The organism is Amorphus sp. MBR-141, from assembly GCF_053628695.1.
In genome coordinates, this window is the sequence record NZ_JBRJGW010000012.1 from 1 (window position 1) to 110083 (window position 110083).

The 110083-nt window shown below is 68.3% G+C and carries 111 protein-coding genes, 1 tRNA gene, 1 pseudogene and 1 riboswitch (1 of these 114 cut by a window edge); of the genes and pseudogenes, 47 read left to right on the plus strand and 66 right to left on the minus strand.

Annotation, left to right across the window (positions count from 1 at the left end; genetic code table 11):
* Positions 1 to 219: 219 nt before the first annotated feature.
* From ACSSVZ_RS16255 to ACSSVZ_RS16285, 7 genes are all read right to left on the minus strand, one after another.
* Positions 220 to 414 (minus strand): heavy-metal-associated domain-containing protein, encoded by a 195-nt coding sequence (locus tag ACSSVZ_RS16255; protein ID WP_453971692.1) that lies wholly within the window; start codon positions 412 to 414, stop codon positions 220 to 222.
* Between the two features lie 123 nt (positions 415 to 537).
* Positions 538 to 1872, minus strand: a complete 1335-nt coding sequence (locus ACSSVZ_RS16260) for a M16 family metallopeptidase (protein ID WP_453971694.1) — start codon at positions 1870 to 1872, stop codon at positions 538 to 540.
* A 134-nt stretch (positions 1873 to 2006) separates the two neighbouring features.
* Complete coding sequence (locus tag ACSSVZ_RS16265) at positions 2007 to 3377, minus strand: M16 family metallopeptidase (protein WP_453971696.1); 1371 nt, start codon at positions 3375 to 3377, stop codon at positions 2007 to 2009.
* Between the two features lie 295 nt (positions 3378 to 3672).
* Entirely contained in the window at positions 3673 to 4401 is a 729-nt protein-coding gene (locus tag ACSSVZ_RS16270; protein WP_453971698.1) for a hypothetical protein, read from the minus strand.
* A gap of 159 nt (positions 4402 to 4560) precedes the next feature.
* Positions 4561 to 5094 carry a signal peptidase II gene (gene lspA / locus ACSSVZ_RS16275; RefSeq protein WP_453971699.1) on the minus strand — a complete coding sequence of 178 codons (534 nt, stop codon included), beginning with the start codon at positions 5092 to 5094 and terminating at the stop codon, positions 4561 to 4563.
* A gap of 28 nt (positions 5095 to 5122) precedes the next feature.
* Positions 5123 to 8116, minus strand: a complete 2994-nt coding sequence (ileS, locus tag ACSSVZ_RS16280; RefSeq protein ID WP_453971700.1) for an isoleucine--tRNA ligase — start codon at positions 8114 to 8116, stop codon at positions 5123 to 5125.
* Between the two features lie 267 nt (positions 8117 to 8383).
* Positions 8384 to 8869, minus strand: coding sequence for a redoxin family protein (locus tag ACSSVZ_RS16285; protein ID WP_453971702.1), 486 nt, complete (start codon positions 8867 to 8869; stop codon positions 8384 to 8386).
* A gap of 224 nt (positions 8870 to 9093) precedes the next feature.
* On the opposite strand from ACSSVZ_RS16285, the gene ACSSVZ_RS16290 reads away from it, so the two are divergent.
* From ACSSVZ_RS16290 to ACSSVZ_RS16310, 5 genes are all read left to right on the plus strand, one after another.
* On the plus strand, positions 9094 to 9690 hold the full coding sequence (locus ACSSVZ_RS16290) for a YqgE/AlgH family protein (RefSeq protein ID WP_453971703.1): 597 nt from the start codon (positions 9094 to 9096) through the stop codon (positions 9688 to 9690).
* Between the two features lie 139 nt (positions 9691 to 9829).
* Positions 9830 to 11242 (plus strand): threonine synthase, encoded by a 1413-nt coding sequence (thrC, locus tag ACSSVZ_RS16295; protein ID WP_453971704.1) that lies wholly within the window; start codon positions 9830 to 9832, stop codon positions 11240 to 11242.
* Complete coding sequence (locus ACSSVZ_RS16300; protein WP_453971705.1) at positions 11239 to 12543, plus strand: M16 family metallopeptidase; 1305 nt, start codon at positions 11239 to 11241, stop codon at positions 12541 to 12543. Before thrC ends, ACSSVZ_RS16300 begins: the two co-directional genes overlap by 4 nt.
* Positions 12544 to 12546: 3 nt before the next feature.
* On the plus strand, positions 12547 to 13173 hold the full coding sequence (locus ACSSVZ_RS16305; RefSeq protein ID WP_453971707.1) for a GNAT family N-acetyltransferase: 627 nt from the start codon (positions 12547 to 12549) through the stop codon (positions 13171 to 13173).
* Between the two features lie 284 nt (positions 13174 to 13457).
* Positions 13458 to 16340 carry an EAL domain-containing protein gene (locus tag ACSSVZ_RS16310; protein ID WP_453971708.1) on the plus strand — a complete coding sequence of 961 codons (2883 nt, stop codon included), beginning with the start codon at positions 13458 to 13460 and terminating at the stop codon, positions 16338 to 16340.
* Positions 16341 to 16380: 40 nt separating this feature from the next.
* Here the strand turns inward: ACSSVZ_RS16310 and ACSSVZ_RS16315 are convergent, their stop codons facing one another.
* From ACSSVZ_RS16315 to ispH, 4 genes are read right to left on the minus strand one after another with little or no spacing between them, the layout of a single operon-like run.
* Positions 16381 to 17346, minus strand: a complete 966-nt coding sequence (locus tag ACSSVZ_RS16315) for a diacylglycerol/lipid kinase family protein (protein WP_453971710.1) — start codon at positions 17344 to 17346, stop codon at positions 16381 to 16383.
* A 40-nt stretch (positions 17347 to 17386) separates the two neighbouring features.
* Entirely contained in the window at positions 17387 to 17866 is a 480-nt protein-coding gene (rnhA, locus tag ACSSVZ_RS16320; RefSeq protein ID WP_453971711.1) for a ribonuclease HI, read from the minus strand.
* Positions 17863 to 18828, minus strand: coding sequence for a homoserine kinase (locus tag ACSSVZ_RS16325; RefSeq protein WP_453971713.1), 966 nt, complete (start codon positions 18826 to 18828; stop codon positions 17863 to 17865). The genes rnhA and ACSSVZ_RS16325 overlap by 4 nt, the downstream gene beginning before the upstream one ends.
* 9 nt (positions 18829 to 18837) lie before the next feature.
* Positions 18838 to 19809, minus strand: coding sequence for a 4-hydroxy-3-methylbut-2-enyl diphosphate reductase (ispH, locus tag ACSSVZ_RS16330; protein WP_453971715.1), 972 nt, complete (start codon positions 19807 to 19809; stop codon positions 18838 to 18840).
* 155 nt (positions 19810 to 19964) lie between these two features.
* Between ispH and ACSSVZ_RS16335 the strand changes: the two genes are divergently transcribed.
* The 6 genes from ACSSVZ_RS16335 to gcvPB all read left to right on the plus strand — a co-directional run bounded on the left by ACSSVZ_RS16335 (position 19965) and on the right by gcvPB (position 26062).
* Complete coding sequence (locus tag ACSSVZ_RS16335; protein WP_453971717.1) at positions 19965 to 20468, plus strand: GNAT family N-acetyltransferase; 504 nt, start codon at positions 19965 to 19967, stop codon at positions 20466 to 20468.
* 99 nt (positions 20469 to 20567) lie between these two features.
* Complete coding sequence (locus tag ACSSVZ_RS16340; RefSeq protein WP_453971719.1) at positions 20568 to 21149, plus strand: hypothetical protein; 582 nt, start codon at positions 20568 to 20570, stop codon at positions 21147 to 21149.
* Positions 21150 to 21273: 124 nt separating this feature from the next.
* Positions 21274 to 21361, plus strand: a riboswitch (glycine riboswitch).
* Positions 21362 to 21525: 164 nt separating this feature from the next.
* Positions 21526 to 22665 (plus strand): glycine cleavage system aminomethyltransferase GcvT, encoded by a 1140-nt coding sequence (gcvT, locus tag ACSSVZ_RS16345; protein WP_453971721.1) that lies wholly within the window; start codon positions 21526 to 21528, stop codon positions 22663 to 22665.
* 52 nt (positions 22666 to 22717) lie between these two features.
* A complete protein-coding gene (gene gcvH, locus ACSSVZ_RS16350; protein WP_453971723.1) occupies positions 22718 to 23089 on the plus strand; it encodes a glycine cleavage system protein GcvH in 372 nt (123 codons plus the stop codon).
* A 46-nt stretch (positions 23090 to 23135) separates the two neighbouring features.
* Positions 23136 to 24476, plus strand: a complete 1341-nt coding sequence (gene gcvPA / locus ACSSVZ_RS16355) for an aminomethyl-transferring glycine dehydrogenase subunit GcvPA (protein ID WP_453971725.1) — start codon at positions 23136 to 23138, stop codon at positions 24474 to 24476.
* Between the two features lie 2 nt (positions 24477 to 24478).
* Positions 24479 to 26062, plus strand: coding sequence for an aminomethyl-transferring glycine dehydrogenase subunit GcvPB (gene gcvPB, locus ACSSVZ_RS16360; protein WP_453971727.1), 1584 nt, complete (start codon positions 24479 to 24481; stop codon positions 26060 to 26062).
* Between the two features lie 98 nt (positions 26063 to 26160).
* On the opposite strand, the gene ruvB is transcribed toward gcvPB, so the two are convergent.
* Genes ruvB through ruvC form a run of 3 tightly spaced genes read right to left on the minus strand, consistent with a single transcriptional unit; the run spans position 26161 to position 28368 of the window.
* Positions 26161 to 27198: a Holliday junction branch migration DNA helicase RuvB gene (gene ruvB / locus ACSSVZ_RS16365; protein ID WP_453971729.1), complete on the minus strand. Its 1038-nt coding sequence runs from the start codon at positions 27196 to 27198 to the stop codon at positions 26161 to 26163.
* A 31-nt stretch (positions 27199 to 27229) separates the two neighbouring features.
* Positions 27230 to 27850: a Holliday junction branch migration protein RuvA gene (gene ruvA, locus ACSSVZ_RS16370; RefSeq protein ID WP_453971731.1), complete on the minus strand. Its 621-nt coding sequence runs from the start codon at positions 27848 to 27850 to the stop codon at positions 27230 to 27232.
* A complete protein-coding gene (gene ruvC / locus ACSSVZ_RS16375) occupies positions 27847 to 28368 on the minus strand; it encodes a crossover junction endodeoxyribonuclease RuvC (RefSeq protein ID WP_453971732.1) in 522 nt (173 codons plus the stop codon). The genes ruvA and ruvC overlap by 4 nt, the downstream gene beginning before the upstream one ends.
* Positions 28369 to 28728: 360 nt before the next feature.
* On the opposite strand from ruvC, the gene ACSSVZ_RS16380 reads away from it, so the two are divergent.
* Positions 28729 to 29478 (plus strand): YebC/PmpR family DNA-binding transcriptional regulator, encoded by a 750-nt coding sequence (locus ACSSVZ_RS16380; protein WP_453971733.1) that lies wholly within the window; start codon positions 28729 to 28731, stop codon positions 29476 to 29478.
* 3 nt (positions 29479 to 29481) lie between these two features.
* Here the strand turns inward: ACSSVZ_RS16380 and ACSSVZ_RS16385 are convergent, their stop codons facing one another.
* Entirely contained in the window at positions 29482 to 29970 is a 489-nt protein-coding gene (locus ACSSVZ_RS16385; RefSeq protein WP_453971734.1) for an Lrp/AsnC family transcriptional regulator, read from the minus strand.
* Between the two features lie 133 nt (positions 29971 to 30103).
* Between ACSSVZ_RS16385 and ACSSVZ_RS16390 the strand changes: the two genes are divergently transcribed.
* Positions 30104 to 31084, plus strand: a complete 981-nt coding sequence (locus tag ACSSVZ_RS16390) for a DMT family transporter (protein ID WP_453971735.1) — start codon at positions 30104 to 30106, stop codon at positions 31082 to 31084.
* A 253-nt stretch (positions 31085 to 31337) separates the two neighbouring features.
* Complete coding sequence (locus ACSSVZ_RS16395; protein ID WP_453971736.1) at positions 31338 to 31700, plus strand: hypothetical protein; 363 nt, start codon at positions 31338 to 31340, stop codon at positions 31698 to 31700.
* A 69-nt stretch (positions 31701 to 31769) separates the two neighbouring features.
* Here the strand turns inward: ACSSVZ_RS16395 and ACSSVZ_RS16400 are convergent, their stop codons facing one another.
* Together ACSSVZ_RS16400 and ACSSVZ_RS16405 are read right to left on the minus strand one after the other, a co-directional pair.
* Positions 31770 to 32312, minus strand: coding sequence for a VOC family protein (locus tag ACSSVZ_RS16400; protein ID WP_453971912.1), 543 nt, complete (start codon positions 32310 to 32312; stop codon positions 31770 to 31772).
* Between the two features lie 268 nt (positions 32313 to 32580).
* On the minus strand, positions 32581 to 33123 hold the full coding sequence (locus tag ACSSVZ_RS16405) for an MOSC domain-containing protein (protein ID WP_453971737.1): 543 nt from the start codon (positions 33121 to 33123) through the stop codon (positions 32581 to 32583).
* Positions 33124 to 33213: 90 nt separating this feature from the next.
* Between ACSSVZ_RS16405 and ACSSVZ_RS16410 the strand changes: the two genes are divergently transcribed.
* The gene (locus tag ACSSVZ_RS16410; RefSeq protein ID WP_453971738.1) at positions 33214 to 33705 is read left to right on the plus strand and encodes a hypothetical protein; all 492 of its coding nucleotides are present in this window, start codon (positions 33214 to 33216) and stop codon (positions 33703 to 33705) included.
* Here ACSSVZ_RS16410 and ACSSVZ_RS16415 read toward each other — a convergent pair.
* Positions 33692 to 33928, minus strand: a complete 237-nt coding sequence (locus tag ACSSVZ_RS16415) for an Lrp/AsnC ligand binding domain-containing protein (protein WP_453971739.1) — start codon at positions 33926 to 33928, stop codon at positions 33692 to 33694. The two genes, ACSSVZ_RS16410 and ACSSVZ_RS16415, sit on opposite strands and share 14 nt — an antisense overlap.
* 335 nt (positions 33929 to 34263) lie before the next feature.
* Here ACSSVZ_RS16415 and gatB point away from each other — a divergent pair, with 335 nt between their 5' ends.
* The 3 genes from gatB to ACSSVZ_RS16430 all read left to right on the plus strand — a co-directional run bounded on the left by gatB (position 34264) and on the right by ACSSVZ_RS16430 (position 37093).
* Positions 34264 to 35823 (plus strand): Asp-tRNA(Asn)/Glu-tRNA(Gln) amidotransferase subunit GatB, encoded by a 1560-nt coding sequence (gatB, locus tag ACSSVZ_RS16420; protein WP_453971740.1) that lies wholly within the window; start codon positions 34264 to 34266, stop codon positions 35821 to 35823.
* A gap of 243 nt (positions 35824 to 36066) precedes the next feature.
* Positions 36067 to 36387 carry a hypothetical protein gene (locus ACSSVZ_RS16425; protein ID WP_453971741.1) on the plus strand — a complete coding sequence of 107 codons (321 nt, stop codon included), beginning with the start codon at positions 36067 to 36069 and terminating at the stop codon, positions 36385 to 36387.
* A gap of 238 nt (positions 36388 to 36625) precedes the next feature.
* A complete protein-coding gene (locus ACSSVZ_RS16430) occupies positions 36626 to 37093 on the plus strand; it encodes a YaiI/YqxD family protein (protein WP_453971913.1) in 468 nt (155 codons plus the stop codon).
* Positions 37094 to 37138: 45 nt separating this feature from the next.
* Here the strand turns inward: ACSSVZ_RS16430 and ACSSVZ_RS16435 are convergent, their stop codons facing one another.
* A complete protein-coding gene (locus ACSSVZ_RS16435) occupies positions 37139 to 39196 on the minus strand; it encodes a hypothetical protein (protein WP_453971742.1) in 2058 nt (685 codons plus the stop codon).
* Between the two features lie 289 nt (positions 39197 to 39485).
* Here ACSSVZ_RS16435 and ACSSVZ_RS16440 point away from each other — a divergent pair, with 289 nt between their 5' ends.
* From ACSSVZ_RS16440 to ACSSVZ_RS16450, 3 genes are all read left to right on the plus strand, one after another.
* Complete coding sequence (locus ACSSVZ_RS16440) at positions 39486 to 40217, plus strand: GNAT family N-acetyltransferase (protein ID WP_453971743.1); 732 nt, start codon at positions 39486 to 39488, stop codon at positions 40215 to 40217.
* Positions 40210 to 40662: an N-acetyltransferase family protein gene (locus tag ACSSVZ_RS16445; RefSeq protein ID WP_453971744.1), complete on the plus strand. Its 453-nt coding sequence runs from the start codon at positions 40210 to 40212 to the stop codon at positions 40660 to 40662. The genes ACSSVZ_RS16440 and ACSSVZ_RS16445 overlap by 8 nt, the downstream gene beginning before the upstream one ends.
* Before the next feature lie 94 nt (positions 40663 to 40756).
* Complete coding sequence (locus ACSSVZ_RS16450; RefSeq protein WP_453971745.1) at positions 40757 to 41218, plus strand: PaaI family thioesterase; 462 nt, start codon at positions 40757 to 40759, stop codon at positions 41216 to 41218.
* Between the two features lie 69 nt (positions 41219 to 41287).
* Here ACSSVZ_RS16450 and ACSSVZ_RS16455 read toward each other — a convergent pair whose 3' ends face one another.
* The 22 genes from ACSSVZ_RS16455 to ACSSVZ_RS16560 all read right to left on the minus strand — a co-directional run bounded on the left by ACSSVZ_RS16455 (position 41288) and on the right by ACSSVZ_RS16560 (position 59554).
* Positions 41288 to 41629 (minus strand): GFA family protein, encoded by a 342-nt coding sequence (locus ACSSVZ_RS16455; RefSeq protein WP_453971746.1) that lies wholly within the window; start codon positions 41627 to 41629, stop codon positions 41288 to 41290.
* A gap of 304 nt (positions 41630 to 41933) precedes the next feature.
* Positions 41934 to 42182, minus strand: coding sequence for a hypothetical protein (locus ACSSVZ_RS16460; protein WP_453971747.1), 249 nt, complete (start codon positions 42180 to 42182; stop codon positions 41934 to 41936).
* 53 nt (positions 42183 to 42235) lie between these two features.
* Positions 42236 to 43069: a DNA adenine methylase gene (locus ACSSVZ_RS16465; RefSeq protein ID WP_453971748.1), complete on the minus strand. Its 834-nt coding sequence runs from the start codon at positions 43067 to 43069 to the stop codon at positions 42236 to 42238.
* 192 nt (positions 43070 to 43261) lie between these two features.
* Positions 43262 to 44089 carry a hypothetical protein gene (locus ACSSVZ_RS16470; RefSeq protein WP_453971749.1) on the minus strand — a complete coding sequence of 276 codons (828 nt, stop codon included), beginning with the start codon at positions 44087 to 44089 and terminating at the stop codon, positions 43262 to 43264.
* Between the two features lie 3 nt (positions 44090 to 44092).
* On the minus strand, positions 44093 to 44617 hold the full coding sequence (locus ACSSVZ_RS16475; protein WP_453971750.1) for a DUF4376 domain-containing protein: 525 nt from the start codon (positions 44615 to 44617) through the stop codon (positions 44093 to 44095).
* A 26-nt stretch (positions 44618 to 44643) separates the two neighbouring features.
* Positions 44644 to 45747 carry a DUF2793 domain-containing protein gene (locus ACSSVZ_RS16480; RefSeq protein ID WP_453971751.1) on the minus strand — a complete coding sequence of 368 codons (1104 nt, stop codon included), beginning with the start codon at positions 45745 to 45747 and terminating at the stop codon, positions 44644 to 44646.
* Positions 45748 to 46455 carry a YmfQ family protein gene (locus ACSSVZ_RS16485; protein WP_453971752.1) on the minus strand — a complete coding sequence of 236 codons (708 nt, stop codon included), beginning with the start codon at positions 46453 to 46455 and terminating at the stop codon, positions 45748 to 45750.
* On the minus strand, positions 46452 to 47471 hold the full coding sequence (locus ACSSVZ_RS16490) for a baseplate J/gp47 family protein (RefSeq protein WP_453971753.1): 1020 nt from the start codon (positions 47469 to 47471) through the stop codon (positions 46452 to 46454). The genes ACSSVZ_RS16485 and ACSSVZ_RS16490 overlap by 4 nt, the downstream gene beginning before the upstream one ends.
* 180 nt (positions 47472 to 47651) lie before the next feature.
* Positions 47652 to 47909 (minus strand): PAAR domain-containing protein, encoded by a 258-nt coding sequence (locus tag ACSSVZ_RS16495; protein ID WP_453971754.1) that lies wholly within the window; start codon positions 47907 to 47909, stop codon positions 47652 to 47654.
* Positions 47909 to 48346 (minus strand): phage baseplate assembly protein domain-containing protein, encoded by a 438-nt coding sequence (locus ACSSVZ_RS16500; protein ID WP_453971755.1) that lies wholly within the window; start codon positions 48344 to 48346, stop codon positions 47909 to 47911. The genes ACSSVZ_RS16495 and ACSSVZ_RS16500 overlap by 1 nt, the downstream gene beginning before the upstream one ends.
* A 110-nt stretch (positions 48347 to 48456) precedes the next feature.
* The gene (locus ACSSVZ_RS16505; RefSeq protein WP_453971756.1) at positions 48457 to 49707 is read right to left on the minus strand and encodes a phage baseplate assembly protein; all 1251 of its coding nucleotides are present in this window, start codon (positions 49705 to 49707) and stop codon (positions 48457 to 48459) included.
* Positions 49707 to 50981 carry a DNA circularization N-terminal domain-containing protein gene (locus ACSSVZ_RS16510; RefSeq protein ID WP_453971757.1) on the minus strand — a complete coding sequence of 425 codons (1275 nt, stop codon included), beginning with the start codon at positions 50979 to 50981 and terminating at the stop codon, positions 49707 to 49709. The genes ACSSVZ_RS16505 and ACSSVZ_RS16510 overlap by 1 nt, the downstream gene beginning before the upstream one ends.
* A gap of 10 nt (positions 50982 to 50991) precedes the next feature.
* Entirely contained in the window at positions 50992 to 53514 is a 2523-nt protein-coding gene (locus ACSSVZ_RS16515) for a phage tail tape measure protein (RefSeq protein ID WP_453971758.1), read from the minus strand.
* Positions 53515 to 53637: 123 nt separating this feature from the next.
* Positions 53638 to 53838, minus strand: coding sequence for a hypothetical protein (locus ACSSVZ_RS16520; RefSeq protein WP_453971759.1), 201 nt, complete (start codon positions 53836 to 53838; stop codon positions 53638 to 53640).
* Entirely contained in the window at positions 53835 to 54206 is a 372-nt protein-coding gene (locus ACSSVZ_RS16525) for a transcriptional regulator (RefSeq protein WP_453971760.1), read from the minus strand. The genes ACSSVZ_RS16520 and ACSSVZ_RS16525 overlap by 4 nt, the downstream gene beginning before the upstream one ends.
* Entirely contained in the window at positions 54203 to 54817 is a 615-nt protein-coding gene (locus ACSSVZ_RS16530) for a hypothetical protein (RefSeq protein ID WP_453971761.1), read from the minus strand. The genes ACSSVZ_RS16525 and ACSSVZ_RS16530 overlap by 4 nt, the downstream gene beginning before the upstream one ends.
* A complete protein-coding gene (locus tag ACSSVZ_RS16535; protein WP_453971762.1) occupies positions 54817 to 55569 on the minus strand; it encodes an AAA family ATPase in 753 nt (250 codons plus the stop codon). The genes ACSSVZ_RS16530 and ACSSVZ_RS16535 overlap by 1 nt, the downstream gene beginning before the upstream one ends.
* Positions 55570 to 55625: 56 nt before the next feature.
* On the minus strand, positions 55626 to 57794 hold the full coding sequence (locus ACSSVZ_RS16540; protein WP_453971763.1) for a DDE-type integrase/transposase/recombinase: 2169 nt from the start codon (positions 57792 to 57794) through the stop codon (positions 55626 to 55628).
* Positions 57791 to 58249 carry a hypothetical protein gene (locus tag ACSSVZ_RS16545; RefSeq protein WP_453971764.1) on the minus strand — a complete coding sequence of 153 codons (459 nt, stop codon included), beginning with the start codon at positions 58247 to 58249 and terminating at the stop codon, positions 57791 to 57793. The genes ACSSVZ_RS16540 and ACSSVZ_RS16545 overlap by 4 nt, the downstream gene beginning before the upstream one ends.
* Entirely contained in the window at positions 58249 to 59094 is an 846-nt protein-coding gene (locus ACSSVZ_RS16550) for a ParB/RepB/Spo0J family partition protein (protein ID WP_453971765.1), read from the minus strand. Before ACSSVZ_RS16550 ends, ACSSVZ_RS16545 begins: the two co-directional genes overlap by 1 nt.
* Entirely contained in the window at positions 59091 to 59255 is a 165-nt protein-coding gene (locus tag ACSSVZ_RS16555) for a hypothetical protein (RefSeq protein WP_453971766.1), read from the minus strand. The genes ACSSVZ_RS16550 and ACSSVZ_RS16555 overlap by 4 nt, the downstream gene beginning before the upstream one ends.
* Positions 59252 to 59554, minus strand: coding sequence for a helix-turn-helix domain-containing protein (locus ACSSVZ_RS16560; RefSeq protein ID WP_453971767.1), 303 nt, complete (start codon positions 59552 to 59554; stop codon positions 59252 to 59254). Before ACSSVZ_RS16560 ends, ACSSVZ_RS16555 begins: the two co-directional genes overlap by 4 nt.
* A 203-nt stretch (positions 59555 to 59757) precedes the next feature.
* On the opposite strand from ACSSVZ_RS16560, the gene ACSSVZ_RS16565 reads away from it, so the two are divergent.
* From ACSSVZ_RS16565 to ACSSVZ_RS16575, 3 genes are all read left to right on the plus strand, one after another.
* Entirely contained in the window at positions 59758 to 60261 is a 504-nt protein-coding gene (locus tag ACSSVZ_RS16565; RefSeq protein WP_453971768.1) for a helix-turn-helix domain-containing protein, read from the plus strand.
* A gap of 88 nt (positions 60262 to 60349) precedes the next feature.
* Positions 60350 to 61015 carry an SOS response-associated peptidase gene (locus ACSSVZ_RS16570; RefSeq protein WP_453971769.1) on the plus strand — a complete coding sequence of 222 codons (666 nt, stop codon included), beginning with the start codon at positions 60350 to 60352 and terminating at the stop codon, positions 61013 to 61015.
* Positions 61012 to 61212 (plus strand): hypothetical protein, encoded by a 201-nt coding sequence (locus ACSSVZ_RS16575; protein WP_453971770.1) that lies wholly within the window; start codon positions 61012 to 61014, stop codon positions 61210 to 61212. Before ACSSVZ_RS16570 ends, ACSSVZ_RS16575 begins: the two co-directional genes overlap by 4 nt.
* Before the next feature lie 364 nt (positions 61213 to 61576).
* Here ACSSVZ_RS16575 and ACSSVZ_RS16580 read toward each other — a convergent pair.
* Together ACSSVZ_RS16580 and ACSSVZ_RS16585 are read right to left on the minus strand one after the other, a co-directional pair.
* A pseudogene (locus tag ACSSVZ_RS16580) lies at positions 61577 to 61684 on the minus strand (GFA family protein); the annotation flags it as partial.
* 161 nt (positions 61685 to 61845) lie between these two features.
* The gene (locus ACSSVZ_RS16585; protein ID WP_453971771.1) at positions 61846 to 62496 is read right to left on the minus strand and encodes a class I SAM-dependent methyltransferase; all 651 of its coding nucleotides are present in this window, start codon (positions 62494 to 62496) and stop codon (positions 61846 to 61848) included.
* Positions 62497 to 62772: 276 nt separating this feature from the next.
* Between ACSSVZ_RS16585 and ACSSVZ_RS16590 the strand changes: the two genes are divergently transcribed.
* Positions 62773 to 63942 (plus strand): isovaleryl-CoA dehydrogenase, encoded by a 1170-nt coding sequence (locus ACSSVZ_RS16590; RefSeq protein ID WP_453971772.1) that lies wholly within the window; start codon positions 62773 to 62775, stop codon positions 63940 to 63942.
* A gap of 160 nt (positions 63943 to 64102) precedes the next feature.
* On the opposite strand, the gene mgtE is transcribed toward ACSSVZ_RS16590, so the two are convergent.
* Positions 64103 to 65509, minus strand: coding sequence for a magnesium transporter (gene mgtE / locus ACSSVZ_RS16595; protein WP_453971773.1), 1407 nt, complete (start codon positions 65507 to 65509; stop codon positions 64103 to 64105).
* 453 nt (positions 65510 to 65962) lie between these two features.
* Here mgtE and ACSSVZ_RS16600 point away from each other — a divergent pair, with 453 nt between their 5' ends.
* Both ACSSVZ_RS16600 and ACSSVZ_RS16605 read left to right on the plus strand, forming a co-directional pair.
* Positions 65963 to 66802: an FkbM family methyltransferase gene (locus tag ACSSVZ_RS16600; protein WP_453971774.1), complete on the plus strand. Its 840-nt coding sequence runs from the start codon at positions 65963 to 65965 to the stop codon at positions 66800 to 66802.
* A 127-nt stretch (positions 66803 to 66929) separates the two neighbouring features.
* The gene (locus tag ACSSVZ_RS16605) at positions 66930 to 67400 is read left to right on the plus strand and encodes an HXXEE domain-containing protein (RefSeq protein WP_453971775.1); all 471 of its coding nucleotides are present in this window, start codon (positions 66930 to 66932) and stop codon (positions 67398 to 67400) included.
* A gap of 110 nt (positions 67401 to 67510) precedes the next feature.
* On the opposite strand, the gene ACSSVZ_RS16610 is transcribed toward ACSSVZ_RS16605, so the two are convergent.
* The 3 genes from ACSSVZ_RS16610 to ACSSVZ_RS16620 all read right to left on the minus strand — a co-directional run bounded on the left by ACSSVZ_RS16610 (position 67511) and on the right by ACSSVZ_RS16620 (position 69156).
* Positions 67511 to 68014, minus strand: a complete 504-nt coding sequence (locus ACSSVZ_RS16610; RefSeq protein ID WP_453971776.1) for an N-acetyltransferase family protein — start codon at positions 68012 to 68014, stop codon at positions 67511 to 67513.
* A 130-nt stretch (positions 68015 to 68144) separates the two neighbouring features.
* Positions 68145 to 68987, minus strand: a complete 843-nt coding sequence (locus tag ACSSVZ_RS16615) for a sulfite oxidase heme-binding subunit YedZ (protein ID WP_453971777.1) — start codon at positions 68985 to 68987, stop codon at positions 68145 to 68147.
* Between the two features lie 84 nt (positions 68988 to 69071).
* Positions 69072 to 69156: transfer RNA gene (locus ACSSVZ_RS16620), tRNA-Leu, on the minus strand.
* A 133-nt stretch (positions 69157 to 69289) separates the two neighbouring features.
* Here ACSSVZ_RS16620 and lipB point away from each other — a divergent pair.
* The 7 genes from lipB (at position 69290) to glnT (ending at position 79201) form a co-directional block, all read left to right on the plus strand.
* Positions 69290 to 70030 (plus strand): lipoyl(octanoyl) transferase LipB, encoded by a 741-nt coding sequence (gene lipB, locus ACSSVZ_RS16625; protein WP_453971778.1) that lies wholly within the window; start codon positions 69290 to 69292, stop codon positions 70028 to 70030.
* A 106-nt stretch (positions 70031 to 70136) separates the two neighbouring features.
* Positions 70137 to 73580 (plus strand): pyruvate carboxylase, encoded by a 3444-nt coding sequence (pyc, locus tag ACSSVZ_RS16630; protein ID WP_453971779.1) that lies wholly within the window; start codon positions 70137 to 70139, stop codon positions 73578 to 73580.
* Between the two features lie 188 nt (positions 73581 to 73768).
* Positions 73769 to 74560, plus strand: coding sequence for a MipA/OmpV family protein (locus tag ACSSVZ_RS16635; RefSeq protein WP_453971780.1), 792 nt, complete (start codon positions 73769 to 73771; stop codon positions 74558 to 74560).
* Between the two features lie 249 nt (positions 74561 to 74809).
* On the plus strand, positions 74810 to 75709 hold the full coding sequence (locus tag ACSSVZ_RS16640) for a class II glutamine amidotransferase (RefSeq protein ID WP_453971781.1): 900 nt from the start codon (positions 74810 to 74812) through the stop codon (positions 75707 to 75709).
* A 4-nt stretch (positions 75710 to 75713) separates the two neighbouring features.
* Positions 75714 to 76394 (plus strand): GltB/FmdC/FwdC-like GXGXG domain-containing protein, encoded by a 681-nt coding sequence (locus tag ACSSVZ_RS16645; RefSeq protein ID WP_453971782.1) that lies wholly within the window; start codon positions 75714 to 75716, stop codon positions 76392 to 76394.
* A gap of 82 nt (positions 76395 to 76476) precedes the next feature.
* A complete protein-coding gene (locus ACSSVZ_RS16650; protein ID WP_453971783.1) occupies positions 76477 to 77799 on the plus strand; it encodes an FMN-binding glutamate synthase family protein in 1323 nt (440 codons plus the stop codon).
* 97 nt (positions 77800 to 77896) lie between these two features.
* Entirely contained in the window at positions 77897 to 79201 is a 1305-nt protein-coding gene (glnT, locus tag ACSSVZ_RS16655) for a type III glutamate--ammonia ligase (protein WP_453971784.1), read from the plus strand.
* A 37-nt stretch (positions 79202 to 79238) separates the two neighbouring features.
* Here glnT and ACSSVZ_RS16660 read toward each other — a convergent pair whose 3' ends face one another.
* The 9 genes from ACSSVZ_RS16660 to paaG form a co-directional block, all read right to left on the minus strand.
* On the minus strand, positions 79239 to 80483 hold the full coding sequence (locus tag ACSSVZ_RS16660; RefSeq protein WP_453971785.1) for an MFS transporter: 1245 nt from the start codon (positions 80481 to 80483) through the stop codon (positions 79239 to 79241).
* A gap of 160 nt (positions 80484 to 80643) precedes the next feature.
* Positions 80644 to 81252, minus strand: a complete 609-nt coding sequence (locus ACSSVZ_RS16665; RefSeq protein WP_453971786.1) for a helix-turn-helix domain-containing protein — start codon at positions 81250 to 81252, stop codon at positions 80644 to 80646.
* Between the two features lie 126 nt (positions 81253 to 81378).
* Entirely contained in the window at positions 81379 to 82572 is a 1194-nt protein-coding gene (locus tag ACSSVZ_RS16670; protein ID WP_453971787.1) for an NAD-dependent epimerase/dehydratase family protein, read from the minus strand.
* Between the two features lie 279 nt (positions 82573 to 82851).
* The gene (locus ACSSVZ_RS16675) at positions 82852 to 83634 is read right to left on the minus strand and encodes an ATP12 family chaperone protein (protein WP_453971788.1); all 783 of its coding nucleotides are present in this window, start codon (positions 83632 to 83634) and stop codon (positions 82852 to 82854) included.
* Positions 83631 to 84302: an HAD-IA family hydrolase gene (locus ACSSVZ_RS16680; protein ID WP_453971914.1), complete on the minus strand. Its 672-nt coding sequence runs from the start codon at positions 84300 to 84302 to the stop codon at positions 83631 to 83633. Before ACSSVZ_RS16680 ends, ACSSVZ_RS16675 begins: the two co-directional genes overlap by 4 nt.
* A gap of 180 nt (positions 84303 to 84482) precedes the next feature.
* Positions 84483 to 85076 carry a TetR/AcrR family transcriptional regulator gene (locus tag ACSSVZ_RS16685; protein WP_453971790.1) on the minus strand — a complete coding sequence of 198 codons (594 nt, stop codon included), beginning with the start codon at positions 85074 to 85076 and terminating at the stop codon, positions 84483 to 84485.
* 110 nt (positions 85077 to 85186) lie between these two features.
* Positions 85187 to 86497: a phenylacetate--CoA ligase PaaK gene (paaK, locus tag ACSSVZ_RS16690; RefSeq protein ID WP_453971792.1), complete on the minus strand. Its 1311-nt coding sequence runs from the start codon at positions 86495 to 86497 to the stop codon at positions 85187 to 85189.
* 87 nt (positions 86498 to 86584) lie between these two features.
* Entirely contained in the window at positions 86585 to 87034 is a 450-nt protein-coding gene (gene paaI, locus ACSSVZ_RS16695) for a hydroxyphenylacetyl-CoA thioesterase PaaI (protein ID WP_453971794.1), read from the minus strand.
* Between the two features lie 11 nt (positions 87035 to 87045).
* Positions 87046 to 87843 carry a 2-(1,2-epoxy-1,2-dihydrophenyl)acetyl-CoA isomerase PaaG gene (gene paaG / locus ACSSVZ_RS16700; RefSeq protein ID WP_453971795.1) on the minus strand — a complete coding sequence of 266 codons (798 nt, stop codon included), beginning with the start codon at positions 87841 to 87843 and terminating at the stop codon, positions 87046 to 87048.
* A gap of 216 nt (positions 87844 to 88059) precedes the next feature.
* Here paaG and paaN point away from each other — a divergent pair, with 216 nt between their 5' ends.
* From paaN to ACSSVZ_RS16730, 6 genes are all read left to right on the plus strand, one after another.
* Positions 88060 to 89727 (plus strand): phenylacetic acid degradation protein PaaN, encoded by a 1668-nt coding sequence (gene paaN, locus ACSSVZ_RS16705; RefSeq protein ID WP_453971797.1) that lies wholly within the window; start codon positions 88060 to 88062, stop codon positions 89725 to 89727.
* Positions 89728 to 89810: 83 nt separating this feature from the next.
* On the plus strand, positions 89811 to 90974 hold the full coding sequence (locus tag ACSSVZ_RS16710) for an ABC transporter substrate-binding protein (RefSeq protein ID WP_453971798.1): 1164 nt from the start codon (positions 89811 to 89813) through the stop codon (positions 90972 to 90974).
* A 136-nt stretch (positions 90975 to 91110) separates the two neighbouring features.
* Positions 91111 to 91983 (plus strand): branched-chain amino acid ABC transporter permease, encoded by an 873-nt coding sequence (locus ACSSVZ_RS16715; protein ID WP_453971799.1) that lies wholly within the window; start codon positions 91111 to 91113, stop codon positions 91981 to 91983.
* A gap of 2 nt (positions 91984 to 91985) precedes the next feature.
* A complete protein-coding gene (locus tag ACSSVZ_RS16720) occupies positions 91986 to 92930 on the plus strand; it encodes a branched-chain amino acid ABC transporter permease (protein ID WP_453971801.1) in 945 nt (314 codons plus the stop codon).
* Positions 92927 to 93715: an ABC transporter ATP-binding protein gene (locus tag ACSSVZ_RS16725; protein WP_453971802.1), complete on the plus strand. Its 789-nt coding sequence runs from the start codon at positions 92927 to 92929 to the stop codon at positions 93713 to 93715. Before ACSSVZ_RS16720 ends, ACSSVZ_RS16725 begins: the two co-directional genes overlap by 4 nt.
* Positions 93702 to 94409, plus strand: coding sequence for an ABC transporter ATP-binding protein (locus ACSSVZ_RS16730; RefSeq protein WP_453971804.1), 708 nt, complete (start codon positions 93702 to 93704; stop codon positions 94407 to 94409). Before ACSSVZ_RS16725 ends, ACSSVZ_RS16730 begins: the two co-directional genes overlap by 14 nt.
* A 51-nt stretch (positions 94410 to 94460) precedes the next feature.
* Here the strand turns inward: ACSSVZ_RS16730 and ACSSVZ_RS16735 are convergent, their stop codons facing one another.
* From ACSSVZ_RS16735 to ACSSVZ_RS16750, 4 genes are all read right to left on the minus strand, one after another.
* A complete protein-coding gene (locus tag ACSSVZ_RS16735) occupies positions 94461 to 96377 on the minus strand; it encodes an ABCB family ABC transporter ATP-binding protein/permease (protein ID WP_453971805.1) in 1917 nt (638 codons plus the stop codon).
* Between the two features lie 217 nt (positions 96378 to 96594).
* Complete coding sequence (locus ACSSVZ_RS16740) at positions 96595 to 99828, minus strand: efflux RND transporter permease subunit (RefSeq protein ID WP_453971807.1); 3234 nt, start codon at positions 99826 to 99828, stop codon at positions 96595 to 96597.
* The gene (locus ACSSVZ_RS16745; protein WP_453971808.1) at positions 99825 to 100868 is read right to left on the minus strand and encodes an efflux RND transporter periplasmic adaptor subunit; all 1044 of its coding nucleotides are present in this window, start codon (positions 100866 to 100868) and stop codon (positions 99825 to 99827) included. Before ACSSVZ_RS16745 ends, ACSSVZ_RS16740 begins: the two co-directional genes overlap by 4 nt.
* Before the next feature lie 89 nt (positions 100869 to 100957).
* Complete coding sequence (locus tag ACSSVZ_RS16750) at positions 100958 to 101512, minus strand: helix-turn-helix transcriptional regulator (protein WP_453971809.1); 555 nt, start codon at positions 101510 to 101512, stop codon at positions 100958 to 100960.
* Positions 101513 to 101782: 270 nt separating this feature from the next.
* Here ACSSVZ_RS16750 and ACSSVZ_RS16755 point away from each other — a divergent pair, with 270 nt between their 5' ends.
* Entirely contained in the window at positions 101783 to 102103 is a 321-nt protein-coding gene (locus ACSSVZ_RS16755; protein ID WP_453971811.1) for a hypothetical protein, read from the plus strand.
* Positions 102104 to 102260: 157 nt separating this feature from the next.
* On the opposite strand, the gene ACSSVZ_RS16760 is transcribed toward ACSSVZ_RS16755, so the two are convergent.
* The gene (locus ACSSVZ_RS16760) at positions 102261 to 103154 is read right to left on the minus strand and encodes a sugar kinase (RefSeq protein ID WP_453971812.1); all 894 of its coding nucleotides are present in this window, start codon (positions 103152 to 103154) and stop codon (positions 102261 to 102263) included.
* Between the two features lie 137 nt (positions 103155 to 103291).
* Here ACSSVZ_RS16760 and ACSSVZ_RS16765 point away from each other — a divergent pair, with 137 nt between their 5' ends.
* The 3 genes from ACSSVZ_RS16765 (at position 103292) to ACSSVZ_RS16775 (ending at position 105146) form a co-directional block, all read left to right on the plus strand.
* Entirely contained in the window at positions 103292 to 103615 is a 324-nt protein-coding gene (locus ACSSVZ_RS16765) for a hypothetical protein (protein WP_453971813.1), read from the plus strand.
* A 207-nt stretch (positions 103616 to 103822) separates the two neighbouring features.
* Entirely contained in the window at positions 103823 to 104173 is a 351-nt protein-coding gene (locus ACSSVZ_RS16770) for a lysozyme inhibitor LprI family protein (RefSeq protein ID WP_453971814.1), read from the plus strand.
* Between the two features lie 166 nt (positions 104174 to 104339).
* Positions 104340 to 105146 (plus strand): DUF72 domain-containing protein, encoded by an 807-nt coding sequence (locus tag ACSSVZ_RS16775; protein WP_453971815.1) that lies wholly within the window; start codon positions 104340 to 104342, stop codon positions 105144 to 105146.
* Positions 105147 to 105339: 193 nt separating this feature from the next.
* Here the strand turns inward: ACSSVZ_RS16775 and ACSSVZ_RS16780 are convergent, their stop codons facing one another.
* Both ACSSVZ_RS16780 and ACSSVZ_RS16785 read right to left on the minus strand, forming a co-directional pair.
* Positions 105340 to 105690: a TA system antitoxin ParD family protein gene (locus tag ACSSVZ_RS16780; protein ID WP_453971816.1), complete on the minus strand. Its 351-nt coding sequence runs from the start codon at positions 105688 to 105690 to the stop codon at positions 105340 to 105342.
* On the minus strand, positions 105662 to 105979 hold the full coding sequence (locus tag ACSSVZ_RS16785) for a hypothetical protein (RefSeq protein WP_453971818.1): 318 nt from the start codon (positions 105977 to 105979) through the stop codon (positions 105662 to 105664). Before ACSSVZ_RS16785 ends, ACSSVZ_RS16780 begins: the two co-directional genes overlap by 29 nt.
* A gap of 89 nt (positions 105980 to 106068) precedes the next feature.
* Here ACSSVZ_RS16785 and ACSSVZ_RS16790 point away from each other — a divergent pair, with 89 nt between their 5' ends.
* Positions 106069 to 107283 carry an alpha/beta hydrolase family protein gene (locus tag ACSSVZ_RS16790; protein WP_453971820.1) on the plus strand — a complete coding sequence of 405 codons (1215 nt, stop codon included), beginning with the start codon at positions 106069 to 106071 and terminating at the stop codon, positions 107281 to 107283.
* Positions 107284 to 107505: 222 nt separating this feature from the next.
* Entirely contained in the window at positions 107506 to 108114 is a 609-nt protein-coding gene (locus tag ACSSVZ_RS16795; RefSeq protein WP_453971821.1) for a hypothetical protein, read from the plus strand.
* Between the two features lie 55 nt (positions 108115 to 108169).
* Here the strand turns inward: ACSSVZ_RS16795 and ACSSVZ_RS16800 are convergent, their stop codons facing one another.
* The 3 genes from ACSSVZ_RS16800 to ACSSVZ_RS16810 form a co-directional block, all read right to left on the minus strand.
* Complete coding sequence (locus ACSSVZ_RS16800) at positions 108170 to 109018, minus strand: hypothetical protein (RefSeq protein ID WP_453971823.1); 849 nt, start codon at positions 109016 to 109018, stop codon at positions 108170 to 108172.
* Entirely contained in the window at positions 109015 to 109326 is a 312-nt protein-coding gene (locus ACSSVZ_RS16805; protein ID WP_453971825.1) for a PAAR domain-containing protein, read from the minus strand. The genes ACSSVZ_RS16800 and ACSSVZ_RS16805 overlap by 4 nt, the downstream gene beginning before the upstream one ends.
* A 77-nt stretch (positions 109327 to 109403) precedes the next feature.
* Positions 109404 to 109583, minus strand: a complete 180-nt coding sequence (locus tag ACSSVZ_RS16810; protein ID WP_453971827.1) for a hypothetical protein — start codon at positions 109581 to 109583, stop codon at positions 109404 to 109406.
* A gap of 66 nt (positions 109584 to 109649) precedes the next feature.
* Here ACSSVZ_RS16810 and ACSSVZ_RS16815 point away from each other — a divergent pair, with 66 nt between their 5' ends.
* Positions 109650 to 110083 carry the 5' portion of a hypothetical protein gene (locus tag ACSSVZ_RS16815; RefSeq protein ID WP_453971828.1) on the plus strand. Its footprint extends 181 nt past the window's final position, so the window shows 434 of its 615 coding nt (coding positions 1–434); its start codon is at positions 109650 to 109652; its stop codon lies off the right edge, out of view.

The following is a 110083-nucleotide window of genomic DNA, read 5'->3' on the forward strand; positions in this document are numbered from 1 at the left end:
TCGGGCAGCTCGTCCAGACCATCGAACCCGACGAATGCCAGAACTATCTCACCAACGCTGGATACGCTTCCGTCAAAACATGAAACGCTCTAGAAACCAGGCCCCCCTCCCGGAGCCGGTGCGCGGAGCGCACTCGGCGTGAGGGGCAACAAACATCAAGGTATTGATTCTGCAGCCATTTCTTATCGGTCAGGTGATTCCACCTGACCGGAAAAGGCTCTAATGCTCGACGTTGAAGCCGGCGCGCTCGATGGCGAGGATGAAGCGGTCGAGGGGGGCGGGGGTGTCGATGTCGACGCGGCCCTCTTCGACGTCGATGTCGACGTCGGCCGTGGGGTCGACGGAGTGCACGGCTTCCCGGACGACGCCGCCGCAGCTCCTGCAGTCCATGCCGCTGACGATCAGGGTGATCACAGGCTTCGCCTCATTCTCCCCCAGGCAGCCGCAGCAGGCTGCCAAACCGTTGCATGACGCGCGCCGTGCAGCGATTCGTCAAGCTGCGGTGCGGCACGCCGGGCGCCGCACCGCCGTTGTCGGTCAGGTCCCGGACGGTCCGACGGTGACGAACGTCGGTTCGCCGTTGCCGAGGATCCGGGCGGCGACGCGCTTCACGTCGTCCAGTGACACCGCCTCGATCAGGGCGTTGCGCTTGTCCACATAGTCGATGCCGAGCTCCTCGAGCTGGATCTGCAGCAGCTGGGCGGCGATCGAGGAGGAGGAGTCGAAGCGCAGCGGATAGGCGCCGGTCAGGTAGGCCTTGGCATCGTCGAGCTCCGCCTGGGTGGGGCCGCCATCGGCCATCCGGGCGATCTCGGACTTGATCAGCCCGACGGTCTCGTCGACGCGGTCGGCGCGGGTGGCGGTGCCGCCGCCGAACACGGCGGAGTGGTCGAGCGGCACGAGGTAGGAATAGACCGAGTAGGCGAGGCCGCGCTTTTCGCGGATTTCCGTGAACAGGCGCGACGAGAACGAGCCGCCGCCGAGGATGTAGTTCATCACGAAGCCCGGGATGAAGTCCGGGTCGTCCCGGGCGATGCCGGGTCCGCCGAAGCGGATGGCGGCCTGGGGAACGTCCATGGTCTCGGTGGCCGTCTCGCCGGTCTTCGGCATGACGTCGGCCACCGGCGTCAGCGAGGCGGTTGCCGGAAGGCCGCCGAAGGTCTCGTCGAGGAGCGGCTTCAGAGTTTCCGCGTCGATCGCCCCGACCACGACCACGTGCAGGTTGTCGCGGGCGAGCGCGGCGTCCTTGAACGCCTGCAGGTCGGCCCGGGTGATCGCGGCGACGCTCTCCTCGGTCCCCTCGAGCGGACGGCCGTAGGGATGATCGGGGAAGGCCTTGCGGGACCAGATCTCGGCGGCGACCTCCATCGGGTCGCGCTGGTCCCGGCGGATCCCCGAGATGATCTGGTTGCTCATCCGCCCGATGGCTTCGTCGGCGAGATGCGGCTCGGCCAGCGCCACCTTGAGCAGCTCCACACCCTCCTGCGGATTGTCGGCGAGCATCTGCAGGTTGCCGTAGAAGGCGTCGCGGTCGGCGGAGAACGACAGCCGCACCGACTTGTCCTGCAGCTCGGTCTGGTAGGCCTCGGAATCGTAGGGGCCCGCGCCTTCGTCGAGCAGCGCCGAAAGGAGGTTGGCCACCCCCGGCTTGTCGGCGGGGTCCTGGGATGCGCCGGCCCCCTCGAAGGCGAAGTTCATCACCACGACGGGAACGGTGTCGTCGGAGACGAGCCAGGCCTCGATGCCGCCGGGGCTGGTCACCGGCTCGATGGTGATCGCCTGGGACGGCGAGGCGCCGGCCAGCACCGCGGCGGTGGTGAAGCCGAAGGCCGCGAGCGACAGGCGGGTACGGCGGGCAAGAACGGTCAGCATGAAGAGATCTCCTCTCCTTCAGGGGCGCGCGGGGAGATGGCGCTGCGCCCCACGACGGGCGAACTCGGGCGTTGCGACAGGGCAGGGAACGGGCGGGGCGCGCACATGGACCGGGCGCGGCCCGCCGGCACTCGTCAGGAGTCCTTGCCGGGTATCTTCTTTTCCAGGTAGCCGGTGACGCCCCGGTCGGGGGACAGGTAGGCCCGGGCGGCCGCCTGCACCTGGTCGGCGGTGACGTCGCCGATGCGCGACGGCCAGGCCTGGACGTCCTCGATGGTCTGGCCGGTGGTGAGCGCGAGGCCGAAGATCCGGGCGAGACGCTGCTGGCTGTCCTGGGCGAACAGGGCGCCGGCGACGAGGCTGCGCTTGGCGCGCTGGAGTTCCTCGTCGTTCACGCCGTTCTGGGCAATGTCCTCGACCGTCTTGTCGATGGCGGCTTCCACGGCGGCGAAGTCGACGCCGTCGCGCGGCACCGCGTAGATCATGAACGTGTCCGGATCGAGCGCATTGCCCTGGTACCAGGATCCGACCGACGAGGCGAGGCCGTCGGTGCGCACCAGCGTGTCGTAGAGCCGGCTGGTCGAGCCGCCACCGAGGATCTGGGAGAGCACGTCGAGCGCTTCGGCCTGGCCGGGCTCGGCGGTGGCGTAGCTCGGCACCACCCAGCCGTGCCGCAGCGAGGGCTGCCCGACGCGCGGGTCGTCGTAGCGCACCGTGCGCAGGGCGTTGAGCGCCGGCGTCGCGGAGCGCACCCGGGGCTTCACCTCGGCGCGGCTCTTCACCTGGCCGTAGGTCTTCTCCGCCAGCGCCTTCACCTCATCGGGCGTCACGTCGCCGGCGATCACCACCACGGCGTTTTCCGGCGTGTAGAAGCGGTCGTAGAAGGCGTAGGCCGCCTCGCGGTTCAGCGCCGAAACCTCCTTCGGCCAGCCGATGACGGGATCGCCGTAGGGGCTGTTGACGTGGAGGGTGGCGTCGAAGATCTCGCCGAGCTGCGCGGACGGGTCGTTGTCGACGCGCATGCGACGCTCCTCGAGCACCACGTCGAGCTCGCGGGCGACCTCCTCCGGCTCGAGCGAGAGGTGCGCCATCCGGTCCGCCTCGAGCTCCATCATGCGGCCGAGGTGGTCCTTGGCGATCTGCTGGAAATAGGCGGTGTAGTCCTGGGAGGTGAAGGCGTTCTCCTGGCCGCCGAGCGAGGTGACCACGCTGGAGAAGCCGTCGGGATGCGCCTCGGTGCCCTTGAACATCAGGTGCTCGAGGAAATGCGCGGCCCCCGATTCGCCGGCGGCTTCGTCCGCAGCGCCGGCGCGGTACCACACCATGTGGGTCACGACCGGGGAGCGGTGATCCGGGATCACCACCACCTGCAGGCCGTTGTCGAGGGTGAAGCTGGAGGTGTTCGGAGCGATCTTCAGATCGGCAAACGAGGTGTCGGCCGCGAGGGCCGGGGCGGCGAGGAGACTGGCGCCGAGAGCCGCGACGAGCGCGTATCGTGCCTTCATCCGCTGCAATCCTTCCGTTGTGGTGGTCGGTCCGCGCGGGCGATGCGGGCGCCGCGTTCGGATCGGGACCGGTCTGTCCGGCCCGCAGTTCGGACCGATGGTCCGTTCGAGCGGAAGGTACAGGAGGCGTCGCCGGGGGCGCCACTGAACATTCCGTAATGTTGGCGCGAGCAGGGGGACCGGCGGCGGTGGCGGGAGGGCGGCCCGGACGGCCGGGGTCAGCCGGGGCCCGAAAACGGGAATGCCGCGCGGGGGCGCGGCATTCGAAGCGGGCGTGAGCGGAGGGAGGCGACCGTCAGTTGACCGTGTCGTAGACCGGGTTCGACTTCTCCTGGCCGCCGTACAGCTGGTTGCGCGCCCACTTGCTGTTCTTGATCTTCTTCTTCTCGGGCAGGGCGGCCGACTCCGCCGGCTGCCGGTACTCGTCCGGCGGCTGGATCAGGTACTGGCGCGGCTGCGCCGTTCCCTCGGCGGTCAGCACCTTGCCGGAATTCTTGCCGTCGGGGCTGTCGAAGCCGGCCTTCATTTCCGTCGGGCTCAGGGCGACGTTGCCGGTGTCGCGGAGGAAGCGCTTGTCGTAGCTCAGGCTGCCGTTCGAGGTGGGCAGCCCGCCGGCGACGCGCCCGGCCTGGATCTCTTCGGGCGTCAGGCGCTCGCCGTTGAGCGTGGACGAGGCGGAGGGAGCCGGCTCGGAGGCCCGCGCCTTGTCCGGATCGTCCGGCCAGTCGACGGCGGCGATGGCCGTGCCGCCCTCGGGCTCCGGCGGCGGCAGCTCGTTGGACGGCGGCAGCGCGATCGGGGAGCGCTGCTTGTAGTTGATCTCGGTGGCCGGACGATTCACCATGCCGGTGGATTCCAGGATGCCGCCGAACAGGCCGACATCGCGTTCCTGGCTAGGCTGCTTCTCTTCGTAGAAGTAGCTGCTGCTGGTGTTGCAGCCGGCAGCGCCCGCGGCGAGCAGCGTCAGCGTCAGCAGCCGGGTTGCCGTTGCGAACGAATGCGAACGCTTCACCACAGTTGTCACCCTTCGGTTATCCGCCGCGCCAGCGCCGGGAGGCGCTGCGACGTGTGAGGCTTCAGTCTATCACGAGATGTCGAACCGCCCGCCATCGTGCCCTGCGTGCCGAAACCGCAGGTCCGGCGACACGGGCTGCCGGATCAGTCTGGCCGACAAATGCCAATGTCAGCTTTCACCGGACGTTTCCTTTGCGGCATTATTACGACGTCCACCCACGGCGTCGACGAGAAGCCCGATCACGCCCAGCGCGATGGCGGCATCCGCGACGTTGAAGACGTACCACGAGAACGATCCGACGAAGACGTGGACGAAGTCGGCCACCGCGCCGTAGGCGATTCGGTCGATGCCGTTGCCGACGGCGCCGCCGACGATGAGGGCAAGGCTGGCCGACGTCCAGCGGTCGCGCGCCACCGCCAGCCAGTAGCCGAGAAACAGCGTGATGATGCCGGTGAACACCACCAGCAGCCAGCGGCCGAGGTCGGTCTCCTGCTGGAACATGCCGTAGCTGATGCCCTGGTTCCAGACGAGGACGAGGTCGAGGAACGGCGTGACCCGGAGCGGCCCGGTCGCGGCCAGGTCGACCACGTTGAGGAGCCAGAGCTTCACCGCCTGGTCGACGACGAGCACGATCGCGGCGAGGGCGAAGCCGAAGCGCCAGTGCGACGGCTTCGCGGGGAGGGGGCGCGTGGCCTCGGTCATGGGGTGTGTCCTCCTCCTCGCGGTCCGATCACGCGGTCGCTGCCCGGCCGTCGAGCTCGCGCATGGCCTCGGCGTCGCGGAACGTCAGGTCCGGGTAGTCGGGATCGCTGCCGACTTCCGGAAGCACCTTCCAGGACCGGGCGCAGCGGCGGCCTTCGGCGTGGGTGACCACGACGGCGACGCCCGGCACCTCGTCGAGGCGGAAGGCGTCGGCCGGGCCGTTGTCGTGGCTGAGCGTCGCCTGGCTGGTGATCGACACGTCGGCCAGCTCGACGTCGGCCACCGCCGAAAACAGCGCCGGGTTGGTGACGTAGACCGCCACGTGTGCCTCCAGCGAGCCGCGGATGCGCTTCTCGCGCCGCTCGATCTCGATGGCGCCCAGCACCACCCGGCGGACCTCGCGGACCTTCGCCCACTTCTCGGCCAGCTGCGGGCTCTGCCAGGTGGCGTCGATGACCGGGAACTGCTCCAGGTGGATCGACCGGCCGTCGTCCTCGCCGTGCAGCGACAGGTGCGCCTCCTCCATGGTGAAGGGGAGCATCGGCGCCAGCCAGCGGGTGAGCGCCTCGAAGACGATGCCGATCACCTGCAGCGCGGCCCTGCGGCGCACCGAGGAGATCGGATCGCAGTAGAGTGCGTCCTTGCGGATGTCGAAGTAGAACGCCGACAGGTCGATGGTGGTGAAGTTGATGAGCGCGTGGGCGATGCGCTTGTAGTCGTAGTCGCGGTAGCCCTGGCGCACCAGCGCGTCGAGCTCGACCAGCCGGTGCAGCACCAGCCGCTCCAGCTCCGGCATGTCGGTGAGCGCCACCGCTTCGCCGTCGGCGTGGGCGAGTGTGCCCAGCATCCAGCGCAGGGTGTTGCGCACCTTGCGGTAGGTCTCCGAGGTGCCCTTGAGGATCTCCGGGCCGATGCGCTGGTCGTCGGCGTAGTCGCTGGTCATCACCCACAGGCGCAGGATGTCGGCGCCCGACTGGGCGATCACGTCCTGGGGGGCGACCGTGTTGCCGTCCGACTTCGACATCTTGCGGCCGTCCTCGGCCATGGTGAAGCCGTGGGTGACGACGGTGGCGTAGGGGGCGCGTCCCCGGGTGCCGCAGGATTCCAGCAGCGACGAGTGGAACCAGCCGCGGTGCTGGTCGGAGCCTTCCAGGTAGACGTCGGCCGGCCACTTCAGGTCGGGGCGCTTTTCCAGCACGAAGGCATGGGTCGAGCCGGAATCGAACCAGACGTCGAGGATGTCGGTGACCTGCTCCCAGTTCTGCGGATCGTCGACGAGCGCGCCGAGGAAGCGCTCGCGGGCGCCGTCCTCGAACCAGGCGTCGGCGCCCTCCGCCTCGAAGGCGTCGGCGATCGCCGCCACCAGCGCCTCGGACGGCTCGAAGTCGGGTCCCGGCGCGAGGCGGCCGTCGTCGGTGTGGCGGAAGACGGTGATCGGCACGCCCCAGGCCCGCTGGCGCGACAGCACCCAGTCGGGGCGGTTCTGGATCATCCCGCGCAGCCGGTTCTGTCCGGCGGCCGGCACGAAGCGGGTCTCGGAGATGGCCTTGAGGGCGCGCTCGCGGAGCGTGTCCTCGCCCACCGGCGCCTGGCCCTCGGCGAGCCCGTAGCCGCCGAGCGGCTTGTCCATGTGGACGAACCACTGGGGCGTGTTGCGGAAGATGACCGGCTTCTTGGAGCGCCAGGAGTGCGGGTACTGGTGCTTCAGGCGGCCGCGGGCGACGAGGCGGCCGGCCGCGACGAGGGCCTCGATGACGCTGCGGTTGGCGTCGCCGGTCTTGCCCTCGGAGGTGAGCACGCGCCTGCCCTCGAAGCCGGGGGCGTCGCCGGTGTAGGTGCCGTCACCGTCCACGGTGTAGGGGATCGACGCATCGATGCCGCGTGCCTCCAGCGCGCGGCGGTTGGCGATCCACACCTCGAAGTCGTCGGTGCCGTGCCCCGGGGCGGTGTGCACGAAGCCGGTACCGGCCTCCTCGGTGACGTGATCACCGGCCAGCAGCGGCACGTCGAAGCCATAGCCGCCGAGGCCCGAGTCGCGGAACGGATGGGCGGTGACGAGGCCGGCCAGCGCGTCCTTCGGCACGTCGGCCAGCCGCGTGTGACCCGAGGCGCGCATCGTCTCCAGGGTCGCGGCCGCCAGCGTGTCAGCCATGACGAACCGGTCGCCCGGCTTCACCCACGGCAGGTTGCCGTCGGGAAGCGGCGCGACTTCCGTCACCTCGTAGACGCCGTAGGAGATCGTCTCGGAATAGCTGATGGCGCGGTTGCCGGGGATCGTCCACGGCGTCGTCGTCCAGATGAGGATTGAGGCGCCGGCCAGCGGCCCGTCGCCCAGCACCGGGAACGCCACGGTGATCGTGTCCGACTGGTGCTCGGCGTACTCGACCTCGGCTTCCGCCAGCGCGGTCTTCTCCACCACCGACCACATCACCGGCTTGGAGCCGCGGTAGAGCTGGCCGGAGACGGCGAACTTCATCAGCTCGCGGGCGATCTGCGCCTCGGCCGGGTAGCTCATGGTCAGATACGGGTTGGCGAAGTCGCCCTCGACACCGAAGCGGCGGAACTCCTCCGACTGCACACCGACCCAGTGCTCGGCGAACTGGCGGCATTCCTTGCGGAATTCCACCACCGGCACCGCGTCCTTGTCGCGGCCCTTGGCGCGGTAGCTCTCCTCGATCTTCCACTCGATCGGCAGGCCGTGGCAGTCCCAGCCGGGCACGTAGTTGGAATCGTAGCCCAGCATCTGGTGCGAGCGGGTGACGACGTCCTTGAGGATCTTGTTGAGCGCGTGGCCGATGTGCAGGTGGCCGTTGGCGTAGGGCGGGCCGTCGTGCAGCACGAACCTGTCGCGCCCGGCGGCGGCTTCGCGCAGCCGCTTGTAGAGGTCCATGTCGGCCCAGCGCGCCAGCAGCTGGGGTTCCTTCTTCGGCAGGCCGGCCCGCATCGGGAACTCGGTCTTCGGCAGGAACAGCGTGTCGGAATAGTCGCGCGCCTCGGGCTGCGCGGTGGTCGTGTCGGTCATCGGTTCGATTCCGCTCGGCGGTTGTTGCGGGGCAGACGTGTTCTGGCGGACGGCGGCGGCGGACACCCGCACGGCCACGACCGCAATCCCGGTCCGCCGTGCCTCGTCATCGCACGGCGGCCGGGCCGCTAATTCGCCGGATATCGACCAGGAGGCAGGACTGTCTGCGCATGGGCGCCTTCTAGCAGCGCTCGCCGCGTACATAAAGCCTTCCGCGGGCGTCGGAACGCCGCGGAAGGCAAGGGCGCAGGCGGGGCGTGTCGGGCCTCAGAGGGCTTCGAGGACCGCGGCCGCGCCGGAGGTGACGGCCTGGCCGGGGGAGTCCTCGATGGCGAGGGTTTCCACCACGCCGTCGTTGACGATCATCGCGTAGCGCTTCGACCGCACACCCATGCCGAAGCCGGAGGCGTCCATGTCCAGGCCGGCCGCCTTGGTGAAGGCGGCGGAGCCGTCGGCAAGGAACACGATCTTGCCCTTGGCGCCGGTGGCCTCGGCCCAGGCGTTCATCACGAACACGTCGTTGACCGCCACGACGGCGACGGTGTCGACACCCTTCTCCTTGATGATGTCGTAGTTCTCCAGGAAACCGGGCAGGTGATTGCGGTGGCAGGTGGGCGTGAACGCGCCGGGGACCGCGAACAGGACGACCTTCTTGCCGGAAAACAACTCTTCCGACTTGATCGGGGCCGGGCCGTCGCTGCCCATGGTGGTGAAGGTCGCGCTCGGGATCTTGTCGCCAGGCTGAATTGCCATTTGTATCTCTCCATGGCTCGTCGCGGGCTTTCGGACCCCATGTAGCGGCTTGTGGGGCAAACGTCCAAGCCCAACAGCGTCTCGGGGGCGAACGGCGCGGTGCCGGCGACGCGGAGCGTTAACAATCCGGCGCCGGCGCATTAGATTTGTCGGAAAGCGCGGGCTCGGCGGGTGCCGGTCCGCGCGCAAGGTCGAAGACAGAGCAGCTGACAGGATAGCGGGTGATGAGTGGCACGAGCATGGACGGCTATCTGGAGGGGCAGCTCCTGGTGGCCATGCCGAGCATGGGCGACACGCGGTTCGAGCGCGCCGTCATCTTCATGTGCGCGCATTCGGAGGAAGGGGCGATGGGCATCGTCCTCAACCATCCGTCGGAGGAGGTGTCGTTCGCCGATCTGCTGGTGCAGCTCGACATCGTCCCGGAGGGCGAGCCGATCCGGCTGGCGGTGCCGGACGGCGAGGTGACGGTGCACCGGGGCGGGCCGGTGGAGACCGGACGCGGCTTCGTGCTGCATTCGGGCGACTTCTTCATCAGCGATTCCACGCTGACCATCGACGACGAGGTCTGCCTGACCGCGACCGTGGAGATCCTCAAGGCGATGGCGGAGGGGCGGGGCCCGAGGAAGGCGCTGCTGGCGCTCGGCTACGCCGGCTGGGCGCCGGGGCAGCTGGAGGCGGAGATCCAGCGCAACGGCTGGCTGACGTGCCCGGCCGACCCGCGGATCGTGTTTGCGCCCGAGCTCGATCAGAAATATGACCTTGCGCTCAAGAAGATCGGCATCGACCCGCGCCTGCTGTCGGGGCAGGCGGGCAACGCCTGACGGAGCGGGCGGAAAGGGCCGCGCCCCCATCCTTGTCGAAGGGTCGGGGGGCGGTTAGGTTCGCCGGCAAAACGGACGAACGAGCAACCTGCGACGACGCCGGCCGCGCGCGCCGGCGAACACAGAAGGAAATGCCCGCGTGAAATATGTCAGCACCCGCGGCGAAGCGCCGGTGCTTGGATTTTCGGACGTCCTCATGGCGGGGCTTGCCGCCGACGGCGGCCTCTACGTGCCCGAGACCTGGCCGACGCTGTCGCGGGAGGAGATCGCGGGCTTCGCGTTCCGGCCCTACGCGGAGATCGCCGAGCGCGTCATCGCGCCGTTCGTCGGCGACGACATCGAGCGCTCCGCGCTGGCGGGCATGATCGCTGCGGCGGCCGGCACCTTCCGGCACCCCGCCACGACGCCGATCGTCCAGATCGCCCCCAACCACTTCCTGCTCGAGCTGTTCCACGGCCCGACGCTCGCCTTCAAGGACGTGGCGATGCAGCTGCTCGCGCGCCTCGTCGACCGGCGGCTCGCCGAGACCGGGCGCCGCGCCACCATCGTCGGCGCCACCTCCGGCGACACCGGCGCGGCCGCCGTGGAGGCCTTCCGCGGCCGGCACAACGTCGATGTGGTCATCCTCTATCCCCACGAGCGGGTCTCGCCGGTGCAGCGCCGGCAGATGACCACGGTCGGCGACGACAACGTCCACGTGCTCGCCATCGACGGCACGTTCGACGACTGCCAGACCATCGTGAAGGACATGTTCGCCCACACCGCCTTCCGCGAGGCGGTCGGCCTCACCGGCGTGAACTCCATCAACTGGGCCCGCATCGTGGCGCAGGTCGGCTATTATTTCGCCGCCGCCGCCGCCCTCGGCGCGCCGGACCGGCCGGTCTCCTTCACGGTGCCCACCGGCAATTTCGGCGACATCTTCGCCGGCTACGTCGCCAAGCGGATGGGGCTGCCCATCGAGCGGCTGGTGATCGCCACCAACGTCAACGACATCCTGGTGCGGGCGCTGTCCAGCGGCGACTACCGCACCGACAGCGTCACGCCGACGGCCTCGCCGTCCATGGACATCCAGATCTCGTCCAACTTCGAGCGGCTGCTGTTCGAGGCCTACGGCCGCGACGGCGCCGCGATCTCCAGCCTGATGGGGCGCCTGAAGCAGGGCGGCGGGTTCGAGATCGATCCGGCCGCGCTGGCGACGATCCGCGCGGAGTTTTCCGCCGCCTCCACCGACGAGGCCGCGACCGCCGCCACCATCGCCAGCGTCCACAAGGCGACCGACCTCGTCATCGATCCGCACACCGCGGTCGGCGTCGCCGCCGCCGGCTCCCACCTTGCCGACGGCGTGCCGATGGTGACGCTCGCCACCGCGCATCCGGCGAAGTTCGCCGAGGCGGTGGAAAAGGCGACCGGCCTCTCGCCGCGCCTGCCCGACGCGCTCGCCGACCTCGCCGCCCGCCCGGAGCGGATGACGCGCCTGCCCGCCGAGACCGCGGCGGTCGAAGCCTTCGTGATCGAACACAGCCGCGCCACGCGCAAGGAAGCTGCCCAATGAGCGTCGAAATCACCAAGCTCGGCAACGGACTGACCGTCGTCACGGACCATATGGACCATGTCGACAGCGTCTCGCTGGGGCTGTGGGTGGGTCGCGGATCCCGGTCGGAGAGCGAGGCCGAGCACGGCATTTCGCATCTGCTCGAGCACATGGCGTTCAAGGGCACCAAGCGCCGGACGGCGCGCGGCATCGCCGAGGAGATCGAGGCGGTCGGCGGCGAGCTCGACGCGGCAACGAGCGTCGAGACGACGGCCTACTATGCCCGCGTGCTGCGCGAGGACGTGCCGCTGCTGGTCGACATCCTCGGCGACATCATGCGCAATTCCGCCTTCGACAGCGAGGAGCTGGCCCGCGAGAAGCACGTGATCCTCCAGGAGATCGGCGCGGCGCGGGACACGCCCGACGACTATCTGTTCGACCTGTTCCCCCAGGCCGCCTGGCGCAGCCAGCCGATCGGCCGGCCGATCCTGGGCACGCCGGAAACGGTGATGGGCTTCGATGCCCAGGCGCTGCGGGGCCATCTCGCCAGCCACTACCGGGCGCCCGAGATGGTGTTCTCCGCCGCCGGCGCGATCGAGCACGACGAGATCGTGCGGCTGGCGCAGGAGCAGTTCGGCGATTTCTCCGCCGAGGCGGGCCCGAAGGTGCCGGCCGCGGCGTATTCCGGCGGCTCGATGATCGAAGCGCGCGACCTGGTGGAGACCCAGATCGTGCTGGGCTTCCCGGGCGTCGGCATGCGCGACCACGACTATTTCGCCGCCCAGGCGCTGGCGACGCTGCTCGGCGGCGGCATGTCGTCCCGGCTGTTCCAGGAAGTGCGCGAGCAGCGCGGGCTCTGCTACTCCATCTACGCGTTCCACTGGGGCTTCTCCGACACCGGCGTGTTCGGCATCCACGCCGCCACCGGGCCGGAGGACGTGGCCGAGCTGATGCCTGTGGTGGTCGACGAGATCGTCCGGGTGCACGACGACGTCACCGAGGCGGAGGTGGCGCGCGCCCGGGCCCAGCTGCGCGCCGGCCTGCTGATGGCGCGCGAGCGGTCGTCGGCCCGCGCCAGCCAGATGGCGCGCCACGTGCTGACCCACGACCGCGTCATCGCCCCGGACGAGCTCGTCGCGCTGATCGACGCGGTGGACGTGGCGGCGGTGCGCAAGGTGGCGGGGCGCCTGCTGTCGGGCGGTGCGCCGACGCTTGCGGCGGTCGGGTCCGTCGACCAGGTCCCCGACGTCGGGTGGATCGCGGAGCGCATCGCGGCGCCGGCCCGGGTGGCGCCCCAGCGCAGGCTTTGCACCACGGGATAGGCGATGGGCTTCTTCACCCACGGCGCGGCAGACAGTTTCGGACCCGTCCTGAAGGGCGAACGGGTCTATCTGCGGCCGCCGACGGCGTCGGACTATCCGTCGTGGGCGCGGCTGCGCTCGGAAAGCCGGGAGTTCCTGAAGCCCTGGGAGCCGACCTGGCCGGTCGACGACCTGACGCGCATCGCCTTTCGCCGCCGGCTGCGGCGCTACCAGCGCGACATGCGCGAGGACGACGGCTACGCCTTCTTCCTGTTCAACCGCGCCGACAACGAGATCGTCGGCGGGCTGACGCTGGCCCACATCCGGCGCGGCGTCACCCAGTCCTGCTCGCTCGGCTACTGGACCGGCCAGCGCTTCGCCGGCAAGGGGTTCATGACGGCCGGGGTGCGGCTCGCCGTGGGCTTCGTCTTCGACACGCTGCACCTGCACCGGCTGGAAGCGGCGTGCCTGCCGACCAACGCGGCATCGATCCGTCTCCTCGAAAAAGTCGGGTTTCAGCGGGAAGGCTATGCGCGCAGTTACTTGTGTATTAATGGGGCTTGGCAGGACCATCTGCTTTTCGCGCTCGTGAGAGGCGACCTTGGGGGGGACAGGGGCGCCAAGGGCATCAGACTCGTCGCAGAGACCTAGCGCATCTCAATCGGTCAGATCGCTCCGATCGGACTGAGAAGGGGCGCTCAAGGTATTGAATCTGGGGCCATTTCCTGTCGCCTGGGCATGCGCCCGGGCGGAGAGGGCGCCAGCCGGATCGATCGGCGTTCGGTTGCGGGAGGGAGGCCCGGCGACGCGTCCGATCGGTACCGGGCCTCCGTCCCCAGGTGCGCCCCGCGTCTCGGACATCCGCCACGGCGTGGAGGATGCCCGGGCGATTGCCGAACGACCGGGCCCGCTTCGGGCCACGGCGAACCGGAGAAATGTGTGTGTTTCGGCTGGAACTGATCGTCGCCCGCCTGTTGGCCCTCATCGTCATCGCGTTTGCCGTGGTACCGGCCCATGCCCTGGAGGCGGTCCCGGTGTCGCGCGACGCGTCGGTGATCAATCTCCTCCCGGACGTGGACATGTACCTCGACGTCGAGGACCGGCTGCAGGTGTCGACGGCACCCGGCCCCGACGGGATCGTCCGGCGCATCGAAGTGCGCGCCATCTCCAAGGACCACCGCAACTGGGCGGTGTTCGCGCTGGCCAACCCGAGCGACGAGCAGATCGACCGCATCCTGGTGGTGCCGCACTTCCGGCTGGTGGGGTCCGGCGTCATCTGGCCCGACCTCGGCTCCGAACGGATCGCCGCCATCACGCCGAGCCAGGGCTTCCCGCCGGAACGCGAGGCCAGCCAGGACGCCGACGTCTTCCGCATCACCCTCGATCCAGGCGCCGTCGTCACCTACATGGCCGAACTGTCGTCGCCGCGGCTGCCGCAGCTGCGGCTGTGGGAGCCGAACGCCTACAAGGATTCCGTCAACGCCTACACGCTCTACAAGGGCATCATTCTCGGCATTTCCGGCCTGCTGGCGCTGTTCCTGACGATCGTCTTCGTCATCAAGGGGACGGTGCTGTTCCCGGCGACCGCGGCGCTTGCCTGGGTGGTGCTCTCCTACGTGATGGTGGACTTCGACTTCTGGGGGGAGGTGCTGCAGATCGCGCCGACCGACGACAGGGTCTACCGATCGGCGACCGAAGTGCTGCTGGCGCTGATGCTGGCGGCCTTCCTGTTCGCCTACCTGAACCTCAACCGATGGCACGTCCGCTACAGCCACACGATGATCGGCATCCTGCTGCTGTTCCTCGGCGTGCTGGCGATCGCCATCGCCGACCCGCCGATCGCCGCCGGCATCGCCCGGATCGCTCTCTGCGTGATCGGCGTCGCGGGGCTGGTGATCGTCGGCATCTTCGCGGTGCGCGGCTACGACCGGGCGATCATGCTGATCCCGACCTGGTGCCTGCTGCTGGTCTGGCTGTTCGGCGCCGGACTGACGGTGACCGGGCGGGTCGACAACGACATCGTGCAGCCGGCGCTGGACGGCGGCCTGGTGCTCATCGTGCTGCTCATCGGCTTCACGGTGATGCAGCACGCCTTCGCCGGCGGGGCGATCGCGCAGGGGCTGATCGGCGACGTCGAGCAGAGCGCCCTGGCGCTGGTCGGCTCGGGCGACATCGTCTGGGACTGGGACGTGTCGCGCGACCGGATCGTCGTGGGCAAGGAGGCCGAGCAGCGGCTTGGCGCCGAGGCGGGCGCACTGCAGGGGCCGCCGCAGGACTGGTTCGCGCTGCTGCATCCCCAGGACCGGGACCGCTTCCGCGCCACCCTCGACACCATGGTCGAGCAGCGGCGCGGCCGGATCTCCGACGCCTTCCGGCTGCGCGGCGTCGACGGGCATTTCCGCTGGTTCCACCTGCGCGCCCGGCCGGTGATCGGCTCCGACGGCGAGGTGATCCGCTGCGTCGGCACGCTGCTCGACGTGACCGAGGGCAAGACCCGCGAGGAGCGGCTGCTCCACGATTCCGTGTTCGACAACCTGACCGGGCTGCCGAACCGCATGCTGTTCCTCGACCGCCTCGACATGGCGATGGGCTGGGCCGACGAGGAGACGCGGTCGCGGCTGTTCGTGGTGCTGGTGAACATCGACCGGTTCTCCGACGTGAACGACCAGTTCGGGCTGTCGGTGGGCGATTCGGCGCTGCTGACCATCGGACGGCGGCTGGCGCGGATCCTGAAGCCGCACGACACAATCGCCCGGCTCGGCGGCGACACCTTCGCCGTGCTGCTCTACTCCGACGCCTCCGACCTGCGCGGCTTCATCGACCACGCCCGCCGGCTGATCCGCACCGCCATCGAGTTCGGCGAGCGGGAGATCTTCCTGTCCGCCTCGATCGGCATCGCGGCGCTCCGGGCGGAGACCTCGAACGGCGAGGAACTGGTGACCGACGCCGAGCTCGCCATGCGCCGCGCCAAGCGCCTCGGCGGCGACCGCGGCGAAATCTACGACCCGCTGATGCGCAAGCTGTCGGTGACCGGCAAGTCGATCGGCGTCGACCTGCGCCAGGCCATCCAGCGCGACGACATGGCGCTCACCTACCGGCCGATCGTCCGCCTGGTCGACAAGGCGATATCGGGGTTCTCCGTCGAGGGGTCCTGGCGGCATCCGATCCAGGGCCAGTTCACCTGGTCGTCGCTGCTGCCGCTGGCCGAGCGCGAAGGGCTGGCGACGCCGCTGGTGCTGTCGGTGCTGGAGCGGGCGGCGCAGCAGATGCGCGAGTGGCAGTCCACCAATCCGGACGCGGCCCCCGATTTCGTCTGCGTGCAGATCCCCGTCGGCGGGCCGTTCCGCTCGGAGCTGGTCAACGACGTGAAGGCGGTGATCGTCCGCAACCAGCTCGCCCCCGGGGCGCTGAAGCTGGCCATCGCCGAGCAGGTGGTGGCGCAGAACCCGGAATTTGCCGCCCAGCTGATGCATCGCCTGCGCGACGTCGGCGCCTCGCTGGCGTTTGACCGGTTCGGCGCCGGCTCCACCTGGCTCGGCTACCTGGAGCGCATGCCGATCGACACCATCCGCATCGAGCCGAGCTACGTGCGCGGCAACGGCAAGGGCCGCCGGTCGCTGCTGCTGCGCTCGCTGGTCGGCGTCGGCCACGACCTCGGCCTGCAGGTGCTGGCCTCGGGCGTCGAGACCGACACCGACGCGCTGGACCTTCTGCAGCTCGGCGTGGAAATGGCAGAAGGCGACCTGTTCGGCCGGACGCTGGCCGCGCCCGCCGCGACGCGCATCCTCCAGGACAGCGCCATCCAGGCGGCCGAGTAGCCGCAACCGCCCCTGGCGTGCCGGACCGGCCGCCGCGGCCTTACGGGACCAGGATCGGGATCGGGCGGAGGCCCGGCTGGATCATGACGGGAGTGGTCGCGAACCGGTCGCCGTCGATCTGGCATGGCACCGGCGCCATCGCCGCGAGGCGGACCTGATCGGCCGGCCGGATGACCACGTCGGGCTGATGGGCGATGCGGCCGGCGAGCAGCGCCAGGCCGATGCGGACGATCGACAGCGGGTCGTCCTTGCGCAACCCGATGAAATGCAGCCCCGGCTCGGTGGCCGACGCGTCCGGGCAGACGACGAACGGGCCGCCATAGCGCGACACGTTGGTGACCGCGGCGAGCCGGCAGGTGATGGTCTCGCCGTCGACGGTGGCGAGCACGTCCGGCGTGCGCTGGCCGAAGACGTGCTTCATCGCGATCAGCGCGTACGCCAGCTTGCCGAAGCGCCGCTTCAGGCCGAGCGGCAGCGAATGGACGACCGCCGCGTCGTAGCCGGCCGAGACCACCAGCACGAACGGATGGCCGTTGGCGCGGCCGTAGCTCAGCGGCACCGTGCGGCCGGCCGAGATCATCGCGGCAAGCGCCTTGGGGCGGCGCGGCAGCCTGAGCTCCAGCGCCAGGACGTTGGCGGTGCCGAACGGGATCACCGCCAGGTCCGGCGGGTCGCTCATCCGCTGGAAGCCGGCGAGCGCCTCGTTCACCGATCCGTCGCCGCCGGCGATGACGACCAGGTCGAACCGGTCGGGCAGCGCCTGGCAGGTCTCGCGGATGTCGCCGGCGCGGCGGGTCAGCTGGACGGTGACGTGGTGGCCGGCGCGGCTCAGGTGCCGGGTCACCGCATCGAGCTTCACCCGCCGGAAGGCGCCGGCGGTCGGATTGGCGAGGATGAGAATGCGCCGGAGCGCGGTCGCCGCCGATCCTGCCGCCGCGTCGCTCCGGACAGAAGCGGGAGCGGAAACGAGCCCCGGATGGGACGGCTGAGAGCGATACAGAGGCACGGTCGGTCTCGCTTTCGACGTCTGCGGTTTGGCTGCGGCGCTATCTGACCTTGGCGGCCCGGACGGAGTCCACGCCCTCCCGCGCCAGTTCGTCGGCGCGCTCGTTGCGCTCGTCGCCGGCGTGCCCGCGAACCCAGTGCCAGTGTACATCGTGCTGCTGGCTGAGTTCGTCCAGAGCCTTCCACAGATCGGCGTTCTTGACCGGCTTCTTGTCGGAGGTGCGCCAGCCGTTGCGCCGCCAGTTCTTGATCCAGCCGGTGATGCCGCCGCGCACGTACTGGCTGTCGGTGAAGATGTCGACCGAGCTCTTGCGGGTGAGCGCCTTCAGCGCCTCGATGGCGGCGGTGAGTTCCATCCGGTTGTTGGTGGTCTCGCGCTCGCCGCCGGACAGCTCGCGGACGTGCCCCTGCCATTCCAGGATCGCGCCCCAACCGCCGGGACCGGGATTGCCGCTGCAGGCGCCGTCGGTGTGGACGATGACGCGGCTGCCGTCTTTGGCGGGCCCGTTGGTGTCGCTCATCGGTCGAGTCCATAGTCGCGGGTGGAGGTGACGGCGTGATGAAAGCGCAGCCGGCGGAGATATTCGACCGGATCCTTGGGCGTCACCAGCGCGCCGGGGGGGACGCGCAGCCAGTCGTGCAGGCGGGTGAGCAGAAAGCGGATCGCCGCCCCTTCGGCCAGCAGCGGCAGCGCCCGGTATTCGGCGTCGGTGAACGGCCGCACCTCGGCGTAGCCGGACAGCAGCGCCCGCGCCTTGGTGACGTTGAAGGAGAGATCCGGCTCGAAGCACCAGGCGTTGAGGCAGATCGCCACGTCATAGGCGAGCGCGTCGGTGCAGGCGAAGTAGAAGTCGATCAGCCCGGACAGCCTGCGGCCGAGGAAGAAGACGTTGTCGGGAAACAGGTCGGCGTGGATCGTGCCGGTCGGCAGCTCGCCCGGCCAGCGCGTCTCGATGCGGTCGAGGGCGTTGCCGATCTCGCGCGCCAGGCCCGGAAACACCTCGTCGGCGCGGTCGGCCGACTGGTCGAACAGCGGCCGCCAGGCGTCCACGCCCAGCGCGTTCGGCCGGGTCATCGGGAAGTCGTCGGCCGCCGAATGCAGCCGCGCCAGCGCCCGGCCCAGTTCGGCGCAGTGGTAGGCCTCCGGCCGGCGCCGCCACATGCCCTCGAGGAAGGTGATGATCGCGGCGGGGCGGCCAGCCACCTCCGACAGCACGGCACCGTCCCGGGTGTGGACCGGCGTGGGGCAGGGAACCCCGCGACCGGACAGATGGTCCATCAGCCCGAGGAAATAGGGCAGGTCGCTCCGCTCTACGCGCTTCTCGTAGAGCGTGAGGATGAAGGGGCCCTTTTCGGTGCGGATCAGGAAATTGGTGTTCTCGACGCCTTCGGCGATGCCCTTGGAGGACAGCACCGCGCCCAGCTCGAACTGCTCGACGAAACGGGTGAGCTCGTCGTCGGAGACCTCGGTGTAAACCGCCATGTTCGGACGCTACTCGGCTGCGGCGGTGCGAAGTTCACGCGGGAGGTTGAAGGAGATCGTTTCCTCGGCGGTGCGGACCGTCTCGACGCGGACCTCGTAGCGTTCGGCAAACGCCGCGATGATCTCTTCCACCAGGGTTTCCGGGGCCGAGGCGCCGGCCGTGATGCCGAGCGTGCGCACGCCCTCCAGGGTCGCCCAGTCGATGTCGCTCGCCCGCTGCAGGAGCACCGAGACCCGGCAGCCGGCACGCTCGGCGACCTCGCGCAGGCGCTGGGAGTTCGACGAGTTCGGCGCGCCGACGACGATCATCGCGTCGACCGACGGCGCGACGGCCTTCACCGCTTCCTGCCGGTTGGTGGTGGCGTAGCAGATGTCGTCCTTGTGCGGGCTGACGATCTGCGGGAAGCGGGCCGTCAGCGCCTCGACGATGGCGCGGGTGTCGTCCACCGACAGCGTCGTCTGGCTGACCCAGGACAGGTTGGCCGGATCGCGCGGCTCGAAGCGCGCCACGTCCTCGACGGTCTCCACCAGCGAGATCGCGCCCTCCGGCAGCTGGCCCATGGTGCCCACCACCTCCGGGTGGCCGGCGTGGCCGATGAGGACGACCTCGCGGCCGCGCTTGAAGTGGATCTGCGCTTCCTTGTGCACCTTGGAGACGAGCGGGCAGGTGGCATCCAGGTAGAACATGTTGCGGGCGGCGGCCTCCGCCGGCACCGCCTTGGCGACGCCGTGGGCGGAGAACACCACCGGCGCCTCCGTCTCGGGGATCTCGGAGAGTTCCTCGACGAAGACGGCACCCTTCGCCTTGAGCGAATCCACCACGAAGCGGTTGTGCACGATCTCGTGGCGGACGTAGACCGGCGGGCCGTAGCGCTCCAGCGCCAGCTCGACGATCTGGATCGCCCGGTCGACGCCGGCGCAGAACCCGCGCGGCGCGCACAGCATGATGTCGAGGCGAGGCAAGTTGCTCACGGAGTGCATTCCCAGTAGCTAAATCCCGGCGACCGTATCGGCGGGCCGACCGCGGCCGCGCCGCTCAATGGACTAACACGTAATCACCTCGGCCTGCGAGTTGAAGTGGGATGGGCGGTCGCGCAGGGACGGACGCGCCGAGACGGAAGGGGAGATCCGGGCCGATGAAGCCGCCGCACCGGGACGCCGCCGAGGAGGGAACATCGCCCGGAAGCCCGTCCGGGCCGCGGCTCAGGCCGGCCGAAGCGCGCGATCACCGGGCCGTTGCGGCGATCGTCGACGCCGCCTACGACCGCTACGTCGCAGGGATGGGGAAAAAGCCGGGCCCGATGCTCGACGACTACGCCGACCTCATCTCCAGGGGGCGGGTGACGGTCCTCGACAGCGCCGAGGGCGTCTGCGGCCTGGTCGTGCTGATCCCCGAGGACGAGGCCATACTGCTCGACAACGTCGCCGTCGCACCCTCCGTCCATGGGCGGGGATTCGGCCGGATGCTGATCGAATTTGCCGAAGATGCCGCGCGGCGCGCCGGATACACCACAATTCGTCTCTACACCCATGAAATCATGGTGGAGAACGCCAGGCTCTACGCCCGGCTGGGTTACGTCGAGACGGGGCGCCGGGTCGAGGCGGGGTATCGCCGGATCTACATGGAAAAATCGCTGTGACGGCGGCGAACGGGGCCGAATCGCGTGGCGAGCGCGCCCCCCTTCGCGTCCTGCGCGGCACAGTGATATAGAAGCCTCGTTTCGTTGGGAGCCTTTGTCATGCGTCTTCTTCGCCGGTTCGGCCGCCTCGCCATCCTGTCGTCCCCCGTGCTTGCCGTCCTGAGCCTCGGTGCGTGCTCGACGATCGATGCGATCACGCCCTCCGCCCAGAGCGGGATGGGCAAGTTTCTCCGCGGCACGACGGCGGAACCGACCACGATCGACCTGGAACAGTTCCGCAAGACGGTGTCCTGTCCGCCGGTCGAGATCCTTCCCGACACCCACACGCTGCGCGTCACCACCGGCGGCAGCGAATACGAGGCGGGTGTCGTGCGCTACCAGGCGACGCTGACCCAGACGGCGCGCGAGTGCGCGCCCGGGTCGGATGGCAAGCAGGCCCGCGTCGGGCTCGCAGGCCGCGCGCTTTCCGGACCGAAGGGAGCCGCCGGCACCATCAAGCTGCCGCTGCGGGTGGTGGTGCGCGAGGGCGACACGGTCACCTACTCGAAGCTGCACGTGGTGACCGTCGATCTGACTTCCGCGGAGCCGTCCAAGGACTGGGCGTTCGTCGATTCCGACATCGTCATCAAGGACCCGGAAATCGCCAAGATCCTGGTGGGGTTCGACGAGAAGGGCCGGTGAAACGCACAGGCTCCTGCGCGCCGCGATTTGACATCGCGGGGCCCACGGCCATAATCGCCTCCGTTCACCGGGCAGGTAGTCGCCGTCCGGTGGTCGCGAATCGGCCTTCGGTTCGCGGCTGAACTCAGACGTTGCGGGAGAGGCCGATTGAATTCGGCGCCGAAGGAGCAACCGCCCCGGAAACTCTCAGGCAAATGGACCGCAACGTCCTTGCGACTCTCTGGAAAGCAGCCGGTCGGGCCTGATCCGATCTGCTCACCGAAGGGGTAACCGGCACGGTCGCCGGGAATTCTCTCAGGTCATGTGACAGAGGGGGCACACAGTTGGCTCAGTGCGAGCCGGCAGCGTGTGTGTCCCTTTGTCGACGTGAGAGAGCATGACCGAATCCACCGACACGACACTTCTCGAAACGCCGCTGGCGGACCGCCATCGCGCGCTCGGCGCGCGCATGGTCCCATTCGCCGGCTATGCCATGCCCGTCCAGTACGAGGGCATCATGGCGGAGCACCAGTGGACCCGCGCCCACGCCGGGCTGTTCGACGTCTCGCACATGGGCCAGGTGGTCCTGAGCGTGCCGGGCGGCAGCCACGAGGCGGTGGCGGAGGTCCTGGAGGCGCTGCTGCCGGCCGACGTGCTCGGCCTCGCCCCCGGCCGGATGCGCTACAACTTCCTGGTCAACGACGACGGCGGCATCCTCGACGACCTGATGATCACCCGCCCGGCCGATCCCGCCGAGGCCGGCTCGCTGATGATCGTCCTCAACGCCGCCTGCAAGGACGCCGATCTCGCGCACCTGCGCTCGAAGCTGCCGGCCGAGGCGACGCTCGCAACCCTCGACGACCGCGCGCTGCTGGCGCTGCAGGGCCCCGACGCCGAGGCGGTGATGGCGGCCCACGCGCCGGAGGCGGTGGATCTGGCCTTCATGCAGGCGGTGACCACCACCTTCGACGGCATCGACTGCCACATCAGCCGCTCCGGCTACACCGGCGAGGACGGCTACGAGATCTCCGTGGCCGCGGACCAGGCGGGGGCCGTCTGGGACGCGCTGCTTTCCGACGAACGGGTGAAACCCATCGGCCTCGGCGCCCGGGATTCGCTGCGGCTGGAGGCCGGCCTCTGCCTCTACGGCCACGATCTGGACGCGACCACCAGCCCGGTGGAGGCCGGCCTCCTCTGGGCGATCGGCAAGCGCCGCCGCGCCGACGGCGGCTTTCCGGGTGCGGCGCGCATCCAGCGCGAGATCGCCGACGGTCCGGCCCGCCGCCGCGTCGGCATCCGGCCGGAAGGCCGCGCCCCGGCGCGCGAGGGCGCCCCCATCCTGTCCGAAGACGGCGCAACGATCGGCGTGGTGACCTCCGGCGGCTACGGCCCCACCGTCGAGGCGCCGGTCGCCATGGGCTACGTCGCGCCGGGCTTTCAGGCCCCCGGCACGAAGATCTTTCTCGAGGTTCGCGGCAGGCGGCTCGCCGCCGAGGTCGTGAAACTGCCGTTCGTTCCCAACCGCTTCAAACGATAACCCGGAAGCCCGCCTCCCCACGCTTCCCCTTCCAGACGAGAGACCCATCCCCATGACCAAGCGCTACACCGAAGACCACGAATGGCTCGACATCGACGGCGACGTCGCCACCGTCGGCATCACCAGCTACGCCCAGTCGCAGCTCGGCGACGTGGTGTTCGTCGAACTCCCCGAGACCGGCGTGCAGATCGCCAAGGGCAAGGAAGCCGCCGTCGTGGAGTCCGTGAAGGCGGCCTCGGAGGTCTATGCGCCGATCTCCGGCGAGGTGGTCGAGGTGAACACCGCGCTGCCCGACGCGCCGGACACCGTGAACAGCGACCCGGAGGGGGCGGGCTGGTTCATGAAGATCCGCTTCGCCGACCAGGCCGAGGTGGCGAGCCTGATGGACGAGACCGCCTACAAGGCCTTCCTCGAGACCCTCTGAGCGTTCCGCCCGACCGATCCACCCCATCGAAGCGGAGGCGACGCCGATGCGCTATCTCCCCCTGACCGACACCGATCGCGCCGACATGCTGGCGGCGATCGGCGTCGACACCATCGACGAGCTGTTCGTCGACATTCCCGCCGACAAGCGGGTCGACACGACGCTGGACCTGCCGCCGCACCGCTCGGAGCTGGGCGTCGAGCAGGCGCTGAAGCGGCTCGCCGCAAAGAACGTCTCGGCCGACAGCGTGCCGTTCTTCGTCGGCGCCGGCGCCTACCGGCACCACGTGCCGGCGACCGTCGACCATCTCATCCAGCGGTCGGAATTCCTGACCTCGTACACGCCCTACCAGCCCGAGGTCAGCCAGGGCACGCTGCAGGTGCTGTTCGAGTTCCAGACCCAGGTGGCCGAGCTGACCGGCATGGAGGTGGCCAACGCCTCCATGTACGACGGCTCCACCGCCACCGCCGAAGCCGTGCTGATGGCCAACCGGGTCACCAAGCGGCGCAAGGCGGTGCTGGCCGGCGGGCTGCATCCGCACTACCGCGACGTGGTGCGCACCGTCGTCGACATGGCCGACGACGCGCTGGTCTGCCTCGACGCCGACCCGACGGGCACCGAGGACGTGATCGCGGCGATCGACGAGGAGACCGCCTGCGTCGTCGTGCAGACGCCGTCCTTCTACGGGCATCTCATCGACCTCGCGCCGATCGCCGAGGCGGCCCACGCCAAGGGCGCGCTGCTGGTCGCGGTGTTCACCGAGGTGGTGGCGCTCGCGGCGATCGAGCCGCCGGGCCGGCAGGGCGCCGACATCGTGGTGGGCGAGGGGCAGTCGATCGGCAACCCGCTCACCTTCGGCGGACCCTATGTGGGCCTGTTCGCCACCCGCCAGAAGTTCCTGCGGCAGATGCCCGGCCGGCTGTGCGGCGAAACCATCGACGCCGACGGCCAGCGCGGCTTCGTGCTGACGCTGTCGACCCGCGAGCAGCACATCCGCCGCGACAAGGCGACGTCGAACATCTGCACCAACTCGGGCCTCTGCGCGCTGGCGTTCTCCATCCACGCCACCCTGCTCGGCGGGGCGGGGCTGACGAAGCTCGCCGCCCTCAACCACGCCCAGGCGGTGAAGCTGGTGGAGCGCCTCGACACCGTGCGCGGCGTCGAGGTGCTCAACGACACCTTCTTCAACGAGTTCACCATCCGCGTCGATCGCAACGCCGAGGGGGTCGTCGACGACCTCGCCGGGCGCGGCGTGCTGGCCGGCGTGCCGGTGTCCCGGCTCTTGCCGGGGGCGGAGCTCGACGACCTGATCGTGCTCGCCGTCACCGAGTGCGTCTCCGACGACGACATCGAGGCGCTCGCCGCCGCCCTCACGGAGGTCCTGTAGCCATGATGAACCAGACCGGACGTCCCACCCGCGCCGAGGAGGCCGTGTCGGCCCCGAGCGTCCACACCTTCACCGGCAACGCCGCCCTCGACATCGAGGAGCCGCTGATCTTCGAGACCGGGCGGCTGGAGGCCACCGGCGTCGATCTGCCCGAGCCGGCCCAGGTGAAGTCCCGCCTCGGCGCCCACGCCCGCAAGACCGCGGTGCAGCTGCCCGGGCTGACCGAGCCGGAGACGCTGCGCCACTACGTGCGCCTGTCGCGGCAGAACTACGCGATCGATCTCGGCCTCTATCCGCTCGGCTCGTGCACGATGAAGCACAACCCGCGCCTCAACGAGAAGATGGCGCGGCTGCCGGGCTTTGCCGACATCCATCCGCTGCAGCCGACGGCCACCGTGCCGGGGGCGCTGGAGCTGATGGCGGAGCTCTCGCACTGGCTCATGGAGCTGACCGGCATGGCGGCGGTCGCCCTGTCGCCGAAGGCCGGCGCCCACGGCGAGCTGTGCGGCATGATGGCCATCAAGGCGGCGCTCAAGGCGCGCGGCGAGACCCGCACCAAGGTGCTGGTGCCCGACTCCGCCCACGGCACCAATCCGGCGACCGCAGCACTTCTCGGCTACTCGGTGGTCGGCATCCCGGCGCGGGCCGACGGCACGGTCGACGTTGCGGCCGTCAAGGCGCGCCTCGACGAGGACGTCGCGGCGATCATGCTGACCAACCCCAACACCTGCGGGCTGTTCGAGCGCGACATTGTCGAGATCGCCGAGGCGGTACACGCTGTGGGGGCCTACTTCTACGGCGACGGCGCCAACTTCAACGCGATCATGGGCAAGGTCCGGCCCGGCGATCTCGGCATCGACGCCATGCACATCAACCTGCACAAGACCTTCTCCACGCCGCACGGCGGCGGCGGGCCGGGGGCGGGGCCGGTGGTGCTGTCGGACAAGCTCGCGCCGTTCGCGCCGCTGCCCTACCTGCGGCGCGAGGACGGCCGGGTCGCGCTGGTCGAGCATCCCTCGGAGACCGAGGCCGAGGCGCACCCGTTCGGCCGGATGACCGCCTTCCACGGCCAGATGGGCATGTACGTGCGCGCACTCGCCTACATGATGTCGCACGGCGAGGACGGGCTGCGGCAGGCGGCCGAGGATGCGGTGCTGGCGGCGAACTACGTCAAGGCGCGGCTCGCCGACGTGATGACGGTCGCCTATCCCGAGCGGCCGTCGATGCACGAGGTGCTGTTCAAGGACGACTTCCTGGAGGGCACCGGCGTCTCCACCCTCGACTTCGCCAAGGCGATGATCGACGAGGGCTTCCACCCGATGACCATGTACTTCCCGCTGGTGGTGCACGGCGCGATGCTGGTGGAGCCGACGGAATCGGAAAGCCGGGCGAGCCTCGACCTGTTCATCGCCACCCTGCGCGATCTTGCGCAGTCGGCGGCGCGGGGCGACACGGATCGCTTCAAGCAGGCGCCCCAATACGCGCCGCGCCGGCGCCTCGACGAGACCCGGGCGGCGCGCAGCCCGAGCCTGCGCTGGACCCCGCCCGAACCCCGCGCCATCGAGCCGGCGGAAGCCGCGGAGTAGGGGCTTCAGCCACCGCTGAACGGGCCCAGACGAAAAGCCCCGCGTTCGATCCGAGCGCGGGGCTTTTTCATTAGGCGCAGGACTGGAGCGAAAAGGCTCTACTCCTCCAGCGTCCTGAACAGGCCGGTCTGGGCGGGTGGCTCGCGGGTGGGGGCGGCCAGGCCGAGGTGGCGGTAGGCGGCGGGCGTCATCATCCGGCCGCGCGGGGTGCGCTGCACGAAGCCCTGCTGGATCAGGTAGGGCTCGACGATGTCCTCGATGGCGTCGCGCGGCTCCGACAGGGCGGCGGCGATGGTCTCGATGCCGACCGGCCCGCCGGAAAAGCTCTCCGAAATCACCCGCATGTAGCGCCGGTCCAGCGCGTCGAGGCCGGCGCTGTCCACGTCGAGGCGCGTCAGCGACTGGTCGGCGAGCGTGCGGTCGATGGCGTCGATGCCGGCGACGCTGGCGAAGTCGCGCACCCGGCGCAAGAGCCGGCCGGCGATGCGCGGGGTGCCGCGGGCGCGCCGGGCGATCTCCACCGCGCCGTCGGGCGTGATCGCCATGCCCATCAGCCCGGCGCCGCGGGTGACGATCGAGGTGAGTTCCTCCACCGTGTAGAACTCCAGCCGCAGCGGGATGCCGAAGCGGTCGCGCAGCGGCGTCGTCAAGAGGCCCAGCCGGGTGGTGGCGCCGACGAGGGTGAACTTCGACAGGTCGATGCGCACCGAGCGGGCGGCCGGGCCTTCGCCGATGATCAGGTCGAGCTGGAAGTCCTCCATCGCCGGATAGAGGATTTCTTCGATCGCCGGCGACAGGCGGTGGATCTCGTCGATGAACAGCACGTCGCGGTCGCCGAGATTGGTGAGCAGGGCGGCGAGGTCGCCGGCCTTGGCGATCACCGGGCCCGAGGTGGCGCGGAAGTTCACCGACAGCTCGCGCGCGACGATCTGGGCGAGCGTCGTCTTGCCGAGGCCGGGCGGGCCGACCAGCAGCACGTGGTCGAGCGCCTCGCCGCGCGCGGCGGCGGCCTGGACGAAGATCTGCAGGTTGGCGCGCGCCGCCGCCTGGCCGACGAAGTCCGCCAGCCGCTGCGGCCGCAGCGGCGCCTCGATGTCGTCCTCGCGCTCCTCCGGCGTGATCAGTCGTTCGCTCATCGGTTCCGACTTCCGTGGCCGTTCGCCCGCGTCACCGGGTCGACAGCAGCTTCAGGCCCGCGCGGATCAGCGGGGCGGTCTCGGCCGCGTCGCCGGCCTCCTCGCGGGCCTTCGCGACCGCCTTGCGCACGTCGCTCTCCGCATAGCCGAGATTGACCAGCGCCGAAACCGCATCGGCGACGATCGGGTCGGACGGCCGGCGCGCCAGCGGGGTCGCGACGAACGTGTGGTCGGCGCCTGCCGCCATGACGCTGCCGACCTTGTCCTTGAGCTCGGAGATCAGCCGCTCGGCGACGCGCTTGCCGACGCCGGGGGCGCGCATGATCGAGGTGGTGTCCTCGATGGCGATGGCCTCGGTGAGCTCGTCGCCCGACAGCACGCTGAGGACGGCCAGCGCCACCTTGGCGCCGACGCCCTGGACGGTCTGCAGCAGCCGGAACCACTGCTTCTCGGTCTCGCTGGAAAAGCCGTAGAGCCGGATCATGTCCTCGCGCACCACCGTCTCGATGGTGAGCGTGATCGCCTCGCCGGTGGCCGGCAGGTTGGCGAGCACGCGGGCCGGGCAGTGGACCTCGTAGCCGACGCCGTGCACGTCGATGATCGCCGCATCGTCGCCGATCGCCTCGACGCGGCCTTTCAGCCGGCCGATCATTGCGCGGCCTCGGCGTAGCGGGCGGCCAGCGCGCGGGCGCCGCGGTGCTGGGCGTGGCAGAGCGCGATCGCCAGCGCGTCGGCCGCATCGTCGCTGTCGAACTCGGCCTTGGGCAGCAGCACCTTCACCATCATGCGGATCTGCTTCTTGTCGCCGTGCCCGACGCCGATGATCGTCTTCTTGACCAGGTTCGGCGCGTATTCGGCGACCGGGATGCCCACCTGCGCCGGCGCCAGCAGCGCGATGCCGCGGGCCTGGCCGAGCTTCAGGGTCGCGGCGGCGTCGCGGTTGACGAAGGTCAGCTCGACCGCTGCCTCGTGCGGGGAAATGGTGCGGATGATGCCCTCCAGCCCGGCATGCAGCATGGTCAGGCGTTCCGCCAGGCTCAGCTTGGCGTCCGAGGTCACCGTGCCGGCGCCCAGGAACGACACGGCGTTGCCGCGACAGGCGATCGCCCCCCATCCGGTGCGCCGGAGGCCGGGGTCGATGCCGAGGATGCGAATCGTGTGCTCTTGCATGGAACATGTGTAGAACGGATGGGCCGGCGCGCCTAGGGGCCAGGCCGGATGCGCGGCCTTTTTCGCCGGGTGCGAAGATCGAGCCAAGCCCTTGATCGGGTGGGGAGTTCGGGCGGCCGGGCTGGCGTTTACCACGCCGGGAGATCGCCGTGCGAGAGACCGGGTGCGCCCGGGAGCGCGCACGGGCTGCGCAAGTCCGCGCGTTGGGATAGACTGTTCCGTCTGCCCGCAGGTTTGCTCCGCCGGATACGTGCGGGTGCCGCTGCAGCCGCCCGCGCCCGTTGCGGGCCGGGCCCAAGTTCCGTATTGCAAACCGTCCGAACGCAAGGGCGGACCAGTCGAAAAAAGAACGGTTGGACGATGGCCGGACATTCACAGTTCAAGAACATCATGTACCGCAAGGGCGCCCAGGACGCGAAGCGTTCCAAGGTGTTCTCCAAGCTCGCGCGCGAAATCACGGTGGCCGCCAAGGCCGGCGCGCCGGATCCCGACGCGAACGCGGCGCTGCGCCTGGCGATCCAGAACGCGCGCGCGGAAAACATGCCGAAGGACAACATCGAGCGCGCCATCAAGAAGGCGGCCGGTGGCGACAGCGAGAACTACGAGGCGGTGCGCTACGAGGGCTACGGGCCCGGCGGCGTGGCGATCATGGTCGAGGCGCTGACCGACAACCGCAACCGCACCGCCAGCAACGTGCGCGCGGCGTTCTCCAAGCACGGCGGGGCGCTGGGCGAAACCGGGTCGGTGGCCTTCACCTTCGACCATGTCGGCGAGATCACCTATCCGGCCGAGGCGGGCGACGCCGACAGCGTCATGGAAGCCGCCATCGAGGCGGGTGCCGAGGACGTCCAGTCGGACGAGGGCGGCCACGTCATCATCTGCGCCTTCGAGGATCTCGGCGAGGTGTCCGCGGCGCTGCAGACCGCGCTCGGCGCCGCCGCGTCGGTGAAGCCGGTGTGGCGGCCGCAGACCATGTCGCCGGTCGACGAGGACAAGGCCGAGACGCTGATGAAGCTGATCTCGGTGCTCGAGGACGACGACGACGTGCAGTCGGTGTTCTCCAACTTCGAGGTCTCCGACGAGGTCCTGCAGAAGCTCACCGCGGCCTGAGGCTCAGCCTCGGGGCGCCGGGCCCGACAGCGGCAGCGGCCCGTTGGTCTTCGCGGTGCGGATGGCGAAGTTGGAGCGCACGTCCTCGATCATCGGCTGGGTGAGCAGCCGTTCGGTCAGAAGCGCCTCGTAGGCGGCGAGGTCCGGCACGACGATCTCGGCCAGAAAGTCGGCCTGCCCGGAGACCATGTGGCAGGCCACCACCTCCTTCATCCCGGTCAGCACGGCCTCGAGGCCGGCGGCGTTTTCGCGGCTGTGGCGGGCGACCTTGATCTCGACGAACACCGTCAGGCCGAAGCCCGCCTTCTGCCGGTCGAGGACCGCCCGGTAGCCGGCGATCAGCCCCGACCGTTCCAGCCGCCGCACCCGGCGCAGGCAGGGCGAGGCCGACAGGCCGACCGTCTCGGCCAGCGCCGCGTTGGTCGTGCGCGCGTCGTCCTGAAGCACCAGGAGAATGCGCAGGTCGATCGCATCGAGAGCATTTTCGGCCATGACGTGCCTTTGAGGGCTGCAAAAACGGCAGATCGTTGCGTGATGGTCGCAATCCGCGCCGTCCTTCGCAAGGACATGCGCCGCAACGACCGGCGATACTTCGACGCCGGGAACGACGGAACGAGTGGTCGAGATGCGTGCGCTGCCTGACGATACCGCCGGTCCGCCCAGGGGGCGCACCGAGGGCTCCCCGCGCGACACGGCCATCGGCGTGGCCGCCGCGCTGGTGGTGGTGACGGTGTGGGCCACGTGGATCGTCGGCACGCGGTTCGCGGCAACCGCCGACATCCCGCTCTCCTGGCTGGCGCTGTTCCGCTTCGGCATCCCGGCACTGGTCCTGGCGCCCGTGTGGCTGCGCTCCGGTCCGCTGCCATTGGGCGTTCCTCGGAAGTTGATCTTCCTGATCGTGGCCTGCGCGGGCGCGCCGTTCTTCGCGCTGGTGGCGTTCGGGCTGAGCATCGCGCCGGCCGCGGAGGCCGGGGTGCTTCTGCCCGGCACGATGGGGCTGTGGGCGGCGCTGCTCGCCAAGCTCGTCTTCAAGGAACGCTTCGGCCCCGACCGGACGGTCGGACTGGCGCTGTCGGTGGCGGGCGTCGTGCTCATCGCCATGCCGACGCTGGCCGGCGGCCATCTCATGGAAGGGGCGGGCCGGCTGCTGTTGCCGTTCGGGGCGTTCCTGTGGGCCACCTACACGCTCGCCTACCGCGAGACCGGGCTGCCGCCGATGGTCGGTGCCGGCGTCATCTGCTTCTGGTCGACGCTGATGGTGATTCCGTTCGTGGTGGCGACCGGCGTCGAGCCGCTGCTCAGCCAGCCGACCGGGCAGGTGCTGGTGCAGGTGGTCATCCAGGGCCTGCTGTCCGGGCTGGTGTCGCTGATCGGCTACGGGATTGCGGTATCCCGCCTCGGCGCCTCGCGGGCGGCGGCGTTTTCGTCGCTGGCGCCGGCAATGGCCGCGCTGTTGGCGATCCCGGCGCTCGGCGAGATCCCGCCGGCGATCGTCGTTGCCGGCGTCGCGGTGACCGTCGCCGGCGTCGCACTGTCGAGCGGCGCGCTCAGGAGCGTGATCGCGCGCGGCAGGGCGCGCGGCCGGACCCCGCCGGACCCGGCCTGATCGCGATCGCCCGGGCCGCGGCCTCGTCTCCGGCGCCGCGCCGGCAGCACACCGGCCCCGCGCGGCACATCGTCCGGCCGGGCAGCGCGGATCCGCGCATGGCGGCCCGGTGACGGGATCGTAGGAGTTTTCGTCTATCTGCGTTGAGTTCAGGTGCCGGCGGATGGCCGGCGCACCGGCCGGTGTGTATCCGCGGCCGGTCCCTTGGGTCGTTTCTCATGACCCGGTGTCCAGCGTAGCGTACAGGGGCCCCATGTCCGACGATTTCGACTACGATCGCCTAGCCATCCTGCGATGGTCCGATCCGGACGAAGATGCGGTTTTCCACCACCGGAAGACCTTCGAAGGCAGCCTCCGGCTGGCCGTGGTGCAGTTCGCGCTGCTGTCGAAGGCGGAGCAGGCCGACGCGACGATCGCGTTCGCTCCCGAGCCCGGCGACTGGTCGGAGACGGTGCTCGAGGCCCGCGACATCCGCCGCCTGTCGAAGGGGCGGGTGGCGGCGTCCGCCCGGGGGCTGTTCGCAGCCGTCGAGCGGCGGCGCCGGGCGGCGCTGGATCGCTACTCGGTTCACGCGGAGCACCGGCCAGGCCGTCTGCGCATTCGCTCGACGGGATAAGCCGGCCGCCGGCGTGACGGAGCCGCCTTCGCGGCTCCGGTGGCGCGCTTCCTTCGACGTGGGCCGGGATCAGGCCTTTTCCAGTTCCTTGGCGTGCAGCCAGTCGGCGTGGCGCGGCGCCTTCTTGGTGCGCGACCACTCTTCCAGCATGTCCCACTTCACCGCGTCGAGGCGCTTGAGCATGTCCTCTTCCTCGGGATCCGGACAGGCCAGCTCGACGCGGTGGCCGTTCGGGTCGAAGAAGTAGATGGAGTGGAAGATCGAGTGGTCGGTGACGCCGAGCACGTCGATGCCGGTCGCCTCCAGATGCTTCTTGAATGCCACCAGCGTGTCGCGGTCCTTCACCTTGAAGGCGATGTGCTGGACCCATTTCGGCGTGTTCGGGTCGCTGCCCATCTCCGGCTTCGTCGGCAGCTCGAAGAAGGCCAGCACGTTGCCGTGCCCCGCATCCAGGAAGAGATGCATGTACGGGTCCGGCTCGTGGGTCGACGGAACGTGGTCCTCCGCGATCGCCAGCACGAAGTCCATGTTGAGCATCTTCGTATAGAACTCGACCGTCTCCTTGGCGTCTTTGCAGCGGTAGGCGACGTGGTGGATCTGGTCGATCTTCAGGGTCGGTGCGGTCATGGCGCGGCCTCCATTGGTTGCGTTTGTAACTAATTTGATACGCAGCTGCGGCCAGCGCAAGCAAAATCATTTCATTTGAAATGATTTTGACGAGAGGTGTGCGGAGGCCGTCCGGCGCGCCCGTGCCGCAGCGCCGGACGGCCGCGAAGGCGTGCGCCGGCCCGGCCCGCGGCGCGCGCGCCAGGCCACGGGCAAGCCATTGATTCTGCGATGTTTCCGGCAGGTCCCCGCGGCGGCCCGATCGGAACCGGCGTTACAGGACGGGGAGGGGCGCGTGGGTGCCCGCCGGCAGCTCGACCCGGATGGCGTCACCCGCCCGCACCGTTCCGCCCGCCCGCACGACGCTCATCACGCCGGCCTTGCGGACGAGCTTGCCGTCGGCGTCGCGGTCGAGGACTGCCTGGACCAGGCCGGCGTGCAGGTCGTTGATGTACTTGCACGGGCTGCGCAGGCCGGTGAGTTCGATGGCCGCCTCGGCGCCCAGGTGAAGCACCGTGCCGAGCGGCAGCGCCAGGAGGTCGATGCCGGCCGTCGTCACGTTCTCGCCCATGGCGCCGGGCGCCACGTCGAAGCCCTTGCCGGCCAGCTCGGCGAACAGCTCCGACTGGATGAGATGGACCTGGCGGTTGTTCGGCCGGTTCGGCTCGCGCGCCGCATCGTAGCGGTGCTGCACGGTTGCCCCCGCGTGCGCGTCGCCCTCAACGCCGAGCCCTTCGACGATGCGGATCTCGCCGACCGTCGGCTTGGAGAAGGTGTGGCCGGCGGACTTGTGCACGGCGAGGACGGTGGCGGGCATGGCCATCCCTTCGGCTTGGCGTCGGATTGCGCGACACTACCACGCCGGCCGATTCCCGGGAGCCGGTCCGATCGACACAGGAGAGGCCCGGTGTACGTCCTGCGCACGCCGAACTGCCGCAAGCGGGACCTGGAGAAGCGCTGGGCGCTGCCGGACCGGGTGTTCTTCGCCTGCGGCGCCTGTCATATCCTCGCGTATGCGTTCCTGGAGCGCCACGGCACCCCGGAGATGAAGGCGCTGTGGATCAAGCCGGCGGCGGGTCACACGGGCAACCACATCTTCGTCGCGGACAGCGCCACCGTCTTCGACTTCCACGGCTATTCCGACCGCGCGCGCTTCCTCGATCATTACTGGCGACGGGCGCGATTCCATCATCCCGGCTGGGACGCCACGCTGGTGGCGCTTCCGCCCGAGATCCTCGTGGCGGGCCCGGCGTCGCGGGCGATCGACGGGCTGTGGCTGCGGGGGCCGGACGCGTATTTCCGGAACGCGCTGCCGCGGGCGCGGGCCTTCCTCGACAGGTTTCCCGCCCCGGCCGCCTGCCGCGCCGACCCGTCCAGGGCCAGGCCTAGAACGCCTTGAAGGTGATGATCGTGCGGGTGTCGCGGATGTGGTCGATGGAGTGGAGCTGCTCGTTCATGAACTTGCCGACGTCCTGGCCCTCCTCCAGATAGAATTTCACCAGAAGGTCGTAGTCGCCGGCGGTGGAGTAGATCTCCGAGGCGATCTCGGCGTCGGCGATGTCGTTGGCGACCTCGTAGGCCTTGCCGAGTTCGCATTTGATCATCACGAAGAAGGGTTTCATAAACGGGCTCCAGGCGGGGCGAAACGAGCAGGATGGGGAACCGCGTGTGCCGGCCTTGCGCCCGCATCCCGCTCTGGATGACGTGTAGGGATCACGGTCGGGCATCCGGGTCGCATCGATCCGGAATGCCGTGCGATCGGGCGGCGAATTGAAGCCGATCGCGGCAGCGAGGGCAAGGCCGGCCGGCGGGCGACCGCGACGGCGGACTTGACCGGACACCGGCCGATAGCCCAGACCCTTTTGCGAGACGCGGCACGCCGCCGCGGCGACGAGGGAAATCCGCCCGCGCAGCGACCATCCGGCGCGGGCACCGGCCAAGAACGGTAGACGGTACGATGAACGAAGCGGTGCGCGAGACGAGGCGCGGCTCTGTGATCAAGGGCGCGACGGGCGACTGGGAAATCGTGATCGGGCTCGAGGTCCACGCCCAGGTGCAGACCGAATCGAAGCTCTTCTCCGGAGCCTCGACCGCGTTCGGCGGCGACCCCAACAGCCACGTCTCCCTCGTCGATGCGGCGATGCCCGGCATGCTGCCGGTGATCAACGCCGAATGCGTGCGCCAGGCGGTCCGCACCGGCCTCGGCCTGAAGGCGCAGATCAACCTGGTCTCGCGCTTCGACCGGAAGAACTACTTCTACCCGGACCTGCCGCAGGGCTACCAGATCTCCCAGTACCAGTACCCGATCGTCGGCGAGGGCATCGTCTATGTGGACATGCCCGACGGCTCGACCGTCGAGGTCGGCATCGAGCGCGTCCACCTGGAGCAGGACGCCGGCAAGTCGCTGCACGACCAGCACCCGACCAAGAGCTTCGTCGACCTCAACCGCTCCGGCGTGGCGCTGATGGAGATAGTCTCGCGCCCGGACATGCGCTCGGCCGACGAGGCGAAGGCCTACATCTCCAAGCTGCGCACCATCCTGCGCTATCTCGGCACCTCAGACGCCGACATGGAGAAGGGCAACCTGCGCGCCGACGTCAACGTCTCGGTCCGCCGCCCGGGCGAGCCGTTCGGCACGCGCTGCGAGATCAAGAACGTCAACTCCATCCGCTTCGCCGGCCAGGCGATCGACTACGAGGCGCGGCGCCAGGTGGGCATCCTGGAGGACGGCGGCACCATCGACCAGGAGACGCGCCTCTACGACGCGCGCCTGGGCGAGACGCGCTCCATGCGCTCCAAGGAAGAGGCGCACGACTACCGCTACTTCCCCGATCCCGACCTCTTGCCGCTGGAACTCGCCCAGGCCGACGTCGACGCGCTGCTGGCCGAGCTGCCGGAGCTGCCGGACGTCAAAAAGGCGCGCTTCATCGAAGTTTACGGCCTCTCCCTGTATGATTCAGGCATTCTTATCGCGGAGAAGTCGCGCGCCGATTTTTTTGAGACTGTGTGTGGCGCCATTGATGCAAGTGGAAAAATAGAAATTAAGCGTGGCAGCGAGAACCTCATTCAGGCTGACGGAAAGACACTGCCGCTTCTTGAGGGCAAATATGTAGCCAATTGGGTGATTAACGAATTTCTGGGTCGGCTGAATAAGGATGGGCTGGATATTGAGGATAGTCCTGTAACCGCCTCCCAGGTCGCCGATATCATTTTGCTGATTGAGAGCGGCACGATCTCCGGCAAGATTGCCAAGGACCTGTTCGAGATCGTCTGGTCGGAAGGCGGCGATCCGGCCAAGCTCGTCGAGGAGCGCGGCCTGAAGCAGGTCACCGACACCGGCGCCATCGAGACGGCCGTCGACGAGGTCATCGCGGCCAACCCGGACAAGGTCGAGCAGGCGAAGGCGAAGCCCTCGATGGCCGGCTGGTTCGTCGGCCAGGTGATGAAGGCCACCGGCGGCAAGGCCAACCCCCAGGCCGTCAACGCCATCGTCAAGGCGAAGCTCGGGGTGGAGTAAGCAATCCCAGCAAAAGTGCTCTTGCGGTTTTGCGTTCGGGATTGGGGCTGAACACACACAGCAAAGCCAGGCGAAGTGGGCACAAGTGCGGCCCGCGGCTTTGCAGTGAATGAAACCAATTGCAGGGGCGATGGGAACCACCGGAGCCCCTTGGGGATTTCCTTGGCAGTTCGTTCGTCGGGGCACCGGGTGGTGCCCGGGGGGCGGTCGGACAGCAGCGTCAGCTAAGGAAGGACTGCCCCCATGTCTGGTGTGAAGTCTGGTCTGAAATGGGCTCTGATCGTGGCTGCCGGCCTCGCCGTCGCCCCGGCCGCCGCGCAGGCAAAGGACTCCTTTTCCATCGTCGTGAATCCCGCCCCGCAGGCCGCGCCCCGCTATGCGCCGCCGAGGCAGGATTACCACCGCTACCGCGACCGCTCGGCCTACCGGTATCGCGATGATCGGCGCCACGATGCCCGGCGCGGGCCGCCGGCGCATGCGCCCGCCTACGGCTACCGTCGTGACAATCGCCCGCAGCAGCAGCAGCTTGCTCCCGGCATCTACATCGTCACGCCGCGCAACTAGGCGGCCTCCAGGCGGGTGGAAACACCTGACCGGCAAGGGAATGGCTGCGGAATCAACCCCTTGAGCCATTCCCCGTCGTTCGGATCGGTTCGATCTGGCCGGGACATGCCTCGGGCAAAGGCCCCCCGTCATTTCCACGCCGTCGAAGGCGCATCGGGCATATCGCCCGGTGCGCCTTTGTGCGTTTCGGGTGTGGGCCCCGTGCGAACGGCCCTTGGCGTGTCGGCGTCGGGCGCGCATAAAACGGGCCATGACAGTTCTCTACATCGACGCCGACGCCTGTCCGGTGAAGGACGAGACGCTGAAGGTCGCCGAGCGCCACGGCCTGGAGGTCGTCATCGTCTCCAACGGCGGCATCCGGCCGAGCCGCGATCCGATGGTGAAGACGGTGGTGGTGGCCGAGGGGCCGGACGCCGCCGACATGTGGATCGCCGAGCGCATCGGCCCCGGCGACATCTGCATCACCGGCGACATTCCGCTGGCGGCCCGCTGCCTGGAGGCCGGCGGCCAGGCGCTGCGGCACAACGGCGAGCCGTTCACGCCCGCCAACATCGGCAACATGCTCGGCATGCGCGACCTGATGGCCGACCTGCGCGCCGCCAACCCGCTCGCCGCGGGCGGCGGCCCCAAGCCGTTCTCCCGCGCCGACCGCTCGCGCTTCCTGGAGGCGCTGGAGCGCATGGTGCGCAGGGCGAAGAAGGCGTGACGCCTCGCGGGAGCCGGGGCCGGAGGTGAGTGAGGAAGGGGCGGTCTACGGCTGCATCGGCTCGACGACCACAATCTCCTCGTCGCCTCCCGGCCATTCAACACCGAGAATCTCAGACGCTACCGGCACCGTCGCGTCGGCGATCGCCGCATGGCCCTCCGCCGTGGGATGGATGGCACCTGAGTAGAGCGGGATGGTTATCCCCCAGAAGGCGTCGTGGGGATTGCTGGGCGAGGTGTTCAGCCATGTGCCCGCGGCGGGGAGCGTTGTGGCGGAGAGGTAGGCATCGATCGGGGTGCGTATCCAACGCGCTCGCTTGGCATAGGGACGGAATTGAGAGGGAGCGCAGCCCGAGGTGCTGAAAGCTCTTTCGTCCCCGGTGGAGTTCGCGCCCCTGAAGGTCTTTCCATTGCTCTTCAGGCAGGTGCGGTCGAACTGCGGGTCGCTCGCCGAGGCTGCGCAATATCCATGGTCCTTGAATGCAGGTTGATGACCGTCGACGACGGTCATTCTCTGCTTTGAGGGGCAGCTTTGAATGGTGCACCGGGCGAGGCCCTTGAAGGTCGATAAGAGTCCGGCCTCGCTGTCTGGGGCCTCGACGAAATCGACAGCAGCCTGGAGACGGCTTCGAGCGGGAGAGAACGCAGGGTGTATGTCGAAGCCACGCCGGCCTGACGGACAGATCGAGCCGCCTGCGAACCCCGGATTTGGATAGGAGATGAACACGACGCGGCTCATGTCTCCGTCGACGACGAGGCGCCCGAGATTTTCTCGGAGCGCGCCGAAATCTTTTATGAGGTCTTTGCGGACCTTATCCCTTGCGTCCGCCGGCGTGAGGATCTGGTTCGCTGCGCGGACGACGCTGAATTCTTTGGTTTCCGGATCGAACAGGACGTTGGCGACCAGCTCGGAGAAGCCGGCGTCGTTTGCCCCGACCGTCAGCAGGACAAGATCCAGCTTGCGCGGCTGCCTGTTGGCGGGTTTGCCGGCAAGCAGCCGATTGATCTCCGAGATCTGGCTCGGCACCGTGTACTGGTAGGTGACGCCGGGCATCTTGTAGTGCTCTCGAGGCGTCTTCGGACCCAGGATTCCTTCCCGGATCGTCGCCCCGGTACAGCCGAGGGGCAGGTAGATGAACGCGACCTGGGGATTGGCAAGGGCCAGCGCAAACGCCGTCCGGAATTGGTTTCCATAGGCCGACCGGTGGCAGGCCGGGTCGAGCCACCCGGCCGGGTGTATCGCCCGCATCGCGTTCCTGTCTTTCCACCTCTGGTCGGCGTCGCGCGGGTTCGGGCACGCGGTGCCCCCGGGCAGGCCGTAGGTGGAGCGGGCGGGGGCGAATAGGTGTTGCGATGACGACGCGTAGCGCTCGAAGCAGAAGCCCTTGTTCACCAAGTCGACGGGGGTATCGGGATTGCCTTCGCCGGAGGCGATAGAATCACCGATCCCCGCGATGACAACGTCGCGAACGGTGACCTCGGTGCGGGCGATCGGAGGGGCCTCTTCGGCATTTTCATCGTCCCGTTGTTGGGCGGCGATCGTAACGCTCTGTTCGGTCGGCAAGGCGATCGTGATTTCGGCCGAACATGGCACCCAGTCGGAGAAGAAGCTGTCGTTCAGGCTCCATCTGCACTCGCCTTGCGAAGGCGCCAGCGTGAAGGCGGCAGCATAGCTTCGGGGGTACAGATAGTCGGTGTAGGTCCCATCCTCCCTGCAATCGGCATCGACTTTCCAGCCTTGGGACGTCTTCAGCAGGCATAGGGACGTATGCTCGCGGAAACCGGGTTGGGTCTGCAGCCGCGCGGCCCAACCCTTGCGGCCGGCATCCTGCTGCAGTCGGTATTCCATCCGTCGTATGATGTCCCGACCACCTTCTTTCCTGGCGGCCTCGAACGCCGCCCGGTGAGGGGCGAGATCGTCGGGGTGTTTCATCAGGAGGAAGTTGTTCACCAGCCGCCATTGGATCTGGGGTGGGATGTCGACGGCCGGAGCCGGCTGACCGGCGACCGGCGCCGGCAGGACGGCCGCGACGACCACCATCGTGAATAGAAAAGCCAGCCCGCGATGAAGGGGCGAAATCCGGTTCGTAGATCGCGCGTGCATGGAGCCCCCCTGAGCCGATCGCTGTTTCCCCAATATCCATGATTGCGGTAGGTGGTCATGAATACAATTTGAAATTGCAATCACCGCGAGGGACGGAGCGTTTCGAAGCGGTCCGCGGGGGGACCCAAGTCGCGAACCCGGGGCCGGGGTCGGAAAGCAGAGCCGGCGCTCGGCTTGACCGACGCGCCCGAGAGTGCCCAATTGAGGCGACCGTCCGTGCGGTCCCGACGGGTCTGCTCCGTTGCTGACCGCGCGGGTCGCGTGCGGTCAATGCGAGCCTGGAGGCATTGTGAGCATCACCCGCCTCGGCCAACCCATCGGCGACGAGGTTTCCGGCTGGGAGGCCCGGCCGCGGCCGCCGCGGCTGGCCATCGACGGCCGTACGTGCCGGCTGGAGCCGCTGGAGCCGGTGCGGCACGGCGCCGACCTCCACGCCGCCTTTTCGGCTGATCGCGACGGCGGCATGTGGACCTACATGCCCTACGGGCCGTTCGCCGACGAGGCGGCCTATCTCGACTGGGCGATGGATGCGGCGCTGAAGGAGGATCCGCTCTTCCACGCCATCCTCGACCGGGCGAGCGGCAAGGCCGTCGGCGTCGCCAGCTATCTCCGCATCGATCCGAAGAACGGCGTGATCGAGGTCGGCCACATCGCCTATGCGCCGGCGCTGCAGAAGACGGTGGCGGCCACCGAGGCCCAGTTCCTCTTGATGCGCCGCGCCTTCGACGAGCTCGGCTACCGCCGCTACGAGTGGAAGTGCCACGCGCTCAACGGGCCGTCGCGCCGCGCCGCGGAGCGCTACGGCTTCACTTACGAGGGCACCTTCCGGCAGGCCGCCGTGGTCAAGGGGCGCAACCGCGACACGGCCTGGTTCTCCATCATCGACGCCGAGTGGCCGGCGGTCCGCGCCGGCTTCGAGGCGTGGCTCGATCCTGCCAACTTCGAGGACGGCCGGCAGCGCCGGTCGCTCGGGCACCTGATTTCGGCGGCGCGGGGCCGGCTGGAGGGCGGACATGACTGACAGGACGCGCGTAACCATCCGGCCGCTCGCCCCGGACGACCGGTCCGCCTGGTCGCCGCTCTGGGAGGGCTACAACCGCTTCTACGAGCGCACGATCCCGGCGGAGGTGACGGAGGTCACCTGGACGCGCCTGATGGCGCCGGGGGAGGACCCGCGCGGGTTCGTGGCCGTCGACGGGGAAGGGCGCCTGGTCGGCTTCACCCATTTTCTCTTTCACCGGTCCACCTCCCAGGTCGGTCCGGTCTGCTACCTGCAGGATCTCTTCGTCTCGCCCGATGTCCGCAATAGCGGCGCGGGGCGGGCGCTGATCGAGGCGGTCTACGCGGCGGCCGACGCGGCGGGCGCGGAGCAGGTGTACTGGCTCACCCAGACGTTCAACGAAACGGCGCGCCGGCTCTATGACCGGGTCGCGTCCGTCACCCCCTTCATCAAGTATCGGCGATAGGATCGCCATCGGCGCTGGTCCTGGGCCGAACCGGGGCTATGCTCGCCGATGGGCAAGAGACCGCATCGAGCGGCGAAACTGGGGGAGGCCTTGCATGACTGACCGTGCCGCTGCGCGCTTCGAGCCGCGCAATCCCGACTACGAGCAGCGGATGCGCGAGAGCTTCGCCCGCCAGGCGTTCATGGCGACGCTCGGCGTGGAGATGGTGCATATCGCCCCCGGCGAGGTGGACCTGACGATGCCCTACGCGCCGGGGCTGACCCAGCAGCACGGCTACTTCCATGCCGGCACGACGACGACGATCGCCGACACGGCGGCCGGCTACGCGGCGCTGTCGCTGTTTCCGGCCGGCACGGGCGTGCTGACCAGCGAGTTCAAGGTCAACCTTCTCAACCCGGCCGAAGGCGCGCAGATGATCGCCGAGGGCAGGGTGGTGAAGCCCGGCCGCCGGCTGACGATCTGCCGGGCGGACGTGTACGGCGAGAAGAACGGCAGGCCGGTGCACGTGCTGACCGGCCTGTTCACCATGGTCTGTCTGGAGAACCTCGACGGCTGAGCGCCTCCGGGCGCCGAACCGGCGCAAACCGTTTCCAGGCGATGCGGGCCCGCGTCCGCCGTCCGGAACCTAGTCCTCGGACCGGCCGGTCCCCGCGCGGTTGCGGTCGTAGCGGTGCGGCAGCGGAAACGGCGGCAGCCAGGCCTCGCGCCGGACGACCCAGTTTTCGTAGGTCGGCATCAGCTGGTCCGGCGCGTCGAGGCTGCCGAGATGCACTTCGGTCTCGTCGCCGCTGCGGGCGAACACCGACGAGCCGCAGCGCGGACAGAAGTGCCGGCCCGCATAGTCGCGCGTCTCGCCGTCGATCGCCACGGCGGCCTCGGGAAACACTGCCGCGGCGTAGAACAGCGCCCCGTGATGTGTAGCGCGCAACTTCGGTTGGCATAGCCGCGCAAGTTTGGTTGGCAGCAACTTTTCGCCTTGTAGAGGCCATCTGAGGGTGCCTTAACGGGCGTGGCCGTCTGGCGCTGATCGCCAGTCGCGAGAGCGGCCAACGGGGGCGTGATGCACTTCCACATTCGCCTGCCCGGCGGCCATCTCAAGGTGAAGTCGAAACGGTGGCTGCGCGACTATGAGGTCAGGCGGAGGGTGCCGGTCCTGCGGATTCGAGGCCTCTACTTCGTTTGGCTCTCAAGGAAAGAGGCCCGCCAACGACATCGCTGGCTCCCTTAATTGAACCCACTCCCTCCGCCATCAAGCGCCCTTCGAAGGCTCTCTAGCCGCCGCCGCAGAGGGTCCGCTGGGGAACGACCTGGGGATCTGCCCCAAGACGGTCGACCGGGTCTCCCTGCATTTTCTCGAACATCGCCTGATCGAAGATGTCGTGGTCGGGCGTCATCACCTTCAAGGTGTGACAGCCGGTGCACTCCAGAGACCTTGCGAGCTCGATTGCGAGCTGGGCCGTCTCGGCCGCCTCGATGACAAGCTCATTGCACTCGCCAGTCGCTAACACGTGATATGGCATGGCTCCTCTCCCTACCATCGCGCCTCTCCAGGGCGCCGACGTGATCATTGCGCTCATATTATCCCCTCGGCTGATGGCGCTCTTGTGGCACGGGATATCACCAGTTCCTTCGCCACTTCCGGAGCCGCCCGGGACGCGGAATAGGTGGTTTGGATAGGCTCGATTTCAAAGCCCCGGAACGTCTCTCGCACCTCCGGCCGGTCGTTGATCGACAGCAGGAACGTCCCCTTCAGCGCAGCCAGGCGCTCGGCCATCTCCGCGAACTCCTCCCTCCCGAATGCATCGCGGCCATAGTCGCCCTCGTTCCCGAAATACGGCGGGTCCAGGTAGAACAGCATTCCCGGCCGGTCGTAGCGCTTCAGGAAGTCCTGCCAGGGGAGCCGCTCGATGACGACACCGGCGAGGCGCTCGTGGATGGCCTCCAGCGTCGGCGCGAGCGTGGTGACGTTGAAGCGCGCCCCGCCGACCTTGCTGACGCCGAAGGTCTGACCCGTGACCTTGCCACCGAACGCCATGCGCTGGAGGTAGAGGAACCGCGCGGCCCGCTCCAGGTCGGTGAGCGTGTCCGGATTTGTCTTGATCAGCCGCTCGAACTCTCGGCGCGAGGCGACCTGGAAGCGCAGCATCTCCAGGAAGTGGGTGTAGTGCCGCTGCAGGATGCGGAAGAAGTTGGCGACGTCGCCGGAGGCGTCGTTGATCGCCTCGAAGGGAGGCGCCGACCGGCGGCGCAGGAACACGCCTCCCATGCCGACGAACGCCTCGGCGTAGCCATCGTGCGGGATCGCCTCGATCCGCTCGATCAGGCGGCCGGCGAGGTTGCGCTTGCCACCGATATAGCCGGCGGCGGGGCGGACGGGCTCAACGGCCCGATATTCCTGTCTTGTCAACGGAACCTTCAGAGATTGCGGTCACCTTCGCTCGGCTGCCTGGCAGCAGCGGGAGGGTGACGTTATCTCGATTGGCGTCTTGCGGGGTTCAGACGGACCAGTTGACGCCCCGCAGCCGGGTTTACGCCCGGCCCCTCCCACCTCAGCTCAATCCCACCCCCTCCGGTTCGCCTGGTCGCCGCGCCTGGTCGGTCATCCGCTCGGAATACCATCCGCGACCCATCCGCGTGCGTAGGCCAGGACGGACGGTGTCAGCTTGGCGCTCGGCGCGATGATCATCCGCCCACGGAACCCGCCGAAGGCGAAGAAGCCGAGGGTCGGGTAGCCGCCGAAATTGATCGGCGTCCAGGTGCTCAAATCCGCCATCCGCTGCTCGCAGATGTGCCAGGCGTCGTCGACGACGGCGGTCTGGAAATCGGTTCGGTCGGTGAGGTTCGGACCATCGTCGACATGATGGGTCGCGAGCCCGCCGGTGCCCTCTGCAATGGAGCCGCCGCCCCCGTCGCAGCAAAAGGCATACTGCGACGCGCCGCCAGAGAACGGGATGAACAGGGGGTCGGTGGTTCGGACCGCCACGATCATCGTCGAGGAAGCCGCCCCGCCAGCCCATGTGAGCGACTGCAGGTCGTTACCCCCGTCGAACTGCAGATAGCGCCATATGCCGGACACCTTGAGCGTCGGTCGCTTGTCGCCCGTCGCCTGCAGGAAGTGATGGCCGTTCCCGCTGCGATCGGCATCGAGGGCGACCGGATCGCCGTCGGCGCCGGCCGGCGTCGCTCCGGCGACGTCCTGATAAAGGGCGGCATAGGGGTCGAACACCGCCGCCTGGGTGCCCAGATCGATCGACGGATCCCAGGGAGTGGGAAGGCGCGTGACGTCGAACGTCTCTGACCAGGCGCCGAAGGTGACTCCGTCCAGGGACTGGCGCGCCCGATACGGGTGCGTGCCGACGCCGAGAGGCGCGGTCACCTGGACCGGCCACGCCCCGTCGCCGTCGGCAATCCCCTTGTCGGTCGCCACGGCCTACTCCGGCCAGCCGGCGTCGATGTCGATCTCCGCGAGCGCGGCCTTGTCCTCGGCCTCCGCGATTGCGTCCTTGATGGTCCAGGACGCGGCAAGCACCGACGCCCGCCAGACAGCCATGCCGATCAGTGATGCCCCCACAGTCGCCGCCGACGCCGTGAACGTCTCGTTCGACGCATCACGGAGCGACAGGAGATCGTCGCCGTCGCCGGCGGTGATCATCGCGTCAGCGAGGCCCTTCAACCCCAGCCAGTTGATGGCGTCGCGTTCGCTTCGGTTGTCGAGGGTGCGGACTCCGGCCGACCCGCCGAAATTGTGCTGGTAGCCGCCCGTCAGGACCGTATCCCGTCGGGCATCGACCAGATCCGCCTTTGCCGCCTTCAGGTCGGCAAGCGACGGCCCCGCGGGCGCCCCAAAGGTCTCGCCGTCGACCTGCCACCCAACCGCGACGCCCTCGGGCGCCGCTCTCCAGTCGAGCCCGGGGGCAAAGCGGCCTGCCGGGTCCACAGTGGTCGTTTCAACCACGCGACTCTCTTCGATACGTGCCCACATCATGCGTACTCCCAGACCAGCACCAGTCCGGCCATGCCGGCGCCACCACCGGGGTTGATCGACGTGTTGGGCGACACCACGCCGCCTGACCCGCCGGCACCTGGAGAGGCGGCGGCATTGCCGCCCGACGTGCCACTGACGGGCGCCGCTCCGGCGCCGAAATGGGATGCCCCACCTTCGCCACTGGCCGGGGAAGCTTGGTAGATGCCGTATTTCCCATAGCCGCCAGCGGCGTTGAGATCGCCAGATGATCCGTTACCTCCACCGGCCCCGCCGGCCACCGATGTCGTCGCATATCCGCCGGCCACACCAAGCGTACCGCCGCCGCCGCCAGTGGCAGACACGAGCGCCCCGAAGCTCGACGTTCCCCCGCCGCTGCCATTGTTCGCAGAGATGCCGACGCCACCTGCGCCGACGGTCACCGTCACGCCCGAGAAACCGGAGGTGATGCGCTTGAGCGCATATCCTCCAGCGCCGCCTCCGGACCCGGACGCAACCTGGGACGGCCCGGTGCCCTGCGCCCCGCCACCTCCACCGCCGCCGCCAACCAGCTCGACCACTACGCTGCGTGTTCCATCCGTCGGCGTGTAAGTTGATGTCCCTGCCGCCGAAAAGACCTGGACGCCGAGCAGGCGGCCAGCCCCATGCTCCGCCCAGACAGAGCCGTCGAAGTAGATGACACGATAGAGGCCGTCCGTGAGGAAGTTCGCCTGCTGACCGATCATCGGCGCCGCGAAGGCCCACGCGCCGAACCAGGTCGCCACCTGGTGGTCGTGCCCGGCCCAGGCTCCGGTCGCATCCTCCTGGACGACGTAGCGGTCGCCCACGCTTGGCGCCCCTGGCGGAGCCGCCTGCCAGCCGAGCACCGGGATGTCCGACCGCCCCGCCTGACCGACCTGGAGCGCCTTCCACAGAAGTTCCCAGTCGGCGATGTTGCCGTCGAAGCCGCCCGCCTCGATCACCTTCATCAGGTTTTCCTGGACGGCGTTCAGCCAGGCGGCCGTCACCTCGGTGCCGATGACACCGCCGCCCAAACTCTGGCCCCGAAAGCCCCGCCGTCCGCCGCCGATGTCGACGAAGTCTGCTCCGTTGACGCGGTCCATTCAGACCTCCTCGATTTCGATGATCGCACCGGGTTCGGCGGTGATGCCGGTGATGACCGGCGTCGGGTCCGTGGTGGAGGCCGGCCCCAGAATGGTCGGCACGCCGATCAGGCTCACCGGATCGACGTAGGAAAACACCACCACGGTGTGGGCGTGGGCGATGCGGCGGAGCTCGCACTCGACGCTCGACAGGATGATCCAGCCGAGCGGATCGCCGGCGCGTCCGCCGCCGGCCCGGAACAGGAACTCGCCCAGCAGCGCCAGCCGGACCCGCCAGACGAACTGCTCGCCGTCGGAAATGAGCGGATCGCCGGCGCGCAGCACGCCCGCCTTGGACGGCCAGAACTCGTCGATGCGGATCAGCACGCCCAGGTTCGCGGCAAGCGCGATCAGGTAGGGCAGCGACTGGCCGCCGACGGCCGTCCAGCGCTGGTGGGCGACGCGCTGCCGCTCCTGCAGCGATGGGTTGTCCAGGTCGCGCCCGCACGGGTCCGGACCCAGCACCCGCTCGAAATCCGGCAATAGGTTCACGGCAGCGCGCGGGTCGATCTCGTCCATCAGCGCCTCGGCGCTCGCCTCGGCGTCGGCGATCGGTCCGGCGATGCCTTCCAGCACCGTGTCCAGGACGCCGCCGCGCCTGGCCAGTGCCCAGCCCGGATGCAGCTTGCCGATCAGGCTTCGCAGCACGTCCTGGACGGAGCGGCTCATGGCGCCGCCTCGAAGATCGGCGCCGCCGGCACCGGATATTCGGTGCGCTCCAGGGTGAAGGGCGCGGTCGGCTCCAGGAGATCGTGGGCATACTCGCCGGCCGCCGCCGAGATGGCCTCGGAGATCCGCGACGGCTCGATCAGCGCGCCGATCGGACCATCGTTCACGGCGTCGTCCTCGTCGCCGATGGTGGCGACGAAGCGCGACCAGGCCTCGGTGACGGCAGTGCGGCCCTCGGCCGTGTCGGGGCGCAGGCGGAGCCGCAGCGTAAGTGGGGTCACCTCGCCGGCGACGACGATCGCATTGGCTGTCACCGGCCGCACGCCTTCCGCCTTGCCGAAGCGGCCGATGCGGCGCTGCATCGCCTCGATCTCGCCCTCGGTCGGCGCCCGGCCGAAGGCGCCATCCTTCATGATCGCGACGACGCCGACCGAGCCGCGGCCGATCCACTCGGGCACGACGCCGACGGCTCGGACGTCGAAGGCCTCGGCAAGCCAGGTCGGATAGTCGAAGGCCGCGCCGCCGTGCGGGCGCTGGCGGATATGGGCGCCCACCGCCTGGGCCAGTTCGGCCGGTGTCGCCTCGGCAGCACCTCCGGCGATGCCGTCGCCGGCGACGGTGATGCGTGTGATGCCGGCGAACGGCGTGACCGTGACCAGCCGGACGCCTGCCTCCAGGTTGCCGTCCGGTCCGGCCGTCGTGGCGGCGACGGCGACGGTGGCCGTCCCGCCGACGCCGATCGCGCCGGCTTCCGTCGTCACGTAGAGCGTGCCGTCGGATCCGGAGAGCTCCAGGGCGGACGGCAGCACGGTACCCGCCGTGCCCTCGATGTCGACGCTGCCGATCGCCGTGGTCGCCGGCCGGGGCGTGATCCCCCAGATGCCGGCGTGGCGGTAGACGAACTCGTCCTCGGCCGTGTCCACGAAATACTGCCGGCCCCACCAGGTGATGTGGTCGTGGACCTCCCGCAGCTCCAGCGAGACGACGCGGCCGATTACCCATTGAAAGGTGGGCAATGTTTCAGTGCTTCTACGCGTCACTTGTAATCAGCGAACAGAGCGTAGTGCCGCTGCAATACCGGCCTGAGGTCATCAAGACGCTGGAAAAGGCTGCGCGTCGATTTGAAACTTGGACCGCGGATTTGAGAGGTCAGGGCATCACAGACGCGCCGTATAGAGCACCGCTGTTGGACGCTCCTATTCGCACTCCCACTTCACCGCCCCCGAAATAAGCGCCGCCCCACACGCCGCATGGTCCCCATGCCGGGCGATCGCCGCGCCTTCGCATTCCCAGTTTGAGGACCCTTCCACGATGGGTTGAGGCCCGTGCAAAGGGCATTCGAGGATGTCGCCGACCCGGGCGATCGGCTCGCCTTCGCAGTCCCACTTGGCCGCCCCTGACGACACCACGCCGCCATGGTCGGAGCTGTCGCCCAGGCGAACGATCAGCGGCACTATTCGAGCTTCCCCGAGCCGGCCTTGAGCGACAGCGTCTCGCCGTCCACCGAGACACCGGTCGGCGACGTGACGGTCACGCTCTTGCCCGTCTTGATGTCCAGGTCGCCGCCGGCGGTGAGCACCATCTTATCGCCATGGCTGTTGTAGAGCCCGACCTCGCCCTCCTTCAGGCCGCCCAGGCGCGTCGACGGGTTGGCGATCGGCAGCACGACCAGGTCTCCCTCGTCGCCGCCGATCGCCAGCACGATGCCGAGTGCCCCGTCCGCCGGCACGTGGGCGGCGAACCCGAACGGCATCAACACCTCCACGTCGTCGCGCCAGATCCCGTCGGCGACCTCGACGGAACAGGTCTGCATCTCGCCATCGTCGCGCACGTTGCGGATCGAGCAGCGCCGCATCAGCCCGCGCAGCTTGCCTGCGGTATCACGGTCCATCTTCCTCTCCCTGTGGCTCTCAGTCGTGCACCCACCAGCGCGCGACCGCGCGCCGGCCGGTCAGGCCGCGCCCGCGCAGCCGTGAGCGCAGCGAACCGGCGCGAGCGAGATCAAAGCGCTTCAGCGGTCGTGTCCAGCGCCTTCGGCTTCGCCTTCGTCTTGCTCCGGCTCTTCTGGTTGGTGCGCCGGCTGGCGACCGGCCGCGCGTCGAAGGCCTCTGGCGACGTGAGCGTCATCTCGGTGATCTCGCCGAGGTAATCGTAGCGGTACGCCGTGCGGGAAATCAGCTCGTCTCGCTCGATCCCCTGGTAGGCGTCGGAGACGTAGGCGAGCTGGTTGACCTTCCAGAGTTCGCCGTTCGCCCGGAAGCCGTGCACCCGGGTGACCAGCGCCTCGGCCGCGGCGCGTGCCGTGCGCATCCGCCAGTCGGCCTCGTCGGCCGCCGCAAGGCCGTCCGCCTGTGTCTTTGCGAGGTGGACGATCGGGCGGTAGCGCGTGATCTCCGGATCGACGGCCGAGCCCTTCACCGCCGTTCCGAAGCGCTCCCGTTCGGTCGCGGATCCGTCGCCGGCGGCCCGGTCCTCGATCGACAGTGGCTCCGCCGTCACGTCCAGGGGCGCCGGCCGTCCGGTCCGCCGCCCGCCGGCGCGCTCGCCCTGGGCGTGGACGACGGTGCGCGAGTGTCGCCCCTCATGGCTGTATTCGGCGCTGCTCCCCTTCATGTTGCCCGGCAGCGTCAGGTCGGCCGGCGCCCGCGTGCCCCCCGTCCGGGTGAGGACGACGCCGGCGAGGCCGTCGGACGTCACCAGCGCGTGCCGCTGCCGCGCGCCCTTCTCGATCGCGGCAAGCGGGGTCTCGGTCAGCTCCAGCGGATAGCGGTCGAAGGGCCTGCCGGTGTCGATCTCGCAGCGCACCGACAGCCCGAAGGGTGCGCAGATGCGCCGGGCGGCCTCTTCCAGCGTCACCTGCCGGAACTCGCCGGGCCCGTCGGGTGCGGCCGCGCAGTCGACCAGGTCGCCCGCCTTGTCGCGCCCCGAGATCGTGACCTGGGCGCCGGCCTCGTCGATGTCCGGCCGGACCTTCTCGATCCAGCCGGTAAGGACGATCTCGTCGTCGATGTAGATCCGCACTCCCGGACCCGGGCGCAGGCGGTAGAGCGGCGGCGGCGAGGCCCACTGCAGGGTGGCGATCAAGCGGGTGGCGTCGCGGGCGATCACCGTGAACGACCCGGCAAAGTCCTGCAGGTCGCGGACGATCTCGACGTACACCCAGCTGTCGAAGGATCCGACGCCGTCGATCTCCAGGCGCACCCGCCGTGTCGGCTCGTCGGCCGGGACGAGATCGGGTGGGATCTTGGCCATCAGCGCGCCGCCTCGACCCGCCCGGCCGGCAGGCTTGCGGGATGGCGCGGCCGGTTGCGGGCGACGATGTCGGTGTAGCCGATCTCGATCGCCGCTGGCGTGTCACCGAACAGATGCGCCGCCACCTGGAAGGCGTCGGCCGGGCGCGTCGTGGTGAGCGCCACCACCTGGGGCAGCCGGCCGATCACCTCGTTGATGTCGGCGATCGCCGCCAGCCGGAAGTCTCCGGCCAGGCGGCCGGTGGTGCTGGCCACGGCCGCGAACAGCGTCTCGCCGAGGCCCTCGGCCGCCGTCGTCACCCGGTCGGTCTCGGTCGCGATCGCCGCGCGGGCGGCGCGCGCCTCGCTCCGGGTGGAAAACTCCGCCTGGGCCAGCATCGGCCCCGCCTCGGCGAGCATGGCGGCCGCCGTACCGAGCAGCATCGCCTGGTCGGGAACGGACGGCGCGTCGGCGACCGCCGCCACGAGGCGGCTCGACAGGCCGAGGGCGAAGTCGAGACCCTGCGGCGGCGACATTCCCACGTCCTGCGCCGGCGCCTCGAAGGCGGGCGCGACCACGCTGTTGGCCGCCGTCAGCGCCGGGACCGAGGCGCGCAGCGCCGCCCCGGTGGCGGCGACCAGGCCGGCGACCGCGCCAGGCGTGGCGGCCGGCGACGCGGCGGCGGCCGTGATCGCCCGTGCGCCGGTGCCGGTGCGCACGTCCGGCACCGTGCCGGCGGTGTCGGTGACGGCGGCGGCGAACACGCGCGAGGTCCGGGTGGAGGCGGCCGCCCCGATCCGACTGATGGTGAGGCCGTCGACGGCGCGGATCAGCATGAGCGCCGATGCCGCAAGCAGGCTCGCGCCTGCCGCGACCGCCGCCGCCGTGGAGATCGACGCCGGCGCCGGGTCCCCGTCGATCCGTTTGAAGTAGGCGAAGAACCGCGCGACCCGGAGTTCGCGCGACGAGAAGGTGATCTCCGGTGGCCGGTCGACGATGACGCGCATCCAGCCGAACCACGGGTGATAGAGCGTCCCCGGTCCGGGCCGCTTGAAGGCCGCGCGCAGGGCCATCGCCTGGGCGATGTAGTCGTCGCCGAGCAGGACGCCTTCGACCGAGACCACCTCCGGCAGCATCCCGAGATCGTCGTATTCGGCATCGTCCCGGCCGGGGAACAGGTGCTCGGCCACGCGCCGGCCGACCTCGGTGCGGGTGTCCGGCACGTCGAAGACGACGCCACGATACTGGCCGGGGATCAGGCCCGGCAGGAGGTCGGCAACGCTGTCCAGGATCATGCCAGCCCCATCATGCCAGACCCACGGCGCGGCCGCGGTCGGGCGCGAGCGCGACCTGGCGGTTGGAGGATGTCGCCTCGGTCACCTTGCCCGGCCCCTCGACGGCGATGCGGATGGTGCCGGAGACGTCCGTCCGGGCGGCCGGGACCGCGGCGAACTTCCGTCCGGTCTCCAGCGACGAGCGCCGGCGCAGACGGCGGCCTTCGACGCCGCCAGGAGACGGCGCGGCCGGCGTGTTCTCGTTGGCGGGTGCACCAGGTTCGGACTTTCCTTCCGATCCCCCCAGGAACGTCGGCCAGGACACCGAGCCGGAAAGATCGATGTTGCCAATGGCATCCTTGATCTTTCCGGGGATGCTCTTCACCCACTCGAGTAGAGCTGCAAAGCGCTCCTTCATCCCATCAATCAGGCTTTGGAGCGCGTCTCGGCCAACCTGCATCAGGTCGATGTTCCCGAACTCGGACTTGATCGCGTCGATGCTCGGCCCCAGCAGCGTCGACCAGAAGCCGACGTTGAAGTCGAAGAGCTTGCGCATCACCGACGTCACCACGTTGCCCGCTCCGGAGAGCGCGTTGTCGAGACTGTCGGCGAGCGCCTTGCCGATGCCGGTACCGCCGGCCCCACCGCCCAGGATGTCGAGCGCCGACTGGATCATGTCCCCGGCACGGGAGAACACGTTGACCAGGACGTTCGCGAATTGCGTCCCGAGCTGTTCGGTGTCGATCTGGTCGATCTGGTTTGAGAGCCAGGCGAGCATGTCGCCGGCCGCGTTGATCCCCTCGATCCGCAGGCGCCACCCGGCCACGATGCCGTCGGCGATCGCCTTGCCGGCGTTGGTCGCGGTGCCGCTCCAGTCGATGTCGTCGAACCAGGCGCGCAGGTTCGGAAGGGTCAGGTTCTCCATCGCCGGCATCCGCGCCCAGGCCCGCGAGGCCCGCTCGCTCGCCCAGTCCCAGGCGCGGCCGATGCGGTCGCGGATCATCGGCTCGTAGCGGGCGGCCAGCTCGCGCCCCTGCCGGAGGATCTCCCGGCCGCCGTCTACAAAGGCCCGCTTCGTCCGGTCCCACATGCGCTGGATCCGGGGTCCGTAGCGGTCCCAGTTCTTCGCCATGTGGACGGCGCCGGCGGCGACCAGCCCGATGATCAGGCCGAGCGGCCCGAGCGCGATCGCGACGACGGAGCCGAGGGCTGCGAAGCCGGCCGCGACGATCGGCAGGGCCAGCCCGAGCGCCCCGAGCGCACCGGCAAACAGGATGCCGCCGCCGGCGGCGACCAGCGCCTGGCGCACCCATCCCCCCGTCGCCTCGTCCGTCGCGCGCAGCCACTTGAGGCCGGCTTCGAGCTGGTCGTTGATGCCGGGAAGCCATTCGCCGAACGCGAAGCCGACGTCGCGCATCGCCTGTGTCCCGATCTCGCGGAACCGCACGAGCTGGACGTTGAGCGACTGCATCTTGGTGTCGAAGTCGGCGTCGATCGTCTCGCCCGTGGCGGCCGCGACCTCTGCTTTGATCCGCTTGTACTCGTCGATGTTCGCCATCATCGGGATCAGGAAGTCGAGCACCTGCTGATCCTGGAACAGCTCGCCCAGCTTGCCCGCCGCGCCGATGGCCTCCAGCTGCTCGCGCACGTACTCGAGTGCATCGCCGCCCTCCAGCCCGCGCGCCTTGGCGACGTTCATGTATTTGCTGATCGAATCGCTGGAGACGCCGGTGAGCTTGCCGATCTTCTGGAGCATCGCCTCGATCGGGTTGATGCCCTTCGCGGCGGCGTCCTGCATCACCGCCTCTATGTCGACGCCCAGCTCCTGGAACTTCTTCTGGGTGACCGGGGCCAGCGCCTTCGACAGGAAGTTCTGCAGGTTCGTGGCCGCCTGGGCCGGGTCGCTCGTGCCCTTCCTGGAGATCTGCAGGAGGGTGGCGATCTGGTCGGACGCCTCGCGTCCGGTGATGCCGAACTTCTTCATCTGCCCGGTCAGCTGCGGGAAGTAGCGCGCCATGTCCTTCAGCTCGAAGGCGCCTTCCTTGCCGGCCACGACCAGGCCGGCGAGCGCCCCCTCAAGCTCGGTCTCCGGCACCTGCAGCGTCTGCAGCAGCGCGGTCGCCACCGCCGACATGTCGGAGAACTCGGCGCTCGCCGCCGTGGCCGACTTGCCGATCGTCGCGATGTTCCGGTTGATGACGCCTTCGTCGACGCCGGCGGCGATCATCTGGCCGGCGCCGTCGGCGATCGTGTCCGACGCCTGGCCGATCGCCAGCGCCAGCTCTTCGTATTCCCGCCGTGTCTTGGCGGCGAAGTCGAAGGCGGCTGCCCCGCTCAGATTGGCGGTGCCGGCGATGTCCAGGAGCTTCGCTTCAAACGCGGCCGCCTGCTGGATCGGCCCGAGGAAGGAGATCGCGGCGATCGCCGTGCCGATGAAGCCGATCTGCCGGCCGACGTTGGCGAGCGATTTGAGGTTGCGCTGCAGCCGCCGCATCGGGCCGGACATGCGGTCGCGCAGCCGCACCAGGACGTCGAGAGCCATCGATCGCGACATGTCACTTCACGTCCTTCAACAGCGTGCGGCCGGCCATCAGCGCGTCCCACCAGAACGTGATGTCGCCGACCGTGAAGCTTTCTAGCTCGGCGGCGGAGAACCCGGTGCCGTCGGCCAGGACGCCTAGCTGGGCTTCCCAGTCGTCGGGCCACTCGCGAAAAAATTGTTGAGCACCTTGCCGCCGGCGGTGAGGTCCGCCGCGTCCATCTTGTCGAAGAGCGCGTTCATCACCGGAGTGGACAGCCGGGTCGACCGGGCGAAGCCAACGACGCTCTGCATTTCGTTGGAGGTCGCGGCGATGGCGCGCTGATCGGCACCGGTCACCCGGACCGGCAGGCCCGGTGGAGTCTCAAGCTGGAGCTGTTGGAGACCGTCTTCGGCGCACGCTGGTGGCGCTCGCACTGCTGGCGGCCGATCTCGCCCAGCACCGGACACATCACGGTCACGCCCTGCAGCGCGCCGGAGACGGAATTTTCGACCCGGCCGAGATCGCCCGCATACTTGCCGTTGAGGACGGTGGAGAGGGTCGACGGGGAATAGCGGACGAGCTTCGCGGTCGCCGCCAGGCCCTTGGCGTCGGCGGCGAGCGCCAGCGCCTCGATCCACTCCGGCAGCGTGCTGTGAGCATCGCGCGCCTTGTCGATCCACGGGCGCATTTCCGGGCGCCGGCCGGGGATGGGACCGCGGTTCATGGCCGGTCCTCCTCGGCCTCGGGTTCGCCCATGACCTGGTTGCGGTTCGGATCCCAGACGAACTTGGTTCGCAGGATCCGCGGCGCTTCGGGTCCAGTGTCCATCGAGCGCTTCAGGGCGTAGGTGCGCGGGGTGCCGGGCTGGCCGGGGTCGATCGTCCGAAGGTAGCCGGCCGCGTCGAGCCGCTTGAGATAAGCCTTGGCCGTCTCGGCCGAAACCGAGACCTCCTCGGTCGTTGCCGCTACCGCCAGGTCTCGAAACGTGAAGGATCGCAGTGCCCGGATAGCCGTCCACATGTGGCGGACGCCGGCACCCTGGCGGCCGATGGTGCCGTCCCGACTGATGATCGGGACGGCCGCCGGCCGGGTCAGCAGCTTGTACCGCCGCGGAGGGGCGGTCGTGGTCTCGCGGGCTATCCCCGCCCTGGTGAGCCGCCTGATGTAATCGTCGACCGACTTGCGGTGAGCGTCTCCGGAGCGACGGTAGACGTCCTCGATCGACCACTCGCCCTGCTGCTTGTCCAGGTCGCGGATCACCCGCCAGAAGTGGGTGTTGCCGGTCTGCAGCGGTCGGCTTGAGGCGCGGATGCGCAGCTTGAGGATGGGGGGCATCAGGCGCTCCCCCGGCGGGGCGGGGTGGACGTGTACCAGCCGCCGGACACGTTCTGTTCGAACGTCGCGAGGTCGATCTCCGACAGGTCGAGCCGGAAGCAGACTTCGCGGATCCGGGAAAGGTTGACGACGATGCGGCGGGCCCGGCCCGTCGACTGTTTCCGCAACTCTTCCAGCAGACTGTCGCTGACCGCGATGTTCTCGCAGAACATCTCGGCAAGGGCGCGCGTGTCATCCGCGTCGCAGGGCTGCGCCAGCTCCCACCGGAGAACTCGGCTGTGGGCGCGCTCCCATTGCTGCAGCTTGTGGGGGAGCTTCTCCTCGCCGATCAGCACCACAGGGACGCCGGTCGCGTCGTGCAGTTCGCGGACGATCTCGATCATCCCGCGATCGATGAGCTTGTCGGCCTCGTCGATGAGCAGCGGTCGGTCGGGATCGTCGCCGAGCGCGATCGCCGCGCGTTCTGCGAGATCGGATATCGTGCCCTTCGTGTCCTCACCAAGCTCGATCAGCAGCCGCTGCAAGAACGTCTTGCGGCTCCAGCTCTCGCCGACCTCAAGCCGGATGGCCCCCGTCTTGTTCTGGGTGTAGATGGCAGCGTAGGTCTTTCCCGAGCCCGCCCAGCCGGAAAATACGCCCAGTCCCGGCTCATGACGGTCGCGTCTGATCAACGCCGTCACGAGGATGTGGAGCGCGCTGACGTTGTTCAGGACCGCGAGAGTTTGCTTGACCTGAGGCATGTTCGTCTGCATTCCTGATCTCCTGCACTTACTTCTCTGGGGGCGCTTCGGCGCCCCCTTTTCTTTGGTCACGCCATGCTGGCGTGCCGGTCCATTTCCGTGACGGAAAGGCTGAAGTACTCGTCGGTCCGCTGGTAGCTGGCGAGCCAGCGCGCCTCGGCTTCCGGTAGAGTCTCGCCAGCGCTCAGACGCGCTTCCAGCGCCCGCGCCTGGGCAAAAAGCTGCCGCGCGGTCTTCTTTTCGGAAGGCTTCATCGGCAGAACCCGCGCCGTCGTCGGCTTCGCCGCATCCTCGCGTTTCAGCCGCTCACGGACCTCGACGGTCTTCGGGTCGACGGTCGGCTCCGAAGACCGCCCGGCGGCCGCGGCGGCCGCATCGATCGCGGGCGTCGTGTGGGCATCGGAGGGGCGCGGGAAGGCGACGACGTCGGCTGTGCCGCGCGCGTGGAACTGGCCCTCGACGATGGTGCGCGGCGTGATCGCCAGCGTCTCCCGGCGAACGTCCTTCAGGCGGCCGTCGTGGTAGGCCTTGCGCTCGGCCAGGAGCCGGGCATGCATTTCTGCGGGATCGACGCCCGCCAGTTCCGGAGCGATCGCCTCGCCAAGCCAGGTCTCGCCGTCCTCGGAGAACACGATCAGGCGCCCGAGATCCTGCGGATCGTGACGGCAGAACACGCGGGTCTGCGGCATCGCCGCCGACGTCCAGTAGTATTCACCGCCGACCCGGATGCCCTTCTTCGTCACGGTCCGGTAGCCGTCGGACCCGGCGATCGGTGCCAGCAGGAGCGACAGCGCATCCTCGTTGGCGATCCGCCGGACGGGGGCGGTGTAGGCGTTGGCCACCTCGAACGGCGTCCGGCGCCGCAGGCCCTCGTGCGGGGCGTGGGCGTAGATCTCGTCGGCCCAGCGATCGGCGTATGACTGGAGCTCCGCCGGCGTCAGATCGACCTCGAACAGGCTCTTCTCGTCGAGGCCGAGGCGCTTGGAGAATGCCTTCCGGTTCTCGATCACCTTCCGGTCGGCGACGGAGTGCCCGATGAAGCCGGGCAAGGTGCGCACGAGATCGCGCTGGAAGGTCCCGATCGCCCGCTCGACGATCCCCTTTTGCTCCGGCCGGTAGGGGTCGCAGGCCTCATGCTCGATCCCGAGGGTGTCGATCAGGCGCCGGGTCGAGTTGGCTACGAAATCGCTGCCGTTGTCGCTCTTGATCCGTTCCGGAACGCCCCACCTGACCAGGCATTTGCGCAGGAGCAGACCGACGGCAGCCGCCTTCGGCGTGTCGGAGACGAGCACCACCATGCGGCGGGAATAGACGTCGACGGATACATAGACCGAGTGGCGACCGGCCGTGGTCATGACGTCGGCGGGCGAGGCGTCGATCTGCCAGCATTCGTTGAGGCGTGCCGCGCGGGTCGAACCCGAGGCGCTCGGGCGCATGATCGACTTGTAGCGGTCCGGGTCGGTGAGCAGCAGAAGGTCGGCCTTGTAGCTCTCCTTCCACGCCGAGATCGACGCCTGGAACGTCCTGAGGGGCGGCAGCGGAACGGCGCGCGCACCGCTGCGGCTTTCCACCGTGAGGGTGTCGCCGATCTGGGAGCGGACAAAGGCGCGAAGGTGCTTCGCCGTCAGGAGCGGGTTCTTCGCGATCGCCGCCAGGATCAGGGTCCGGACCTGGCCGCCGTTGGCGCGATCGAGGACGCCGGTACCGCGTCGGCTTCCGCGCGGATCCACAGCCGGGCCGCCGGCGCGGAAGTCCGAGCGCCAGCGTGCCAGCGTGCGCGGGCTCACGGCCGCAACCGTCTCGCGGATCCAGTCCGATGCGGCGACGCTCCCGGCATTGTAGAGCTCTGCGAACAGATGGTCGGCGGCGGCCGTGCCGAGGTCGCTCGACCGGGCGTACCGGTCGGCGATCGCCACCAGCGCCCGGCGCGCGTCCCGCACCTGCCGGCCGGGCGAGCAGGGATCGTCCAGCTCCGGCGTGTCGGGCACGCAGTCGGCGGGATCAACCGCCAGCGCCGAGCCGGCGTAGGCGAGCCGGGCAGCGAGCGGCAACAGGTCGATGTGATACTCGGTGATGGTGCCGCCGCGATCGCGGCGCGTGCGGACCTGGGCATGATGCCGGTCCCAGCCCTCGCGCTCAATCATCGCATTGACGCGCCGCTTGGTGGTCGGGAGGCCCGGCAGCGAGCCCGCGTCGGCCAGGTCGGCGATCTCCTGCGGTGTGAGCCACAACTTCATCGCCGCGACCCCTTCCAGCGTGCTTCCAGCGCGGCTTCCCGATCCTCGATCTCCCGGCGGCGCTCCCGGATCAGGTGGAGCTCGATCAGGTCCCTGTACTCAGCGGGCACGACCACGTAGCCGAACTCCTCCGCCAGCCACCCCAGCAGGTCGACGCTTCCCGTCGCGTGGATGAGCGCGATGAACCGGTCGAGCGGGATCCGATGCCCTTCCTTCGCCTCGCTGGTATAGGCGTCGATGGTGGCCACTGAGATCGAGCGGCCGAGCTGGCGGGACATCTCTTCGGCGATCGCCGGCCGGCTCTTCTTGCTCTGCCGGATCGCCCTGGACAGCGCCTTGGCGATCTTCGCGTCGAGGCTCGCGGCGCGGATTTCGTCCTCGAAGCCGACGGCAACCTTCGGCGGTTGCCAGTCGAGAAGGTCGAGCGTCCGTGTGTCGCCGCGAGCCCGCGCCATCAGATCAGGCCCTCCGCGCGAAGGGCGGCGATGAGCGTCGTCTGATGCTGCCTGACAAAGGCGCGCTGCTGATCCTTCTTCAGGCGCGTGAAGCCGGTCAGGGCCCGTCGCAGGACTGCGTCACTGTCCGGCTCTGCCTTCACGCCCATCGCGATGGAGATCGCCTCGTCCAGGTCGTCCGCGCCCGCCGGATCGGAAAAAAGTAAGTCCAGGACCTTCTTCTGCAGGACGGCGTCGAGGCCGGAGAGGGTCTTCAGGCTCGCCTGATGGTTGGCAAGGTCTGTGCCGGGGAGGCGCTTCCGGCTGTCGGAGGAAAGGCCGTTCCAAATCGCCACGGCCATGCGAACGGCACGGTCCGATAGGCCAACCTTCTCCGCGATCTCGGATCGGATGGCAAAAATTGCCATCTGATTTTCGCGTTTATCTTTAGAGGCTTGGCTCTTGCGATCGCCGCCATTCCGGATTTCCGGGTGGAGTTCCTCGTAGACCGAGAGCAGCTCGGCGAGGTTAGCGGCCCGATCGAGCTTGTTGAGTTCGTTGCGGGCGACGTTCTCCAGGATCTCCTGAAGCCGCCGCTCCTGATCCTTGATCCAGGCGGCCGGTGTCACGCGGGCGTCGATCATCTCCCAGCCGAGGAGCTGTACGGCGGCCAGCCGGTGCGCACCCGCCATAAGCGAATAGCGTTCGCTGTTCTCGTGAACAACCGAGATCGGCTGGAGCAGATCTTGCTCCCTGATCATCGCGGCAAGCGCCTCGACCCAGGCCGGGTTCGTCTGCCGGAGCCGGTCGCCAACGTCGATCGACGCGACGGGGATCTGCTCGTAGGTGGCGCGCGCGCCGCTCATCGGGCGGCGACCTCGATCACCGCCTGAACGGCCGGCGCGATCGCCCAGGCGATCGCCAGCAGGAGGCAGGCGCCGACGATCAGCGCCGACAGCGGATCGCTCGCGCGCCGGGGCGTGAACCTGTCAGCATTCGCCCGAAGTCCAGACAGCTTCATCTTCATGCGGCGCGCCTTTTGTCTGTAGCCGCGCCGGCTTTCGGACTCGCGTGGCGGGCCTCGGTGGGGGTAGGCTCTCCGAGCGACGATGACGGATAGCGATCGGGCCAGAGGCTCGCGGGGGACACGCCGAGTTCATCGGCAATCACCCGCTCTCCGGCCGGGTGGCGCCTGATAAGAGCGACACGGCACGACGATTCCGCGAGGCCATGGGCGAGGGCGATCCCTGTAAGGGTCTTCCCCTTCCGATGGATCGCGGCTCGTATGTCGTGCTGGTCTAGGGGCCGTTCGGCCTTCGTCATCATCGTCTCCGAGGGACCGGTCTGGCAGGACCGGTTTTTTTCGGTGGGCAAATCACGAACGTGACGAATATGGCACGAATGTCGTATGCGCTCAAGCACGATCGACGTATCTACCGCCACCCACGGCGATCTGGTTGGCCTCCTGCGCGCCGTATCTACGACATTCGTGCCAAATTGGGTTACTCGCACGAGTGCGGAGTGAGCCCATGAGCGACGAGGGGTTCACCTCGCGCTTGCGCGAATGTGCAAATGCGGTGGGCGGAGGAAATGTGCTGGCGCAGAGGTCGGGGATCCCGAGGCGCACACTGGAATCGTACCTGAGCGGCGCTCGCGAACCGAAGGTCACGACGGCCGCAAGGATCGCCGCAGGTGCCGGCGTCTCCGTCGAATGGTTGGCAAATGGCAAGGGGGCAATGCGGCCAGAGCCTCCGAATCCTCCGAGCCGTCAACAGGGCGGATCAGTAGATGGAGCGTTGCTTCGCGACGTTTCCCGAGTGGTTGCAGCTGTCCACAAATCGGAGAACGTGCGGCTTCCCTCAGACGTCCTGATCGACGAAGCGGCCACGGCCTACAACGAGCTCTTGGCCCGTGCAGAGGATCCGTCAGACCGCGACGAGCTGGAATCCCTGCTGCCCTGGCTGGAGGCGCGTCTCCGCAAGCGGCTCAAGGCGGCCCGCGAGGAACCCGGAACCGGTAAACGCTCGGCTTGATGTTGGTGGGCCCCGCAACCTGAAATTCAGTGATCGGATGCACAATCCGCAAGATACAGGGGTAGGTTGTGGTTAAGGGCGGTCTGTGATGTGCAATCTCTACTCGCTCACCAAGAGCCAGCAGGCGATCCGCGACTTCGTGAAGGCGACGCGCGACCGCGCCGGCAACCTGCCGTCGTTGCCAGCGATCTTTCCGGACAACTTCGCGCCGGTTGTGCGCGGCGGAGATGATGGGGAGCGGGAGCTCGTCATGCTGCGATGGGGAATGCCGACCCCGCCGCGCTACCTCAAGAGCCCGGTCGATCGAGGCGTCACCAATATCCGCAACGTCGCCTCGCCGCACTGGCGGCGCTGGACGGGGCCGGAAGCGCGCTGCCTGGTGATGGCGACCTCCTTTTGCGAGCCGACCGACGCGCCCGGCCCGGACGGGCGCAAGGTCTGGACCTGGTTTGCCCTGTCGGAGGAGCGTCCGCTCTTTGCATTCGCTGGCATCTGGGGGCGCTGGACGGGCACGCGCGGCACACAGAAGGCGCCCGAGGAGGGCGAGCACGAGCTCTTCGGATTCCTCACGACGGAGCCGAACGACGTCGTCCGCCCGGTCCACTCCAAGGCGATGCCGGTGATCCTCACCAACGCCGAAGAGATGGACCTCTGGATGTCGGCGCCGATCAAAGAGGCGTTGGCGCTTCAGCGTCCGCTGCCGGACGGCTCACTTGAGATTGTCGCCTCCGGCCGTCGGGAAGATCCCGCATGACCGGCCCGACGAAGCCTTCCGGAGATCGCGGCGCGGCCGCCGCTGAATTGATGTCGCAGTGCGCCGAGCTGCGCGCTCGCGCCAGGGCCCTCGGGTTCGACCTTCTGGCCTACCTTCTGGACGTCGCCCACGAAGAGGCGGCCGCGCGAGTAAGCGAAATGGCCGACCGGACATCGAACGCGAAGCACCACTCCTGACCGACCGCCGCCGCGTCCCACTTTCGAAGTTTCTAATATATGGTTCGACATCCGGTTTAGTTCGCCGCTTCAACAGGTTAGCCGAAGTGGGACGCGTGACCGCGCAGGCGCTCTCCGCGTCCCACTTTCTGAATGCCGGATTGTGTGTTTTCAACGCCTTAGCGCGGCGCGCGATTTGCGCCAACGGCCCTTTCAGAAAGGCCGCGCAACTTCGGTTGGCACTCCTGACCGCTCGGACAGGGAATTATCCGCCAGCACCAATCCCGGTTAGGCCTTTGAGATCACATCCGATTTCGCGTGATCCCGCCTAATCCCGGAAAATCCCGCCAAACCCCCGCCTATGCCAACCGAAGTTGCGCGTTACATGATGCTTGCGGCAGTCGAGGCAGTGGCAGAGGCCGACGCGATACGGCCGCCCCGTCGCCACGAGCCTGACGGCGCCGCACTGGCACCCGCCGGTGAACCGGTCCATGTCGCGTCTCCACGTCCGCAAGCGTGCCGGAACAGTCGCAGCCAGACATCTCCGGCGCAACTGCCCCGCAGCCCGCCCGCATGGCTCCGGATTCGAACCCTCGAGCCATTGCTCTTCGCTCCGATCGCTTCGATCCGAACGGGGACATGCTGCGGGCAGATCTAGACGGGGGAGAAAGAGGCTGCCTGGCTGACGCGCGGCGAGGCGATGCCCACGTGGTGGAAGCCGAGGACCTCCGGCACGCCGTCGAGCGGCCCCTGTTCGAGGCAGTCGATCTCGAAGCCGGCGCGCTCCAGCAGGCCGACGGGGTTTCGGTCGAGCCGGCAGCCGCAGGCGATCGGGCGCCAGATCGGCGTCAGCCGTTCCTGCAGGCGGCCGGTGGAGGCGCGGGTCGAGCGGCCGTGCTCGCAGAACAGCACGTGCCCGTCGGCCTTCAGGATGCGGCGGGCTTCCGACAGCGCCGCCTTCACGTCGGGGATCGAGCAGAGGGTGTAGGTGAAGACCACCGTGTCGGCGATGCCGGTCGCCAGGGAGAGCGCCTCGGCGGAATCCTCCACGAGGTCGACGGGCAGGCCGTCCGCCCGGGCCGCGATGCGGTCGGGATCGCAGAAGCCGTCGGCCGGGTTCACCCCGATCAGCCGTTCGACCCTGTCGCGATCGTAGAAGGGAAGGTTGTAGCCGGCACCGATGCCGATCTCGACGACGACGCCGCGCGCCTTCGGGATGATGCGCTGGCGCTTGCGCGCGAGAATCGGCAGTCCGCATCCCGCGGACACCAGTCGCGCTCCGATCAGCCGTTGATAGATGCCCATGCCGGTTGCCCAGACCCTGAAGCGCCGTCGCCCGAAGCAAGGCAGTACCTGCTGAACACTGCTTGCTTCGGGCTTTGGTCGTCGCAACACACAACGTAGATCGTGGATAGGGGCCGGATCGCAACGGGTCACCCGCCAAAGCGTGATCCCCGTCACACTCTTTCTTGGATCGGGTGCCAGCGGCCCTTCCTATTGCAACTGCAGGGCGTCGAACGGCATGCTGGGCGAAACCCGAACCGGCCGGACTCCACCGCCGGTCGCAGCGAGGAACGCCCCATGCGCAACGATCTGCCCGTCTTCGATTTCGGTCTCGGCGAGACGGCCGACATGCTGCGCGACAGCGTGCGCACCTTCTCCGACGATCGCATCGCCCCGCTCGCCGCCGAGATCGACAGGACCAACGAGTTTCCCCGCCAGCTCTGGCCGCAGATGGGCGAACTCGGCCTGCACGGCATCACCGCGGACGAGGAATACGGCGGCTCCGGGCTCGGCTACCTGGAGCACTGCGTGGCGATGGAAGAGGTCAGCCGCGGCTCGGCCTCGGTCGGGCTCTCCTACGGCGCCCATTCGAACCTCTGCGTCAACCAGATCAGCCGCAACGGCACGGCCGCGCAGAAGGCGAAGTATCTGCCGAAGCTGATTTCCGGCGAGCACGTCGGCGCGCTGGCGATGTCGGAACCCGGCGCCGGCTCCGACGTGGTGTCGATGCGCACCCGCGCCGACAGGCGCGGCGACCGCTACGTGCTCAACGGCTCCAAGATGTGGATCACCAACGGCCCCGTCGCCGAGACGCTGGTGGTCTACGCCAAGACCGATCCGGAGGCCGGCGCGCGCGGCATCACCGCCTTCCTGATCGAGAAGGGCATGGCGGGCTTCAAGCCGGCCCAGAAGCTCGACAAGCTCGGCATGCGCGGCTCCGACACCTGCGAGCTGGTGTTCGAGGACTGCGAGGTGCCGGCGGAGAACGTCCTCGGCGAGGTCGGGCGCGGCGTCAACGTGCTGATGTCGGGGCTCGACTACGAGCGGGTGGTGCTGGCGGCCGGGCCGCTCGGCATCATGCAGGCGGCGCTGGACGTGGTCGTTCCCTATTTGCACGAGCGCAAGCAGTTCGGCCGGCCGATCGGCGAGTTCCAGCTCATGCAGGGCAAGCTTGCCGACATGTATGTCGCGCTGAACGCCTGCCGCGCCTATGTCTATGCGGTGGCGAAGGCCTGCGACGCGGGCCGCACCACCCGCGAGGACGCCGCCGGCGCGATCCTCTACGCCGCGGAGCAGGCGACCAAGGTGGCGCTCGATGCCATCCAGTGCCTGGGCGGCAACGGCTACACCAACGAGTATCCGACCGGCCGGCTGCTGCGCGACGCCAAGCTCTACGAGATCGGCGCCGGCACCAGCGAGATCCGCCGCATGCTGATCGGCCGGGAGATCTTCGGGAAGACGGCCTAGCAATCCCAGGAAAAGTGCCCTTGCGGTTTTCCGTCCGGGATTGCGGAAGGGAAGGCAAATCCCAGGAAAAGTGCCCTTGCGGTTTTCCGTCCGGGATTGCGGAGGGAAAGGCAAATCCCAAGAAAACTGCTTCTTGCCGTTGTGCGGCGGTCGCGCCCGCTCAGAAGATCCCGAACCACCAGGCGGCGAGGCCGAGGAAGGCCAGGAAGCCGATCACGTCGGTGAGGGTGGTCAGGAACACGCTCGAGGCGACCGCCGGATCGGCGCCGGCCTTGTCGAGCAGGATCGGCGTGACCACCCCGAAGAAGCCGGCGCAGAATACATTGAACACCAGCGCGCTGGCGATCACCACCCCGAGGTCCGGGTTCTGGAACCAGAAGCCCGCGACGAGGCCGACGATCACCGCGATGATGCTGCCGTTGGCGAGCGCCACCAGCACCTCGCGGCCGATCACCCGGGCGGTGTTGCGGCTGGTGATGGAGCGCGAGGCGATCGCCCGCACCGTGACGGTCATCGCCTGGATGCCGGCGTTGCCGCCGATCGAAGCGACGATCGGCATCAGGATCGCCAGCGCCACCATCTCCTGGATGGTGCCGTCGAACAGCGCGATCACCGAGGCGGCCAGGAACGAGGTCGCCATGTTGATGAGCAGCCACGGGATGCGCGTGCGCGCCGTGTAGTAGACGGTGTCGGAGAGCTCCGCGTCACCGGCACCGGTCAGATAGCGGATATCCTCTTCCGCCTCTTCCTCGATGATGTCGACGATGTCGTCGATGGTCAGCACGCCGACCAGCCGCGCGCTTTCGTCGACGACCGCCGACGAGACCAGGTTGTAGCGCTGGAACAGCCGGGCGACGTCTTCCTGGTCGTCGGTGGCGCGCACCGTGTGATGCGCCTCGTGCATGATCTCCGAGACGCGCGTGGTGCGCGGCGTGCGCAGCAGCTTGTCGAGCGCCACCGTGCCGAGCAGCCGGAACGCCGGGTCGACCACGAAGATCTGGTAGAACGAGTCCGGCAGGTCGTCCTCTTCGCGCAGCGCGTCGATGACCTGGCCGACCGACCAGAACGGCGGCAGCGCGACGAAGTCGGACTGCATGCGCCGGCCGGCGGTCTCTTCCGGATAGTCCAGCGAGCGGGCGAGGCGGTGCCGCTTGGCGAACGGCAGTCGCGCCAGGATCGCCTGCTTCTCGTCCTCCTCGAGGTCTTCGAGAATGTAGACCGCGTCGTCGGAATCCAGCGCAGCCAGCCCCTTGGCCACCGTGTCCGGCGGCAGGTTGGCGAGGATCTGCAGCCGGATCGGCTCTTCGACTTCGGTGAGCGCGGTGTAGTCGAAGTCGGTGCCCAGCGACGCGACGAACCGCACGCGGTTGTCGGGGGCGAGCGCGGTCAGCAGCTCGGCGACGTCGACCTCGTGCAGGTCCTCTGTCAGTTCCTCCAGCCGCGTCCGATCGCCGGCGTCGAGCGCGGCCTCCACCGAACCCAGATAGTCAGCGTCGAGGTGCCCCTCCTCGTTGCGAAACGCGGGGCGCACGTCGGTCTGGACCTCTGGCTCGGCGGCGTCTGCCATGTCGCGCGACCCTTCCTGGGCGACCCTGCGGGTCGTGTTTCGGCCAACGGCGGGGAAAGCGGGTGGATTCCCGCGTTTTAGACCACTTCGAGCAAAAGGGGACGACACTTTCCCGGTCGAAGTGCAGGACTAACGATCTCTGGCTTGGATCGTTGCGCTGCAGCACCGTTTCGATCGGAGCGGACGCGCCTGCAGCGCACGACGCGAGACTGTTAGACCATCCCGCGCCCGAGCGAAATCACCTGAAGTGGAAAAGACGCCCACCGTGGGCTGAACGGTGGCCAGGAATTGCGTAGGAGGCGCTGTCGTCTGCCGGTACAGTTCGCCCGACGGCGAAGCCGCTGGTTCGGCCCTTACATCGTGATGGCCGGTGACCGTCGACGTTGGAATCGGTCGCGGGGCCGGGGACATTGGCAGTGAGGCTTGCCTCCTGATGGAGCACGACGGACCGCGATGAAGCTGCAAAGCCGCATCCTGCTGGATCTCTCTCGGCGTCTTCCGAGAGGATACGCGCGCCTTCTGCAGTTCGCGGCGCGGCGGGATCCGGCGCTGCAGGACTTTCAGCTTCAGATGGCGGAATTCCCCACACCGCTGCGCGCCGACCTCCGGGAGACGGTCTTCATCGGCTTGTTTCGAAGCCTGCGCATCCCCCAGCAGGCGGGGCTCGACACTCTCTTCAGGCAGATTGTCCTACCGGGCGATACGGTCTTCGACGTAGGGGCTAATGTCGGATACACGACCGCATTCTTCGCGCATCTGACCGGCGCGGCTGGACTTGTGGTCGCCCTTGAGCCGTCGCCGAGGACCTTTTCGTACCTGCAGCGGTCGTTCGGTGGGCTTCCCAATGTCGAACTGCTCAATATCGGGGCGTCGCATGAGGAGGGGGAACTCACGTTCTATGTTCCTGCCATGCTAGATCGCGCCAGCTTCGTTCCGATGGAAGGTGCACAGGCGGTTCTGGTGAAGACGCAAACCCTGGATTCCCTCTGCGAACGCTACGGTGCGCCGCGGTTCCTGAAAATCGACGTGGAAGGCTATGAGCCGTCCGTGCTTCGCGGCGCGTCTGCTCTTTTGTCAGACGTGAATGCCCCAGTGGTCGCGTTCGAGGCGTGGAGCAGGGAGGATCTGGAGATGGCGCAATCTGTGTTCGAGGCCGCCCGTCCGGGCCGGATGCGCTACTGGCGCGTCAACGCGGATGGTTCGTTGGGCGATCTCGCTGACCCCCAGGAAACCTGCGACTATCTCGCCGTTCCGGACAACGCCCTGCCGCGCTTCGATGATGTCAAGCAGTAGCCGGGGCAGGTTTCGATCCGTCCGGCAATACGTCCGATGACATCATTGAATCTGGTGAAGGCATTGTCCGCGATTTGCTAGAATGCGGCGCGGTCAAGCCGACCGTGTCGTGCGCATCGAGATAACCATGCCGCTCTCTTCGCTCCTCTGGCTCGCCACCGCCGCCTACGCCGTCCACATCCTCGAGGAATACCAGCTCGACTGGCGCAACTGGGCCCGCGCCGTCATTGGGCTTCCGGTGGAATGGCCGGACTTCTACGTCGTCAACGCGATCGTCATCGTCCTCGGAATCGCCGCCGCCAATCTCGCCGAGGCATCACCTGCCATTGCCCTCGGCTTCCCGGCGCTGATGCTGATCAACGCCACCTTCTTTCACGTGCTGCCGTTCGTGCGCGCCCGCGGCCGGTTCTCCCCCGGCCTACTGACCGCGCTGGTGCTCTTTTATCCGATCGGCATTGTCTGCTATTTCCAGGCGGCCGCGGACGGGACGCTCGACGCCTTCGCCCTCATCGTGTCGTTCCTGATCGGCGCGGTGCTTATGGCCGCACCCGTCGTGCTTCTCCAGATCAAGTCGCGCCCGTATTTTCTGCAGGGGTAGCGGCTGACCGCACGGATCCGGTGGGCGCGGGGGCGGCGGCGATCCGGCCCGCGTCCGCCCGCCATGCCCGACCGGCCCGCTGCCGCGCGGGCCGCGTTCGGAGCGTGCGCTCAGTGCGGGACGTCATCCAGCCGAAGCTGCACGAAGACCAGGTCGAGCCAGCGGCCGAATTTGGTGCCGACCTCGGCGAGGCGTCCGCCGTCGGTGAACCCGAGGCTGTGGTGCAGCCGCAGCGAGGCAGTGTTCTCCGCTTCCACGGCGCCGATCAGCACATGGATGCCGGCCTGCCGGGCGCGCGCGATCAGCGGAACCATGATGGCACGGCCGATGCCGCGCCCCCGCGCCTCGCGGTGGACGTAGACGGAGTTTTCCGCCGTGTGGCGATAGCCCTCGTGGGGGCGGAAGGGGCCGAAGGTCGCGTAGGCGAGCACGGTGCCGTCGTCGACGGCCACAAGGACGGGGAAGCCCGCCGCCTGACGATCCTTCAGCCAGGAGCGGCGATTCTCCAGGTCGACCGGCGTCCCGTTCCAGATCGACGTGGTGGTCAGCACGGCGTCGTTGTAGATGGCAAGAATGCCGGGGAGATCGTCCTCGGTCGCATCGCGCACGATCATTGCACGCCTCGGTGTGTGTGACTGCGGTGACGACAGGATCAATGTGATCACTGATCCCCGTCTCTGTCGAGATCGCGAGTATTCCGGATCCTGACGAATTGAATTCGGGAAACGTGATCGATTTGAATATTCAGGAGCGGGCCGGCGCCGCGCGCCGCGTCGCGATTCCGCGCCGCAGCGGCAGGAGCGCCGCCGCCAGCCCGACGACCAGCACCCAGACGGCGGGTCTCGGCGACGGGTCGAGGCTGAGGTTGGCCGACAGGATCGCCTGCCACGGCACGCGGGTGGAGACGCCGTACCAGACGGCCTCGAGGAGGGCGGTGGCCAGGGCGGCGAGCACGGCAACGGCGGCGAGCGTCAGCGGCGACGCGAGCGACCTGCCGAGCTTGTGGGCAAGGCGCCAGCCCATCAGCAGCAGCCAGAAGCCCATCATCAGGGCCGCCTGCCAGGCGTCAATCTTCGACTGCATGAAGAAATGCAGGATCGCCAGCGCGGTCAGTCCGTAGGCGATCTGGTGGAGCTTGTGCCATCGGCTGCCCATCCGCCGGATCGCGGCATCGGTCGAGGTGGCGGCGAGCACGGCCAGGCCCGCCAGCGTCACGAAGCCGACGGTGAGGTAGATCCGCGAGACGATCTCGGTGATGACCCGCAGCGGATTCCAGTTCTGGTCGGCGGCGTAGAGGGTAAGGTGGGCGAGCGCGTAGCCGAAGGCCGCCAGCCCCAGCAGCCGGCGCACGATGACCAGCCGGCCCCAGCCGCCGATGCGCCTGAGCGGGGTCACCGCAAGCGTCACCAGCAGCAGACGGACCGCCCAGTCGCCGGTCCGGTGGATGGCCTCGGTGAGGGGCTTGGCTCCCAGTCCGCCGGTGGCGGCATCGATCGCGAGGATGAGCGCCGGAAGCACGATCAGCAGCAGCGCCGCGATCCGCAACGCGCTGACCCGACCGGCGCGGTCGTTCCAGGGCATGTCCATGAGCATGGGTCCCTGCGCCGGAGGTCGAGGACGCCTCTGGTCGGTTGCGATCGGCTCGCCGGGATCGAAGGATCAAAAGAAAAATGGTGCGGTCGAGAAGACTCGAACTTCCACGGGTTGCCCCACAGCGACCTCAACGCTGCGCGTCTACCAATTCCGCCACGACCGCACTCAACTCGACGGGCGCGGACGTGACCGGCACCGATGAGCGAGACGGCATGTAACAAATCGGGAAGGGGGTTTCAAGCAAGCCGCGCGATCCCCATGATGAGATCGCAAACTTCCTGTGGGTGAGTATCGAAATGCGGAGCCTGGGCGACGGCGCGGACGCGTTGCTGGAGGGACTGACGGCGGACGCCGACGCGCCGCCGGTGGAGTGGGTGATCGCGGACGGCCTCACCGCCTACGCGGACGCGCTGGCCGAGATGGAGGCGCGCGCCGCGGCGATCGCCGAGGGCCGTGCCGCCGAGCGCGTCTGGCTGGTCGAGCACCCTCCACTCTACACCGCCGGCACCAGCGCCCGCCTGGAGGACCTCGTCGCGCCGGACCGCTTTCCGGTCCACACCACGGGCCGCGGCGGCCAGTTCACCTACCACGGGCCCGGCCAGCGGGTGGCCTATGTGATGCTCGACCTGTCGCGGCGCAGGAAGGACGTCCGCGCCTTCGTCTACGGACTCGAGCAGTGGCTGATCGACGCCCTGTGGGAGTTCCACGTGCGCGGCGAGCGCCGCGCCGACCGGGTCGGCGTCTGGGTGCGGCGGCCCGACAAGGGTGCGGCCGTCGAGGACAAGATTGCCGCCATCGGCATCCGCGTGCGCCGCTGGGTGACGTTTCACGGCGTCGCCCTCAACGTCGATCCGGACCTCGATCACTATGACGGCATCGTCGCCTGCGGCGTCCGCGAGCACGGCGTCACCAGCCTCGAGGATCTCGGCATTCCGGCCACGATGCCCGATCTCGACGTCGCGCTGCGCGCGCGGTTCGAAGCGCTGTTCGGGCCGACGGCGCAGATCCCCCTGCGTTCGGCGTCGACCGCCGCCTGACCGGTCCATCGCTGCGGCCGCGGTCGGCGGTACCCGTTGCGTCGTCCTGTGCCGCCGTTATTGTTGCGGCGCACACAGTGATGTCTCGTGAAGGGGTGATGTGACGATGGCCATTTCCAAGATCCTGGTCGCCAACCGGTCCGAGATCGCCATCCGCGTGTTCCGGGCCGCCAACGAGCTGGGACTGCGGACCGTCGCCATCTTCGCCGAGGAGGACAAGCTCGCGCTGCACCGCTTCAAGGCAGACGAGGCCTACCAGGTCGGGCGCGGCAAGGGGCCGATCGAGGCCTATCTCGACATCGAGGACGTCATCCGCGTGGCGGTGGAATCCGGCGTCGATGCCGTCCATCCGGGCTACGGGTTCCTGTCGGAAAACCCCGACTTCGCCGAGGCCTGCGCCACCGCCGGGCTGATCTTCATCGGCCCGAGCCCCGACACCATGCGGGCGCTGGGCGACAAGGTCTCGGCCCGCGAGATCGCGGTGGAGGCCGGCGTTCCGGTGATGCCGGCGACCGTGCCGCTGCCCGACGATCCGGACGAGATCCGCCGGCTGGCCGACGAGATCGGCTTCCCGGTGATGGTGAAGGCGTCCTGGGGCGGCGGCGGCCGCGGCATGCGCGTCGTCACCGATCCGGCGGCGCTGGTGGGCGAGGTGACCACGGCGAAGCGCGAGGCGAAGGCCGCCTTCGGCCGTGACGAGGTCTACCTGGAAAAGCTGGTCGAGCGCGCCCGCCACGTCGAGGTGCAGATCCTCGGCGATGCCTTCGGCGGCCTCGTCCACCTGTTCGAGCGCGACTGCACCGTCCAGCGCCGCCACCAGAAGGTCGTCGAGCGGGCGCCGGCGCCGTACGTGGATGAGGGCACCCGGGCGCTGTTGACCGACTACGCGCTGTCGATCGGCCGGGCCGTCGGCTACCGGGGTGCCGGCACGGTCGAGTTCCTGATGGATGCCGACACCGGCGCCGTCTACTTCATCGAGGTCAATCCGCGCATCCAGGTCGAGCACACGGTGACCGAGGAGGTCACCGGCATCGACATCGTCAAGGCGCAGATCCACATCGCCGACGGCGAGCGGATCGGCGATCCGGCCTCCGGCGTGCCGCGCCAGGAGGGAATCGCGCTCAACGGCCACGCCATCCAGTGCCGGATCACCACCGAGGATCCGGAGGCGAACTTCATCCCGGACTACGGCCGCATCACCGCCTATCGCGGCGCCACCGGCTTCGGCATCCGCCTCGACGGCGGCACCGCCTATTCCGGCGCGGTGATCACCCGCTTCTACGACCCGCTGCTGGAAAAGGTGACGGCCTGGGCGCCGTCGCCGGAGGAAGCGGCCCACCGGATCGACCGGGCGCTGCGCGAGTTCCGCATCCGCGGGGTGGCGACGAACCTGACCTTCCTGGAAGCCGTCATCTCGCACCCGACGTTCCTGTCGGCGAGCTACACGACCCGCTTCATCGACGAGACCCAGAGCCTGTTCGAGCAGGTGGGCCGCCGCGACCGGGCGACCAAGCTCCTGACCTACCTGGCCGACGTGACCGTCAACGGCCATCCGGAAGTCCGCACCCGACCGCAGCCGGATCCCCGGGCGGCCCAGCCGGTGCTGCCGCAGTTTCCGGGCGAGCCGCCGGCCGGCACCAGGCAGCGCCTGGACCGGGGCGGGCCGGAGGCGTTCGCCCGTTGGATGCGCGAGCAGGAGCGCGTGCTGATCACCGACACGACGCTGCGCGATGCCCACCAGTCGCTGCTGGCGACCCGTATGCGGACGTTCGATCTGGCTGAGGGCGCAAAGGCTTACGCGCGGGGGCTGCCACAGCTCCTGTCGCTGGAATGCTGGGGCGGGGCGACCTTCGACGTCGCCATGCGCTTCCTCACCGAGGATCCGTGGGTGAGACTCGCGCGGATCCGCGAGGCGGCGCCGAACATCCTGCTGCAGATGCTGCTGCGCGGCGCCAACGGGGTCGGCTACACCAGCTATCCCGACAACGCGGTGCGGTTCTTCATCAAGCAGGCGGCCGAAGGCGGCGTCGACCTGTTCCGCATCTTCGATTCGCTGAACTGGGTGGAGAACATGCGGGTGGCGATCGACGCCGTCCGCGAGGCCGACAAGATCGCCGAGGGCACGATCTGCTACACGGGCGATCTCCTCGACCCGTCCCGGCCCACCTACGATCTCGCCTATTATCTGAAGCTCGCCGAGGACCTCGATGCGGCCGGCTGCCACGTCATCGCCATCAAGGACATGGCGGGGCTCCTGAAGCCCGCCGCCGCCACCGTGCTGGTGAAGGCGCTCAGGGAGGTCACCGACAAGCCGATCCACCTCCATACCCATGATACGTCCGGGGCCTCCGCCGCGACGCTGCTGGCCGCCGTCGATGCCGGCGTCGATGCCATCGATGCCGCCACCGACGCGCTGTCGGGCCTGACTTCGCAGCCGTGCCTGGGCTCGGTGGTGGCCGCACTTGCCCGCAGCCCCCGCGATCCCGGGCTCGACGCCGACGCGATCCGCCGGATCTCGTTCTTCTGGGAGGCGGTGCGCAACCAGTATGCGGCGTTCGAGGCCGACCTGAAGGCGCCGGCCTCCGAGGTCTACCTGCACGAGATGCCGGGCGGCCAGTTCACCAACCTGAAGGAACAGGCGCGCGCGCTGGGCCTCGAGCATCGCTGGCACGACGTCGCCAAGGCCTATGCCGCGGTCAACCAGATGTTCGGCGACATCGTCAAGGTGACGCCGTCGTCGAAGGTGGTCGGCGACATGGCGCTGGCGATGGTGGCCTCGGACCTGACGCCCGAGCAGGTCGCCGATCCGGCCCGCGAGGTGGCGTTCCCCGATTCGGTCATCCAGTTCTTCCGCGGCGATCTCGGACAGCCGCCGAACGGCTTTCCGGAAGCGCTGCAGAAGAAGGTGCTCAAGGGCGAGGCGCCGATCACCGAGCGTCCCGGCGCGCTGCTGGCGCCCGCCGACCTCGATGCTGCCCGCGAGGACGCGGCCGAGAAGGCCGGCCGCCCCATCAGCGATGCGGATCTCGCCAGTTATCTCATGTATCCCAAGGTGTTCGCCGAGTTCGCCAAGGCCGAGGCGACCTACGGGCCGACCGACGTGCTTCCGACGCCCACCTACTTCTACGGGCTGGCGGTCGGCGAGGAGGCGATGATCGAGCTGGAGCCGGGCAAGACGCTGGTGGTGCGCTGCCTGGCGATCGGCGAGGTCGACGACGAGGGCAAGGTGCGGGTGTTCTTCGAGCTGAACGGCCAGCCGCGGACGATTCGCGTGCCGGACCGCGCCCACGGCGGCGCGGCGGCGGGGGCGAAGCGCAAGGCGGAGGAGGGCAACGCCGACCATGTGGCGGCGCCGATGCCCGGCGTGATCGCCACCCTTGCGGTGAAGCCCGGGCAGACCGTGGCCGCCGGCGACGTGCTGCTGTCGATCGAGGCGATGAAGATGGAGACCACGCTGCACGCCGAGCGCGCGGGCACGGTGGCGGAAGTGCTCGTCGCGGCGGGTGCGGCCATCGATGCCAAAGACCTGCTGCTCACCTACGCGGCCTAGGATTTCCGGGGGCACATTAGCGATGCATAAATGCATCGTCGCCACACTACGTTGCGTATCGACCCCGACGAGACTGGCAAACGCATGGGTTGACGGGCATATATTGGCCCAATGGTCCAGCCTTCGCCGGGCCAGCCAGGTCCTGATATGCGTGCGATTGCCGAATGCGAACCGGAAGTGCTGCTGTGATGCGTAAATCCTCTCTCCTGCTTGCCTCGCTCCTCGTCGTGTCGGCCAGCCCGGCGGCGTTCGCCGACGACAAGCTGACCACCGAGCAGGCCGGCACGAAGGACATCGTGTTCGATCTCGGCGTCGGCGCCCGCGTGCAGCCGAAGTTCGCCAGTTCCGACGACTACATCGTGCTGCCGTATCCGCTGTTCGCAGTGAGCTACCTCCGTCTGCCGGTGTTCGGCGAGGTGGTGTCGGCGCCGACCAAGGCGTTCTCGCTCTACCCGTCGATCAACTTCGTCGGCTCGCGCTCGTCCGACGACGCGTCCTACCTGAAGGGCATGGACGACGTCGACTTCGCCTTCGAACTCGGCCCGGGCGTCGCCTACCGCTACGGCATGGTCCGCGGCTTCGTCGAGGCGCGCTATGGCATCACCGGCCACAACGGCATCGTCGGCGAGGCCGGTGTCGACCTGGTGCTGAACCCGTTCGACCGCATCCAGGTCTCCGCCGGCCCGCGGGTCGGCTTCGCCAACGACGAGTACGTCGAGACCTACTTCGGCGTCAGCAACAGCGAAGCGGCGAGTTCCCAGTTCTCCGCCTACAACCCCTCGGGCGGCTTCACCGACGTCGGCATCGGCGCGCTGGTCAGCTACAGCTGGACCGAGACCGTGAAGCTGCACCTGCAGGCCGACTACAGCCGCTACATCGGTGACATCGCCGATTCGCCGGTGGTGCAGGCCGGCAGCGAGGATCAGTTCTCGGTGGGCATCGGCATCACCTACCGTTTCGGCGCCGATCTCTACGATTGATCCGCCGGCCGGTCGAAGACCGGCGCGACCCTTCCAGACCGTCGATCGCGGCTGCGCACCCCAGCGCAGCCGTTTTGCGTTCCGGCGCGCCGAAAGTGCGCAAAAGCGCACGAATGCGCAGTTTGGTGCAGCGCGCGGACCGGTGCGCGCGGGTGCGCACAAAATTTCCTCTCAGGAAATCTTGTGTCCTAAGGGGCAATATGCTTGTGTGCGCCACCAGCTTCACGCACACCAGCAAGGCGCGTCACCATGTGCGGCATCGTCGGCCTCTATCTCAAGAATCCTGCGCTCCGGCCCGAGCTCGGAGCCCTGTTTTCGCCCATGCTCACCGAGATGTCGGACCGCGGTCCGGACTCCGCCGGCGTCGCGGTGTATCGCGAGGCTTCGGCGCCCGAGCCGAAGGTGGTCGCATATCATCCTGACCCGGATTTCACCTGGGACGACATTGCGGCCGGCCTTGCCGCGAAGGTCGGTGAGGCGGTTTCCGTCGAGCCGGTCGCCAACCACGCGATCCTGTCCGGCGGCGCCTCCGCGATGGCGCTGCGCGATGCGCTGTTCGCCGCCTACCCCGACGTGCGGGTGATGAGCGCCGGCACGTCGCTGGAGATCTACAAGGACGTCGGCCTGCCGAAGCAGGTGCTCGAGCGCTTCCACATCGGCTCGATGGCCGGCAGCCACGCGGTCGGCCACACCCGCATGGCGACGGAAAGCGCCGTCTCCACCGAGGGCGCGCATCCGTTCAACACCGGCGAGGACCTCTGCCTCGTCCACAACGGCTCGCTGTCCAACCACAACGGGCTGCGCGAGTACCTGTCGGCCCACAAGGGCATCGCCTTCCAGACCGACAACGATTCCGAGGTCGCTGCCGCCTATCTCACCTGGCGCATGTCGGAGGGGGCGAGCCTGTCGGAGGCGCTCGAGGCGGCGCTGAAGGACCTCGACGGCTTCTACACCTTCGCCATCGGCACCCGGGACGGCTTCGCCGTGCTGCGCGATCCGGTGGCCTGCAAGCCGGCCGTGATGGCCGAGACCGACGACTGGGTGGCGATGGCCTCGGAGTTCCGGGCGCTGGCCGGCCTGCCGGGCATCGACGCGGCGACCGTCTGGGAGCCGAAGCCGGCCACCGTCTACAGCTGGGGACGCGCCTGAAACCATGGAAGCCATCGATCTCGCCTCCACCACGACCCGTGAGCTGAACGCCCGCCTGCAGGGGCAGGCGGCCGGGTCCAACGCCGCCTTCGAGGTGCAGCATCCGGGCGGCCGCCACGCGCTCGCCTGCGGCCTGACCGCGCCCATCGCCGTCACGCTGAACGGCCACGTCGGCTACTACTGCGCCGGCATGAACCAGAACGCGACGGTCACCGTCCACGGCAACGCCGGCGTCGGCGTGGCCGAGAACATGATGTCCGGCCTGGTGCGGGTGAAGGGCGACGCCAGCCAGTCGGCCGGCGCCACCGGCCACGGCGGCCTGCTGGTCATCGAGGGCAGCGCCTCGGCGCGCTGCGGCATCTCGATGAAGGGCATCGACATCGTCGTCAAAGGCTCCGTCGGCCACAACTCGGCGTTCATGGCCCAGGCCGGGCATCTGGTGATCTGCGGCGACGCCGAGGACGGGCTCGGCGATTCCCTCTACGAGGCGGTGATCTACGTCGCCGGCAAGACCGGCACGCTCGGCGCCGACTGCGTCGAGCAGGAGATGTCCGCGGACGACGTGGCCAAGGTCGGTGAGCTTCTCGCCCGCGCCGGGATCGATGCCGATCCGGCCAGGTTCCGCCGCTACGGCTCGGCCCGTACCCTCTACAACTTCAAGATCGACAACGTCGGCGCCTACTGACGCCCCGCCGCGTCGCGCACCGACCGTCCTCGCACACGTTTCATCGGCCGGCGATCGCCGGACTGCTCCGGAAGGACCGAAGATGACCAAGCCAGCGCCCCACTTGCGGGAATCCCACATCTTCGACCGCGCCGCGATCCACGAGATCCAGCGCGCGGCGCGGGAAGGCATCTACAAGATCCGCGGCTTCGGCGCGAAGCGGGCGGTGCCCCATTTCGACGATCTCGTCTTTCTCGGTGCGAGCATGTCGCGCTATCCGCTTGAAGGATATCGCGAACGCTGCGGCACCGATGTCGTGCTCGGTTCGCGCTTCGCCAGCAAGCCGCTGCATCTGCAGATCCCGATCACCATCGCGGGCATGAGCTTCGGGTCGCTGTCGGCCCACGCCAAGGAGGCGCTCGGGCGCGGCGCCAACGAGGTCGGCACCTCGACCACGACGGGTGACGGCGGCATGACCGACGAGGAGCGCGGCCACTCCAACAAGCTCGTCTACCAGCTGCTGCCGTCCCGCTACGGCATGAACCCCGATCACCTGCGCAAGGCGGACGCCATCGAGGTGGTGATCGGGCAGGGCGCCAAGCCCGGCGGCGGCGGCATGCTGCTCGGCCAGAAGATCTCGCCGCGCGTCGCCGAGATGCGCACGCTGCCGGAGGACATCGACCAGCGCTCGGCCTGCCGCCACCCGGACTGGACCGGGCCGGACGACCTGGAGATCAAGATCGAGGAGCTGCGCGAGCTGACCGGCTGGGAGAAGCCCATCTACGTGAAGGTCGGCGCCTCGCGCACCTACTACGACACGCTGCTGGCGGTGAAGTCCGGCGCCGACGTCATCGTCGTCGACGGCATGCAGGGCGGCACGGGGGCCACCCAGGAGTGCTTCATCGAGCATGTGGGCATCCCGACGCTCCCCGCCGTCCGGCTCGCCAGCGATGCGCTGAAGGAGCTCGGCGTGCACCGGCGCGGCGTCCAGCTCATCGTCTCCGGCGGCATCCGCACCGGCGCCGACGTGGCCAAGGCGATCGCGCTCGGCGCCGACGCCGTGTCGATCGGCACGGCCGCGCTCATCGCGCTGGGCGACAACCGCCCGGAGCTCGCCGAGGAATACGAGAAGCTGGGCACCGCGCCCGGCTTCTACGACGACTGGCAGGCGGGGCGCGACCCGGCCGGCATCACCACCCAGGATCCCGAGCTGGAAGCGCGGCTCGATCCGGTCGCCGGCGGCAAGCGGCTCGCCAACTATCTCCGGGTGCTGACGCTGGAGGCGCAGACCATCGCCCGGGCCTGCGGCAAGAGCCACGTCCACAATCTCGAGCCGGAAGACCTGCAGGCGCTGACCATCGAGGCGGCCGCCATGGCCCGGGTGCCGCTCGCCGGGACCGGCTGGATTCCCGGACAGAATTTCTGACCCGTCGGCCCGGATCCTGCATGGCCGGGCAGTCCGGCCGACCGCCAAGAACCGTGCTCCAGAACACCACCGTCACTTCCAGAAGGGACCCGCTGCCATGAGCGATCTCGCCGACTTCGCCCGCGAGACGGGCGTGAAGTACTTCCTCATCAACTTCACCGATCTCCGCGGCGTGCAGCGCTCCAAGCTGGTGCCGGCAACCGCCATCGGCATGGTGGAGAAGAACGGGGCGGGGTTCGCAGGCTTCGCAACCTATCTCGACATGTCGCCGGCCGACCCGGACATGTTCGCCGTGCCGGACGCCTCCACCGCGATCCAGCTGCCGTGGAACCCGGACGTGGCCTGGGTCGCCAGCGACCTGGTGATGGCCGGCAAGCCGGTCGCCCAGGCGCCGCGCGGGGTGCTGAAGACCCTCATCGCCGCGGCGGCGGAGCAGGGCATGCGGATGAAGGCCGGCATCGAGGCCGAATATCACCTCATCGACGAGAGCGGCCGCAACCTCTCCGATCCGCGCGATGTCGACGCCAAGCCCTGCTACGACCAGTCGGCGATCATGCGCCGCTACGAGGTGGTGTCGGAGATCTGCGACGCGATGATCGCGCTCGGCTGGGGGCCGTACCAGAACGACCACGAGGACGCCAACGGCCAGTTCGAGATGAACTGGGACTTCGCCGACGCGCTGGTGACGGCCGACCGCCATGCCTTCTTCAAGTTCATGGTGAAGTCGATCGCCGAGAAGCACGGCCTGAGGGCGACCTTCATGCCCAAGCCGTTCACCCACCTGACGGGCAACGGCTGCCACTCCCACGTCTCGATCTGGAGCCTCGACGGCAAGACCAACCTGTTCGAGGGCGACGCCCATCCGCTCGGCCTGTCGAGCCTGGCGCTTTCCTTCGTCGGCGGACTGCTCAAGCACGCCGAGGCGATCTGCGCGCTGACCAATCCGACGGTCAACAGCTACAAGCGCATCAACGCGGCGGTGACGGCGTCGGGCGCCACCTGGTCGCCGAATGCGGTCACCTGGACCGGCAACAACCGCACCCATATGGTCCGCATTCCCGATCCCGGCCGGTTCGAGTTCCGGCTCCCCGACGGCGCCGCCAACCCGTATCTGCTGCAGGCGGCGCTGCTGGCGGCGGGACTGGAGGGCGCGGCGACCGACGCCGACCCCGGCGAGCCGCTGCTGGACGTCAACATGTACACCGACGGCGGCTCGGTGGAGGCGCGCCGGCTGCCGCTCTACCTCCTCGACGCGATCCGCGCCTTCGATGCGGACGGGACGCTGAAGGGCCGGCTCGGCGCCGACTTCTCGGCCTCCTACGTGAAGATGAAGATGGCCGAGTGGAACGACTACTCCCGCCACCTGACCGACTGGGAGCGCGGCGCGACGCTGGACTGCTGAGGCGCTTGGCGGCCGGACAGCCCTTGGCGGGAACGTCTCAGTCCCGGCTGTCCAGGTGCTGGATGCGGCGCAGGTCCGGGAAGGCCTTCGCCCAGATGGCGGCGATCGCCATCGTTCCCACCCCGCCGACGGCCACCGCCGCAACGGTTCCGATCAGCGCGGCCATGACGCCGGCGCGGAATTCGCCGAGCTCGTTGGAGGCGCCGACGAACACCATGTTGACGGCGTTCACCCGTCCGCGGACGTCGTCCGGCGTCCACAGCTGGATCAGCGTCTCGCGGACGAACACGCTCACCATGTCGAGGGCGCCCATCATCGCGAGCGCCACGATCGACACCCAGACCGTCTTGGAAAGCCCGAACACCACGGCGAACGCGCCGAACCCGAAGACGCAGATGAACATCATCATGCCGGCATGGGTGCGGATCGGGCGCATGGCCAGGAACACGGCGATGCACACCGCGCCGACGCCCGGGGCCGAGCGCAGCAGGCCCAGCCCCCACGGCCCGAGATCGAGGATGTCGCGGGCATAGACCGGCAGCAGCGCCGTCGCGCCGCCCAGCAGAACGGCGAAGAGATCGAGCGAGATCGCGCCCAGCACCACCTTCTCGCGGCGGATGTAGCTGAGACCGGCGACCACCTCCGACCAGCTGACAGGAGTCTTCACGGTCTTCTGGTCCGGTTGGCGGATCATCAGCACGAGGCAGGTCGCGGCCAGGAACATGGCGGCCGCCGTACCGTAGGCGGCAAGCGGTCCGACGCCGTAGAGCAGGCCGCCGGCGACCGGCCCGACGATGGCGGCCACCTGCCAGGCGGATGAATTCCAGGCGATGGCGTTGGCGAGGTCGGACTGCGGGATCAGGTTGACGACCAGCGAGCTCTGGGCCGGATTGAAGAAGGCGCGGGCACTGCCGAACACCAAGAGCGCAGCGAAGACCGGCAGGACGCTGCCGGCGCCGCGCAGGGTGTAGACGATCAGGAAGATCGCGCAGACGGCCTCGGTGGCGGCGGCGATCGCCATGATCGAGCGCCGCTTGTAGCGATCGGCCGCGGCGCCGGTGACGAACACCAGCAGCAGCGCCGGGAGGAACTGCAGCAGTCCGACGAAGCCGAGGTCGAGCGGATTGCGGGTGATGTCGTAGACCTGCCAGCCCACCGACACGCTGACCACCTGCACGGCGAAGGTCGAGCTGAACCGCGCCGCCCAGTAGAGGGCGAAGCTGCGATGGCGGAAGGCCGCGAACCGGGAGGCCGGTCTGGCGCTGGCGTCAGGTGGGAACATTGTCGGTTCGCTCGGCGATGCGGAGACGGTCTCCGCATCCTACGCATGGGGAGGACACCGCGCCGAAACGACGGACGGTGGGGGCTTGGGCTCAAGCGGATGCTGCCGCCTTGTAGGCAATCTGGAGCCGACCCGCAAAGCCATGTTGGCGGGTGGCCGCTCAACCGTCTCCGGGTGACGCGATGATCGACAGGTAGCGCGCCTCGGCCGTCAGGAGCTCGGCCGGGCCGTGGGGGGCGATCGCATCGAAGAACAGCGAGTCGCCCGCCACCAGCTGGAAGGACCGGTCGCCGTGCCGGTAGGTGACCTCGCCCTCCAGCATGTAGATGAACTCCACCCCTTCATGCTGGAACTCGGTGAACATCGCCGACCGTTCGGTGAGCGTGATCAGGTAGGGCTCGACCGACACGCTCGAGCGGATCATGTGGCCGAGCAGCTGGTAGGTGTGACCGGCCCGGGTGCCGCGCCGGTCGATCTCCAGCCCGCGGCCGGCCGGCACGTAGGAGACGTCGCGGCTTTCCTCGAAGGAGCGGAAGAACGCCGACAGCGGAAGGTTGAGCGCGCTGGCGAGCGTCGTCAGCGTCGACAGCGACGGGGAGATCTGCCCGTTCTCGATCTTCGAGACCATGCCCGGCGACAGGCCCGTCGCCTGGGCGAGGTCCGCGAGCGTCATCTGCAGCCGACGCCGCTGGCGGCGGACTTCGCGACCGATATAGCGTTCGATGGATCGGGGCTCCCGATCCGGCTGACGATCGTCGACGGAGTCCATGACGCGGTGAGATCGCTCCTGACGCGGAATGCGCCCGCTCAGCCGATGCGAGGAACGGGCGCCAGGTGTCTGAGATCGAAAGTCAATTCCGCAACGGACCGGACCGTGCCGAACGTCGCTTCGGGCTCAGACGGCCTTCGGATAGACGACGGGCTCCTTGCGGCGCCAGCTCGATACGCACGGGATCTTCGTCCGGTCGCAGCGGTCCGCATAGGTCCGCGCGATGTCGGTGACCTCCGCCATCAGGCCCTTCTCCAGGGTGATCGGCGACAGCCCCATGCCGAGAAAGCGGTCGTTGGTGACGTGGAGGTCGTTCTCCTCGGCCTCGTTGCGCGGATTGGGAACGAACTCGACGGGGACGTCGGTCATCTCCGAGATCATCTCGGCCAGCTTCCGGATCCGGTGGGTCTCGGTCATCTGGTTGAGGATGTTGACGCGCTCGCCGGCCTGGGGCGGGTTGTCGATCGCCAGCTCGATGCACTTGCAGGTGTCGCGGATGTGGATGAAGGCGCGGGTCTGTCCGCCGGTGCCGTGCACCGTCAGCGGGTAGCCGATCGCGGCCTGCATGAGGAACCGGTTGAGCACGGTGCCGTAGTCGCCGTCGTAGTCGAAGCGGTTGATCAGCCGTTCGTCCATCGAGGTTTCGTCGGTCTGCGTCCCCCAGACGATGCCCTGATGCAGGTCGGTGATCTTCACCCCGTCGTTCTTGTTGTAATAGTGGAAGAACAGCTGATCCTGGGTCTTGGTCATGTGGTAGACCGAGCCGGGATTGGCCGGATAGAGGATCTCGTGATCGATCAGGTCGTTGCCGGTGTCGATCTTGATCTGCAGATAGCCTTCCGGGATCTTCATGCCGGCGGTGCCGTAGCCGTAGACGCCCATGGTGCCGAGATGGACCAGGTGCACGTCCAGGCCGGATTCCACGATGGCGCAGAGCACGTCGTGGGTGGCGCAGAGATTGTTGCGCACCGTGTAGCGCTTGTGGTGCGGCGACTTCATGGAATAGGGCGCGGCGCGCTGCTCGGCGAAGTGGATGACCACGTCGGGCTTTTCGGTCTGCAGCAGGGTCAGCAGCCGGTGGTAGTGCTCTCCGACGGAAAACGATTCGTGGCGGATGCTCTTGCCGGTGAGTTCCTTCCAGACGCGCAGCCGCTCGCCCAGCGGCCGGATCGGCGTCAGCGATTCGACCTCGAGCTCGACGTCGATCTTTCGGCGGGAGAGGTTGTCGACGATGACCACGTCGTGGCCCCGGTTCGACAGATAAAGGCTGGTCGGCCAACCACAGAAACCATCGCCACCAAGGACCAGGACCTTTGCCATAATGCGTGCACCCGCTTGCCTCTGCCCCGTCCCGATCGACATGGCGGCCGATGGTGACGAGGCGCTCTCATCTGTGATGCCGGGATCGGCGTGCACCCTGCGGGCGCTGACGACGGTTCCCGGGTTCGGCCGGTCGCAACCCGCCGCTTCGAGCGCTTCCCGACCAGGCGAACGCTCCTGACGGACACGAAACGGCTCCGAGCACACCAACCGAGTGGGTTGATTTTGCTAAGTGGCTTAGCGCATCCGTCTAATCGACGCCAGCCGTTGACGCGCCGATCATGCCGGGCCGGCCGGCCCCGTCCGCGACAGCAGCAAAGCCGCCGTCCGCATCTCGATTTCGCGGCGTTCGCGGCGGCGCATCGCCTCCGCGTCGGCACCCCAGAGGGAGATGTTCCAGTCCTCGTCGACGTGGGCCGCCGCCCACGCCTCGTCGACGGTCAGCATGCCGTCCTGCACCGCCAGGGCGATCAGGACCGAGCCCGTCAGCGTGGTCATCGAATGCAGGGCGGCGAGGGCGAGCGGATCGTGCGCCGGCAGGCGGTCGCGGACGGCGGCGAGCGTCGTCTCGGGCTGGGCGACCGGCATGACGCCTTCGGCCAGCACGAAGCGGGTGCCGAGCGTCGTCTCCGCCCACGCGAGGATCGGATCCCAGGCCTCCGTCTGGCGGGCGACGAGGCCGTCGGGCATGCCGGCGCGGTAGCAGAGCAGGTCCGTCCCGGCGAAGGCGGCGATGTCGGCGGCGACCGCATCCGGCATGTCCGCCACGCCGTCGATGGCGGAGTTGAGGAGGCGGGTCATCGGCATGTGCGCCGGGTTGATCTCGGTCTGCTGGGCGTCCCATTCGGCCGCGACCACAGCGGCGACGTCGGCGTCCGCCACGGCCAGCGGCCGCCGCTTCGGCGTGCGCACCGGCCGGCCGTCGAGGACGATCTCGAAGCCGCTCTCCACGGCGCGTGTTCCGACGCTCTGGTAGAAGCGCTTCGGGAGTTCCGGCCGCATCATCTTGCGGGCGAGCCCGACGGGATCGTTGGCGGCGGGCGGGGTCTGGTCGGCGGTCATCGAGCCGTCCTTTCGCTGAGAAGCTCCGCGACCGCGCCGGGCACGTCCGCGAAGCTGTCGATGATGCGGTCGGCGCCGGCGGGCACGAGCGTCTCGACCGGATGATAGCCCCACGAGACCCCGAGCGCCGAGACGCCCGCCGATTTCGCCATCTGCATGTCGAAGGTGGTGTCGCCGATCATCACGGTGGCAGCCGGGTCCGCGCCGGTCTCCGTCAGGGCGCGGAAGATCATGCCCGGGTGGGGCTTGGAGGGGGCGTCGTCGGCGGTCTGAAGGGTGGCGAAGTGGCGGTCCAGGCCGAACCGCTCGATGATCGCGTCAACGCCGCGCCGCGACTTGCCGGTCACCATGCCGAGCAGCGTGTCGTCGCGGGCGGCGAGGTCATCGAGCACGCGCGCGACGTCCGGGTAGAGCGGCTCGTGGTGGGCGGCGTCGGACCGCAGGTCGCGGAAGGATGCCTTGTAGGCCTCGACGACGAGGGGCACGGAGCCGACGAAGTCCGGGCCGACCAGCTGCCCGATCGCCTGGGGCAGCGACAGCCCGACGATGCCGAGAATGGCCGCGCGCGGCGGCGGCACCAGACCTTCCGCCCGGAACGCGTGCTCCATGGCGGCGACGATGATGTGCTGGCTGTCGACGAGGGTGCCGTCGCAGTCGAGCAGCACCAGCCGGAGTTCGTCCGAGGGACGGGTCGGGGAAGCCTGCCTGACGGGGAGGCGGGGATCGGTTGTCGACGTCACGATGTGTCCTGTCCCTGCCGCATGCACGGGAGTGCGCTCGCGGCCGCGGGCGTTATGTGGAGGTCGGCCTGCTGCCGGTGAAGGGATAGACCCGCGCGGTGTCCGGGATCAATCCAGGGCGCGGCTGCCGGCGACGACGATGCGCGCGGCGATCGCGGCATAGTCTTCCCGGCTGACCGGGCCGGACGGCCTGAACCACAGATAGTGCCAGTTCAGCATGCCGAACAGGGACATGGTGACCGGCTTCAGGAGCCGCGGGTTGGCGCCGAGGTCGGGGTTGGCCTCCGCCAGCGCCTCGGCGAACACGTCGACCAGGTCGCGCTCCATCCGCTTGAGGATGTCCTGCTTGTCGGCGGGCAGGCGGCTGAGGTTGTTGATCTGCACCTTGTGCTCGGCGTCGGCGTCCCGGTAGGCCTCGAGGATCACCGTGCAGAGCCGCACCAGCCTGTCCTCCGGGTCCGGCCCCGCGTCGACCTCGCGGACCGCCGCGACGAGCTCCTCCAGATGGGCCTCGATCACGTCGAAGAGCAGCTGCTCCTTGTTGGTGTAGTAGTGATAGAGGAGCGCCTTGGAGACACCGCACGCGAGCGCGATCTGGCTCATCGACGCGCCGTCGAAGCCGGTGTCGGCGAAGGCGCGCGCCGACGCCGAGAGGATCGCATTGCGTTTGTCGTCGTAATCGACAGCACGCGGCCGCGCCATGTCACCGTTCCTTCACCCGCCGCCGCGCAGCTGCGGCAGCCGTCGCACGACACTCGCTGCCGCATCCATGACCAGACCGTCCGGGCACCCGGACGCGTCCGGATCGCGCTCTAGTCCTTCGGCCGGCGGTCGACGACGCGCCTGGCCTTGCCCATCGACCGTTCGAGGCCGCCGGGATCGGCCACCACGATGCGCGTCGACACGCCGATATTGTTCTTGATGTGGGCCCGGAGTTCGGCCGCGTGGGAGGTGCGGCTGGTCTCGTCCGCGAGACCCTGGCGGGCCTCGACATGGACGGTCAGCTCGTCCATGCGACCCTCCCGGGTTACCTCAATGAGGTAGTGCGGAGCAAGGCCGGCGCAGCGCAGCAGCTGTTCCTCGACCTGGGTCGGGAACACGTTGACGCCGCGGATGATCAGCATGTCGTCCGAGCGGCCGGTGATCTTCTCCATCCGCCGCATCGAGCGCGCCGTGCCCGGCAGCAGCCGGGTCAGGTCGCGGGTGCGGTAGCGGATGATCGGCAGGGCTTCCTTGGTGAGCGAGGTGAAGACGAGTTCGCCGACCTCGCCGTCGGCCACCGGCATGCCGGTCTCGGTGTTGATGACCTCCGGGTAGAAGTGATCCTCCCAGATGTGCAGGCCGTCCTTGGTCTCCACGCACTCGTTGGCGACGCCCGGCCCCATCACTTCCGACAGCCCGTAGATGTCGACCGCGTGGATGTCGAACGCCGTCTCGATCTCCTGGCGGACGGAGTTCGTCCACGGCTCCGCACCGAAGATGCCGACCTTCAGCGACGAGGTCGCCGGATCGATGCCGCGACTGCGGAACTCGTCGAGGATCGCCAGCATGTAGGACGGCGTGACCATGATGATTTCGGGCTGGAAGTCCTGGATCAGCTGGACCTGGCGCTCGGTCATGCCGCCGGAAATCGGCACCACGGTGCAGCCGAGCTTTTCCGCGCCGTAGTGGGCGCCGAGGCCGCCGGTGAACAGGCCGTAGCCGTAGGAAATGTGGCAGATCATGCCCGGCCGGCCGCCCGACGCGCGGATGGAGCGCGCCATCACGGTCGCCCAGGTGTCGATGTCGCGCTTGGTGTAGCCGACCACCGTCGGTTTGCCGGTGGTGCCGGAGGAGGCGTGGATGCGCGCGACCTGTTCGCGCGGCACGGCGAACATGCCGAAGGGATAGTTGTCGCGCAGGTCCTGCTTCGCGGTGAAGGGGAACTTCGCGAGGTCTTCCAGCGACGTGAGGTCGTCCGGATGGACGCCGGCGGCATCGAAGGCGCGCCGATAGTGCGGCACGTTCTCGTAGGCGTGGGCGAGCGACCACTTCAGCCGCTCAAGCTGCAGCGCCGAGATCTCGTCGCGCGAGGCGATTTCGATCGGGTCGAGCGTGCTGCGGTCCGGACTCAGATCCAGCATGGCATTTCCTCCAACTGGCCGGGGCGGGGAAGGGACGTCGGCTGTCCCTTGCCCAGCGTCACCGGCTCGAAACGCTGTCGCATGCGGCTATTGGGCTGCCGCTGGTGCGTCCGTCCCGTCCAGCAGCCGGCCCGCGATGGTGCGCGACTGGCCGCGGAACTCCGCGACCGTGGTGCCGGTCTGGTCGGTGACGGTGATGTCGTAGATGCCCGAGCGCCCCTCGCGCCAGCGCTCCGCCGCCGTCGCCGTCAGCCGGTCGCCGAGCCTGACCGGTTTCAGGAAGCTGATGGCGCAGGACTGGGCGACGGTGCGCTGGTCGTAGGTGTTGCAGGAGAAGGCGAAGGCCGAATCTGCCAGAAGGAACATGAAGCCGCCGTGGCAGATGGCGTGGCCGTTCACCATGTCCTCGCGGATCGTCATGGTCAGCACCGCCTTGCCGGGCTCGACGGAGACGATCTCCATGCCGAGCCCCTGCGAGGCCTTGTCCTCGGCCCACATGGCGTCGGCGCAGGCGCGGGCCGTTTCCTGAGCGTCCATGATGTCCGCCCTCAGCCCTGGCGACCGGTGAAGGCCGGCGGCCGCTTTTCCATGAAGGCGCGCACGCCTTCGGCGTAGTCCGGATGCCTGCCGGCGGTGCGCTGGAAGTCGCGCTCCAGGTCCAACTGGGCATCGAGGTCGTTGGTCTCGGAGGCGTCGAGGATGCGCTTCTGCAGCGCCAGACCGTCGGTCGGCGCCTTGGCGAAGCTCTCGGCCATGCGGACGGCCTCGTCCATCAGCGCATCGTCATCGACCGCCTTCCAGATCAGTCCCCAGGCTTCGGCCTTTTCCGCCGGGATGGGTTCGGCCAGCAGGCACATGCCGCGGGCGCGCGCCGCGCCGACCAGCCGGGGCAGCACCCAGGTGCCGCCGGAGTCCGGCACGAGGCCGAGTTTGGCGAAGGCCTGGATGAACTTCGCCGAGCGGCCCGCAAGCACGATGTCGCAGTTGAGGGCGATGTTGGCGCCGGCGCCCGCCGCCGTGCCGTTGACGGCAGCGATGATCGGGAAGGGCAGGGCGTGCAGCTTGCGGATCAGCGGGTTGTAGTAGGTCTCGATCGTGTGGCCGAGATCGGGGGCCTGTCCGCCCTCCGGCCGCACCCGGTCGGACAGGTCCTGGCCGGCGCAGAAGCCGCGGCCGGCACCCGTCAGCACGACGGCGCGGCACGACCGGTCGGCCTCGGCCTCGTCGAGGGCGGCGGCAAGCGCCTTGTGCATCGCTTCGTTGAAGGAATTGAGCTTGTCGGGCCGGTTCAGCGTGATCAGCCGGTAGCCCTCGCGCACCTCGGAAAGAACCGGGGTCTCGTCCATGGCGTGTCTCCCAAAACAAAGGTCGGTCATCGGAGGGCCGGACATAGCATGCCGATCTCCGTGCCGCTTCTTCGTCCGAAAATCAGGGCTTGACTGACCGGACGGTTAATCAATTAGTATGAGCCAAAAGAAGGGCTGTCAACGCGATCGACATCGAGACGCGGCGGCCCTCCACACCGGCGGCGGCAAGCCCCCGGGGACGCATGGGAGAGACGCATGTCCGAGCTGTTCGACCGCCATCGCGAGACCCTCCAGCATGCCGTCGAGGCGGCGCGGACGCGCGGCTACTGGACGCCCTATCCCGAGATGCCGTCCGGCAAGATCTACGGCGAGACCGCCAAGGCGGACGGCGAGGCGGCCTTCCAGGCGCTGCTGAACGCGCCGTTCGAGATCGACCAGCCGACGACCGGCAGCCAGCTCGGCAAGGAAGAGAGCCCGTACGGCTTCGCGCTCGGCACCACGTACCCTGCGACCGATCCGGTCGCCCTCGTCGCCGCGGCCAAGGCCGCCGGCAAGGCGTGGGGCGCTGACTCGGTGGAGACCCGCGTCGGCATCTGCCTGGAGGTCCTGGACCGGATCAACAAGCAGTCGTTCCTGATGGCCAACGCCGTCATGCACACCTCCGGCCAGGCCTTCATGATGGCCTTCCAGGCCGGTGGCCCGCACGCCCAGGACCGCGGCCTGGAGGCCGTCGCCTACGCCTACGACGAGATGAGCCGCATTCCGGGCGCGGTGCGCTGGGAGAAGCCCCAGGGCAAGCAGCCGCCGGCGGTGCTCGACAAGACGTTCAAGGTCGTCCCGCGCGGCGTCGCGCTGGTGATCGGCTGCGCGACGTTCCCGAATTGGAATTCCTATTCGGCCTATTTCGCCGATCTGGCCACCGGCAACGCCGTGGTGGTCAAGCCGCACCCGATGGCGATCCTGCCGCTGGCGCTGACCGTGCGGATCACCCGCGAGGTGCTGGCCGAGCAGGGCTTCGATCCGAACGTCGTCGTGCTCGCCGCCGACGAACCCGAGACGCCGATCGCCCAGTCGCTGGTCAGCCATCCGGACATCGCGATCATCGACTTCACCGGCTCGCGCGCCTTCGGCGAATGGATCCGGTCGAACGCCGCCGGCAAGCAGGTGTTCACCGAGGAGGCGGGCGTCAATTCGGTGGTCGCGCTGTCGACGGACTCGTTCCGTGGCCTGTGCGGCAACCTCGCCTTCTCGCTGTCGCTCTATTCCGGCCAGATGTGCACCGCGCCGCAGAACATCTTCGTGCCGCGCGAGGGCATCGAGACCGACGAGGGCCACAAGAGCCCCGACGACGTTTCCAAGGGCATTGCCACGGCGCTCGACAAGCTTCTCGGCGATCCCGATCGGGCGCTGGGCATCCTGGGCGCGGTCCAGAACCCGGACACCATCGACCGCATCGACCACGCCCGCGCGCTCGGCAAGGTCGCGCACGAGTCGGCCCCGGTGACCGGCGGCGCCATCCCGGAAGGCGCCCGCACCGCCACGCCGCTGCTGGTGCAGATCGATGCGGCCGACGAGGCCGCCTATCTGGAGGAGCGCTTCGGCCCGATCGCGTTCGTGGTTGTCGCCGACGACGCCGAGGACGCAATCTACCGGGCTGCTGCATCGGCCAGGTCGAAGGGGGCGATCACCGCCTCGATCTATTCGACCGACGAAAGCCAGATCGCGCTTGCCGCCGATGCCTTTGCCGAGGCCGGGGCACCGCTGTCGGTGAACCTCACCGGCCAGATCCTCGTCAACCAGTCGGCCGCGTTTTCCGACTACCACGTGACGGGGGCGAACCCGGCCGGCACCGCGTGCCTGACCGATGCCGCCTTCGTCGCCAACCGGTTCCGCGTCGCCACGGTCCGCCGACAGGGGGCCTAGATCCCGCCGAAGGTGACGGGATCGAAGAGCGCCGGGAAGAGTGCTCGACCAGCCTGACCAAGAAAATCGAACGGGAGGAACACATGACCAGACTTCAACGCTTTGCGCGCCTTGCTACGGCGTCCGCCGCCGTGCTGGCGCTTGGACTGTCGGCCGCCTCGGCCGCCGATCCGATCAAGATCGGCTCCGTGCTGGCGGTGACCGGCCCGGCGTCCTTCCTCGGCGATCCCGAGGACAAGACCCTCAAGATGTACGTGGAGAAGATCAACGATGCCGGCGGCGTGCTCGGCCGCCCGCTGGAGCTGATCGTCTACGACTCCGGCGGTGACGCCAACAAGGCGCGCACCTTCGCCACCCGCCTGATCGAGGACGACGAGGTCGTCGCGATCGTCGGCGGCGCGACCACCGGCACCACGATGGCCATGGTCCCGCTGGTCGAGGACGCGGAAATCCCGTTCATCTCGCTGGGCGGCGCGGTGGTCATCATCGATCCGGTGAAGAAGTACGTCTTCAAGACGCCGCACACCGACCGCATGGCGTGCCAGAAGATCTTCGAGGACATGAAGGCCAACGGCTACACCAAGATCGGCATGATCTCGGGCACCGGCGGCTTCGGCAAGTCGATGCGCGAGCAGTGCCTCGACGTGATCGGCGAGTACGGCATCGAGGTGGTCGCCGAGGAGACCTACGGTCCGGCCGACGCCGACATGACGCCGCAGCTCACCAAGATCAAGAACACCGAGGGCGTCCAGGCGGTGGTCAACCCGGGCTTCGGCCAGGGCCCGGCGATCGTCACGCGCAACTACCGCCAGCTCGGCATCGACGTGCCGCTCTACCAGAGCCACGGCGTCGCCTCGAAGAGCTTCATCGAGCTCGCCGGTGACGCCGCCAACGGCGTCCGCCTGCCGGCTGCGGCCCTGCTCGTCGCCGACAAGCTCGACGACGGCGACCCGCAGAAGAAGATCGTCGTCGACTACAAGACCATGTACGAGGACAAGACCGGCGAGGACGTGTCGACCTTCGGTGGCCACGCCTATGACGGCCTGATGATCCTGGTCAACGCGATCGAGAAGGCCGGGTCCACCGATCCGAACGCCATCCGCGACGCGATCGAGGGCACCACGGGCTTCATCGGCACCGGCGGCGAGGTCAACATGACCCCGGAAGACCACCTCGGTCTCGACGTGTCGGCCTTCAAGATGCTGGAGATCAAGGACGGCGACTGGACCATCGTCGAAGCCAAGTGATCTCGTAACACCAGACCTCAAGCGCCGCCGGTCGGGCCATGCCCGTCCGGCGGTGTTGAAGGTTGCAAATGTGCCCCTCCCGCGGGCGACAGGCGACGCCACGTTCGCCGGGTCGACGTGACACCTGGGCGGACCGATGTCGGAATTCCTGCAGTTTGCATTCTCGGGCCTGACGGTCGGCGCGGTCTACGCGCTGGTCGCCATCGGCTTCACGCTCATTTACAACGCCTCCGGCGTCGTGAACTTCGCCCAGGGCGAGTTCGTGATGATCGGCGGCATGGCGACCGTCTTCATCGCGGCCGCCGGCATTCCGCTGCCGCTCGCGGCCGCCTGCGCCATCGTCGTGGCCATCGTGGTTGGCCTGCTGCTGCACCGGCTGGCCATCGAGCCGGCCCGGGGGGCGGATGCCGTCACGCTGATCATCATCACCATCGGCGCCTCGATCTTCCTGCGCTCGGGCGCCAGCATCGTCTTCGACAAGCAGTTCCACACGCTGCCGCCGTTCACCGGCGATGCACCCATCGTGGTCGGTGGCGCGGCGATCCTGCCCCAGAGCCTCTGGGTGCTGGGCGGCGGCGTCGTCATCGTGACGCTGTTGTGGGCGTTCCTGACCCACACCATTCTCGGCAAGGCGATCCTGGCGACAGCGGCGAACCGGCTGGCGGCGCGCCTGGTCGGCATCAACGCGAGCTACGTGGTCGGGCTATCGTTCGCCGTATCGGCGGCCATCGGCGCGATCGCCGGCATCCTCGTCTCGCCGATCACGCTGACGCGCTACGACGTCGGCACGCTGCTGGCGCTCAAGGGCTTCGCCGCGGCGATGGTCGGCGGCATGGGCAGCCCCATCGGCGCCATCGTCGGCGGCCTGCTGATCGGCCTGCTGGAGGCCTTCGGCGCCGGCTACATCTCGTCCGACTACAAGGACGCCATCGCCTTCATCGTCATCCTCGGCGTGCTGTTCTTCATGCCCACCGGCCTGTTCGGCCGCCCCAGCGTGGAGCGGGTGTGACGATGGCGCGCGTCTTCTCCCATCCCCTGATCACCCCGCTGCTGATCGCGCTCATCGTGCTGGCGTGCGGATTCGGGCTCGGATCGAGCTTCTATCTCCGCGTCGCCGCGCTGGTGTGGATCTCGGCGCTCGCCGCGATCGGGCTGAACCTCTTGATGGGCTTTGCCGGCCAGGTGAGCCTCGGCCATGCCGGCTTCTTCGGGATCGGCGCCTATGCGGTCGCCGTCGGCCCGAACGTGCTGCCGGTGTCGCCGCTGGCAGCCCTTGCTCTGGGCGTGGTCCTGGCGGCGCTGATCGCCTATCTCGTCGGTCGCCCGATCCTGCGGCTGAAGGGTCACTATCTGGCCGTCGGCACGCTGGGGTTCGGCATCCTCGTCTACATGGTGCTGTCCAACGAATCGGGCCTCACCGGGGGGCCGGACGGCATGACGGTGGCGCGGCCGGAACTGTTCGGCATCCGGCTCAAGGGCGTCGACACCTGGTACTGGATCAGCGGCGCGGTGCTGGTGCTCGGCGCCTGGATCGCCGGCAACCTGGTGCGCTCGCCCACCGGCCGGGCGCTCCGCGCGCTGCACGATTCGGAGGTGGCCGCGCGGGTCGTCGGCATCGACGTCGCCCGCTACAAGCTGGTGGCGTTCGTGGTGTCGGCCGTCTACACGGCGCTCGCCGGCGCGATGCTGGCGCTGTTCAACGGCTTCATCACGCCGGACGTCGCCGGCTTCATGCATTCCATCGAGTTCGTGGTGATGGTGGTGCTCGGCGGCATGGGCTCGATCTTCGGCTCGCTGGTCGGCGCGGCGATCCTAGTGGCGCTGCCCCAGGCGCTGTCGGCCTTCCAGGAATACGAGCACCTGGTGCTGGGCCTGATCCTCATGGTGTTCATGATCTTCCTGCGCAAAGGCATCGTGCCCAGCCTGGTCGCCCTTTTCGGCGGGAGGGGCCGATGAGCGCGCTTTCGGTCCGCGACATCGGCATTTCGTTCGGCGGCGTGAAGGCCGTCGACACCGTCTCGTTCGACGTGGAGGAGGGCTCGATCTTCTCCATCATCGGCCCCAACGGGGCGGGCAAGACGACGCTGTTCAACCTGATCTCCGGGGTCTACGTGCCGATGACCGGCAGCGTGTCGCTGTTCGGCGAGGACGTGACGTCGGTGGTGCCGGAAGGCCTGGTCGCCCGCGGCCTGTCGCGGACCTTCCAGAACCTGCAGATCTTCTTCCGCATGACGGTGGCGGAGAACGTCATGGTCGGCCGGCACCTGAAGGAGGCGCGGGGCATTCTCCCGCATCTGCTGGCGCTGCCGTCGGTCGTCCGCCAAAACCGCGACAGCCGCGCCGAGGCGATCCGCCTGCTCGACCGCATCGGCCTGGCCGGCCGCGCCGACGACCTGGCGGCGAACCTTCCCTACGGCGAGCTCAAGCGCCTGGAGATCGCCCGGGCGCTGGCCACCCAGCCGAAGGTGCTGTTGCTCGACGAGCCGGCCGCCGGCTGCAATCCGCGCGAGACCGAGGACATCGAGCGCCTGATCGAGGCCATCGCGGCCGACGGGGTCACGGTGGTGCTGGTGGAGCACGACATGAAGCTGGTCATGCGCATCTCCAACCGGCTGCACGTGCTGGACTACGGCCGCACGCTGACCGAGGGCAACGCGGAGGAGGTTCGCTCCAACCCGGACGTCATCCGCGCCTATCTCGGCACCCATGGCGCAGAGGAGGCCGCGCGTGCTCAGCGTTGAGGGCCTGACATCGGGCTACGGCCGCATCGAGGCGCTGCACGGCGTCTCGGTGCAGGTCAACGCCGGCGAGATCGTCTCCCTCGTCGGCGGAAACGGCGCCGGCAAGACGACGCTCCTGCGCGCCGTCTCCGGCGTCCAGCCGGTGACCGGCGGACGCGTCCTGTTCGAGGGCACCGACATCACGCGGATGTCGCCGCACCGGCGCGTCGAGCTCGGCATCGCCCAGGTGCCCGAGGGACGGCAGATCTTCAGCCCGCTGTCGGTGGAGGACAATCTCCGGCTCGGCGCCTATCGCCAGAAGCACGGCGCGGCGGAGGTCTCCAGGGATCTCGAGCGCATCCACGCCATGTTCCCGATCCTCGCAGAGCGCCGCCGCAACGCCGCAGGCGGCCTGTCCGGCGGCCAGCAGCAGATGCTGGCGATCGGCCGGGCGCTGATGGGGCGGCCGCGTCTGCTGCTCCTCGACGAGCCGTCGATGGGGCTCGCCCCGATCCTCGTCGACCAGATCCTCCAGGCGATCGTCGACCTCCGCAAGGACGGCGTCACGGTGTTTCTGGTGGAGCAGAACGCGTTCGCGGCGCTCTCCATCGCCGACCGCGGCTACGTCATCGAGACCGGCACGATCGCCAAGGAAGGCACCGGCCAGTCGCTGATCGCCGACCCCGCGGTGCGCGAGGCCTATCTCGGCGTCTGACTTGGGTCGGGGAAGGGGCCGCGACCGCGCGCGGTTCGTTCGAGCCTCGCGCTACCGCGAGCTCGACAGGACTTCCTCGGCCGTCGGCTCGATGGAGCCGTCGTCGTCCGCGGCCGTTTCATCGACACCGCGTGGCGCGGCCGGCGGCAGGAGATCGTCGTCCCATTCGCCTTCCTCGCGCTGGCGGTTCCACATCTGGGCGTAGATGCCGCCGCGCTCGATGAGCTCCAGGTGGGTGCCGCGCTCGACGATGCGCCCCTGGTCGAGCACCAGGATCTCGTCGGCCCGCACGACGGTCGACAGGCGGTGGGCAATGACCAGGGTCGTGCGGTTTTCCGAGACGCGGTCGAGGGCCGTCTGGATGTCCTGTTCGGTGCGGCTGTCGAGCGCCGACGTTGCCTCGTCGAGGATCAGCACCGGTGGGCCTTTCAGGATCGTGCGGGCGATGGCGACGCGCTGCTTCTCGCCACCCGACAGCTTCAGCCCGCGCTCGCCGACCTCCGTCTTGTAGCCCTTCGGCAGCGTCTCGATGAACGGGCCGATCTGCGCCATGTCGGCGGCGGCGTGGACCTCTTCCTCGCTCGCGTCGTTGCGCCCGTAGCGGATGTTGTAGGCAATCGTGTCGTTGAACAGCACCGTGTCCTGGGGAACGATGCCGATCGCGGCCCGCACCGACTTCTGGGTGACGGAGCGGACGTCCTGGCCGTCGATGGTCACGCGGCCGCCGGTCACGTCGTAGAAGCGGTAGAGCAGCCGCGAGATGGTCGACTTGCCGGCACCGGACGGGCCGACCAGCGCCACCGTATGGCCGGGCGGCACCTCGAAGGAGATGCCCTTCAGGATCTCCCGGTCGGGATCGTAGTGGAACAGCACGTCCTCGAAGCGGATGGCGCCGTCGGTGACGACGAGGTCCGGCGCGCCGTCGGCGTCGCGGATCTCCGGCTCCACGTCGAGCACCTTGAACATCGCCTCGATGTCGGCCAGCGCCTGCTTGATCTCCCGGTAGACGAAGCCGATGAAGTTCAGCGGGATGGACAGCTGGATCAGCAGCGCGTTGATCATCACGAAGTCGCCGATGGTCTGGGTTCCGGCCATCACGGCGCGCGCCGACATCACCATGCAGACGGTCATGCCGATGGCGAAGATGACGGTCTGGCCGAGGTTCAGCCAGGCCAGCGACGTCCAGATCCGGATCGCCGAGCTCTCGTAGCGCTCCATCGACTGGTCGAAGCGGTTGGTCTCCATGACCTCGTTGTTGAAGTACTTCACCGTCTCGAAGTTGAGCAGCGAGTCGATCGCCTTTGAGTTCGCCTCGGTGTCGGAATCGTTCATCTCCCGGCGGATCTTGATGCGCCAGTCGGAGGCAATCAGCGTGAAGGCGATGTAGGCGGCAACCGTCAGGGCGATCACCAGCAGGTACCAGAGGTCGAACTGGTAGGTGACGACGGCGGCGACCAGCGCGAACTCCAGCACCGTCGGCAGCGAGTTCAGGATGGTGAACCGGACGATCGTCTCGATGCCCTTGGTGCCGCGTTCGATGACCCGCGACAGGCCGCCGGTGCGGCGCTGCAGGTGGAAGCGCAGCGACAGCTCGTGCAGATGGACGAAGGTCCGGCGCGCCATCCAGCGCACGGCGTGCTGGCCGACCCGGGCGAACAGCGCGTCGCGGATCTGGTTGAAGGTCATCGCCAGCACCCGGGCGACGCCGTAGGCGATCACCAGCAGGATCGGCACCGCGAGGAAGCCGGGCACGCCGGCGCCGCCTTCGGACTGCGGCGCGGTCAGCGCGTCGGTCACCCATTTGTAGGTGTAGGGCGTCAGCACGGTGATGACCTTGCCCAGCACCAGAGCGAGGACGGCGACCACGACGCGCTGCTTGAGGTCGGGACGATCCGCCGGCCACATGTAGGGCCACAAGGCCCGGATGGCGCGGAAGGTCTGGCCACGGTCGGCCGTGACGCGGCTCATATTGTCTTTGTTCGCTGCCATGCGCTCGCGCTGCAGAACGAGGAAGGGCCCGGGCACGCTGGTGCGCGCTGCCGGGCCATCGACCGTTATCGGGGCGGGGCTGAAAGCGCATTCCGCCATGGTCGGCGGGGATGCGTGTGAAGCCGTTCTAAACAAGGATATACGGTGCGCGCCCGCCGCATCAAGGAAGCCCCGGCGGCGAATGCGCCGCCGGGGGTCATTCCGCGGGCGTCGGGTAGGGCGGTTCCGCGTGCGCAGCCGGCTTCGGGCGGCGGCGGATCCGGCCCCACAGCGACCCGGCCTTGCGCCGCCAGACGCTCGGCGCGGCCAGCGCCACCGGGACCACCACGAGGGTCAGCAGCGTCGAGAAGCCAAGCCCGAAGATGATGGCGGTGGACAGCTGCACCCACCACATCGAGGTGATGCCGCCGATGGCAACCGTCCGGCTGAAGAAGTCGAGATTGATCTCCGTTGCCATCGGGATCAGCCCGGCGATGGTGGTGATCGTCGTCAGCATGATCGGCCGCAGCCGCTGCGCCGCCGTCTTGAGCACGGCGATGAGCGGATCGTCGACGTCCTCGCGCATGCGGTTGTAGGTGTCGATCAGCACGATCGCGTTGTTCACCACGATGCCGGCCAGCGCGACGACGCCGGTGCCTGTCATGATGATCGAGAACTTCTGCCCGGTGAGCGTCATCCCGATCAGCACGCCGATCACCGACAGCACCACCGTCGAGAGGGTGATCGCCGTCTGGTAGAACGAGTTGTACTGGGTCACCAGGATGATGAACATCAGGAACAGCGAGCCGAGCATCGCCTTCATCAGGAAGGCGCCGGATTCCTGCTGGTCCTCGTCGGCGCCCCGGAACGTGAACGAAACGCCGCTCGGCCAGTCCTGGCTGTCGAGCCAGCCCTGCAGTTCGGCGATCTTCTGGTTCAGGTCGTAGCCCTCGGCCTCGATCACGTCGGCCTTGACCGACATGGCGTAGAGCCCGTCCTTGCGGGTGATGGACGACACCCGCTGGGCCGGGTTCACCTTCACGAAGTTGGCGATCGGCACCATGCCGCTGGCGGTCTTCATGCGCAGGCTCTCGAACTGGTCGAGGGTGCGCTGGTCCTCCGGGAAGCGGACGCGGATGTCGATCTCGTCGTCGGAATCGTTAGGCCGGTAGTTGCCGATGAGGACGCCGGTGGTGACCAGCTGGACCATCGAGCCCACCGAGGCGATCGCGGCGTTGTAGCGGCCTGCCTCCTCGCGATCGATGTCGAGCTGCCATTCGATGCCGGGCAGGGGACGGTCGTCCTCCAGGTCGCGCAGGCCCGCGACGGTCTCCACGTGGGCCCGCACGCGGCCGACCATCTCCTTGACCTTGTCGTAGTCGTTGCCGGCGATCTGGAGCTGGATGTCCTTGCCGGTCGGCGGGCCGCCCTCGATCTTGCGGACCTCGGTCTTGATGCCGGGGATCTGCGCGGTGCGGTTGCGGATCTCCTCGAAGATTTCGGCCGCGCTGCGGCGGCAGCAGAAATCGCCGAGGTCGAGCTGCAATTCGCCGATCACGTCGGCGGGCTTGTCGTTGACGCCGTCGATCTTGAAGCCTTCGCCGCTCGATCCACCGCTCGGGTGGGCGTTCATCACGAGGTTTTCGACGCCGTCGGTCGCCAGTACCTCGCGCTCGACCTGGGCGACGAGCGCCCGCGCCTCGGCGGCGGACATGTTGCCGCGCGCCGACACCAGCACCACGGCGACGTCCGGTTCCTCGTCGACGAAGAACTCCACGCCGGTGGCGTGCTGGGCGAAGGTGACGATGACGAACGCGCTGACGCCGACCACCGCGCCGAGCGTCACCAGGTTGCCGACGACGGTTCCGGCAAGCCAGTGGAGCGCGCGCACATACATGCCGGTCAAACCCGGAATGGAATCCGGGTCCAGGCTTTCGGAGGCGGATAACCGCTTGGCCGCCTCCTGCTCGGCCGGCGAGGCCTGGCCGCGGCCGAAGATGCCGCCGGCCACCGGCAGGAAGATCATCGCGGTCACCAGCGCCGCCGACAGGACGATGATGACCATGATCGGCAGGTAGCTCATGAACTCGCCGGCGACGCCGGGCCAGAGCAGCATGGGCAGGAAGGCGGCGAGCGTCGTCGCGGTCGACGAGGTGATCGGCCAGAACATCAGCCGCGCGGCGCGGATGTAGGCCTCCTTGCGCGGCATGCCCTCGACGATCTTGCGATCGGCGTACTCGACGATGACGATGGCGCCGTCGACCAGCATGCCGACCGTCAGCACGAGCCCGAACATGACCATCATGTTCACGGTCATGCCGATGGTCGAGAGGATCAGGAACCCGAGCAGGAACGTCGTCGGGATGGCCAGGCCCACGAGCAGCGCCGAGCGCACGCCGAGGGCCGCCACCACCACGATCATCACCAGGCAGATGGCGGTGATGATGGAGGATTCCAGCGAGCCGAGGACCTCGAAGATGAAGCTCGACTGGTCCAGCAGGTAGTCGACGCGGATCGAGGACGGCCACTCGGCGATCTCGCGATCGACCACGTCGCGGACGGCCTGGTTGTTGTCGATGATGTTCGTGCCGAGGCGCTTCACCACCTCGATGGCGATCGCCGGCTTGCCGTTGACGCGGGTGTAGCTGGACGGATCCTTGAAGGTCCGGCGGATGTCGGCGATGTCCTCGAGCGTGACGACGCCCTCGGCGTTCTGCTTGATGGGCAGCGAGAAGACGTCCTCGCGGTTCTCCAGCAGGCCCGGCACCTTTACCTGGAAGCGGCCCTGGCCGGTGTCGATGAAGCCGGCGGGCACCAGCTGATTGTTGCTGCTCAGCGCGGTGAGGAGCTCGTCCTGGGTCACGCCGTAGGATTCGAGCGCCGTGCGGTCGATGATGACCTCGAGAAGCTCTTCCCGGTGGCCCGAAAGGTTGGCCTCGCGGACGCTCGGGATCGCCTCGATGTCATCCTTCAGCTGGCGGGCGAGGCGATAGAGCGTGCGTTCCGGCACGTCGCCGGACAGCGCCACCGTGATGGTCGGCACCAGCGAGAAGTTCGTCTCGTGGATGATCGGCTCTTCGGCCTGAGTGGGCAGGTCGGCCTTGGCCTGGTCGACCTTGTCGCGGATGTCGGCGAGCGCCTTGTCCTTGTCGAAGTCGGCCTCGAACTCCAGCACGATGCCGGCGTGGCCCTCCGAGGCGATGGCGGTGAGTTCCTTCAGCCCGTCCAGGCTGCGGAGATCCGTCTCCATCGGCCGCACCAGCAGACGCTCGGCGTCCTCCGGCGAGATGCCCTGCTGGACGATCGACACGTAGAAGACCGGGACGTCGATGTCCGGGTTGGCCTCCTTCGGGATCGACACGTAGGCCAGAATCCCGGCGGCGACGCTGACGATCATGATCGTCAGCACCGTGCGCGTGCGCCGGATGATGCTTTCGAGGGCGTCGATCACGAGGGGACTCCGGGCGTGGCTTCGACCGGCGTGACGACTTCCCCGTCGACGACGTAGTCCTGACCCACGGTGATGACCGTCACCGTGTCGGGCAGGCCCGTGACCCAGACGCCGTCCGGGCCCTGGTCGACGATGGTGACCGGGTGGAACGCGACGGTCCCGTCATCGGCGATCGTGCGCACGCCGACGGCGCCGCTGTCGGCAAGGGTCAGGACCGCGGGCGACAGCCGGTGCACGCTGATGGCGGTGAGCGGAATTTCGGCAAGGGCGGTGACGCCGTCGCGCAGCAGGCCGTCCGGGTTCGGAACCTCGATCTCGACGGTGAACGTGCGGGTGTCGGGGTCGGCCGCCCGGGAGATGAAGGCGATCCGCCCCTCGACATTCTCGCCGGTGACGAGGGAAACGCTGGCCTTCATGCCGGACTGGAGCTTGCCGATGTCGCGTTCGGAAACCTGGCCGGTCACGGTGATCGGGTCGACGTCGATGATCGTCACACAGATGTCGCCGATGGCGAGCATGCCGCCGATGTTGGTCATCGGGTCCTCGACCGTGCCGGTCACGGGCGCGGTGATGGTCGTCCGGTCGAGCTCGAGCTGCGCTTCGGCGACGGTCGCCGTCGCCGCGTCCAGCTCGGCCTTGGTGGCAGCCACACGGGTTGCGGATTCGAACTGGCGCTCGCGGAGCTTCGTCGCGGCATCGAAGTTGAGCTGCGCCTTGGCCGCTTCCGCCTGCGCCTTCAGCAGCTGCGCCTGGCGGGCGCCGCGGTCGAGCCGGCAGAGGACGTCGCCGGCCGACACCTCGTCGCCGGCCGAGACGAGCCGTTCGGCCACCCGCCCGTTGGTCTCGGCGCGAACGGCGACGCGGGCCTCGGCCTCGGTCCGGCCGCGGATCTTCAGGGAGGTCCGGCGGTCCTCGGCAGTCAGCGTGCTGACCTGGACGCGGAAGGGCTCGGCCTCCTTCTCGGCCGTCCGCTCGGCCGGCGGCGGAACCGCGTTGGGGGAATCAGCCTGGCCGCCGACCACCACGTCGCCGGTGCTCATCCAGCCGGCGATCGCAGCGGTGATGACGATGGCGGCGACCCAGGAGCCGTTGATCTTGAAACGGATGGTGGTGACCTCTCTTGGGTCGATCAGGCCGTGACGCGCTGTGCGGAAGGAGCGGCGTCGTCGGAGGCGAAGGATTCAAGCTCGGCGCGATGGGCGATGAGGAAGTCCAGCGACGCGGTCATGCAGTTGCAGCCGTATCGGGCGATCCACTGGATGCCGCCCGGCTCGCACGCCGCCGCGATGTCGCCCAGGCTCTTCAATTCGCTTTCCAGCTGTTCGATGCGCGCGTCGATCGCCCGGACGATCTGGTCGCGGGAGAGCAGACCGGCGTTCATGGCGACCAGCAGGAACGGCGAGCGGAAGACATCGGGATCGGTCTGACCGGAGAGTTCGGCGATCAGCGCGGCGCGCCCGTCTTCGGTGATCGAGTAGACCTTGCGGGCCGGTTTGCCCGGATGCGTCTCCTCGCGCACCGTCACGTAGCCGTCCGCCTCCAGCCGTGACAGCGCCGGGTAGATCGAGCCGAAACTCGCGTCGACGAAGTAGCTGTACTCGCCTTCCACCGACATCTTCTTGATCTCGTAGCCGGTGGCGTCCCCGTGCTGGAGAATGGCGAGGCAGAGTGTCCTGACGTTCATCTCGATCCCATGTGCCGGCGGGGAAGGGGCGCGGGCCCCGTATCGTATGTTCGATCGGTATATTCACGTCCGATATATGTCGGGCGTCTATATGACGGGGCGATATAGTTTCTGCAAGCCGGTTTCCGACGGCCGGACGCAAAAAAATCGCGCTGCGGCAGCATCGCCACATGCTCCCGCCGTCCTGTCCGTCCCAGCGCGGCAAAGTCGCCCCTACCCGAAGGGCATGCGGCAACCTATTTTCAGCAGAGACAACAGGGAGACGTCGCGATGGACCACTCGAACGATCAACTGGTTCGGTTTCTCGTTCGGCACTGGCTGGTGGGAGCAGGAGCGACGGTCGTCATCGTCGCGACGTTGTTCGCCGCCGACATCGGCGGCTTGCGGGGGCTCGTGATGAGCACCCAGCATCCGGTGCTGCCGGTCGCCATGCTGTTCTGCGGATTTCTCGTGACCCTGACCAGCGCCTCGATGGGCGCCGCGCTGATGAGCCTCGGCGACGACCGCGCGCCGAAGGGTCCGCGCGGCCGGGGGCTCTTCGCCCAGCCGGAGCTCATTCCGATCCCGGTGCGCGCCCGCCGCCGCCCGTAACGGCCTCGCGCCTCGCCGGTTGCGCACGCGCACGGCGTGCGCGGAAGACGACAGAAGCCGCCCGGACCGTATCGGTCCGGGCGGCTTTTTTTGCGTTTCGGGCCATGAGCCCGGCATGCTGCGGCGGTGGAGCTGCCGGGCGCCCGGCAGCGGCGCCTCAGGCGACGTCGAGAAATGCCGACCGGCTCGCCGCGATGTCGTCGAGCGACGGGATGCTGCGCTCGTTGCCGAGGTGCTGGATGGCGTGGGCCGAGGCGGAGCGGGCGAAGTCGAAGTGTTCGCCCCAGCTCTTTTCCGGATTGGCCATCGCCGAATACATGTAGGCGCCGTGGAAGACGTCGCCGGCGCCGTTGGTGTCGACCACCTTGTCGTGGGGCACGCCGAGGGCGGCCATCCACTCCGGCGCGCCGTCGTTCTCGTACCAGACCAGCCCGCGCTCGCCGAGGGTGATGCCGCCGACCTTCACGCCCTTCGAGCGCAGATAGTCCAGCATGCCGGTCTGGGAGAGGCGCATCTGCTCGCACATGCGCTCCGAGACGACCGCCACGTCGATGAATTCCAGCAGTTCGTCGGTGTTCGAGCGCACCGCGCCGCCGTCGAGCGACGTCAGGATCCCCGATTCCCGGCAGATCTTCGCGTAGTGAAGCGCCGCGTCGGCCATGTGGCCGTCGAGATGGAGGCCCTTGCAGCCGTGGAGGTTCAGGTTCGGGTAGGGGTGGAGATAGTCGTCGTCGCGGCAGCGGACGATGGCGCGCTTGCCGTCGTTCGGCATGATGAACGACAGCGAGGATTCGCGCACCTTCCGGCTGTGGATGGTGATCTGGTACCGGTAGGCCATTTCCCGGAACATGCGCGACAGCCAGTCGTCGGACATCTGGCAGACCACGTCGGGCACGACCCCGAGCTTTGCGGACGTGAACGCCGCGGTCACCGCGTTGCCGCCGAAGGACACCGAGTAGTCGTCGGCGATGGTCTTTTCATCGCCGCTCGGGATCCGGTCGGTGAGGAAGGTGATATCGATATACGCCTGCCCTATGAACAGAGCGTCCATCCGCCATTCTCCATGGGTTTGGATTGTCTCGCCGGCGCCGGGCTCGCCCCGCGTGGCCATTTGGCAACAATCCGTGAATCGACGCCATCACAGCAAATGCGCTATGGATTGTTGAACCAAATATTTGAATTTACCGTATGGTTCTAAAGTCGTATTTCGTCAACGTGGCGAAGGGAGTCATAGGAGCAGTTATGCGAATTCTCGTTGTTCCGATCATTGTCGGGCTCATGGTTGGTGCGTGCACCGAAACGCAGACGCAGCGCGGCGCGACCGGCGCACTGATCGGTGGCGGCCTCGGCGCTGCGACCGGCGCAATCGTTGGCGGCGGCGACGTCGGCTCGGCGGTGGCGGGCGGTCTGATCGGTGCGGCGGTCGGCGGCGCTGCCGGCGTGGCGACGGCTCCGAAGGAAGATTGCTACGTGCGCAATCAGTACGGCGAGCTCGTCCGCGTTTCGTGCTGATCGCATCGCGGCATCGTCGAAAAGGGCGCCTTCGGGCGCCCTTTTTGTTTGCGGAGGGATCGGCTCGGGCGCCCGTCTGCCCGTGCTGCGCCGACATCCGGGCGTCGCGGGAAGCGCCGAGACTGGGCGCGGCCCGCAAGGTGCCGGTCGCCGACCGGCCCGCCCGGACGTGACGGCCCATCTTCCCTGTCCAGAAGGAACCAGCTGATGTCCCGCCTGTCGACCTTCCTCCTCTCCGCCGCCGTTGCCGCGGCGCTCGCCGGGCCGGCCGCCGCCCAGAGCTTCGACTGCGCAAACGCCGCAAAGCCGGACGAAAAAGCGATCTGCGGCAGCCGCGAGCTGGCCAATCTCGACGTCAAGATGGCGACCCTCTACGAGGTGACGACCAGCCTCGTCGCGATGGGGTCGCGCGGCGCGATCCAGGACGACCAGCGGGCCTTTCTGGAGACGCGGGGCGCCTGCGGCGCGGACGTCGCCTGCATCCGCTCGGCCTACCAGTCGCGCATCGCCGCGCTCGAGGACGTCGTCAAGCGGATCGCCGCGAACGGGCCTTACTGACTGATTCCACTGGACTTTTTGGCGCGTGCGCGCGGCGTGCGCAGGGCGGTGCGTGCGCGCGGCCCAAACTGCGCATTCGGGTTGATTTGCGGTGCGCTCCTGCGCTTTTTGGTCATTCGGCGCTGTGCGCACGCGTGCGCACGGGATCGAACGCGGTGAGGACGAGATGGCGAACAGCAAGGCGGGGATTATCCGGGTCGGCATCGGCGGCTGGACCTTCGCGCCCTGGCGCGGGGTGTTCTACCCCGACAAGCTGCCGCAGAAGCGGGAGCTCGAATATGCCGGCGAGCACCTGACCTCGATCGAGATCAACGGCACCTACTACGGCAGCCAGAAGCCGGCGAGCTTCGTCAAGTGGCGCGACGAGACGCCGGACGGCTTCGTCTTCTCGCTGAAGGCGCCGCGGTTCGCCACCAACCGGCGGGTGCTGGCGGAGGCGGGCGAGTCCATCGATCGCTTCTTCGCAAGCGGCGTGATGGAACTCGGCGACAAGCTCGGGCCCATCAACTGGCAGTTCGCCACCACCAAGGCGTTCGACCCGCAAGACTTCGAGGCGTTCCTGGCGCTGCTGCCGAAAGAGGTCGACGGCCGGGCGATCCGGCACGTGGTCGAGGTCCGGCACGCGAGCTTCCAGGTGCCTGAGTTCGTGGAGCTTGTCCGCAAGTACGGCGTCGCGGTGGTGGTGGCGGGCGATTCGGAGTTTCCCCTCATCGCCGACGTGACGGCGCCGTTCGTCTACGTGCGGGCGATGGGGACGGTGGAGGGGGAGGAGACCGGCTATTCCGCCGCGGCCCTCGACCGCTGGGCCAAGCGGGCGACGGCCTGGGCCGGCGGCGGCGCGCCCGACGACCTGGAGACGATCGGCACGCCGGCCAAGGCCGCTGGAGGCCGCGACGTGTTCCTCTACGTCATCTCCGGCCACAAGGAGGCCAACCCGGCCGCCGCCATGGCGCTGATCGAGCGGCTGGGCTGAGCCGGGCGCGGGGGCGCCGGCTCCGGCGACGCCCTGCCGATCTCCACCGACGTCGGCGTCGGTCAGTTGCCCGCCGATGCCTGGGGCTATGGCGGGCGGACCCAGGCGGGGCGCAGGGGGAGCGTTGAGGGTTGCGAGTTGACCGTCGAGCGCGGGCGGGCGGCAACGCCGCGACCGGCCCTGCCTGGCCACCTCAGTCTTCGGGCGACTGACGCACGAGTTCGCCGCGCGCGTTGAGGCCCACGCCGCGCCCGAGCTGGCGGCGGTTGGCAAAGAACGCCTCTTCCCGGTCGCCCGGCGTGGTCAGGGCGTCGGCGAAGGCGTCGAACCAGACGTCCTGCTCGTCTGCGCCGAGGTCGTCGGGCGCAAGGCGGGCCGCGAGCGCGGCCTCGATCCGCCGATAGTCGAAGTCGCCGGATGTCTCCACCGTGCGGCCGACCTTGATCCAGTGGGTGATCTGGCCGGCGATCGACCGGCTCTGCAGCTCGGCCTCCCGCCGCACCACCGCCATCACCTCATCGGACAGCTTGATCGATTGCGCCATGGCTCCACTCCCGGTGGCAAAATGCCACCCGGTGAAGATAGTCACTGAAGAAGCGGGCATCAAGCGGCTGCGGACGGTGGGACAGGTCGGGCCGCGGCGCTGCTGCGCAAACAAAAAGGGCGCCGACCGCGGCCGGATGAACCGGCGGATCGACGCCCTTTGCGGGCCGCTCGGGCGGCGGATGGCGCGCGGAGCGCTGCGACTCCTTGCGGGCGCCCTTGAAGGTGCCGGTCTCGGCGTCACGCTTGGTCCGGACGACCCGTGGGTCGGTCGCACCGAAGATCCCCATTGCGTGTTTCCACCGCGCCGGGTCTGGTGCGGTCTGGGGCATCTCATTCGCGTTTCAGCGCCCCCCGATGGCTGCCGGGAGGGGGAGCGATGGGGCTGCTGTTCAGAGACGACCTGCACGACGAGTTCGGCACCTGGCCGCTCGGCTACATCCCCACCGGCGGCGCCGATTATGGCGAGGTCCGCGCGGTCGCGGCGGCGGTTGGCGATGGCGACGACGCGGCCTTCTGCGACGCCTGGTGCGCGGCTGCCGACCGCCTTGCCGCCGAGGCGGCGGAGAACGAGGCGGCCGGACGGCGCGCCAGCGCGCGCGACGGCTGGCTTCGGGCGGCCTGCTTCTACGGCGCCGCCTATCACCCGATCTTCGGCGCCCCGGTGAACCCGCGGCTTCTGGCCGCCTTCCGCCGGCAGATCGCGGCCTTCGACCGGGGGCTAGCGCTCGGCGAACCGGCGGTGACGCCGATGGGCATTCCGCTCGGCGATCTCACCATGCCCGCCTATCTGCTGCGGGCCGAGGGGCGGGCCGACGAAACGCGGCCGCTGCTGATCCTCACCAACGGCTACGACGGCACCGTCACCGACATGTATTTCGCCTCGGCCGTGGCGGCGGCGCGGCGCGGCTATCACGTTCTGGTCTTCGATGGTCCGGGGCAGGGCGGCCCGCTCTACGAGCAGGGGGTGCCGCTCAGGCCGGACTGGGAAACCGTGATCGCCGCCGTGGTCGACGCGGCGCTGGAGCTGCCGGGGATCGATCCGCGGCGCATCGCGCTCTCCGGCTGGAGCCTCGGCGGGCATCTCGCCGCGCGGGCCGCGACGGGCGAGCACCGGCTGGCGGCGCTGATCCTCGACCCGGCGCTGTGGAGCATGCTCGCCGGCTTCATCCCCCTTGCGGCGAAGCTCGGCATCGCGGTCGACGCCTCCACCAATCTCGCCGAGCTTGACGAGGCGACCCTGTCCAGGCTGAACGCGGCGATCGAGGGCAACCGCCAGCTGCGCTGGAGCTTCGTGCAGCGCGGCTACTGGGTGCACGGGGTCCGGGACCTGCGCGGCTATCTCGCGTCGGCCGCGCTGTTCACCCTCGACGGCCGGTCCGGCGAGATCCGCTGCCCGACGCTGCTGGCGGCGGCGGGCGACGACACCCGCTCGGCGTCGGCGCAGAGGGTGATGGACGGGCTACGCTGCCCGAAGACGCTGATCCGGTTCACCAGTGCCGAGGGGGCGGGCGACCACTGCGAGATGATGAACCGCTCGCTCCTGAACCGCCGCACGCTCGACTGGCTCGACGCTGCGCTGGGGGTTGGCTGACCGACGGATTGTACGCCTCGGGTCCGGTTCCCCAGCCGACGGAGAGCAGTACGGCCGTTATCGAGGTGTCGTCGATCAACAGATCGCCGTCGTCCCCGAGCGCGAGATCGCAGCACCGGGCCTCACGGTCGTAGACGAGGGCCGAGGTCGAAGAACATTGCGCAACGCTAGCGTGTGCGCGAAGCTCCGGTCAGGCCGCCAGGGCGGACGAAGGGGGCGGAGATGAACGAGCTTCAGGAGTTGATCGTCAGAGCGATCCAAGCAGCCCATCACGCGACGGAGCCGAGAAGTTGGAGCGATGTCCTTGTCAGCTATTCGCAGTCTGCTTCGTTTTGGAGCGCCACTGCGGCTTGCGGCTCACTAGTGACGGCAGTTGTCATAGCGCACATCACTCGGCGAGCGCTGCAACAATCCAGTATCCAGTCAAACCGAGACCACCAGAGATCTGTGGAGCTAGTCTGTCTCGCCGAAGAGCGGAGTTGGCGCGAATTACTGGACAGATGGATGAACTGTATCCATGGGAAGAAAACTTATGGAGAGCTTAGTTTCTCCGAAAAAATTCAGCACTCCTCACTCGTGACACATCGGCTCGCGTTTCTCGACAAGCTGGAGAGTGTGGGCTCGCTGCCGCCAGCAGAGGGAGAGTTGACCTGGCTTCCAATCGACCGAATGAATATTTTTAGCAACAAACGGGCAATGATAGCTAATGCCAAGTGCGATCGCACCAAGCTCGATATAGAGCAGGCAGCACTTCGGCACGAGAAATGGCGAAACGAACAAAGGGTGATGGGCGCGCTATACGACGACGAATTCGTTTCGATATTTCCGTAGAGGTTAACTGCGAAGTCGTCTTTAAAATATAACCTATTGCGATATTTTTTTGCCCTCAGCCCCACTCTCTGCGCAAGTTGTCAAGTCTTTGTTGGATCAAATTTCTGGTCTGCTCGATCACACCTCGATCCGCTACTTCCCTGTCAGGAAGCGAAGCCGGCCCCATGTATATCGACCTCGCCACAGCCTGCCATGTAGCCGCGCCGACTTCTGTTGATCGGTACCAACGGCCGGCTTTCTCAAGCCAAAACCTGACGCTCGGTGATAGACCTGGCGGAACTCCTTCCGGAGTTTGTATCGCATCGCTACGAAGCTCATTTGCCTGAACGATCAGATCCTGCCCTTCAGAAAGAATCCGGTGCCGAACAAGTGCCCAGAGCTTCTCGATTCTTTCACGATCGGCCTGTAGCTCTGCAATTTTTTGATTGAGATTCCTGTTTTGCTTCTCCACGTCTGTGATCGCACCAAGCAGTTCTTGTGTGCGTGGTATCATGTTTTCAAGACTGTACAATTGTTGTTCGATCACGGTCATCTTTGCGGGCAAGCCAGATACGTCCCCTAGCTTCTCGGCGTCGATAGCTTGCTCGATCCTCTCAACCTGAACTTTGAGCTTCGCTACCGCGGGTACCAGGGTCCGGACTCCGGCATAGCCAAAGGCGGCGATATAGATCAGCGGAGCGACCAAAATCAAAGACGCCAAGGCGAGGTAGATACGAATGGCGAAGGGACTTGTGAGGGCGAGGTATGCGGGTCCTCCGGTGATGTCCCAAAGGGATCGAAGATTTTCAGATGCGATCTCCGGCGGAACTGCGGCAAGCGAAATTATCCACGAGGGCAGTCCGACAACTATGCCGACGACGACCCCGACCACAATCTGATTTCGATGTTCGCTCCAGAAGCTCATCCATCTTCGATATTGCGAAATGAGAAGAGTTGGGAGTCGGATTCGGCGGATTTCAATAACACTCCCACTTCGCCGCCCCCCGAAATAAGCGCCGCCCCGCACGCTGCACGGTCCCCAAGCCGGGCGATAGTCGCCCCTCGCACTCCCACTTGGAAGACCCCTTCCACGATGGGTTGAGGCCCGTGTAACGGGCATTCGAGAATGTCGCCGACCCGGGCGATCGGCTCGCCTTCGCAGTCCCACTCGGCTCCCGACGAGACTACGCCGCCATGGTTGGAGCCGTCGCCGAGGCGGATGATCAGCGGCACTATTCGAGCTTCCCCGAGCTGTCCTTCAGCGAGACCGACCCGCCGTCAACCGAGACACCGGACGAAGCTGGCCGGTGTCAGGAACTTGGTGCGGTCCGGGGGCAGTTCGTCCTCAGGCTCGGCGCTCGGGCGAGGCCGACGGAGAGCAGCACGGCCGTGATCGAGGTGTCGTCGATCAGCAGATCGCCGTTGTCCTTGAGCGCGAGATCGCAGCACCGGGCCTCACGGTCGTAGACAAGTGTGAGGTCGAAGATCATTGCACAACGCTAGCGTGTGCGCGAAGCTCTGGTCAGACTGCCAGGGCGGGCGAAGGGGGGAGGCTGATGAATAGTCTTCAGGAAATATTTCTCAGGATAATCGAAGCTGCGAATTTGGTGACGGAGCCCCCGATCACCTGGGAAATCGTGGAATCATACTTTTCATCGGTAACGTTCTGGGCGGCAGCCGCGGCTTTGGGCTCGCTCTTGTCGGCATTTTTTTCTTTGCTTGCCAGCCGCAACGCGACGCGGACGACGGCCGAACTTCACTACAGCGAACGTATCTACGAACTGTCGCGTGAATTATTTGATCTAATTGGAGAAATAGATAACGACGATGCTAAGCTATGTCATTTGGAGGCGAGAAAAAAATATAAAGTCGTTGGCACCTTTACGGAGCGATTGCACATAAGGCGCGATCAATGCGCAAGAAATTTTGCGGTGAAGGGTGCCAATGACTGGTACCTCTACGAAGGTTACCTTGCCTCAACGATGCTTGC

What these genes read in the sequence shown, in the direction of transcription:
- ACSSVZ_RS16480 (WP_453971751.1), bottom strand. Translation starts at nt 45,747, where the DNA reads ATGGACCGCGTCAACGGAGCAGACTTCGTCGACATCGGCGGCGGACGG.
- lipB (WP_453971778.1), top strand. Translation starts at nt 69,290, where the DNA reads ATGCGGAGCCTGGGCGACGGCGCGGACGCGTTGCTGGAGGGACTGACG.
- ACSSVZ_RS16390 (WP_453971735.1), top strand. Translation starts at nt 30,104, where the DNA reads ATGCGTGCGCTGCCTGACGATACCGCCGGTCCGCCCAGGGGGCGCACC.
- ACSSVZ_RS16325 (WP_453971713.1), bottom strand. Translation starts at nt 18,828, where the DNA reads ATGGCGGTTTACACCGAGGTCTCCGACGACGAGCTCACCCGTTTCGTC.
- ACSSVZ_RS16415 (WP_453971739.1), bottom strand. Translation starts at nt 33,928, where the DNA reads ATGAAACCCTTCTTCGTGATGATCAAATGCGAACTCGGCAAGGCCTAC.
- ACSSVZ_RS16640 (WP_453971781.1), top strand. Translation starts at nt 74,810, where the DNA reads ATGTGCGGCATCGTCGGCCTCTATCTCAAGAATCCTGCGCTCCGGCCC.
- ACSSVZ_RS16550 (WP_453971765.1), bottom strand. Translation starts at nt 59,094, where the DNA reads ATGAGCGGCGCGCGCGCCACCTACGAGCAGATCCCCGTCGCGTCGATC.
- ACSSVZ_RS16610 (WP_453971776.1), bottom strand. Translation starts at nt 68,014, where the DNA reads ATGATCGTGCGCGATGCGACCGAGGACGATCTCCCCGGCATTCTTGCC.
- ACSSVZ_RS16445 (WP_453971744.1), top strand. Translation starts at nt 40,210, where the DNA reads ATGACTGACAGGACGCGCGTAACCATCCGGCCGCTCGCCCCGGACGAC.
- ACSSVZ_RS16510 (WP_453971757.1), bottom strand. Translation starts at nt 50,981, where the DNA reads ATGATCCTGGACAGCGTTGCCGACCTCCTGCCGGGCCTGATCCCCGGC.
- ACSSVZ_RS16535 (WP_453971762.1), bottom strand. Translation starts at nt 55,569, where the DNA reads ATGCAGACGAACATGCCTCAGGTCAAGCAAACTCTCGCGGTCCTGAAC.
- ACSSVZ_RS16485 (WP_453971752.1), bottom strand. Translation starts at nt 46,455, where the DNA reads ATGAGCCGCTCCGTCCAGGACGTGCTGCGAAGCCTGATCGGCAAGCTG.
- ACSSVZ_RS16305 (WP_453971707.1), top strand. Translation starts at nt 12,547, where the DNA reads ATGGGCTTCTTCACCCACGGCGCGGCAGACAGTTTCGGACCCGTCCTG.
- ACSSVZ_RS16340 (WP_453971719.1), top strand. Translation starts at nt 20,568, where the DNA reads ATGCGTCTTCTTCGCCGGTTCGGCCGCCTCGCCATCCTGTCGTCCCCC.
- ACSSVZ_RS16810 (WP_453971827.1), bottom strand. Translation starts at nt 109,583, where the DNA reads ATGATCTTCGACCTCACACTTGTCTACGACCGTGAGGCCCGGTGCTGC.
- ACSSVZ_RS16335 (WP_453971717.1), top strand. Translation starts at nt 19,965, where the DNA reads ATGAAGCCGCCGCACCGGGACGCCGCCGAGGAGGGAACATCGCCCGGA.
- rnhA (WP_453971711.1), bottom strand. Translation starts at nt 17,866, where the DNA reads ATGAGCGACACCAACGGGCCCGCCAAAGACGGCAGCCGCGTCATCGTC.
- ACSSVZ_RS16780 (WP_453971816.1), bottom strand. Translation starts at nt 105,690, where the DNA reads ATGGCGCAATCGATCAAGCTGTCCGATGAGGTGATGGCGGTGGTGCGG.
- ACSSVZ_RS16265 (WP_453971696.1), bottom strand. Translation starts at nt 3,377, where the DNA reads ATGAAGGCACGATACGCGCTCGTCGCGGCTCTCGGCGCCAGTCTCCTC.
- ACSSVZ_RS16590 (WP_453971772.1), top strand. Translation starts at nt 62,773, where the DNA reads ATGCGCAACGATCTGCCCGTCTTCGATTTCGGTCTCGGCGAGACGGCC.
- ACSSVZ_RS16605 (WP_453971775.1), top strand. Translation starts at nt 66,930, where the DNA reads ATGCCGCTCTCTTCGCTCCTCTGGCTCGCCACCGCCGCCTACGCCGTC.
- ACSSVZ_RS16665 (WP_453971786.1), bottom strand. Translation starts at nt 81,252, where the DNA reads ATGGACTCCGTCGACGATCGTCAGCCGGATCGGGAGCCCCGATCCATC.
- ACSSVZ_RS16405 (WP_453971737.1), bottom strand. Translation starts at nt 33,123, where the DNA reads ATGCCCGCCACCGTCCTCGCCGTGCACAAGTCCGCCGGCCACACCTTC.
- ruvC (WP_453971732.1), bottom strand. Translation starts at nt 28,368, where the DNA reads ATGCAAGAGCACACGATTCGCATCCTCGGCATCGACCCCGGCCTCCGG.
- ACSSVZ_RS16565 (WP_453971768.1), top strand. Translation starts at nt 59,758, where the DNA reads ATGAGCGACGAGGGGTTCACCTCGCGCTTGCGCGAATGTGCAAATGCG.
- ACSSVZ_RS16260 (WP_453971694.1), bottom strand. Translation starts at nt 1,872, where the DNA reads ATGCTGACCGTTCTTGCCCGCCGTACCCGCCTGTCGCTCGCGGCCTTC.
- gatB (WP_453971740.1), top strand. Translation starts at nt 34,264, where the DNA reads ATGAACGAAGCGGTGCGCGAGACGAGGCGCGGCTCTGTGATCAAGGGC.
- gcvPB (WP_453971727.1), top strand. Translation starts at nt 24,479, where the DNA reads ATGATGAACCAGACCGGACGTCCCACCCGCGCCGAGGAGGCCGTGTCG.
- ACSSVZ_RS16425 (WP_453971741.1), top strand. Translation starts at nt 36,067, where the DNA reads ATGTCTGGTGTGAAGTCTGGTCTGAAATGGGCTCTGATCGTGGCTGCC.
- paaI (WP_453971794.1), bottom strand. Translation starts at nt 87,034, where the DNA reads ATGGACGCTCAGGAAACGGCCCGCGCCTGCGCCGACGCCATGTGGGCC.
- ACSSVZ_RS16380 (WP_453971733.1), top strand. Translation starts at nt 28,729, where the DNA reads ATGGCCGGACATTCACAGTTCAAGAACATCATGTACCGCAAGGGCGCC.
- ACSSVZ_RS16790 (WP_453971820.1), top strand. Translation starts at nt 106,069, where the DNA reads ATGGGGCTGCTGTTCAGAGACGACCTGCACGACGAGTTCGGCACCTGG.
- ACSSVZ_RS16675 (WP_453971788.1), bottom strand. Translation starts at nt 83,634, where the DNA reads ATGACCGCCGACCAGACCCCGCCCGCCGCCAACGATCCCGTCGGGCTC.
- ACSSVZ_RS16770 (WP_453971814.1), top strand. Translation starts at nt 103,823, where the DNA reads ATGTCCCGCCTGTCGACCTTCCTCCTCTCCGCCGCCGTTGCCGCGGCG.
- mgtE (WP_453971773.1), bottom strand. Translation starts at nt 65,509, where the DNA reads ATGGCAGACGCCGCCGAGCCAGAGGTCCAGACCGACGTGCGCCCCGCG.
- gcvPA (WP_453971725.1), top strand. Translation starts at nt 23,136, where the DNA reads ATGCGCTATCTCCCCCTGACCGACACCGATCGCGCCGACATGCTGGCG.
- ACSSVZ_RS16575 (WP_453971770.1), top strand. Translation starts at nt 61,012, where the DNA reads ATGACCGGCCCGACGAAGCCTTCCGGAGATCGCGGCGCGGCCGCCGCT.
- gcvH (WP_453971723.1), top strand. Translation starts at nt 22,718, where the DNA reads ATGACCAAGCGCTACACCGAAGACCACGAATGGCTCGACATCGACGGC.
- ACSSVZ_RS16525 (WP_453971760.1), bottom strand. Translation starts at nt 54,206, where the DNA reads ATGAACCGCGGTCCCATCCCCGGCCGGCGCCCGGAAATGCGCCCGTGG.
- ACSSVZ_RS16285 (WP_453971702.1), bottom strand. Translation starts at nt 8,869, where the DNA reads ATGGCAATTCAGCCTGGCGACAAGATCCCGAGCGCGACCTTCACCACC.
- ACSSVZ_RS16720 (WP_453971801.1), top strand. Translation starts at nt 91,986, where the DNA reads ATGGCGCGCGTCTTCTCCCATCCCCTGATCACCCCGCTGCTGATCGCG.
- ACSSVZ_RS16560 (WP_453971767.1), bottom strand. Translation starts at nt 59,554, where the DNA reads ATGATGACGAAGGCCGAACGGCCCCTAGACCAGCACGACATACGAGCC.
- ACSSVZ_RS16775 (WP_453971815.1), top strand. Translation starts at nt 104,340, where the DNA reads ATGGCGAACAGCAAGGCGGGGATTATCCGGGTCGGCATCGGCGGCTGG.
- ACSSVZ_RS16555 (WP_453971766.1), bottom strand. Translation starts at nt 59,255, where the DNA reads ATGAAGATGAAGCTGTCTGGACTTCGGGCGAATGCTGACAGGTTCACG.
- ACSSVZ_RS16800 (WP_453971823.1), bottom strand. Translation starts at nt 109,018, where the DNA reads ATGAGCTTCTGGAGCGAACATCGAAATCAGATTGTGGTCGGGGTCGTC.
- ACSSVZ_RS16500 (WP_453971755.1), bottom strand. Translation starts at nt 48,346, where the DNA reads ATGGACCGTGATACCGCAGGCAAGCTGCGCGGGCTGATGCGGCGCTGC.
- ACSSVZ_RS16530 (WP_453971761.1), bottom strand. Translation starts at nt 54,817, where the DNA reads ATGCCCCCCATCCTCAAGCTGCGCATCCGCGCCTCAAGCCGACCGCTG.
- ACSSVZ_RS16290 (WP_453971703.1), top strand. Translation starts at nt 9,094, where the DNA reads ATGAGTGGCACGAGCATGGACGGCTATCTGGAGGGGCAGCTCCTGGTG.
- ACSSVZ_RS16650 (WP_453971783.1), top strand. Translation starts at nt 76,477, where the DNA reads ATGACCAAGCCAGCGCCCCACTTGCGGGAATCCCACATCTTCGACCGC.
- ACSSVZ_RS16755 (WP_453971811.1), top strand. Translation starts at nt 101,783, where the DNA reads ATGGACCACTCGAACGATCAACTGGTTCGGTTTCTCGTTCGGCACTGG.
- ACSSVZ_RS16745 (WP_453971808.1), bottom strand. Translation starts at nt 100,868, where the DNA reads ATGAGCACCGGCGACGTGGTGGTCGGCGGCCAGGCTGATTCCCCCAAC.
- paaG (WP_453971795.1), bottom strand. Translation starts at nt 87,843, where the DNA reads ATGGACGAGACCCCGGTTCTTTCCGAGGTGCGCGAGGGCTACCGGCTG.
- ACSSVZ_RS16600 (WP_453971774.1), top strand. Translation starts at nt 65,963, where the DNA reads ATGAAGCTGCAAAGCCGCATCCTGCTGGATCTCTCTCGGCGTCTTCCG.
- lspA (WP_453971699.1), bottom strand. Translation starts at nt 5,094, where the DNA reads ATGACCGAGGCCACGCGCCCCCTCCCCGCGAAGCCGTCGCACTGGCGC.
- ACSSVZ_RS16450 (WP_453971745.1), top strand. Translation starts at nt 40,757, where the DNA reads ATGACTGACCGTGCCGCTGCGCGCTTCGAGCCGCGCAATCCCGACTAC.
- ACSSVZ_RS16670 (WP_453971787.1), bottom strand. Translation starts at nt 82,572, where the DNA reads ATGGCAAAGGTCCTGGTCCTTGGTGGCGATGGTTTCTGTGGTTGGCCG.
- gcvT (WP_453971721.1), top strand. Translation starts at nt 21,526, where the DNA reads ATGACCGAATCCACCGACACGACACTTCTCGAAACGCCGCTGGCGGAC.
- ACSSVZ_RS16715 (WP_453971799.1), top strand. Translation starts at nt 91,111, where the DNA reads ATGTCGGAATTCCTGCAGTTTGCATTCTCGGGCCTGACGGTCGGCGCG.
- ileS (WP_453971700.1), bottom strand. Translation starts at nt 8,116, where the DNA reads ATGACCGACACGACCACCGCGCAGCCCGAGGCGCGCGACTATTCCGAC.
- ACSSVZ_RS16310 (WP_453971708.1), top strand. Translation starts at nt 13,458, where the DNA reads ATGTGTGTGTTTCGGCTGGAACTGATCGTCGCCCGCCTGTTGGCCCTC.
- ACSSVZ_RS16395 (WP_453971736.1), top strand. Translation starts at nt 31,338, where the DNA reads ATGTCCGACGATTTCGACTACGATCGCCTAGCCATCCTGCGATGGTCC.
- ACSSVZ_RS16545 (WP_453971764.1), bottom strand. Translation starts at nt 58,249, where the DNA reads ATGGCGCGGGCTCGCGGCGACACACGGACGCTCGACCTTCTCGACTGG.
- ACSSVZ_RS16710 (WP_453971798.1), top strand. Translation starts at nt 89,811, where the DNA reads ATGACCAGACTTCAACGCTTTGCGCGCCTTGCTACGGCGTCCGCCGCC.
- ACSSVZ_RS16385 (WP_453971734.1), bottom strand. Translation starts at nt 29,970, where the DNA reads ATGGCCGAAAATGCTCTCGATGCGATCGACCTGCGCATTCTCCTGGTG.
- pyc (WP_453971779.1), top strand. Translation starts at nt 70,137, where the DNA reads ATGGCCATTTCCAAGATCCTGGTCGCCAACCGGTCCGAGATCGCCATC.
- paaK (WP_453971792.1), bottom strand. Translation starts at nt 86,497, where the DNA reads ATGCTGGATCTGAGTCCGGACCGCAGCACGCTCGACCCGATCGAAATC.
- glnT (WP_453971784.1), top strand. Translation starts at nt 77,897, where the DNA reads ATGAGCGATCTCGCCGACTTCGCCCGCGAGACGGGCGTGAAGTACTTC.
- ACSSVZ_RS16435 (WP_453971742.1), bottom strand. Translation starts at nt 39,196, where the DNA reads ATGCACGCGCGATCTACGAACCGGATTTCGCCCCTTCATCGCGGGCTG.
- ACSSVZ_RS16515 (WP_453971758.1), bottom strand. Translation starts at nt 53,514, where the DNA reads ATGTCGCGATCGATGGCTCTCGACGTCCTGGTGCGGCTGCGCGACCGC.
- ispH (WP_453971715.1), bottom strand. Translation starts at nt 19,809, where the DNA reads ATGCACTCCGTGAGCAACTTGCCTCGCCTCGACATCATGCTGTGCGCG.
- ACSSVZ_RS16760 (WP_453971812.1), bottom strand. Translation starts at nt 103,154, where the DNA reads ATGGACGCTCTGTTCATAGGGCAGGCGTATATCGATATCACCTTCCTC.
- ACSSVZ_RS16540 (WP_453971763.1), bottom strand. Translation starts at nt 57,794, where the DNA reads ATGAAGTTGTGGCTCACACCGCAGGAGATCGCCGACCTGGCCGACGCG.
- ACSSVZ_RS16635 (WP_453971780.1), top strand. Translation starts at nt 73,769, where the DNA reads ATGCGTAAATCCTCTCTCCTGCTTGCCTCGCTCCTCGTCGTGTCGGCC.
- ruvB (WP_453971729.1), bottom strand. Translation starts at nt 27,198, where the DNA reads ATGAGCGAACGACTGATCACGCCGGAGGAGCGCGAGGACGACATCGAG.
- paaN (WP_453971797.1), top strand. Translation starts at nt 88,060, where the DNA reads ATGTCCGAGCTGTTCGACCGCCATCGCGAGACCCTCCAGCATGCCGTC.
- ACSSVZ_RS16585 (WP_453971771.1), bottom strand. Translation starts at nt 62,496, where the DNA reads ATGGGCATCTATCAACGGCTGATCGGAGCGCGACTGGTGTCCGCGGGA.
- ACSSVZ_RS16570 (WP_453971769.1), top strand. Translation starts at nt 60,350, where the DNA reads ATGTGCAATCTCTACTCGCTCACCAAGAGCCAGCAGGCGATCCGCGAC.
- ACSSVZ_RS16505 (WP_453971756.1), bottom strand. Translation starts at nt 49,707, where the DNA reads ATGGCCAAGATCCCACCCGATCTCGTCCCGGCCGACGAGCCGACACGG.
- ACSSVZ_RS16795 (WP_453971821.1), top strand. Translation starts at nt 107,506, where the DNA reads ATGAACGAGCTTCAGGAGTTGATCGTCAGAGCGATCCAAGCAGCCCAT.
- ACSSVZ_RS16735 (WP_453971805.1), bottom strand. Translation starts at nt 96,377, where the DNA reads ATGAGCCGCGTCACGGCCGACCGTGGCCAGACCTTCCGCGCCATCCGG.
- ACSSVZ_RS16725 (WP_453971802.1), top strand. Translation starts at nt 92,927, where the DNA reads ATGAGCGCGCTTTCGGTCCGCGACATCGGCATTTCGTTCGGCGGCGTG.
- ACSSVZ_RS16460 (WP_453971747.1), bottom strand. Translation starts at nt 42,182, where the DNA reads ATGCCATATCACGTGTTAGCGACTGGCGAGTGCAATGAGCTTGTCATC.
- ACSSVZ_RS16645 (WP_453971782.1), top strand. Translation starts at nt 75,714, where the DNA reads ATGGAAGCCATCGATCTCGCCTCCACCACGACCCGTGAGCTGAACGCC.
- ACSSVZ_RS16660 (WP_453971785.1), bottom strand. Translation starts at nt 80,483, where the DNA reads ATGTTCCCACCTGACGCCAGCGCCAGACCGGCCTCCCGGTTCGCGGCC.
- ACSSVZ_RS16615 (WP_453971777.1), bottom strand. Translation starts at nt 68,987, where the DNA reads ATGGACATGCCCTGGAACGACCGCGCCGGTCGGGTCAGCGCGTTGCGG.
- ACSSVZ_RS16685 (WP_453971790.1), bottom strand. Translation starts at nt 85,076, where the DNA reads ATGGCGCGGCCGCGTGCTGTCGATTACGACGACAAACGCAATGCGATC.
- ACSSVZ_RS16785 (WP_453971818.1), bottom strand. Translation starts at nt 105,979, where the DNA reads ATGGGGATCTTCGGTGCGACCGACCCACGGGTCGTCCGGACCAAGCGT.
- ruvA (WP_453971731.1), bottom strand. Translation starts at nt 27,850, where the DNA reads ATGATCGGCCGGCTGAAAGGCCGCGTCGAGGCGATCGGCGACGATGCG.
- ACSSVZ_RS16750 (WP_453971809.1), bottom strand. Translation starts at nt 101,512, where the DNA reads ATGAACGTCAGGACACTCTGCCTCGCCATTCTCCAGCACGGGGACGCC.
- ACSSVZ_RS16300 (WP_453971705.1), top strand. Translation starts at nt 11,239, where the DNA reads ATGAGCGTCGAAATCACCAAGCTCGGCAACGGACTGACCGTCGTCACG.
- ACSSVZ_RS16765 (WP_453971813.1), top strand. Translation starts at nt 103,292, where the DNA reads ATGGTTCTAAAGTCGTATTTCGTCAACGTGGCGAAGGGAGTCATAGGA.